The sequence below is a fragment of the Micromonospora sp. NPDC049047 genome (genome assembly GCF_040649135.1).
Taxonomy (GTDB): Bacteria; Actinomycetota; Actinomycetes; order Mycobacteriales; family Micromonosporaceae; genus Micromonospora.
On the sequence record NZ_JBEZEY010000016.1, the window covers coordinates 55,242 to 139,850 of the forward strand.

The window sequence follows — 84,609 nt, forward strand, 5'->3', positions numbered from 1 at the left end:
CCCCAGCCACTCATACTACGAGACGTAGTAAATACTACTGCCCGTCGTAGAGAAACCGGCAGGGTCGGGCGGCCCGAAACGACCCGGGACCAATGACCCTGATCACCCGACCCGCCCTCGCGAGTGCACCGGCGCATGCGACGATGGCGCGCTGATGGACACCGCACCCTCCCCCTGGCAGCCGCCGCTGATCTGGCGGGGCGCCCTACTGTTGGCCCGCGCGCTGGTCGGCCTGCTCGCCCGTCTCGACGTCACCGGCGAGATTCCGGCACACCTACGCCGTGGCCCACTGGTGCTGACCGCCAACCACATCAGCCCGTTCGACCCGCTGGTGATGGCCGCCGCCTGCCAGACCCGCGGCATCGCCCCCCGGATCATGGCCACGGCCGGGCTGTTCCGCGTGCCGGTGCTCGGCGCCGCCATGCGTCACGCCGGCCACATCCGGGTCGACCGGGGCACCAGCGCCGTGCACCGGGCCCTCGACGACGCCGCCAGCGCCGTCGCCAGCGGATCGGTGATCCTCATCTACCCCGAGGGGCGCATCGGCCTGGACCCCGGCATGTGGCCCGAACGCGGCAAGACCGGCGCCGCGCGACTCGCCCTGGCCTGCGGTGCTCCGGTCGTGCCGGTCGCCCAGTGGGGCGCCCACGAGGTGCTGCCCTACCGGGCGCCGCGCGGAATGCTGCGCGGCGTCGCCCGCGCGCTGTGGCGCCGCCCGGTGATCCGGGTGCACTTCGGCCCACCCGTCGACCTCGGCGAGTCGAGCGCCGCCACCCCCGGTGCCGCCCGCCGCGCCACCGACCGGATCATCGACGCGCTCACCGACACCCTCGCCCCGCTGCGCCCCGACGAACCGGACCTGCCCCGCCACGTCGACCCCGGCCGGCCCAGCGACCTCAGCCGCGCCCACCGCCGTCGCTGAGCCCACCGCGCCGCCGGTGCGGCGATCAACGCGGTCTGCCGGACGGCGGAGGGGCATTTGACGAGATCGCCGCTCCCCCAGCCGGCCGACCTGGGGGAAATCCCCCAGCCGAAGACGGCTGTCAGCCGGCTCCTGCCGGGACCACCGCGCGCCTAGCGTGATCTTCCGTAGCCACCGACGACGGAAGGAGACCGGGTGATCGAGGCCCGCAACCTCACCAGGCGATACGGACCGATGGTCGCGGTCGACGCCCTCAGCTTCGACGTACGGCCGGGCAGCGTCACCGGCTTCCTGGGCCCGAACGGCTCGGGCAAGTCGACCACGATGCGGCTGATCCTCGGGCTGGACCGGTGCGACGCCGGCCAGGTACGAATCAGCGGTCGCCGCTACCGCGAGTTGCGCTGGCCGCTGCGGGAGGTCGGCGCGCTCCTCGGCGTCGTACATGCCGATCCTGATCGTGGAGAACTCGCTGAGCACGACCAGGCCGGTGACCTGCGGCACGGACGCCGCGGCCTGCCCGGACTTCCTGTCCGCGTGGGCCGGGCTCGGTGTGCTGTGCCTGTACGCCGCTGTCGCACTCGCCGTCGGCGGTTGGCTGCTGGCCAAGCGGGACGCGTGAGCGGGAGCCGGGGTCGGCGGGGAGGAGGATGACGGGCATGGGCCTTCCGGCGCGCACGCCGGCCGCGGACCCGTCGTCGGGCGACAGGCGGCGGGGCAGGCGCTCGTGGCGCAGCGCGCCCCCGTTGACCAGGCGGGCCGCCCGCGAGGTGGTGTTCTGCCTCGCCGGGCTGCCGTTCATCGTGTTCAACCCGGTGGCGTTCTTCGTCGTCGCGGTGGACCTGAGCTGGTGGATCAGCCGGGGCGCTCGGGGCAATCCCACCGCGACCGACGTGGCCGTGGCGGTGATCAGCGTGGGCGTGCTGCTCGTGCTGCTGGTGTCGACGACGGCGGCCCGCCGGCTCGGCACACTGCACCGCAGGCTCGCGGCCCGACTGCTCGGAGTCCGGGTCGCGCCGCCGCCGGTGCCCGCGGGCCCGACCTGGTCCGGCTTGCGCGACGGCGCCGGTTGGCGGGTCGTCGGGTACCTGCTGGCCAAGCTGCCGGTCAGCCTGATCGCGCTGTACGCCCTGTTCTTCTGGGTCGGCGGGCTACTCAACCTGAGCTACCCGCTGCTGTGGGGGGCGTTTCGCAACCACCCGCCGGGGGTGCGGCTGGACCCGGTGCCGGTGTTCACGCCGTTCGGCTTGTTCGGCGACGGCACCTTCCGCGTCGCCACCCTCGGCGGCACCTTCGCCGCCGCCGCGGCCGGGGCGGCGATGCTGCTGGCCGCGCCGTGGGTGACCAGAGCCGTCGCGTCCACCGACGGCTGGCTGATCCGCGGTCTGCTCGGGCCGGGCCGGCTGGCCCGGCGGGTCCACGACCTGGAGCTGAGCCGGGCGTCCGCCGTGGACGACGCCGCCGCCCTGCTGCGACGGCTCGAACGTGACCTGCACGACGGTGCGCAGATCCGGCTGGCCACGCTGGCCATGAACCTGGGCATGGCCCGGCGCAAGCTCGGTGACGGCGACGAGGTCGCCGACGCCGCCGCCGTCCGCGAGTTGGTCGACGCCGCGCTGCGCGGCGCCAAGGACGCCCTCGCCGACCTGCGCAGTCTGACCCGCGGCATCCACCCGCCGGTGCTCGACAACGGGCTGGCCGACGCCCTCGCCTCGCTGGCCGCCGACAGCGCGATTCCGGTCCGGTTGGACACCGGCATCCCGGTCCGGCCCACCCCCGCGATCGAGACCATCGCGTACTTCTGCGCCGCCGAACTGCTTGCCAACGCCGCCAAGCACAGCTTCGCGACCACCATCACCGTCCGGGTCGCCGGAAAGCGGGCAAAGCTGTGGCTCAGCGTCGCCGACGACGGCACCGGTGGTGCCGACCCGAGCCGCGGCACCGGCCTGTCCGGGCTGGCGCAACGGGTCGCCGTGGTCGACGGCACGCTGCGCATCGCGAGCCCGCCCGGTGGCCCGACGACGGTCACTGTCGAGCTTCCGCTGCGCGCATGAGCGTGCGCGTGGTGATCGCCGAGGACGCGGCCCTGTTCCGGGCCGGGCTGACCCGCCTGATCGAGGAGGACGGCCACCAGGTGTGCGCCGCCGTGGGCGACGGTGACCTGCTGTTGGCCGCGGTGCGCGAGCATCAGCCCGACGTCGTGGTGGCCGACATCCGGATGCCGCCGACGCACACCGACGAAGGGCTGCGCGCCGCCCTCGAGATCCGCCGCCGGCACCCCGGCACGGGAGTGCTGGTGCTGTCGCAGTACATCGAGACCAGGTACACGGCCCGGCTGCTGCAAGGCAACGCGGCGGGCGTCGGGTACCTGCTGAAGGAACGGGTGGCCGACGTCGCGGAGTTCGCCGACGCGCTGAAGCGGGTCGCCACCGGCGGTACGGCGCTCGACCCGGAGGTCGTCGGTCAACTACTGCGGGTCAGCCGCCGCGCCGACGGCGTGGCGGCGCTTACCCCACGCGAACGTCACGTCCTCGCGCTGATGGCCGAGGGCCGATCGAACGCCGGTGTCGCCGACGCGCTCGTGGTGACCGGCGGAACGGTGGAGAAGCACGTCGCGAGCATCTTCGACAAGCTGGGGTTGCCGCCGGACGAAGCGGACAACCGCCGGGTCCTGGCGGTCCTGCGCTACCTGAGTTCGTAGGGCTGGGGGCTACCCCCCACGCCGGTTCTGGGGTTTTCCGGTTGGTGCCGACATCGAGGCTCTTCGTACCGTTTGGACACAGTTGTTGTCCCGAAGGGAGCTTTGAGGTGAGCGTGGTTTTCGCAGTACGAAAGGCGGTGCGGTGGCGGAGCGTCGTCGCGACCGCGACCGTGGCGGTAGTGCTGGCCACCACCGTCGGCCCGGCCGCCGGATCGGTCGCGCCGTCCACCGCGGATCACCGGTCCACGGCCACTGTGCTCCAGCACGGGCTCGACGACCTGCACGGCCTGGGCGTGTCCGGGACGCAGGGCCTGGTCCGCGACGGGGGGCAGGTGACAGTGGCGCGCAGCGGCGTGGCCGACCTGGACACCGGCGCGCCGGTGCCGCCCGACGGTTTCTTCCGCATCGGCAGCACCACGAAGACGTTCGTGTCGGTGGTGCTGCTCCAACTCGTCGGCGAGGGCCGGATCCGGCTGGACGACCCGCTCGAACGCTGGCTGCCCGGCGTCGTCACCGGCAACGGCAACGACGGCCGGCAGGTAAGCGTTCGCCACCTGCTGCAACACACAAGTGGCCTCTACGACGCCACCGGCGACCTCGCCGCCCTGCGATCGGCCGACGAGTTCCTGGCGCACCGCTTCGACCACTACACCGAGGCGCAGCAGGTGGCGACAGCGATGGGGCACCCGCCGCTGTTCGCCCCCGGCACCGGCTGGAGCTACTCGAACACCAACTACCTGCTGGCCGGGATGCTCATCGAACGCGTCACCGGGCACCTGTGGCACACCGAGGTGCGCTCGCGGGTCCTGCTGCCGCTGCGCCTGACCCACACCTACTACCCGGGTGACCAGGCGACCCTGCCCCAGCCGCACGCCAACGGGTACCGGCAGTTCGTAGCGGGCGGGCCCATGGTCGACACCACAGTGTTCAATCCGACGGTGACGGCCTCGGCCGGCGGCCTGGTCAGCACCCCCAGCGACCTGGCCCGCTTCTGGCAGGCGGTCGGCCGCGGCGAGCTGCTGCGCCCCGCGCAACTGGGCGAACTGCGCGACACCGTGCTGGCCGACGGGTTCCAGGGGATCCGGGCGGGCATCCGTTACGGGCTCGGCATCATGTGGATACCCAACCGGTGCGGCGGCTCCTGGGCGCACGTCGGCTCCATGCCCGGGATGAGCACCCTCGCCGCGGTCAGCCCGGACGGGCGCCGATCGACTGTCCTGTACCTGGCCACCGAGCTGGCCGACCCGGGGCCGGCGGTGGCGGTCATCCAGCGGCAGATGACGCTGCTCGACGACCTGATCTGCGGCTGACCGTCCGCACGGGCGACAGCCGCATCTCGCCCGACTAAACTGCCGGCTCCAGTGAGTGGGTCGATGCCAGCGGGGGCGACGATGAACACCGACGACCGGATCGCACAAGCCAGAGCTGCCTGTCACCGGGCGGTGTTCGACGGCGATACCAGCGCGCTCGCTGACGCCGAACATGGCCTGGACGCTGTCGACGCCGACACGGCGATGGCGCGGGGGCTGATATTGCACGCACGGTTTCAGAGCGGGTCCAACGAGCCAGGCTCGTCGCCCGCGGAAGATCCCGCTCAACTGCCGTTGTTCGAGCGGGCGCTTGAGCTGTACCAGGCGCTGGGCGACACGCGTGGCGAGGCCGAGGCACTGTTCTGGATCGGTTGTCTGCACCAGTTCATTCGACGGGACAACGAGACGGCGGTTCCGTACCTGGAGCGCTCCTGCCGGCTCGCGGCCCAGGTCGGCGACAAACCGACCTGGGCCGAGGCCCTGCGGCACCTGGGTATCGTGGCGCACGCGGCTGGTCGGCTGGACGAGGCGCGCGACCTGCTGCAGGAGTCGTGCCAGCTGCGTCGGGAGATCGGGGCACCGGCCGGCGTGGCCTCCAACATGATCGGGCTGGCGTACATCGCGGCAGCCCAGGACCGCCGCGCGGACGCGCTCGCCACACTCGACGAGGCGTACGCCATCGCGAGCGCTCATGGTGCGAACGCCATAGTGGGCCACATCGAGCAGGCGAGAGCACGGATCTGACCGCACGCGCGGGGCACCCGCCCCGGCGGACGGCCGAGCCGGGGAGCCCAGCAGACGGCGCTGAGCAGCGGCGCGTCCACCGGCGCACGACGAATGTCGCCGGCAGGCCACCCGCGGTCCACCAGCAGCGGGCATACTGCGTCGCGTGTTGACCCGATTCGGCTACCTGGACGCGCCCGCGCCGCTGGCCTTCGCCCACCGCGGCGGTGCCGCCGAGGGAGATGAGAACACCACCGAGGCGTTCGCCCGCGCCGTCGGGCTCGGCTACCGGTACGTGGAGACCGACGTGCACGCCACCGCCGACGGCGTGCCGGTGATCTTCCACGACCCGACCCTGGCCCGGGTCACCGGCGAGGCGGGGCGCATCGCCGAGCTGAGCTGGGCCGACCTCGCCTCGGTACGCGTCGGCGGCGCGGCCGTCGTACCCCGGCTCGACGAGGTGCTGGACGCCTGGCCGCAGATTCGCTTCAACATCGACGTGAAGGCCGACGGCGGCGTCGAGCCGACGGTCGCCACAGTGACCCGGACCGGCGCCGCCGACCGGGTGCTGCTCGCCTCGTTCAGCGACGCCCGGCTGACCCGGCTGCGGGCGCTCACCGGCGGGCGGGTCGCCACCAGCCTCGGCATGCGCGGGGTCGCCCGGCTGCGGTTCGCCTCGCTGCACGGGCGGGCCCTGCGGCTGCCGCCGTCGGTGGTCGCCGCGCAGGTGCCACCGCGCTACGGGCGGGTGCCGGTGGTGGACCGCCGGTTCATCGACTACTGCCATCGGCTCGGCGTGCAGGTGCACGTCTGGACGATCGACGAACCCGCCCAGATGCACTACTTACTGGATCTCGGTGTGGATGGCATCATGACCGATCACGTCGGCGTGCTGCGCGACGTCTACCGCAGCCGCGGCCACTGGGCCGCCTGAGCGTCGAAGGACCCCGGATGGCCGAGACCGTGACCCCCACGGTGGACGACACCCCGCCCCCGGCGAGCACCCGCCGCGAGCGCCGAGGCTGGTACCTCTACGACTGGGCCAACTCCGCGTTCCAGACCACGGTGATCACCGTGTTCCTCGGTCCGTTCCTGACCACCGTCGCCGAGCTGGCCGCCGGCTGCGAGTTGGGCGCGGACACCTGCGACGGGTACGTGTACCCGCTGGGCATCAAGGTCGCCGCCGGGTCCTACTACCCGTACCTGATCTCACTGTCGGTGTTCCTCACCGTGTTCGTGCTGCCGGTCATCGGGGCGATCGCCGACCGGTCGGCGCACAAGAAGCGACTGCTCGGCGGGGCGGCGTTCACCGGCGCGGGCGCGACCATCGCGATGGCCTTCGTCACCGGCGACCGCTACCTGCTCGGCGGGGCGTTGTTCCTGGTCGCCAACATCTCGTTCGGCGCGGCGATCGTGGTCTACAACTCGTTCCTGCCGCAGCTCGGCGGCCCCGACGAACGCGACGGCATCTCCAGCCGCGGCTGGGCGTTGGGCTACCTCGGCGGCGGCCTGCTGCTGGCTATCAACCTGGTCGCGATCACCCTGCTCGACGAGGGCGACAACCCGCAACGCACCCTGGACCTGGCCCGCTGGTCGATCGTGTCCGCCGGGGTGTGGTGGGCGCTGTTCACGCTGGTGCCGCTGCGCTGGCTGCGCGAGCGCCCCAGCGCCGTTGCCCTGGCCGGTGGCGGCAACGTCGTCACCGACGGCTTCCGGCAACTCGGGCGCACCATCCGGGAGGTCAAGGCGTACCCGTTGACGTTGTTCTTCCTGCTCGCCTTCCTGGTCTACAACGACGGCATCCAGACCGCCATCACCCTGGCCAGCCAGTACGGCACCGAGGAGCTGCGGCTGGAGCAGAGCACCCTGATCATCACGATCCTGCTCGTGCAGTTCCTCGCCTTCGGCGGTGCGCTGAGCCTCGGCGCGCTGGCCAAGCGCATCGGCGCGCACAAGACCGTACTGCTCAGCCTGGTGCTCTGGACCGGTGTGATCATCGCCGCGTTCCGGTTGCCCGCCGAGGCGCCGGTGCCATTCATAATCCTCGGCGCGTGCATCGGCCTGGTCCTCGGCGGCAGCCAGGCGTTGAGCCGGTCGCTGTTCAGCCAGCTCATCCCGGCCGGCAAGGAAGGCGAGTACTACGGCTTCTACGAGATCAGCGACAAGGGCACCAGCTGGCTCGGCCCGCTCGCCTTCGGTCTGGTGTTCCAACTCACCGCCTCCTACCGGCTGGGCCTGGTCTCGATGCTGATCTTCTTCGTGGTCGGTTTCCTGCTCCTGGCGGCCGTGCCGATCCGCCGCGCCATCGTCGCCGCCGGTAACACCCCACCCCGGGTGCTCTGAGCACGCGTCCCGCGCGCGACAGATCAGCCTCGGCCGATCGGCTAGGCTGCCCGACCGTGACAGACGACGCCACCACCGCTCCGACCTGCCTGGCTCACCCGTTCCCCGGCCAACCGCACGCACCGGCCGGGTGCGCCGCCGCACGTGGGCTCGACGGGCGTCCGGTGCACGCCGCGGCGTTGAAGTTCTTCTGGGGGCCGATGGACTGCGGCAAGTCGACGATGGCGTTGCAGATGAACTACAACCACGCCCGGCAGGGCCGCCGCGGGCTGGTCACCACCCGCATCGACAGATCGTTGGGCCCGCAGGTCACCACCCGCATCGGCCTGGCCCACGAGGCCATCGAGGTCACCGACGACCTGGACCTGCGGGCCCTGGTGCGCGGCCGGTGGGCCGACGGGGTACGGGTGGACTACCTGATCTGCGACGAGGCGTGCTTCTACACCGTCGAGCACGTCGAGCAGATGGCCGAGCTGGTCGACAGCTACGACGTCGACGTGTTCGCGTTCGGCCTGGCCACCGACTTCCGGTCCTGCCTGTTCCCCGCCGCGCAACGCCTCTTCGAGTTGGCCGACGAGGTGGCCCGCATCCAGGTCGAGGTCCTCTGCTGGTGTGGGCGCGAGGGGCTGCTCAACGCCCGCGTCGTCGACGGGCGGGTGGTCCGCGAGGGCGCGCAGGTCGTCATCGGCGACACCGTCGACACCGCCGAGGTGCGCTACCAGGTGCTCTGCCGCCGGCACTACCGCAGCGGGGACCTCGGCCCCCGCGACTGAGCGGCCCGCCGCGCCGATCCGACGTGGTGGCCGGCCGCCCCCGCGCTGGAGACGGCCGGCCGTGGTACGGGTGGATCACCCCACACAGACCTGCTGCGCCCTGATGTTCCACGCCGTGGCGAACGCGACGATCTCCCGTCCGGTCGCCTCGGCGGTGTCCAGTGCCGGCTTGGGCACCAACGTCGCCACCGAGCCGGCCCCGGTGAGCCCGGTCAACACCGCGCCGACCCCTGCGGTCTGCGATCCGGCCGGGCAGGCCGGCGTCGTCACGGACTTCGGCGAGTTCGCGTTGAACACGCTCGTCGCCTCCGTCAACGCCATCGCCGGCAACGGGGTGGCGCAGAACGCCTGGGTCTGCAACGTGAAGTTGCCCGGAGCCCCGAACACGTACGCGGTGCTCGCCACCGAGCCGAGCGCCGAGGTGAACGCCAGCTCGTCGATCGCCACCGCGGCGTTGGCGTTGTCGATCCGGTACCCACCGCCGAAGGTCTTCTTGCCCGGCGGGCACACGGCGGTCACCGCCACCTTGTCCAGGGCGTTGTTCGCCGACGTGGTGGTGACCAGTTGCAGGCCGGACACCGCCCCGGCCGGGGCGCAGACCGCGAACGCGTCCACCGACCACGGCACGTTCGTGGCGTTGGCCTCCACCCCGAACACCGTCACCGTGCGCAGGGTCGCGTCGGCGTAGACCCGGGTCATCAGGACATCACCCTGACCGTCGTTGATCCGCCCGCCGGCGCCGACCACCTGGTCGACACCGTTGCACGAGATGGTCATCGTCTTGGCGTTCGTCGCGTCCAGAACGCTCGTCGCGGCGACCCGGTACAGGCCCACCGACGCCTGGGCCGGGGTCGCCGGTACGAGCAGCGTCGTGGCCGCCGCCATGCCGGTCAGCACTGCCAGACCAGCCAGTTTCCGCTTCATCGGATCTTCCCTCCGCACTGCCTCGTCGACTGTCGACGACGGCGTTGCGACCAGACTCCGCACCTCCGTCAGGAGGGCGTCAGCAGCGTGGGCGCGGACGGCGTACTGACGCCACGATGACGGGCGGCTGCGACAGTGCCGACGACGTCACCGCGGCGTCACCGGGCTCCGGAAGGGGCCCACGAACGGGAGGTCCCATCATGCGTATCCGAGCGGCGGCGCTGGCCGCCCTCCTGGTCAGCGGCACTCTGATCGGCGCTGGCGGTGGTACGGCGTACGCCAACCCGGACGTGAACCCGTGCGCCAGCACCAACGGCGACCCGATCATGGGCACCGAGGGCGACGACGTCATCTACGGCGGCGCCGGACCCGACGAGATCCACGGGCTCGGCGGCGACGACACCATCTACGGCGGCGGCGGTGTCGACACGATCTACGGCGGCGGCGGCAACGACATCCTGTTCGGTGAGGGCTGTGGTGACACCCTCGTCGGCGGGCCGAACGACGACGTGCTGGCCGGTCTCGACGGCAACGACCGTCTCAACGGGGCGCACGGCGATGACCTGCTGATCGGCAGGGCCGGCGTCATCATCTGGGGCGGTGCCACCAGCGGCGACATCTTCGACGGCGGGGGCGGGGAAGACACCTGCGCCGCGGACGACAACCCCGACGCCAGCGCGATCTTCTACTCGTACGTGGCCACCGACGCGGGCAACGAGAACCTCTACCCCTGCTGACCGGCCCTGGAGCGCAGCACGTCCGGGTGCGGGGGCGGTGCGTCGATGGCACGCATCGCCCCGACCCACCTGTCGAACGCCCGCCGGGCCTCCCCGTGCCGGCCGGCGCCGACAAGGGTCCCGACCAGCGCCCGGTGCGCCCACTCGTCGTAGGGGTCGGCGTCGAGCAACCGGACCAGGGTGGTCGCGGCCCGGTCGGAGTCACCGTCGCGCCGGTACTGCCGGGCCAGTTTCCGCAGCGCCCGCAACCACACCGAGCGGGCCTGTTCCCGCAACCCGTCGGCCCAGTCCTCGTAGGGCTCGTCGGTGAAGGCGTCCCCCCGGTAGGCGGCGTCCACGTCGGCGAGCACCGCGCGGGCCTGCGCCGGGTCACCCTCGCGGGCGAGCTGCTCGGCCCGGGGCACGTCGGCGAGGAGGTTCTCCGCGTCGACGACGACCCGCGTCAGGTCGAGGCGCACGCCGGTCAGGTCGGCGCGCACGTACCGGTCGACGGGCCACCGGCGGGGCGGATCGAGCACGGCACGCACGGCGGACAGCAGCACCGACAGGCGGTGCGCGGTGCGCCGCGGCTCGTCGTCGGGCCACAGCAGTTCGCACAGCTCGGCCCGTCCCACGGCACGGCCACGCCGGGCGACGAGGATCTTCAGCAGCGTGCGGGCCTGCCGCGACCGCCACGCCGACAGCGGGACCTCCCGCCCACCGACGATGACCTCGAACCGGCCGAGCACCCGCACCTCGACGATCCCACCGTCGACGGACAGCTCGGACAACTGTCGGCCGTCGACCGTCTCGACCCCGAGCGCCAGCAACCGGTTGGCGGCGGCCTGCGCCGCCGAGCGCTGCGCGCCGTCGGCGCCCGGAACCCGGCCCAGCAGGACGACTGTCTGCTCGGCGGCCGGTCCCGCGCCCGCCGCCCGCCAGATCGCGCCGGCCTCCAGCAGCGCCTCGCGACTCGCGGCCGGGTCGGCGGCGACCGCGGCGGTGAGTTCCAACGCCTCGGCCAACGCGTCGGCCTGCCGCCCGGTCCGGGCCGCCCGCACCGCTTCGGCCGCCCGTCGCCGGGCGACCTCCAGGTCACCTCCGGCGTACGCCACCCAGCCGGTCGCGGCCAGCGCGGAGGAACGCAGGAACGCCGGTGCCAGGCGATGTGCCTCGTCGGCGGCGGCTCGGGCGGCGCCGAGATCGGCGGCGGCGCCCACGCAACGCAGCCGGGCCAGGCCGGCCAGCGCCGGGATGCGTACCTGTAGGTCCCCCACGTCACGGGCCAGTTCGGCGGCCTCGGTGAAGGCCGCCAACGCCTCCTCGCGCCGCCCGAGACGGCGACTGACCTCGGCCAACCCGTACACCCCGGCGGCCGCCCGGTTCAGCCCCAAGCGTTGCGAGACCAGTTTGGACCGGGTGAAGTGCACTGTCGCCTCGTCGTAGCGGCCCAGCCGGACCAGCGCCTCACCGGCGTTGTGCAGGGCGGTCACCAGCACTCCCGGCGGGCCGGCGAGTTCCGCCGCGCGGACCGCCCGCACCGCGGTGGCCAGCGCCGACGGGTACCGGGCCTCCCGCAGTAGGCAGTGTGCCTGGTTGACCAGGACCCGCGCCTGCTGGACCAGGTCACCCGCGCGTTCCGCCGCTGCCAGCGCCTCGGCGAGGTGCTCGTCACGGCGGGTGCCGGACGAGGTCAGCGCGGCCGCGATGTGCGCCGCCGCCAACGGGGCGTCCTCGTTGAGCTGCTGCGCGGCGAGGAGCGCCCGGGCCCCGGTGGCGACCGCGTCGTCGACCCGGCCGAGCTGGGCGAGGGTGCTGGCGCGGCAGGCCAGCAGCAGGACGTCGTCGGGGCCGGGTGGGGTGAGCGTCGGTGCCGCGTCCACCCGGTCGAGCACCGCGAGGGCGCCGGCATAGTCGGCCCGCAGGTACGGCACCATCGCCGCCCGCCAGAGCAACCGGGCCGGCCAGCGACGGTCGCGGTCCGCCTGGGCCAGCAGCGGGGCGAAGACCCTCGATGCCCAGGTCACCGAGCCGGACATCCGCAACGCGTCGCCGAAGATCAGTTGGAGGTCGGGGTCCTGCGCGGCCTGCGGCAGCCCGCTGATCAGTTCGGTGACGTCCGGCGCCCCACCACCGGCGAGCATGTCCGCCCCGTGGCTGACGATCAGCTCCGCGCACCGGGTGGTGTCGTCCGCCGCACGCAGGGCTCGGGCGGCCGCCAGCGGGTACGCGTTGGTGAGATACCAGTCGGCGGCGGCGGACAGCCGCCGGCGGCCCGAGGCGTCCGGCCGACCGGCCTGCTGGGCCAGCACCGCCGCGAGCACGGGCACCAACTGCACTGTCGATGAGGTGGGGCCGGACCGTCGGCGGGGGTGGGCGAGCAGCAACCCGGTACGGGTCGCCCAGCGCAGCGCCTGCGCGGTGGCGTCGGCGGGCAGGTCGGGGTCGATGGCCACGCACAGGGGCGCGGTGATCGGGTCGAGGTGGTGGACGCGGCCGAGCAATTCCGCCACCGGCGGGGGCAGGTCGGCGAGGATCTCGTCGCGGGCGAAGTGCCCGCCGGCGGTGCCGGGCTCGGTCAGGGCCGCGAGCAGCTCCCGCCGGCCGACGCCCTGCCGGCCGAGGGCGTCGCCGGCGAGGTGCACCCACGCCGGCCAGCCGGCGGTCAGCTCGTACACCAGGTAGGCCAGGTCGCTGTCGGGCACCGCGTGTTCGTCGCGCAGGATCCGGGCAACCGCGTCCCGGCCGAGGGAGAGGGTTTCCGGCCCCCGGTGCACCACCGGCCCGGCACAGGCGCCGCGCACCGCGTCGGCGAGTGGTTGTCGAGCGGCCAGCGTCACCGCCGGCTGACCCGGCCACGCGCTCAACAGCCGTATCAGGGCCAGTTGGTCGTCCTCGGTGAGCGCGGACACCTCGTCCACGGCGACCCGGGCCAGCGGGTACGCGGCCGACGGGTTGGTGGGGTGCGACAGCGCGTCGATCAGGTCCGTCGCCAGGTGACAGGCGCTCGGACCGTCCCCGCCGATGGTTTCCAGGGCGGTGGTCTTGCCGTAACCGGCGGCGGCGACCAGCATCAGCCACCGCTGTGGGCGGGTCCGCCGCTCGGCTGTCATCGCGTCGCCTCCGCTCGTCCGAGCACCGCGGAAGGTCACCCGGAGGGCCGATGACCCACGCTAACCATGAGGCGGCCCGCTCACGCTGGCGTTGTCCGGGAACCGACGCAGTGTCGTGGGACGGGTCAGGACGACCCGCGCGTGGCGCGCCGAGCCCGCAACCGGTCGGTCACGATCACGGCGACGGTCACCGCCAACGCCACCGTGGCGCACGCCGCGACGGGCACCTCCAGCGCCACACAGACCGGCATCAGCGCCAGCAGCACCACCACCGCCACGATCCGGCTGGTCGGTAGGATCCGCCACAACAGCGCCTTGTACGCGGCGTGGCCGGCCAGGAACAGCGCCGGACCACCGAGGGTGAACAGCGCGGCGACAGTGGTGGTCGGCGCGCCGGGCTCGCGCAGCAACCGCTCGTCGGCCGCCGAGGTGACGATCACGCCAGCGACGATCACCGGGTGCAGGTAGTTGAACGCCACCCGACTCAACGCGCCGGTGCGCTCGCCGGCGCGGGCGATGACCTCCGTCGCGGCCGGCGCCGAGCGGGCGAAGTACACCCACCACAGCGCCACCGAGCCGGCGAACGCCAGCAGGAATGCCCCGGAGGTCACCAGGTCCACGTGCGAGGTGAGGGTGCTCCCGGTGACCAGGATCGACTCGCCCAACGCGATAAGGACGAACGCCGCGCACCGTTCGGCCAGGTGCCCACCCTCGACCATCCACCGTTCGGGGCGGCTGCGACCCCGCCCGGGCAGCGGGTAACCGATCGACAGGCCGACCACCTCGATCACGATCATCGCCGCCCACAACGCCTCCCGGGCAGCCCCGTCGGCCAGGCCGCCGAGCACCACCAGCACCGACGTCCCGGCGATCCAGGGCAGCGACTTCTGAAACCCGTCGACCAGCCACGGGTTGCCCCGCACCGCCCACAACCCGAAGATGGTGCGGCCCACCTGCACGATCACGTAGACCACAGCGAACAGCAGACCGGTCCGGCTGAACGCCTGCGGGATCGCCGCCGACAACCACAGGCTGCCCAGCGTCACCCCGATCAACATCACCCGTACCGGCCCCTGGTCGGGTTGCAGCCAGTTGGTCACCCAGGTGGTGTAGACCCAGACGAACCAGACGAGCGCCAGCAACAACGCGGTTCGCCCGGCGCCCTGCCAGTGCGGGTGGGCGATCAGGTAGTGCGACAACTGGGTGATGGTGAAGATGAAGACCAGGTCGAAGAAGAGTTCCGTCGACGTGGTCGGCTGCACCCCCTGACGGGGTCGCAGCAGCTGCGGACGCGCCGGGGTGACGACCGGTGGTTCAGAAGGGGTCACCGCACACCCGCCAGTCCCCGCCCTCACGGACCACCGGCAGCCGCCGTTCCTCGGTGTGCCCGCCGTCGCGGGTCACCTTCACCGTCACCGTGCCCTGCGGTCGTCCGCTGCGGGTGGCGACCGACACGTCGGTGATCTCGTAGTCGGTGACCATCGGCGGCGTGCGTACCCAACTGGTGAAGCCGATCGCGCTCCACCGGCTGCGCGCGTCCGCACAGAGCCGCTCGTACGCCTGGTCGCTGTCGCCCAGGGCCACCTCACTGAGGAAGTCGTCGGCGGTTTCCCGGATCGGGCCGGCGGCCTGCCGCACGGTCTGCAGGTTCCAGGCGGCCAACCCGGCCACGCCGACGCAGCACAGCGCCACACCGAACCCGGCGAACGCCAGCCCGGTGCGCATCGGGCGGCTGCGCCGGGCCGGTCGGCTCCACGGCTGGCCGGCACCCACGACTATCGACCGTAGAGAACGCGATCGCACTGAAGTGCGACAAGTCGGAAATCGGCGCGGCCGGGTCGGTGGGACTGCCCTGTTCGGACCGGCCACGCATCGTCTACCGTCGGCGCACACCCCCGAGCAGTGCCAGGAGTCGATCGATGAGCCGCTTCGTGCAGCCGGTGCCACCTCCCGTCGATCCGTACGCCGGCGACGGCCTGCTGCGCTCCTGGCTGGAGCGCCACCTGGGCCCGGGTGGGCACGCCGCCGCGAAGGGACGCCTGGCGGACCTGGCCGCCGACGTCACCGGGCCGCTGCGCGCGGCGCACGCCGACGCGGAGGCGCACCCGCCGACCCTGGTCCGCTACGACCCGTGGGGCGCGCGGATCGACCGGATCGACACCTCCGCCGGCTGGCAGGCGCAGCGCGCCGCCGCCGCCCGACACGCCGTGGTCGCGCTGCCCTACCTGACGGAGGCGCGCGGCACCTGGGGCGCCGCCGCGCGGGTCGTGCAACACGCCCTGCTGCACCTGTACGGTCCGGAGTCGGCGACCTTCTCCTGCCCGGTGGCGATGGCCGACGGGGCAGCGGCGCTGCTGAGCATGCCCGACGTGGACGTCGAGGTGCGCGCCGCGTGGCTGCCCCGGCTGATCTCCACGGACCCGGCCACCGCGATCACCAGCGGGCAGTGGATGACCGAGTCGCAGGGCGGCTCCGACCTGGGCCGCTCGAGCACGATCGGCCGGCCGGCGGCGGACGGGTCGTGGCGGCTGACCGGGGAGAAGTGGTTCTGCTCGGCCGCCGACGCGGCGATGGCGGTGGCGCTGGCCCGACCGGAGGGCGCCGGGCGCGGCAGTCGGGTGCTCGCACCGTTCCTGGTCCCCCGCTACGCGCTCGACTCGCCGTTGAGCATCGGCGGGGCGCCGGGCTCGCCCGCACCGGGTGTCACGGTGCACCGTCTCAAGGACAAGCTCGGCACCCGCGCGCTGCCCACCGCCGAGATCGGTCTGCACGACGCGTACGCGCTCCCGCTGGGTGACCCGGCGGTGCCCGGCCTGGTCCGGGCGATGACCCTGGTCGTGGTGACCCGGGTGCACAACGCCGCGGCGGCGGCCGGTGGGATGCGACGTGGGCTGGACTACGCCCGCGCGTACGCCGAGGTGCGGCACGTCGCCGGCGGGCCGCTGGTGTCCTCGCCGCTGCACCGGGCGACGCTGGGCACCCTCGCGGTCGACGCGGCGGGCGCGTTCGCCCTCGCCGGTCACGCGTTCGCCCTGCTGGGGCGGGTCGAGGTCGGTGCCGATCCGGCCGCCGCGGCGGAGCTGCGCATCGTGGCGCCGCTGGCGAAGCTGGCCACCGGCCGGCTCGCCGTCAGCTCCGCGAGCGAGTACGTGGAGAGTTTCGGTGGGGCCGGTTACGTGGAGGACACCGCCGTGCCCCGACTGCTGCGCGACGCGCAGGTGCTGCCGATCTGGGAGGGCACCACAAACGTGCTGGCCCTGGACGTGCTGCGCGCGTTGACCAGGGAGGACGCCGGGACGCCGGTGCTGGGCCGGCTCGCCGCCGCGGTGGACCTGGCCCGATCGCTCTCGCCGACGCTCGCCGACACCCTGGCCGCCGCCGCCACCCGGTTGAGCGACACCATCACCGCGGTGATCGCCGATCCGGACGCCGCTGCGGTGCAGGCCGGTGCCCGTGCCGTGGCGCTACGCCTGGCGTACGCGCTGACCACCGCGTTGCTCATCGAACACGCCGCGTGGGGTGACGAGCAGGCGGAACTGGCGGCCCGGTTGTGGGCGCGGCGCTGGCTGCGGCACGAGGAGATCGCCGAGGACGCCCACCTCCACCTGGAGTTGCTCTGCTGAGCGAGCGGGACGACGACGGCGGTCAACGGGTCGCCGCGTCACCCGGTGTCACCGCAGCGGCCCACGGGTGACGGCGGCGCGCATGGCCACCGGATCGCCGACCGGAACGAACTCCAACCACCAGGTCGCCCCGGCCGCCGCGAGCTGATCGAGGTACGCGCGTTCGGCGCGTTCGTCGGGTCGGCGTCGCCGGCCGCCGATCGCCACGTCGAACGGTTGGCCGTCGGCGCGGGTCGCCGGCAGGGCGCGCACCAACTCGTCGACCTCGTCGGGGGTGAAGTCGGACCACCCGTCGGTGTCGGTGAGTTTGTACGGCACGATGCCGTCGGCGCGGGCCGCGCGGCGACGCACCGCGCCGGCCTGGATGCTGCCGCCGACCCAGACCGGCACCCGGGGCGACTGCACCGGCGCAGGCCGTAGCGCCACCCCGTCGGCGCGGTAGTGGTGACCGTGGTGGTCGACCCGTTCGCCGCTGAGCAGCCCGGTCAGCAGGTCGAGACCCTCGTCGAGCATCGCGGCGCGCACCGACACCTCGGTCTGCTCGCCGAACGCGGCCAGCCCACGGTCAGCGGGGTCACCGACGCCGACCGCCACCGTGGCGCGGCCCGCGCTGAGGTGGTCGAGGGTGAGCACCTCCCGCGCCAGTTTCGCCGGCCGGCGTCGGGGCAGTGCGGTGACGGTGGTGCCCAGCCGCACCCGGTCGGTGCGGCAGGCGATAGCGGTGAGCACCAGCCAGGGGTCGTAGGTGAACGGCTCCTCGCCGGAGTAGTGGATCAGATAGTCCTCCAGGAACACGCCGTCCCACCCGGCGCGCTCGGCCAGCTCACCCAACTCCACCAGGACGGACGCCTCGATGGCGGCGCCACCGCAGGAGATCTCCAGGCCATGTTTCATCGGTCGACAGTAGGGCGGGGGTGCGACACGTAGGTGCGCAGACATGTCGGACCCCGGCGGCATACTGCCGGCATGACAGCACCTGCCGACCTCGCCATGGTCAATCTGGACAGTTCCGATCCCGCCGGCCACGCCGCCTTCTACCACCAGGTGCTCGGCTGGGAGATCACCCACAGCCAACCCGAGTACGCGATGATCAATTCCGGTGGCGTTTCCATCGGTTTCGGTCTGGTCGAGGGCTACCAGCCGCCGGCCTGGCCCGATCCCGACGGCGACAAGCGCTACCACCTGGATCTGTATGTCGACGACCTCGCGACGGCGGAGGCCACGTTCGTCGCGGCGGGCGCGACCAAGCCGGATTTCCAGCCCGGCGGCGACAGGTGGGTGGTGCTTCTCGACCCGATCGGGCAACCGTTCTGCATCTGCCCCCGCCCCCAGAGCTGAGCAGGGGCTGGATCAGTTGCGGCGGCGGCCTCGGGCCGCCCACACCGCGTACGCCGGGTCGCGGTCGAGGTTGTGCCGGTCGCGGTCGTAGCGGCGGGTGGTGCGCGGATCGGCGTGGCCCATCGCGTCCTGCACGTCCTCCAGTGGCACGCCCTCGGAGCGGGCGGTGGTGGCGAAGGCGTGCCGCAGTGAGTGCGGTGACAGCTTCGCCCAGGCCGGGATGCCGGCGGCCCGGGCGAGCCGCCGGACCATCCGGAACACCGAGTGCCGGTCCAGTCGGGCGCCGCTGGCGGTGACCAGCAGCGGCCCGGTCAACTGCGCCACGGGCACGCCCGTGGCGGCGGCCCGCTGGGCCAGGTAGGCGTCCACTGCGTGCCCGCTGCCGGGGGTGAGGGCCCGGCGACGTTGCTTGCCGCCCTTGCCGACGAAGCGCACGCTGCGATGGCCACGTTCGGTGCCGAGGTCGGTCAGGTCCAGCGAGATCAGCTCGCCGACCCGCAGGCCCAGGTCGGCGAGGAGCGCGATCGCCGCCCGGTTGCGCAGGGCGGTCGGGCCGGTGTCCGCGTCGGCCGCGCCGAGCAGGGCGTCAACCTCCTCCGGGCTGAGCCCGAGGGTGGCGGAGTGGTCCCGGTCGACGCGGGGCCGGTCCGCGCCGGAGACCGGGTTGGCCGGCACCGCGCCCAGCTTCACCAAAAAGTCGTACCAACTGGACAGTGCGGAGAGCCGTCGCGCCACGGTGGCCGGGGTCAGCGGTCGGCCGCTGCGGGTGGCGACTGTGGACTCCAGCGCCCGGGCGTAGTCGTTGACGTGCAGGAACGTGGCCCGCAGCGGGTCGAGGTCGCGGCCGGCGCACCACCTGAGCCAGCCGGTGACGTCGCGCCGGTACGCGTCGCGGGTGTGCTCGGACAGCCGCCGGTTTCGCAGCCACGCCTCGGTGACCTCGACCGGTCCACTCGGCAGCGCGGGGGGCGCGGACGGGCGGGCCAGCACCGGAGCGTCGGAGAACACCATGTGAAAAAGGCTCTCAGCCCCGGGTGGGATCGGCGCGCAGGCGCGCCGATCCCACCCGACACCGTGATCATGCGTTGATCTGCCGCCGTCCTTCGCCGTTGGCGGTGATGGTCACACGGCGGGGCTTGGCGCGCTCGGCGACCGGGATGCGCAACGTCAGCACCCCGTGCTCGTACCCGGCTTCCAACTTGTCGGTGTCCAGGGTGTCACCCAGGAACAGCCGCCGGGTAAAGGTGCCCATCGGGCGTTCGGCGGCGACCAGCTCGACGCCGTCGCCGGTGGGTCGGCGACGCTCGGCACGGACGGTGAGCACGTTGCGCTCGACTGTGCAGTCGATGGTGTCCGGGTCGACGCCGGGCAGGTCGAACGCCGCGTAGAAGTGGTCGCCGTCGCGGTAGGCGTCCAGGTGCATCGTCGCCGGACGGGCTGCCGTACCGAAGAACTGCTCGGTGAGCCGGTCGATCTCACGGAACGGGTCGGTACGCATCAACATGGTCATGCCTCCTCGGTTCTCCTGGCCGAAGGTGATGAGTTGAGCCGGGGTGACTCAACTTCCTCTTCTTATTTAGCGCCTTCGGCGGCGTTCGTCAACTGCTTCTCGAACCAGTGCTCGGCGTAGCGGTCCGACGAGTACGGCGGGATCTCGACGTAGCCGTGCCGGGCGTACAGCGCGCGGGCCTCGACCAGGTCGTCGCGGGTGTCGAGCCGGATCCGGTCCTCCCCGGCGGTACGTGCCACCCGCTCGACGGCGGCCAGCAACGCGGCACCCCCTCCGACGGTCTTCGGCGTGGTCGTCGCCCCTCCTCCCGCGGGCCGTTCATTTCGCCGCGGTGGCCCATTCGGCCGCCACCGAGGGGCTGTAGTACCTGGTGAAACCGCAGCCCCACGCGATCGGGTCCGCGAGCGGCCCGCCACCCCAGCGGGGCATGCCGGACACGAGCAACCGGGTGCCGATCTGGTAGGCAGGGACATGCTCGGACGTGGCATCGCCCGTCCCGGGCCCCGCGGCGGGTGGCGACATGTCCACCATGGCGGTGCCCGCGGAGCCACCCCTGAACCAGGTGTGCACCTGGAAGGTCACCGATCGCAGGTCCTGGCGGGGATGCGTGCTGCGCTCGGTGCGTGCCGGTCCGATGCCGGTCACTGTGCCGTCGAAGGCGAAGGCCTGCTCGGCGAGGGTCTCCGGTGAATACGGCTTGACGCACTGCGCCGCGCCGAAGGTGAGCGGATCGCCCGGCGTGACCCCGGCCGGCAGATCGGCCGCCGGCGCCGAAGCGGCAGGTGCCAACGAGGCGGCGGCCGACGGCTGTGCCTGCGGCGTCGCGGCCGGCCGGTAGACGCCGTACCCGCCCGCTGCGGTGATCACCGCGGTCGTGGCCGCCGCCACCATCACGTTCCGGCGCCTGCGGTGGACCCTGCGCACCGCCGCGGCGGCCACGACCAGCTCGTCGGGGGCGTCGGCGGCGTCGGCGGCGAACAGCTCGCGCAGCTCGCGCTCGGTCGACTGGTTCATCGGGTCCCCCTCTGTACGCCGACGGCTGCGGGCCCGCGCAGGCTCGCCAGGGCACGCGAGGCGGTGGCCCGCACCGAGCTCACGCTGACCCCCATGGCCGCGGCGATCGCCGTGTCGTCCAGGTCGGCGTAGTACCGCAGGACGAGCACTGTGCGGGCGCGCGGGGCGAGCCTGCTCAACAGCACCCGCATCTGGTCCCGGGCGGCGACAGCGTCGGCCGGGTCGGCCACCGTGGCGCCGGCCTCCTGGCGCAGGTCGGCGGGCCGTTCCGTCGTCCAGCGCCGCCGACGCCAGCTCAGGTGCGCGTTCACCAGCATGCGGCGTACGTAAGCCTCGGGGTCTGCCGCCGCGCGCACCCGCTTCCAGTGCCGGTACGCATCGGCCAGCACGGTCTGGGCAAGATCCTCCGCCACCTGCCGGTCGCCGCTGAGGACGAACGCCAGGCGCACCAGCGAACGGCCGTACCCCGTCACGAAATCCTCGAACGACACGCCCGCTCCCGTCAGTGCTCCTCACTAGAGAGACGCATCGGCCGCCGCCCCGCGCTGCACACCCGCCCGTGTCGGCTCAAAGCCGGACTCCGCTGTCGGCAGTCGAAGCCAGTCGGCCTACGCGACGACGGCGGTGTCCGCGACGACTACCGGCGGGGTCGGGGCAGCAGGGCGATAAGCGCGGCCGCCACGGCCACGTGCGTGGCGCCGAGGACCAGCTTGGCGCCGCCGGTGGCCTCGACACCGAGCAGAGGGACGAAGGACAGCAGCGTCACCACGACGGCCAGCGAGACCCAGACCGGTCGGGCGACGCGTGCGGCGAACCGCTCCAGCAGGGCCAGGGTCGCCCAGCCGAGCAGTGCCGCCCCCAGGGAGACCATGACGATCGCGCCGGCCCCGATGACCGTGGCGGGCTGACCCGAGCTCTCCACAGTGAAGTCGACGCCGGCCAGCGCGCCGATCGCCCAGATGGCCAGGCTGGCCACGACGGCGACGCCGACGCCGAGGGCGCGGCGGCGCAGGTTCGAGGTGGTGGGGCTCGCGACGGTGGCAGCACTCATGACGGCTCCTCGTTCAGGGGAAACGAACGAGTACGACCGTAGCAGATAGTCTTGTTCGGAACTATCTTTCTCGGGATTAACAGCCGGAGCGGCTGCCCGGCGCGTACGGGGAGGTGTGGGCAAGGGGACCGCCGACGAGCGTCAGGAGTGCCCGCAGGAACGCCTCCCGGTCCGGCTCGGGCAGGGTCGCGAGCAGGTCGTCCTGGATCCGGCGGACCACCTGCTGTGCCTGCTGGATGACCTGCTCCCCCGCCGGTGTCACAACGATCAGCCGGGCCCGCCGATCCGTCGGCGCCGGGCGGCGCTCGGCCAGGCCGGCCCGCTCCAACTGGTCGAGCGTGACGACCATCGTGGTCTTGTCCACGCCGCACCGCTCGCCGATCTCCCGCTGGGTCAGCTCGCCGGTGCGCGCCTGCGCCAGCACGTAGTGCGCCCGCGGCGAGATGCCCAACTCGGCAAGCCCCGCGGCGTGCTCGGTCTGCAGCGCGTGACTCGCCCAGGAGAGCAGAAACAACAGGTCCGGTGGGCCGTCGGCGGGCGTGCAGGAGGTCATGCGCCGAGGCTAGCAAGATCCTCCGGGGATCAGAGCCGCTGGTAGATCCCGTGCTCGCGGGTGAGCAACAGCTCGTCGATCAGGTACCGGCGCAGCGTCGCGTGATCCGACCCGCCAGCGGCGCACCACGGCTTGAGCGCGTCGTCGACGGCGCGCTCCGGATAGCGGGTGCCTGGTTCGAACGAGCGCTCGGCGATGTGCGCGAGCAGGACGCGCCGCCGCTTCGGCTGCGCGGGCAGGCCCACCAGGACGTCACCGCGCAGGAAGGTCCGCAGCACCGGGTCGGCCGCCGGGTCGGCGTCGTCGACCGGGCGACTGTCGCGGGCGGTCGCCCGCAACGACGCCTCGTCGACAGTGAACGCGCCGTCCGCGCCGGTGACCAGGCCCGCGTCGGCGAGCCGGCGGACCCCGGTGAGCACCACCCGGGCCGGCAGGCCGGTGCGCTCGGCGACCTGCGCCGCGCCGGTCGCGCCGAGCACAATCGCCGCGAAGATCCGTCGTCGTCCGTCGTCGGCCAGGGCTCCGGCCAGTGCATGCGCAGTCATGCCGGTCACCCTCACATCAGCGGTACGCGGACCGCCAGGCGTTTTCCCTTCCGGTGCGGGTGCGCGGAGCGCTCGGAACGAGATGAGCCGCAGCGTTCCGGCGTCGAGGGACCACTTTCCGTGCACCCGGGCCGTCCGCCAGGAAGGTGGGCCGTACCCGTGCTTGGCCGGGCATCACCCGCTTTCGGTCCTCGCCGCTGATGACCGGTCCGGTCGGCGTGGCCGAGCAGCGTGTGTGTCGCGGCCGTCGCCACCGACTGCCGAGCCGGACCTCGGCGGGAGCCGCGTTGCGTTCTGGAGCATCAGCCGATCGGATGACGAATGGCGATGATCGGCTATTTCCATGTGCGACAGACACCCTGCGACGCCTAGGAAGGGGGCATGACCAACGAGCGGACCGTTCCCCTGCTGCCGTGCGCGTCCATTGACGACATCGAAACCTTCTACGGAGTTCTCGGGTTCCGCACCACGTACAAGCAGCGCAAGCCCAACGCGTGTGTGGGGGTGCAACGCGAAGACCTGCATCTGCAGTTCTTCGAGATCGCCGGCTTTGACCCGGAGCAGTCCTACGGCTCCTGCCTCGTGATCACCGCCGACATCGAGGGACTGCATCGGGCATTCGCAGCCGGCATGCGCGCCGCGTACGGCAAGGTGCTGGTGTCCGGAACGCCGCGGATGACCCGGCCCAGGGCGCGGAAGAACGCGGACGGGTTGGGCGGGTTCAGCGTCATCGACCCGGGCGGCAACTGGGTCCGCGTCTTCCGGGACGCCGCCACCGCGCCCATGCCGGCCGCCGCGCCGGCCGGGCGGCTGGCCAAGGCCCTGGCGAATGCTGTCGTGCAGGCCGACTCCAGGGGAAGCGTCGGACAGGCCGTTCGGATCCTCGACAGCGCGTTGGCCCGCCCGCAGGCCGACGACGACCCGGTCGAGCAGGTAGAGGTCCTGGTCTACCGCGCCGAGCTCGCGATGGTGCTGCACGATCCGAAGACTGCCTCCGAGATGCTGGCCCGCGCCCACTCCGTCACGCTCACGCAAGACGAATCCGAAAGGGCCGCGCCCGCGTTCGACAACGCCGCCGAACTCGCAGCAGCACTGCGGTGACCCGCCGTACGAACGCCTCTCCTCTCGCGGCCGCGAACCCGTGCACGAGGCGTTGCTGTGGCTGGCCCACGGCCGGTGGCCACGCCGAGACGGCCGGTCGATGGTGACGTCCCCGGCAGGTTGTCAGGCTTCCAACCGCATGATCGCTGCCGCCGCTGTTTCCTGTACATCCGGGTAGTTACCGGTGGTGGCGCGTTCCCGGAGCCAGGTCAGGGTGTCCGGGTCGTCGGCCCAGCCAGCCGCGATCGCCTGCACCGCTGCCCGCCGCACGTTCGAGTTGTCATCGGTGGCGCGTTCCCGGAGCCAGGGCAGGGTGTCCGGGTCGTCGGCCCAGCCAGCCGCGATCGCCTGCACCGCCTCCCGCCGTACGTCCCAGTCATCGTCGGTGGTGGCGCATTCACTGAGCCAGGTCAGGACGTCTGGGTTGGCGGCCCAGCCGCCCGCGATCGCCCGCACCGCCGCCTGCCGCACGTTCGAGTTGTCATCAGTGGTGCGCTCGCGGAGCCAGGGCAGGGTGTCCGGGTCGTCGGCCCAGCCGGCCGCGATCGCCCGCACCGCAACCCGCCGCACCTCCCAGTTGCCGTCGGTGGTGGCGCGTTCGTGAAGCCAGGGCAGGACGGCCGGGTCGCCGGCCCAGCCGGTCCCAATCGCCTGCACCGCCATCGGGTGTGCGTAAAGGTTGTGCTTGGTCATGCTGTGTTCCCGGAGCCAGGCCAAGGTGTCCGGGTCGCCGGCCCAGCCGGCCGCGATCGCCTGCACCGCCGCGTCCCGCACGATGGAGTCTCCGTCGGTGGTGGCGCTTTCGCGGAGCAGGGGCAGGGTGTGCGGGTCGTCGGCCCAGCCGGCCGCGATCGCCTGCACCGCCGCCTGCCGCACGATGGAGTCTCCGTCGGTGGTGGCGCTTTCGCGGAGCAGGGGCAGGGTGTGCGGGTCGCCGGCCCAGCCGGCCGCGATCGCCTGCACCGCCGCCTGCCGCACGGCGGGGTCTCCGTCGGTGGCGGCGCGTTCCCGCAGCCAGGACAGGGTGTCCGGGTCGCCGGCCCAGCCGGCCGCGATCGCCTGCACCGCCACCCGCCGCACCCCCCAGTCATCGTCGGTGGTGGCGCGTTCTCGCAGCAGGGGCAGGGTGTGCGGGTCGTCGGCCCAGCCGGCCGCGATCGCCTGCACCGCCGCCCGCCGCACGATGAAGTCTCCGCCGGTGGCGGCGCGTTCCCGCAGCCAGGACAGGGTGTCCGGGTCGCCGGCCCAGCCGGCCGCGATCGCCTCCACCGCCACCCGCCGCACCTCCCAGTTGCCGTCGGCGGTGACGCGTTCCCGCAGCCATGGCAGGGTGTCTGGGTCGTCGGCCCAGCCGGCCGCGATCGCCCGCACGGCAGCCTGCTTCACCCCCCAGCCGCCGTCGACGACGGCACGGTGAAGGGCGGCAACATCGTGGCGGATGAGGGAGACCCTGAGGGTCGAGGCGATGTTCAGGTTGAGGCGCCATCCGGCCCGCTCGTACCAGCGCTGGTAGCGGGCAGCGGCAGGCCACGCCGGGCCGAAAGTGCTGGTCAGCTGTGGGGCCAGTCGTTCGATCGCGTCGGGCAGTGTCCGATCGTGGTGCTTCTCGCCGGCGGCTTCCTCCAGCAGGTTGATTACGGCTTTGGTCAGGGCGGATGCGTGCGGCGCCAGGGCGGCGGTCTTACGGATTTCGGTGGCGGCCTGCAACGCGAGCAGCAAATGCCGGGGCACGCTGGGTCGTAGCCGCCAGTGAGGGTCCGCGGTCAACAGCCGGGCGATGCCCTGCGCGGCGATGCGGTCGGGGATCATGCCGGTGAGCAGCAGTAGCACCTCGGTCCAGGCCGGGTCGGACCAGTGTTGGTCGTAGACGATCAGCACCTGATCGGGGGTGAGGTCGTAGTTGGCAAGGCGGTGGGTCAAGTCAGCGGCGGCCAGGTATTCCAGGAACGCCCGATGGACGAACCCGTACACCTCGGCACCGAAGCGGGCCAAGATGAAGTTGCGTTCCCGAAATTGGGCGAGCATCGCCCTCGCCGCGGGGACCGACCGCTCGGCGGGCAACCCGAAGCGCTCGTGCAGGTAGTCGCGGAACCAGTCGATCAGGCGGGGCCCGGGTACGTGGTTACCGGCCAACCCGGACGGGGCGTCCTGCATGCGCCGGGCCACCAGCTGTAGCAGCTCAAGCTTGTCCCGCGTATCGAGTAGGTCGACGCTGATCCGTTCGTCGCGCAGGTGCCTGTTGACGTCCCAGTGCTCGACCAGCACCGCGACCGCGTGCTCGTACACGCCGCGCCGGTCCCGCGGCAGTTCCTGGCGCCGGCCGATGATTGCCAGGATGGTCAGCAGCATCGGGTTGCCGGCCAACTCACCGATCGCAGTCGAGGCGGTGATCGCGGCCAGCAGCCGGTCCCGCAAGCGGGCCGCCGGGGCTGGCTCGTCTGGGTAGGTCCTGGTGTACCAGCCGGTGGCGAAGGCACGGATTTGGTCACCGTCGAGGTCTTGCAGCATCCAGTGACCGAACCCTGCCGCGTCCAGCGTCGCCCGCCGGTAGCCGATCACCCGGGAGGTGACCACGACCCGGACCTGGGGATAGCGGGCGGCGAACCCTTCGATCTGAGCTGTCACCTGCGCCCTCAGCCGGGGATCGAAAAGCTCGTCCAACCCGTCGAAGATGATCAAAGCCGGGCCGCCGGTCTCCAGGTACGGCTCCAGTACCGAACGAGGCAGCCCCATGTCCTCGGTGCTGGACAGGTGATCGATCAGATCGAGAAACGACGCACCAGGCACGCCACGCCATTGCGGCTCGGCGTAGGTGCGTAATTCCACCAACAGCGGTAGACATCCCCGTAGTGTCACCGGCACCGATCTTCCCTGGCCCGCCCCACCGGACGAGGCGGCCAGATTGCCGGCACCGGTAGCCGACTCGTCGGCACCTGCCAGCGCCAGCAGCAGGTATCGAGCCAGGGTTGACTTGCCGGCTCCGGGGTCCCCGAGAAGGACCAACTTGCGGCCGGCGGGATCAGCGAGCACGTCCAGCACTGGTCGGCGGGGGCGGTCCTGGTAGGCGCGCACGGCGGCCGTCAGCATCTCCCGGTCGATCTGCTCGGGTAGTTGAGCGTCATCGCTCTGCCCGGACTCGGCAAGCCGCTGCCACACCTCCCGCGGCACCTCCACCGGTGGTGGGTCCGCACGCGCGTGTTGCGGCACGAATACCTGGTCCAGCAGCATTGCCGGATGCTCACCCTGATCGGTCAACGGCGTCAGGATTTCCAGATCCACTCGCCGGTACCGGTCCTGCAACCGCGCCAGGTATCGGTCACGTGCCGCCACGAACTGTGCTGACGGTCCCTTGCCTGTCTCGCTGTCGAACAGCACGCGCAACGGCCCGGATCTACTGCGATCGAACCTGCCTGCCCGGATCATCGCCTGATGCATGTCACGGCCGCCGTGGACGTGGTGATACGCCTCGCACGCCTGCACCACAGCGGAGATCGTCGTCCACCGTGGTTGCTGCGGCCGATGAGGCGGGCCGGTCAGCAACGCGTACACGGTTGAGCGGGCCGCCATCTTCTCGTCATGCTCGTTGACGGGCACGTAATCCATGAGCTTGTCGCCCGTAGCGCCGACGTCACCGACCAGGCGGTTGATCGCGTCACGCGTGAGAGGAATCGGATCACCCGCCGTCATAGCCACCACCGCCCGCTCGCCGGCCACCGCAAGTGTCCGAAGCGTATCCACAGCCGCCACAGGGCGTCCGGTATCCAGTTGCGGCCGCCGGACGGAACCGGACGCCCGCTGGCCGACGCTCATCGTATGAGCCTCTTCCACAGCACTCCACCGGCATCGACGACCACCCCGGAGGGCCGCCACGAGGACCGCAGCGTGGCACCCGAACGCCGTGGCCGCGGCACCCTTCGGGTCATCACCTACGGCATCCTCACCGGCGCGGCCACCGCCGCCGGTAAGGCCATCGTGGACGCGGTGATCTGGCTGATCCAGCACTGATGAGCCAGGCCGTTCACGCCGACGCGAAAGGGCCCCCGACCAGCGCCGGGAGCCCGCGTGCGAGGTGGTCGGTCAGCCGGCGTCGCGGGTCATCGCGACGAAGCCACGCCACGACTCCGGGCTGAAGGTCAACGTGCCGCCGTCGCGATCCTTCGTGTCACGCACGAGGACCACCCCGGGGAGATTGTCGGCGACCTCGACACAGTTGCCGCCGTTGCCGCCGCTCTTCGTGCTCTTACGCCACCGCGCACCGCTCATGTCCATGATGCTGCCGCTTCTCTCAGAAGGTCCAAGGAACGCCCCCGGGGCAGTGCCTCTCCGCGAATACGCTCCCACCGTCGTTCCAGGTTAACAAGCTCCGATGCCTGATCGAGGATCTGAGCCTGGGCCGGGCCGTCGACGTGCGCGACCCGCGACCCGTCCGGCATGTCGGCGATGGTGAACGGCCCGTCCAGGCCGGGATAGCTGGGCGCGTCCGCCGGAACGATGTGGAGTTGGACGCTGTCCGTCTCGGCGTGCCCGAGCAGGCGGACGAGTTGCGCCGCCATCAGGGCGCGGTCGTCGCCGACGCGTCGCCGGAGCACCGCCTCGTCCAGCACAGCGATCAGCAGTGGTCCACTGTCCCGGGTGAGGATCGCCTGCCGGCCGATTCGAGCCTCGGCGAACTCGTCTACCGCGTCCGGCCTCAGCACCCCACCCGCCAGGGTCGCCCGCGCGTACGCCTCGGTCTGCAACAACCCGGGCACCCAGGCCAGTTCGAACGATCGCAGCGTCACCGCCTCGCGTTCGATATCCACCCACGGCCGAAACCACACCGGTTCGCGTCGACGGACGACGTCCGGCCAAAGCGCATCGGTGTCCTTTGCCAGCAAATCCGCGACTGTCGAGCGGTGGCGACTCTGCGGAATGTGGCCCGGGTTTGCCCATCTCGCGACGGTCTTCGGGTGCACACCAATGCGACCTGCGAGGCTCTCGGCGGTGTGACCCGCCTCGGCGAGCGCCGCAACAAAGGCGTGGTTCATGCCGCCCCTCCCCTGGAACAAACCAACCGTCCGAAGAAGATTACACAACGCTGTGTGATTGTCCAGCGACCCACGGCAAGGTGCTCTGTAGACAGCGCGGCCGGCAGGGACCCGAACCCGGCGGACGCGTTCGCAGCGGGGCCGCCCCGGACGGGGCGGCCCCTTCCAACGCCCAGCCCGGAGCGATGTCGATGCCAGCCGAGACAGCCGACCCAGCGAGACCGAAGCCACCGGAGCCGCGATGACCGGCACACTGCGGGCGGGGGACGTGGTCCTCCTGACCACCGCCGCCAGCGTCCAGTTCCGCAAACCGATAGTCGTCCGGGTCATCCACGAGCTACCTGACCGGCACACCTACGACGGATGGCTCTGGCTCGACGCCTACGAGCTGAACCCGAAGGGCGAGGCGATCGCCCGGCGCGAGCTGTTCGTCATGCGCGCGGGCGTGCAGATGCAGTCCCCGGCTCCCCGCCGGGCCACCGAGACCCACCGGCCCGTACCGATCCGGCGCACCGGCCCCGTGGGGGTCGTCTGATGCCCGAACGCCGGAAGCACTCCCCGCTGCGGCCCTCGTGGCGCTGCCCGGTCTGCGGCATCCTGTGGCCGTGCTCGGCCGCGAAGCTGCGCCTCCTCGGCGAGTACCGCGAGGACCGGCCGGGCCTGTTGGCACACCTGGCAGAGCTTCAGGAAGCAGCCGAAGCCGACCTCACCAGGCTCAACCGGGGCGTCGCGTCGCCCGATCTCACCCCGCGCTTCGTCGGCTGGGCCGAAGCCCGCTGAGCCACGCCGCCACGTCGGCGGTCTGGGACGACCCAGCCGCCCGGGCCTGACCGCAGCGGCCAGCCCCACGCGCGGTTCGCGGCAGATCTGGATACTCACTGGGCTTGAGCCGGGCCGGGTATTGCGCGGTCAGGTTCCTGGCCCGCGACTGTCTCATCCCCGGGCCTCGACGCGGAGCAGCCGGACGGCGTCGACGCGGGGCGCCGCACAAGTGCACTCGTACATATGTACGATGTGCGACTTTTGAGATCACCGCCTAGCCTGCGTGGGGTGACCGCCGCCGCGCCATTGGTCGTGGATTCGCGGCGGCGGTCTATTGCCCACTCCAGGTATTCGAGAAGGAGCAACGTGACAATTCTAGTAACCGGAGCGACCGGAAACGTGGGTCGCCAGGTGGTGGCCCAACTGGTCCTGGCCGGGCGACCGGTGCGGGCGATGACCCGCCAGCTGAGGACAGGCCAACTGCCGGACAGCGTCGAGGTGGTCCAGGGAGACTTCGAACGTCCCGAGACCTGGCGAGCGGCGCTGGACGGAGTGCAGTCGGTGTACCTGTTCCCCTTCGTGTGCGCCGCTACCGACCATGGGTTCGTCGATGAGGCGGTCAAGGCCGGCGTCACCCGGTTCGTCGTGCACTCCGCGGCGGCGGCGGGGTTCGCACCTGGAACCGGAGGCGATGGCGCGCTCGGGCGGCACCTGACCGAAGAGCGCGAAGCGCACCGCGGGCTGGAACTGCTGGTGGAGGCCTCCGGCGTTGAGTGGACCCATGTGCGGCCGGGCCTGTTGGCCGCCAACGCGCTGGGGTGGGCCGATCAGATCCGGACCGAACGGGTGGTGCGCCGGCCGTACGCTGCCGCTGGCTACCCGGTGGTCCATGAGGCCGACATCGCCGACGTGGCGGTCGCGGCACTGCTGACCGACGACCATGTCGGTGCCGCGCACACCGTCACCGGCCCGGCCAAGGTTTCGCAGACGGAGCAGGCCACCGCGATCGGTGCCGCCATCGGCACGCAGGTGCGGTTCGAGGAACTCGATCCCGCCGAGGCGCGCACGCAGTGGCTGCGCGACGGCTTGGACGAGGAGACCGCCGATTGGATGATCGCACTGCTTGCCGACGCGGTCGACGGGACGGGTGCGCTGCCACCGACGGACACCTATCTGCGAGTGACGGGACGGCCACCACGCCCGTTCGCCCAGTGGGCCAACGACCACGTCGCTGACTTCCGGCCGCAGGTGGCACGATGACGATCCTGGTAACGGGTGCCACCGGCATGGTGGGCCGACACGTCGTCGTCGAACTGGTGAAGACCGGCCAGCGGGTCCGTGCGCTGACGCGGACGCCGTCGGCGGCGGGCCTTCCGGACGGGGCAGAGGTCGCCGGTGGGGACCTGACTGACCCCCCGTCTCTGGAGCCGGCGCTGGACGGCGTCGAGAGCATGTACCTGTTCCCCGTCGGACGCGCGGCGCGTGCCGTTGTTGCTGCTGCGAAGCGGGCCGGCGTGCGGCGCATCGTCGTGCTGTCCGGGGCGCTGGCCGACACCGGCGCCAGCGAAGATGGGTACCTGGCGGTCGAGCGTGCGGTCGAGGCCTCCGGTCTGGAATGGACACACGTGCGGCCCGGGGAGTTCGCCGCGAACTGGCTGGACTGGGCCCCAGCTATCAAGGCGGACCGGGTGGTCCGCCGCCCATACGGGGCTGCGGTCACCCAACCCACCCATGAGGCGGACATCGCCGCGGTCGCCGCGACGGTGCTCGTCGAGGACGGCCACGCCGGCCGGACCTACACCTTCGCTGGCCCCGAGGCGCTCACCACCGTCGCGCAGGTCAACGCGATCGGCACGGCAATCGGTGACACAGTGCGGTTCGACGAACTCGATCCGGCCGAGGCCCGGGCCGAATGGATCAGCAACGGCTATCCCGAGACGTTCGTTGACTGGATCTTCAAGATGTGGGCGGAGTCCGCTCATGATCCCGCCCCGACGAACCAGCAGTGGGCAGACGTCGTCCCGCACCTGACCGGCCGACCGGCGCGGACATTCACGCAATGGGCCACCGACCACGCAGCCGACTTCCGATAGACCGTTCATCGTGGATGCGCCGACGGGCAGAAGGTCTCGGCGGACGTAGCGGCGCTGACGTGCCGCATCGCGGTAGCAGCGCGCCCCGTAGCCGTGCAGTGTCTCCGCGGCCAACGCCGTGAGGATCAGGAACGTGGGTTCGCGTAGCGGTGTCTCCACACCATCGATATATCGGGTGCGAAGGTATAACGGTGGCCTACTCTCCGGTTGGGCCTCCGGCGAGTTCGGCGACCACGTCGAGGTGACCGAGGTGGCGGGCGTACTCCTGCACCAGGTGGAACAGCACCCGCTCCAGCGACGCCGGGTCCGCGCCGTCCCAGCGCGGACCCGGGGCGCCGACCTCGGCCAGGTCGTGCGCCGTCACCACGGCGGTGGTGTGCGCACCCTGTGCCAGCAGTGCCGCCACCAGATCCGCACGCGTCTCGTCGGGGCCGACGTACCAGCGGTCGTCGCGGCGGTCGCCCCACGGCTGCGCGACGTCGCGGCCCTGGAAACCCCACTCGATCCACCGCCGTTCGACGTGGCGCAGGTGGGTGAGCAGCTCCAACGGCGTCCACCCGGACGGCAGTCGGCTGCGGCGCAGCTCCGACTCGGCAAGCGCCGACACCTTGGCCACCACGGACTCGCGGAAGTAGTCCAGGTACCGCAGGAACACCTCGGCGCGGCTGCCGGCCGGCGCGGTGGGCTCGGGAAAGGCAATCATGAGCCGGTCGGCAGGTCGCGGGCGCGCTGCCGCACACCCGCCGCGCCGTACGGGTAGTCACCCACCAGCGGGGCGCTCGCCTCGTCGAGCGACCGCATCTGCTCGGCGTCGAGAACCAGGTCCGCGGCGGTCAGGTTGTCGTCGAGCTGCTCGGTGGTACGCGCCCCGAGGATCACCGAGGTGACCGCCGGTCGGGCCGCCAGCCAGGCCAACGCCACCGCCGACATGGACACACCCCGGTCCCCGGCGACCTGGCGCACCGCGTCGAGCACCCGCCAGGTGCGCTCGTCGGCGTTGCGACCGGCGTACGCCTCGACGCCGCGCTGCGGGTTCTCGCCGAGCCGGGTCGCCCCGGTGGGCGCGCTGTCGCGCTGGTACTTGCCGGTGAGCCAGCCACCGCCGAGCGGCGACCACGGCAGGATGCCGATGCCCTCGTTCTCGCAGACCGGCACCAGCTCGAACTCGATCTCCCGGGCCAGCAGGTTGTACTGCGGTTGCAGGGTCACGATCGGGGTGAGGTTGAGGTGCTGGGTGAGCAGGGCCGCCTTCTGCAACTGCCAACCGGTGAAGTTGCTGACCCCCGCGTAGCGGATCTTGCCCGCGCGTACCGCGTCGTCGAAGAACCGCAGCGTCTCCGGCAGCGGGGTGAGCGGGTCCCAGGCGTGCGCCTGGTACAGGTCGACGGCCTCGACGCCGAGCCGGCGCAGGCTGGCGTCCAGGGCGCGGGTGAGGTGTACCCGGGACAGGCCGGCGTCGTTCGCACCCGGACCCATCGGGAACCGCCCCTTGGTGGCGATCACCAGTCGGTCCCGCACGTCGGGCCGGGACCGCAGCCAGCGCCCGACGATGTCCTCTGAGACACCGGCGGAGTAGACGTCGGCGGTGTCGATGAAGGTGCCGCCGGCCTCGACGAACCGGTCCAGTTGGGCGAAGCTGCCGGCCTCGTCGGTCTCCGCGCCGAAGGTCATCGTGCCGAGGCAGAGGGTCGACACCACAGTGCCGGTGGCGCCCAGAGTGCGATAGCGCATATCGTCCTTTCGGTCCGCGTCAACAAAGCTGATCTTCGCACCCGGTTGGGCCACCCGCACCCGGAGGCCGCCGGGCCCCCGCGCCGCAACCAGGCCGGTCATCATGAGCGGATGAGCGAGCCCGCGATCGACATCGACCGACCGCAGCAGCCAACCCAGCCGGCGCCGCCGGAACCGGGTTCGCCCACCCGCGGCCCGTGGCTGGTGGCCCTGACGACAAGCGTGATCCTGCTGCTGCTCGCCGGCCGCTACGGCTATCACCGCGACGAGTTGTACTTCCTGCTCGCCGGCCGGCACCTCGACTGGGGATACGTCGACCAGGGCCCGCTGGTCCCGGCGCTGGCCCGGCTGCTGGACACCATCGCGCCGGGCAACCTGGTGATTCTGCGGACCCCGTCGGCGTTGCTGGCCGGCGGCGCGGTGCTGCTCGTCGCCGCCATCGCCCGCGAGCTGGGCGCCGGTCGTGGCACGCAGACCTGCGCGGCGGTGCTGGCCGCGTCGTCCGGCATTGTGCTCTCCGGCGGGCACCTGCTCAGCACCACCACCGTCGACCTGCTGGTCTGGCTGGTCGCGGCGTGGTGTGCGGTACGGCTGCTGCGCACCGGCGACAGCCGCTGGGCGCTGGGCGTCGGGCTGGCGCTCGGCGTGGGCATGCTCAGCAAGCTGCTGCCCGCGCTGCTGGCGGTGGGCCTGCTCGCCGGGGTGCTCATCGCCGGGCCCCGTCGACTGTTGCGCGACCGCCTGGTGCTCGCCGCCGTCGGGATCGCCGTGCTGCTGGCCGCCCCGAACCTGATCTGGCAGGCGACGCACGGTTTTCCGCAGCTCGGCGTGGCCGCCTCCATCGCGGACGAGGACAGCTCCTACAGTGGCCGCCTCGACGCGTTCACCCTCCAGTTCGTCATCATCAGCCCGTACGCCGTACCCATCTGGATCGCGGGCCTCGTCGCGCTGCTGCGCCGACCGGCCTGGCAGGCCTACCGGGCGGTCGGCTGGGCCTGGTTGGTGGTGGTCGGCCTCGTGCTGATCGCCGGTGGCAAGGGTTACTACGATGCGCCGCTGTTGCTGGTGTTGACCGCCGCCGGTGCGGTGGTGACCGTCGGGTGGGCGTCGCGCGGGTCGGTCCGGTTGCGCCGCGGGCTGCTCGCGCTGGGCCTGCTGCCGTTCCTGTTGCCCAACATCGTGGTGCTGCTGCCGGTGCTGCCCGCCGAGCGGTTGCCCGGTTTCGTGGTCGACCTCAACTACGACGCGGGCGAGACGATCGGCTGGCCGGCGTTCGCCGACTCGGTCGCCACCGTCCATCGTGGGCTGCCGCCGGATGAGCGTTCCCGGGCGGTGATCCTGACCGACAACTACGGCGAGGCCGGCGCGCTGGCCCGCTACGGTCCGGCCCGCGCACTGCCCCGGGCCTATTCGGGGCACAACGGCGCTGTCGACTTCGGCCAGCCGCCGGCCGGGGCGGACGTGGTCGTCGCGGTCGGCTGGGAGGGCCGCCACCAGCTCAACACCTGGTTCAACGAGTGCACGCTCGCGGGGCGGGTGGACCAGCGGGTCGCTGTGCACAACGACGAGAACGGCGGCCCGATCCACGTGTGCCGGGGGCTGCGGCGTCCGTGGGCGCAGATCTGGGACGCCGAGGTACGCCACACCGGGTGAGCAGGCTCAGCCGGCTCCGCTGGTGAGCCAGGCCTGGATGCCGACCAGGGCCTCGGGGCCGGAGTTGGCGTCGACGTCGCGGGCGAGGTCGGCGATGGTGACCGCGGCGAGCGCCTGCCGCCAGGCGTCCTCGGCCGCCCACATGGCTCGGGCGACAGGGCACGGTGTGGTGCAGGCGTCGGCTGGCGTCGCGAACGGGCCGCGCTGGCGGATCTCGGTGCAGACGAAGGTCGGCCCGGGACCGTCGACGGCCCGGACCACGTCGAGCAGGGTGATGCTCGCCGGGGCGCGGGTGAGGACGTAGCCGCCCGACTTGCCCTGCACGGAGTGGATCAGGCCGGCGCGGGCCAGGGCCTGGAGCTGCTTGGCGAGGTAGCTGCCGGAGACGTCGTGCAGCTCCGCCAGCTTGGCCGCCGGCACTGGCGTGTGGCTGGCCGTGAGGACCACGCAGCAGTGCAGCGCCCACTCCACCCCGCCGGACATCTTCATGACGTCACCCTAGTCACCCCGCTACTCGGACTCATTGTGTCCGAGTATAGTTCTCGGACAAGGGAAGTCCGAGTATCGACCGAGCGTCGGCAGTCGGACCACATCGTCACGGGAAGGTGCATGAGCATGAAGATCGCCGTACTGGGTGGGACCGGCCTCATCGGGTCGCAGGTCGTCACGATCCTCCAGGCCGCCGGGCACGAGGCGGTGCCGCTCTCGCCGTCCACCGGTGTGGACCTGCTCACCGGGCAGGGCCTCGCCGACGGGCTCACCGGTGCCGAGGTCGTCGTCAACCTGACCAACTCGCCGACCTTCGACGACGCCTCCCCCGCCTTCTTCCAGACGACCATGAACAACCTGCTCGCCGCCGCCAGCCAGGCGGGCGTCGGCCACGCCGTGGTGCTCTCCATCGTCGGCGTCGACCAGGTGCCCGACCTGGCCTACTACCGCGCCAAGGTCCTGCAGGAGGACATCCTCAAGGCCGGCCCGATTCCGTACTCGATCGTCCGCGCCACCCAGTTCTTCGAGTTCGTCGAGGCGATCCTGTCCTGGACGGCCGACGACACCACCGTCCGGCTGCCCCGCACGCCCGTGCAGCCGATGGCCGCGGCCGACGTGGCGCAGGCCGTCGCCGAGGTCAGCATGGGCGCGCCCCTGCGCGGCGTCCGCAACGTCGCCGGCCCCGACGTCTTCACCCTCGACGAGTTGGGGCGGATCACCCTCGCCGCCCGGGATGACAAGCGCACCGTCACCACCGACGACAGTGCCGGCATGTTCGCCGCCGCACCCGGCGCGGCCCTCATCGCCACCGACGACGCCCTCATCGCGCCCACCTCCTACCGGGAGTGGCTCGACCGCCAGGGCTGAGTCGGCAGCCGGGCCCGTACGCCGCAGTGGCAGCCGATCGCCACGACGACGTGCGGGCGCGGTGCGGGGGTCAGGCCGGGGCTCGGGTGAGTTTGGCGGCCACGGCGTCGAGGACCCAGTCCAGGCCGGTCGCGAAGGATGCCTCGGCGTCCACCTCGGTGCCGTCGTGCACCGCCCTGGTCAGCGCCGGGAAGCGGCCCGTCGCCAACATCCTTGTCACGTGCGGACCGGAGGCGCGCTGCCAGTCGCGCTTGGACAGACCGGTGGCGCGCTCGGCCCGCAGGTTCGCGATCTCGCGCCTGATCGCGCCGGTGACGTAGGCGCTCACCGTCTCCACGGCACGCATGACGGTGTCGATGTCGGCGAGGCCGTCGAGGGCGGCGAGGTTGGCCTCGGCCACGGCGAGGCCGTTCGGGCCCAGCGTCGGGCGACCACCGAGCAGGTCGGCCAGCCATTCGTGACGCAGCGCGGCCTGCCTGGTGCGGTGGGCGAGGACGCTCAGCGCCGCCCGCCAGTCACCGGGTTGGTCCTCGGGCAGGATCTCGGCGTGGACCTCGTCCACCAGCAGGTCGAGCAACTCGTCCTTGGTGGCGATGTATCCGTACAGCCGCATCGGGCCGGCGTTCAGCCGGGCGGCGACCTTGCGCACTGACACCGCCTCCAGTCCGCCCTCGTCGGCCAGCGCGATGGCGGCGGCGATGATCCGCTCCCGGTCGAGCGGCACGGGAGGGTTCGGCGGCTTCGGCCGGTCCCACACGGTCATGAGCACTCCCTGCTGTTGCGATAAATTGTACGGGCGCGATACGGTGTATCGCCATGAGACGACGTATTGCGGTGGTCGGGGCTGGCCCCGGTGGCCTCACCTTCGCCCGGGTCCTGCACCGCCACGGCTACCCCGTCGCCGTGCTCGAACGCGATCCCGCGCCCGATGCCCGCCCCCCGGGCGGCACGCTCGACCTGCACGAGGGGCTGGGCCAACTGGCGCTGGACAAGGCGGGCCTGCGGGCGGAGTTCCAGGCGCTGTCCCGTCCCGAGGGGCAGGCCATGCGCATCCTGGACACCGCCGGGACCGTGCTGCGGGACTGGCGACCCGCCCCGGACGAGCAGGCCAATCCGGAGATCGACCGCGGGCAGCTCCGGGACCTGCTGCTCGGCCCTCTCGACGTGCGGTGGGGGCAGGAGGTGACGCAGGTGGTGCCGGGGGCCGGAGACGGCGCACGTGTGCACTTCGCGGACGGGCGGCAGGAGACGTTCGACCTCGTGGTCGGCGCGGACGGGGCGTGGTCCCGGGTCCGCCCTGCGGTCTCGGCGGCGACGCCGCGCTACACCGGCGTCACAGCGGTCGAGACCTCCCTCGACGACGTCGACACCCGCCACCCCGACCTCGCCCAGCTGATCGGTGACGGTTCGGTGGCCGTGTACGGCGTGAACCGATCCCTCGTCGCCCAGCGCAACAGCGGCGGTCACGTCAAGGTGTACGCCACGTTCCGCGCGCCGCTGGACTGGCACGCGGAACTGGACCTGACCGATGTCGAGGCCACGCGATCGGGCCTGCTGGCCATGTTCGACGGCTGGGCCGCTCCCATGCTCGACCTGCTCGGCCACGGCACCGCCTTCCTCCACCGCCCCTGCTACGTCCTGCCCGTATCCCACACCTGGGCGCACGCCCGCGGGGTGACGCTCCTGGGCGACGCCGCCCACCTGATGCCACCGTTGGGGGCCGGCGCGAACCTCGCGATGCTCGACGCTGCCGAACTCGCCGAGTCCGTCGCCGCCGACCCCGAAGATCTGGATGAGGCGGTCCGCGCCTTCGAGGCGCAGATGTGGGTACGGGCCGAACGGTGGGCGAAAATCACCACAGCCGGTCTGGAACGCCTGGTGAGCCCGGACCCCACCGAGGCCCTCGCCCTCTTCGACGACGTCCAGCGATCCTGACCGCCAGCGGCGCAGCAAAGACCTGCCGCCCGATGGCTACGGACGTCGCCTCGTGCAACCCGTACCTGTGATCCCCGCCGACGGTCACCACTGAGACCGGGGCGGTCAGGGTGATCGTCGTACCCCGGGTCGGCCCGCCCGTAGTTTCCAGACCAAAAACAACGGTAAGAACTGAGGGTTGATCAAGGTCCGTCCCGAGCCCTAGCGTCCCGTCCCGTTTGGTGACGATCGATGCTCAGGCGGTGGTTCGTGGCGACTCAGGATGTGTTCTCGGCGGAGGAACTGGCGCGGCTTCGGGGCTTCCCGGAGATCAACCGGGCGGAGCTGATCCGGTACTTCACGTTGACCGGTGCGGCCGAGGCGTTCGTGCGCCAGTTCCGGACCGGCCGTAACGTGCTGGGCGTGGCGGTCCAGCTGTGCACGCTGCCGTGGCTCGGGTTCGTGCCCGATGAGGTGGCGCTGGCGCCTGACGCCGCGGTAGGCCGGCTGTCGCAGCGGCTCGGGATCGCGATGGGCGAGCTGCGCGGGTACGGCGAGCGGGAGCAGACCCGCACGGATCATCTGCGGGAGGTAGCCGGCTACGCCGGCTGGCGGGTGATGGACACCGCCGAGTGGAAGGACCTCGACGAGTTCCTGTTCGCCCGGGCGATGGAGCACGACTCGCCGAAGCTGCTGTTCTGGTTGGCCTGCGAGTACCTACTCTCGTCGCGGGTGCTCCGGCCCGGGGTGATCCTGCTGCTGCGCCGGGTGGCCGCGGCCCGGGCCCGTGCCCGGACCGAGACGTGGATTCGGGTGAAGCACCTGCTGTCCGACCGGCGGTGCGCCGAGCTGGATCTGCTGCTGGTCCCGGACGCCTATCTCGGCCGCACGCCGCTGGCGTGGCTGGGAGTGGGCCGACGTCGTCGAGCCCGGCCGCAGTGAAGACGGAGCTGGAGAAGCTGGCCTACCTGCGCCGCCTCGACGCGCACACCCTCGATCTGTCGATGCTCCCGACGGAGCGGCGCAGGTTCCTGGCCGGGGTCGGCCGGCGGCTGACCGGGCAGGCGTTGCAGCGGCGCGAGCCGGAGCGCCGGTACCCGATCCTGCTCACGCTGCTGTCGCAGTCGGCCGTTGACGTACTCGACGAGACGCTGCTGCTGTTCGACCAGGCGATCAGCGGCCGGGAGGCCGCGGCGAAGCAGAAGGTCGCCGACGCCCTGGCCGAGCGGGCCAGGGCGGCGAGAACCGGCAGGCGCTGCTGGACGAGATCCTGACCATCGTGCTCGACACCGCGATCGGTGACGAGCAGATCGGCGCCATGCTGCGCACCAGCATCGGCCTGGACCGGATGCGCGCGGCGTGGGCCGAGCGCCGCGAGCGGCTGCCGCGCGACCACGGGCAGCTGAGCATGCTCGAGGCGTCGATGTCGTACCTGCGCCAGTTCGCCCCAGCCGTCCTCGGCGCGGTCCAGTTCGACGGCGGGCCGGGCACCGAGCAGCTGCTGCAGGCGGTAAGCATGCTGACCGAGTTGTACGCCACCGGCGCCCGCAAGGTCCCGGCCGGCACCCCGGTGGGTTTCGTGCCGACGAAGTGGGCCGGCTACCTGGTCGCCGCGGAGCAGGCCGGCGATGTCACCGCGTACCGCCGGTATTGGGAGCTGGCCGTGCTGGTCGGCCTGCGCGACGGGCTGCGCTCCGGCGATGTGTTCGTGCCCGGCTCGCGCCGGTACGCCGATCCGGCGTCGTTCCTGCTCACCCCGCAGGCGTGGGCGCCGCAGAAGGTGGAGTTCTGTCACCTGGTCGGCAAACCGGTCGAGGCCGCCGACGCGCTCGCGGCGGCCGGCGACGAGCTGCACACCGCTCTGGCCGATCTGGAGACTCAGCTGGCCAAGGGCAACCCGGGCGAGGTCCGGCTGACCGACGACGGTGAGCTGATCATCCCGCCGCTGACCGCCGAGGCCGTGCCCGCCGAGGCCGACGCGCTGCGCGCGGAGCTGGCCGGGATGCTGCCGCGGGTGCCGATCGCCTCGGTGCTGGTCGAGGTCGACGCCCGGACCGGATTCACCGACCACCTCATGCACGCCGGCGGGAAGGTCGCCCGGCCGGCTGAGCTCAAACGCAACCTGATGTACGTGATCATCGCGGAGGCCACGAACATGGGCCTGTCCGCGATGGCCGAGTCCTGCGGCGTGCCGTACGACGTGCTCGCCTGGACCGCCGAGTGGTACTTCCGCCCGGAAACCCTGGAGGCGGCCAACGCCGCGGTGGTCAACTACCACCACCGGCTCCCGCTGACCCGAGCGTTTGGTTCGGGCACCCTGTCTTCCTCGGACGGGCAGCGGTTCCCGGTCAAGGGCAAGTCCATCACCGCCCGGCACCTGTCGCGGTACTTCGCCCGCGGGCAGGGCGTGTCCACCTACACCCACGTCTCCGATCAGCACTCGACGTTCGACACGAAGGTGATCGTCGCGACCGCGCCGGAGTCGCATTACGTGCTCGACGGGCTGCTGGGCAACGAGACCGACCTGCCGACCTTCGAGCACGCCACCGACACCCACGGTGCGACCCTGGCGAACTTCGCCCTGTTCGACCTGGTCGGTAAGCAGCTCTCGCCGCGGATCCGCGACCTGGGGAAGATCACTCTGTACCGGACCGGGCCCCGCGCCGACTTCCTCGACCGGTACCCGCGTGCCGGGGCGCTGCTGACCCGGCGGCTGAACCTGGACCTGGTCACGGATATGTGGGATGACCTGCTGCGCGTCTCCGCGAGCGTGCAGGGCGGGCATGCCACCGCGGCGCTGGTGGTCGGGAAGCTGTGCTCGAGCAAGCGGCAGCAGAATGCGCTGACCAGCGCGATCAAAGAGTACGGGGCGTTGCGCCGTACGGTCTACGCCGCCCGGTATCTGGCGGACGAGACGTATCGGCGGCGCATCGCCCGGCAGCTGAACAAGGGCGAGAACCTGCACGCCCTGCGCCGCTCGCTGGCCTACGCCGGCGAGGGAGCGCTGCGGCGCCGGCACCACGAGCAGCAGACCGAGCAGATGTGGTGCCTGACCCTGGCCACCAACGCGATCGTCTGCTGGTCCACCGAATACCACGGCCTCGGCGTGGCCGCCCTGCGCCGGACCGGCCGCGACGTCGACGACGAGGTCCTCGCGCACATCTGGCCGACCCACCACGAGAACGTGCACTTCTACGGCACCCACTCCGTCGACATCGACGGCGAACTCGCCCAGCTCGACACCGACGGCTACCGGCCGCTACGGCTGGTCAATGCCGCCCCAGCGAGCAGCTGACCGTGCATCCGGTTCAACCGGGGCTCGCTCTGACTGCGGCCCGTGAGCAACGACGGGGTGGACGTCGTAATCGACGCCCACCCCGTTCGCTCGTGCTGCGGTCGGTTCAGGCGGTCTTGACCGCCGCGGCGACGGCGTCGGCGAGCGGCGTGCTCGGGCGTTCGATGAGTCGCTGCAGGTCGGTGCTGGGGGTGAACTGTTCCCCGCGGCTGATGCCGAGGTCGGAGTCGACCAGCAGGGCGGCGAACGGCGCGGGCACCCCGGCGCCGACCAGCACCTCGGTGTACGCCTCGGCGGGCAGGTTCTGGTAGGTCACCGGCTTGCCGCTCTGGGTGGCGACCTCGGCGGCGAGCTCGGTCATGGTGTAGGGCGTGCCGCCGAGTTCGTACACGGCGCCGTCATGACCGTCGGTGGTCAGTACGACGGCCGCGGCGGCGGCGAGGTCGGCGCGGGTGGCGCCGGAGATCTTGCCGTCGCCCGCGGAGCCGGCGAGCGTTCCGTACTGCAGCGCGGTGGCGAGGTTGTCGGTGGTGTTCTCGATGTACCAGCCGTTGCGCAGGAAGACGTACGGCACGCCAGACTCGCGGATCATCGCCTCGGTGGTCTTGTGGTCCTCGGCGAGGATCGTGCTGTTGGTCTCGGCGCGCAGGGTGCTGGTGTACGCGATCAGCTGGACGCCGGCAGCCTTCGCGGCCTGTACGGCGTTGGTGTGCTGCTGCAGGCGCTGGCCGACCTCGTTGCCGGAGATCAGCAGCAGTTTGTCGGTGCCGGCGAACGCCGTGGCGAGGGTCTCGGGCCGAGAGTAATCGGCCTCGCGCACCTGAACGCCACGCTCGGCGAGGTCCGTGGCCTTGTCCGGGTTCCGCACGGCGGCCACGATCTCGCCGGCGGGCACACCGCGCTGCAGCAGGTCCTCAATGACGAGGCGGCCCAGGTGACCGGTGGCGGCGGTGACAGTGATCATTTCGGTTCTCCCGATGTCGGTTGGCGAACTGCCTGCCACCAGAATGCACTAACTTTGAGAAAGTGCCAACCTTGAGTGAGCACCATTATTGCTGGGGGTACGTTCCAGCAGCTACCGTCATAGGCATGTCCAGCACTGCATCGCGAGACACCGCAGCCGATCCGATCGACGACCTGATCGTCGATGTGTTCAACCGCGCGTGTCCGTCGCGCCAGACGATGGAGACCGTTGTCGGCAAGTGGGGGACGCTGGCCCTGGTCGCCCTCACCGAGGGCTCCTACCGATTCAACGCCCTACGCCGCCGGGTCGACGGGGTAAGCGAGAAAATGCTCGCGCAGACCCTGCACGCCCTGGAACGCGACGGCCTGGTCACCCGCGACGTGCAAGCCACCATCCCGCCCCGGGTGGAATACACACTCACCGCCCCGGGCGCCCGCATCGCCGCCACGCTGCGCGCCCTGCTTGACGCGATCGAAGCCGAGATCCCCGCGGTCATGACCGCACGCGAGGACTACGACCGGCGGCACTGACCCTCGCCCTCGGTGCGCGACCAGCCTCGGGTCGCGGTGTCCGGGAATCGATCGTTTCCCGGACAAGATCAAGAACTGCCGTCTGGGCCGGTCAACCACGTCCGAAAAACCCGTCCGGAAAGTCGGTGTGTCCACAAGGCGATCACGGGTTTCTCGGACACCCTGGATGACGTGACCGCCATCCCCGCCTCCACCGACGACCTGTTGCTGCCGACCCCGCTTGCCGGCGTGCTCGTCGGCTACGGCCGCGTCTCCACCCGCGAGCAGAACCTCGCCCGCCAGCAAGCCGCGCTCACCGCGGCCGGCTGCGCGAAGTGCTTCTTCGACAAGGCCAGCGGCAAGAACGCCGACCGGCCCGAGCTGAACAAGGTGTTCGAGTACATCCGACCCGGCGACGCGCTCACCGTCGTCTCCCTCGACCGGCTCGGCCGCTCCCTGGAAGACCTGATCACCATCGTCGGCCGGCTCAAGCGCCTCGGCGTCGGCTTCCAGTCTCTGCACGAGAAGCTCGACACCACCACCCCGGGCGGCATGTTCGTCTTCCACGTCTTCGCCGCCCTGGCCGAGTTCATCCGCACCATCATCGTGGCCAACACCAACGAGGGCCTGGCCGCCGCTCGCGCCCGCGGGCAGCAACTCGGCCGGCCGCCGGCGATGACCCCGGAAAAGATCGCGTACGCGCTGCAGCTGCTCGGCGAGCCCGACCGGACGATGACCTCGATCGCCAAACTGCTCGGCGTCTCCCGCAGCACCCTCTACACCGCGCTGCCCGAGCTGCAGGCCGCCAAGCGCGACCGCAGCGGGTTGGACGACGTCCTCGCCCAACTACCGCCGGACTCGCGGCCTGGGCCGCCGACGGTCGACCAGTACGACACCCTGCTCGGCCGGGCCGGGCAGTGAACCTTCTGATCTCGAATCCCACGGAACGGGATCACGGAAAACGGCGAAGCGGCCCCCTGGACAGTTGCCCACGTGAGACAGCTCTCCAGGTAGACGCCTAGATCAACTGCTTAGCGTTGTTTTTGGTCTGGAAGCTACGGACGGGCCGGGGTCGGGTCATTGACAGGCGATCATTCCGGACTACATTTAACGCATCGCTTAAATGATGGGAGGCCTCGGTGTCTGGCAGCGATCAACTCAGTGCGGTGTTCGCGGCCCTCGCCGACCCGACCCGACGGGCGATCCTCGCCGAGCTGGCCGACCGCGACGCCACGGTCACCGAGCTCACCGCTCCCCTGCCCATCTCGATGCCGGCGGTGTCGCGGCACCTCAAGGCGCTTGAGCGCGCCGGGCTGATCTCCCGCACCCGATCGGGAAAGTTGCGGATGAGTCGCATCGAGGCCGCTCCGCTGCGCGACGCGGCCGAGTGGCTCGAGCGCTACCGGCGGTTCTGGGACACGTCGCTCACCCGCCTCGACGCCCACCTCGCGGCGGTACAGGCCGCCGCTCGCCCAACGGACCGAACGGTCCACGGCCCGGTGATTCCCGACAGCGAATCGCCGGACACGGCTCACGACAAGGAGAACTGATGGACAGCGGCGATCCGCAAATCGTCATCTCACGCGTGCTGGACGCGCCACGGGAACTGGTCTACCGAGCTTTCACCGACCCCGACCACCTGGCGGCGTGGTGGGGGCCGATCGGCAACTCACTGCCCCGCGAGGAGATGGACTTCGACATCCGGCCCGGCGGCCACCAGCGGTGGACCGAGGTCTTCCCGGCCCGGCCCGGCCTTCGAGTCGACGTCCACATCGACCTCACCGACGTCGCCGACGGCGAACTGCTCGACGGCGTCGTGCATGTCACCGGGCAGCTGCCGGACGGCCATCAGCCGCACGAGACACGAATGCGGGTCGAGTTCCACGACGAGGCCGATGGACGGACGCGACTCGAGATCCGTCAGTGGCTCCCCGAGCATCTGGCCGCCCCCGCCAGCCAGGGTTGGAACGAGGCCTTCTCCAAACTGGACGCCACACTGCGGAACGCCCACCCCGTCGCAGTTGCCGTCGAGGTGTGACGCAATGGCCAAGCTGATCTACGTGACCAACGTGTCCCTCGATGGTTACATCGAGGACGAACACGGCAGATTCGACTGGACCCCACCCGACGACGAGTACCTCGCGTTCATGACCGACCTTCTCCGGCCCATGGGTACCTACCTCTACGGAAGGCGCCTGTACGAGTCGATGTCCCTCTGGGAAACCGACCCTGCCCTGGCCGCACAGTCGAAGCTCACGGCCGACTTCGCCGACGTCTGGCAGGCAGCGGACAAGGTCGTCTACTCCACCACCCTGCACGCGACCTCGACCGCCAAGACCCGGCTCGAAACGAGCTTCGACCCCGCCTCGGTACGCGCCATGAAAGCCTCGGCCACCAGTGACCTCACTATCGGCGGCGCACACCTCGCGGAGCAGGCCTTCCAGTCCGGACTGATCGACGAGTGCCACCTGCTGATCCACCCCGTCCTCGTCGGCGGAGGTAAGCCCGGGCTGCCCAGCGGCACCCGAGCTGGGCTGGAGCTACTGAGCAACCGCCGACTCAGCAACGGCGTGATGTCCCTGCACTACCGCGTCCGCACCTGAGACGGTCGTCGGCGTCACTGACCCGCACGGATGTCGGTGACGCCGACGGGCTCTCCGGACGAGGCGGTGGTCAACAGCAGACCCACCGACCGACGTGGGTACGGTGACTCCGTGCTCTCGGACGTGCGGGGACTGTCCCGCCACCACAGCGAGGAGTCGCTGCGCGCCTACCTGCTGCAGCGCTCACACCGGACCGAGAACGGCTGCCTGATCGTCGAAGGTTACGGGCGGCGACGCGGGGTGCACCAGAAGGTCGCCGGTCGCGCGTGGGCGCACATCGCCGCGTACGTGGTGCTCGTCGGCGGATACGACCCCGCCCTGGACGTCGACCAGACCTGCGGTGCCGCCGACTGCATCGAGCCCACGCATCTGCGCCAGATCAGCCGGGCCGAGGCCTGCCGCAGCCGCACCCAGCCGGCCCAGTGCCGCAACCGCCACGACCGTGAGCTCGATCCGGCGACCGGTCGCTACCGTCGGGTCTGTCGGATGTGCAACCGGGACGCGCAACGCCGGTGGCGTGAACGCGAGGCCGCCGAGGTGGCCCAGGCCCGCGCCGCGTACGGCCGCTCCTAGGTCGCCGCCCTCTGCGATCCCGGGGGCGGCTGGGCGGCGAGTTCGGTGAGAATCGGGTGCAGCCGATCGGCCAGCTCGGGGTCCGTACGAGTCAGCTCGTCGGCCAGGGCTGCCGCGGCGGCCACCAGCGCGCGGCGCACCTCGGCCTCGTCCGTGGCACGGACCAGTGTTGTTTCCAGCGCTGCGGTGATGTCGGCGGGTAACAGGTGGGCGCCCTTGGCGTAGCTGCTGGGGTGACCCAGGCGCCGGCAGGCGAGCGCGATCGTCTGGGTGCGCATGGCGCTGATCCAGTGCTCCGCCTGCCAGTACCTGCCCCGTTCGATGCTGATCCGCGCGTGCAACGCGTGGTGCCAGGCCAGGCCGACGATGTCGTCGTGGCCGCCGGGCGTGCCGGCCGGGGATGGTGCCGACTGCCCGAACACGAGTCGCCAACTCGGGCCCTGCGGCCCGAACGCGGCGTGCGGGCTGAACGCGAGGTCGACTTCCAGGCAGTGTGGGAGCAGGAAGACTCGGTAGATCGCCGCACCGGCCGTCAGGTCCCAGTGGTGGACCGCTGCGAACTCCTGATACATCACCTGCGTCCACCGACGCATGACGGTGTCGAGTGGTTCGCTGACCGCGAAGGCCAGATCGATGTCGGACCAGCGGTCCTCCTGGCCGGTGGCGTGTGAGCCGGTGATCGCGGCGGCGACGATGGCGGGATCCTGGTTCGCCAGACGCAGCAGTCGCTCTCGGGTCAGGTCGCGTTCCGCCACGGAGAACATGACGACAGATGATGCCGCAGCACCGTCGATCCCGCCCAGCCGCATCGACTCCTGCGGCGGTCCCCGTCCCCAGCAGCACCTCGTCCGGACCGTGCGCCGACGTGATCGCCACACTTACACCAACCTGATTCCTTACTCACCATAACTGTCATTATGGTGCGCGCACGATATGCACCTTTTGTGATGGTGAATTAATGGATTATCATTACCGGTAAAATATTAATGGGCGCAGAGCCCTGCCCATGGTTGCTTGTCGCTTCTCAGGTGACTGGCGCGTGCTTCGGCGTCGAGGGCCAGCCGGTGGCGAGATGTGTTGTGTGCGCCTTCAGCTCCGGGCGGCCAGGTCCCACACGACTGGCCCTACCCAGCGGAAGTGGCCGTGGGGGTCAAGGCGCCCCGCCGCTGGACTGCAGGTCTCGGGTACCGGCCTGCTCCGGGCCTTACTCTGTGAATCGTCCCGATGCGAGGGAGGCGCGAGGAGGACGCCGAGCAGCCGATGAGCTGGCGGCGAGGGACTCCTACGATTCAGCGCGCGCGGCGGTAGTGCACGGCGACCACCCCGTTGCCGAGATCAGCTCGAGCTGACGCGTGGCGGGCAGCCCATCCTGGTACAGCGTCGGGCCGTGGCCGGCGATCCGGGGATGGACGAGCATCCGGTACTCGTCGATCAGGTCCAGCCTGTCGAGCTCGGTGGCGAGTTTGCCGCTTCCGACGCGGACCCCGACCGGGGTCGCGTCCTTGAGCTTCTGCACGCCCTCGCGCAGATCGCCGGCAATGTGGTGGCTGTTGGTCCACGAGAAGTCGGTACGCGTCGAGGACACCACGTACTTGGGTTTGGCATCCAGCTTGACCGCCCACTCGCGGATGAGCGGCGGCACCTCCTGGTCGCCGCGGGCGACGGCCGGCCAGGAGCCCTCCATCATCTCGTAGGTGACCCGACCCCACAGCATCGCCCCGGACTCGTCCAGGAGACGGATGAAGAAGGCGTGCGTCTCATCGTCGGCGATCCCCCTCCTGGTGGTCCACACAACCCCAGGGTGAGGTTGATGCTGAAGGTGAGGAGGCCCATGTCCGGCGAGTCCAACGCCTCTCCTGGTCACGTCAGCGACCTCGCGGTGCGCGTCGCCGTCTCATGTGATGCATCGACCGCGACTTCCAAGAGCGGACGCCCTCTTTCGCCACCTGCCCGGCGAAGAGCGTCCGTGACCACTACTCGTTCGTGCTTCTCGATCTCACCGGCGGGCGCCGTCCGCTGCGCAACCCTGACGCGACGCGTCAGCGGAAGGCGTCGATGTTGCGAGCGACCCACGCGGTGAAAGGCCGTGGCGATCGGCCCAGAACCTGCGTCACGTCGGGGCTGATCCGCTGCTCCCGCTCGGTCGGCGCGCCGAGGATCGCCAGCGTCCCGTCGACCACCGGTGGTGGCATGAACCGCAGCATCTGTTCCCGGGCCTCGTCGGGCGCCTGCTCAACGAAGACGATCGGTTCGCCGAGTGCAGCGGCGAGATCCGCAGCGCGGTGGCGTGGCGTGCTCAGCACCGGACCGGTCAGCTCGTATGTACGGCCGTCGTGCGAGCCGTCACGCAGAACGGCGGCGGCCATCTCGGCGATGTCGTCCGGGTCGACCACGGGCAGGCCGACGTCGCCGAACGGCGCGGCCACTGTCCGGCCGGTCCGCACCGGTTCCGCCCAGGCTAAGGCGTTGGAGGCGAAGCCGCCGGGGCGCAGGATCGTCCAGCCGAGACCCGACCGGCGTACGAGGTCCTCGATGGCAGACAGCGGCGCGTGCGAGGCCGCCCCCGGCCGGGTGCCGACCGCTTGCGAGGATTGCAGCACGATGCGCTTCAGCCCCGCGGCTGTGACGACCCGCAGGATCTCGGGCATGTCGAGGTGCGCCCCGGCGCCCTCCACGAGCAGGAATATCGCTTCGGCGCCGGCTAGTGCCGGGAGCAGACTCTCCGGGCGTTCGAGATCCGCGTGGTGGTGGCGAACCCCCTCTGGCACCGCGACCGGGCGTCGTCCCCGGGACACCGCCGTCACTGCGGCACCCGAGGTCGTGAGGGTCGACAAAAGCGTACGGCCGACGTTCCCGGTGGCGCCTGTCACGACAAACATGGCTGTGTCTCCAGTTCAACCGCGTCGTTCGCGCGGCTGGAGGAGACGCTAGTAGCGTCCGTATAGTAGGTACCTAGAGGATAGTAACGCTGTTGTGACGGAGGGCACATGGAACGGTCGGCGGACCCTGAGCTGGCGTGCCCTGTCGCGCCGGTTGTCGACATCGTGTTCAGTCGATGGACCACGCCCATCCTGTGGGCCCTTCACAAGTACGGCCGGCAGCGATTCGTGGAGCTGGAGCGCCGGCTGACCACCATCACACCGAAGGTGCTCACGCAGCGGCTGCGCCAACTTGAACGCGATGGGCTCATTGCCCGCACCTATTACGCCGAGATGCCGCCTCGGGTCGAATACGAGATCACCGAGCTGGGTGCCAGCCTCGGTCCCCTCTTCGCCCACCTGAGCACCTGGGCCGACGCCCGCCTCCCCGAGGTGGAACGGGCACGGCGTGTCTACGACGCCGGCCGCTGAACCTCCAACCAGCCAGATCATTCTGATCGCGGGACAGGGCTCCACCGGCATCGGTCTCGACCGAGCGACGACCCGGCGCGCACGACCAAGTGCGCCGCGCACGCCGGGCGAGGTGATCGGACCGATGGCCTCAGTCGGTGGGCGTGCCGAACCAGCGCGACAGGTGGTCGTCCAGGTCCCGCTGGTCGTCACCAATCCAGGCGACGTGACCGTCGGGACGCATCAGCACCGCCGGTACGTCAAGGTCAGCGCTCGGGTCCGCGATCTCGTCAACCCGGTCTGACCAGCCGCCGACGGTCAGGCGTTCGGTGCGGTCCAGCAGCAGGCCCCGGCCGCGGTGCAGCAGATCGTAGAGGTTGCCCTGTTTCACGGTGATGTCGCGCAGGCGGCGGCCGAGCAGGTCGGGGCCGGGGCCGAAGTCGTAGCGGATGCCGACCGCGGTGATCTTCTCGATCAGGTGGCGGTTCACCTCGTCGAAGTCCATCAGTTCGGTGAGCAGTCGGCGCACCGCCTGGGGGCCCGGCGCGGCGGACAGCAGTTCCGTCTGGGCGCGGGTGTTGTCCAGCACGTCCTCGGCGACCGGACGACGCTCACCCTGATAGGTGTCCAGCAGCGTCTCGGGCGCCCAGCCGCGCACCTGCGCGGCCAGTTTCCAACCGAGGTTGACCGCGTCCTGAATGCCGAGGTTGAGTCCCTGTCCTCCGATGGGTGGGTGGATGTGTGCGGCGTCGCCGGCCAGGAGCACCCGACCGACCCGGTAACGCTCGGCCAGCCGGGTCGCATCCCCGAAGCGGGACAACCAGCGTGGGGAGTGCACACCGAAATCGGTTCCCGCGATGGCGCGCAACTGTTGTTGGAAATCCGCAAGGGTGGGCGGCACCTGGCGGTCGCTGACTCCGGCGGCGGGGACCACGACGCTGTAGACGCCGTTGCCGAAGGGCCGGAGCCAGAAGGGACGGTGGGTCTGGCTGATCTCGGCGACCTTGGCGGCGATCTCCACCTGCGGGGCGCCCACCTCCATCTCGCCCATCAGCGTCTCGGTGCGGGCAGGCTCGCCGGGGAAGCCGACGCCGAGCAGCTTCCGCACGGTGCTGCGCCCGCCGTCGCAGCCGACGAGGTAGCGCGACCGCAGCCGTTCCCCGTCGGCCAGCTCGACGGTGACGCCCTCGTCGTCCTGCTCGATGCCGGCGACCGCGGCGCCGCGCCGGACCTGCGCGCCCAGGTCGATCGCATGCTCTTCGAGCACTTCGACGATGACTGGCTGCGGAATCCCCAACAGATAGGCGTACGCGGAATCCAGTCCCTTGGGCACCGGTTTGGCGATGGCGGCGAAGAAGCCGGCGGCCGGCCGCTGCCTGCCGTGCGGGAGGATGCGCTCCAGGAGTCCGCGCATCGCCATCAGCTCAAGACTGCGAATGTGCAGACCGACGATGCGTACGAACGACGCCGGTGTGGTTTCCCGCTCGAGTACGAGTACCCGCACATCGTGCAGCCGCAGTTCGGCGGCGAGCATGGCACCGGTCGGCCCGCACCCAGCGATGATCACGTCGAAGATGAGGGGGCCCCGCCCGGCGCTGTCGTTCGACGGCTGCTCGGGGGTGGATTGCAGAGAACGCACAGGTGTTGCCCTTCGAGAGTGCCTCTTTGGCGAGGCGCTCCCGGCGACACCTACGTCAGTCGCACGGCCATGACGGGAGGGGGAGCACCCACATCGGTCCAGCGTTCATGGGTCTCACCTCCTCGGGCGGTGTCACGGTCAACTGCAAGCTACAAGCCGGGCGTCAGCTCGTCCAGCGCTTTTGCCGGCGGTGCGGTGAGCGATCGGTGCACCCATTCGGTCATGAGCGCGCGTTCGGCGTCGGTGAGCCCCGGCAGGTCGGGCACCACGGTGGCGAAGGTGACCGCCACGGCGCTCACTGTCGTGTCGGGTGTCGCCGGGGTGCGCACGAGGATGCTGCTGAGCACGGCGTCGAACATGGCCTCCCCCAGACCCGGGTCGCGTTGCTGCGGGGGCGTGCCCAGGAGGGCGAGCACGGTGCCGTTGCCGGCCGCGTGGATCATCATGAGTGCGCGCTGCTCGTCGACAGCCAACAGGCCGGCCGCGGCCAGTCGCCGTACGCGGGTGCGCAGCACCTCGAGGCCGGCAACCGTCGCCGGCGACGGCCCGCCCCGGCCGGCGATGAGCGCGTACAGCTCGGGGTTGGCCAGTCCGAACTCGAGGTGTGCCCGCCACCCGGACCGCAGGTCGGCCACCGGATCGCCCTCGGCGGCGTACGCCACGGCGGACTTGGCGGCGACGTAGGTGGCCATGACGTGCTCGGCGACGGCATCGATCAGGCCGTTCTTGTCACCGAAGAGGCGGTAGATGGTGGGTGCCTGCACGCCGGCGGCCTGGGCGACGGCTCGCGTCGTCACCGCGTTCGCGCCCTCCTCGCGCAGCAGCCGGCTCGCTGCCGCGACGATGCCGTGCCGTACCTCGTCCCGGGATGCCATGTCCTGCGCCGCAACCATGAACCGATGCTAACAGCACCTTGTTATCGCTGCGATAACGTTGCTAACGTAGGTGTGTTAACAACGCTAACAGGGAGTGGTAGTCATGTTCGTCATCACCGGTGCCACAGGTCAACTCGGCTCCCAGATCGTCGACCGGTTGCTCGAGCGGGTTCCCGCCGAGACCGTGGGTGTCAGCGTGCGCGACGTGACAAAGGCGGCCGGTCTGGCCGCCCGCGGTGTCCGGGTCCGCGCCGGAGACTTCACCGACCCGCGCACGCTGCAACACGCCTTCGAGGGTGCCGAAAAGGTCCTCGTCGTGTCCGCCGCCATCCGCGGCAGCGACGCGGCCGCCGCGAACCGCGCCGCCATCGACGCCGCCCACACCGTCGGGGCAAAACGTGTGCTCTACACCAGCCACCAGGCGGCGTCGAAGGACTCCCTCTTCCCCGCCCAGCTCACCCACGCCGAGACCGAGGAGCATCTGGTCGGCCTGGGTGTCCCCTTCACCGCGCTGCGCAACGGCTTCTACGCGAGCACGCTCAGCGTCTACATCGGTGCGGCCCTGGAGACGGGTGTGCTCGCGGCGCCAGCGGACGGTCCGGTCTCCTGGACCGCACACGCCGACCTCGCCGAGGCCGCGGCCATCGCCCTCGCCGACGACGGCGCGCTCGACGGGATCACCGCTCCGCTGACCGGGCCCGAACTGCTCGACCTCGAGGCGGTGGCCGGCATCCTCAGTGCCGTCACGGGTCGCACCATCAGGCGCGTCGTCGTGGATGACCAGCAGTGGCGGGCCACCACCATCGCTGGCGGCGTCCCCGCAGCAGCAGCCGACTTCACCCTCGGCATCTACCGCGCGGCTCGCCGTGGCGAGTTCGCCGTCACCGACCCGACCCTGGAGACCCTCATCGGTCACCGGCCGACGTCCGTCCGTTCGGTGCTCACTGCCATCGTCGCCCGCGCCTGAGGGACGCGAGCCGACCCGCCCGTCCCAGCGGATCAGGGCGGGTCGGCCGCGTCCTCCGTGCGGTCGGGTGGGCCGCCGGGCAGCGATTGCACCCACCTGACCGCGCGGCGGAGTGTGCACGCCGACGTGCCGTGGCTCAATCCGCGCTGGCGGGCCGGACGGTCGACGGTGGCATGTCGGCCGTGGCCAACGTTTGGAAGCACGGACGGAGCAGCTCGATGATCTGGTCGGGCGAGGCGTCCGCGAGTCGGCCGAGGCGAAGCAGGTACCGCTCGATGATCACACCGTGCACGATCGCGCTGAGCAGGCTGGCGCGCAGTTCGGCGTCCTCGGTGGGAATCGCGGTGGTGATCTGACTGAGCTGGGGTTCGGCGGCAGCTCGGTACCGCTCGGCAGCGTCGGTGTTGGTGAGCATCGAACGCAGCACCGCGAGTGAGGCGACCGGCTCGCCGTCCAGACGGCTGGCGAGCGAGGCGAGCAGGACGTCGACGATCTCTTCGCCGCCGCCGGACAACTCGGCGGCGGGCAGCTCGGCGGCCCGGGAGAACAGGTTGTCCTTGGTGCCGAAGTAGTGCATCACCAGGCCGGCGTCGACCCCGACCGTCCTGGCCACGGCGCGGATCGTGGTGCGCTCATAGCCGAGTTCGGCGAACAGCTGCCGGGCCGCCGCCAGGATGCTCTCTTCGGTCTGGCGGCGCTGCTCGGCTCGGGTCAACCGTGGGCTCGGTTCGGTCACCCGGTCATTCTACGGTTGTTGAACAGTGGAGCTGTTGCCGGCGAATCGGCCGCCATCCCTGGGCCTCGGGTTGCTAGAGATGTCTTTCTAAAGCATTCTCTAGGGTGTGACCGAAGAAGTGCCGCAACGTTCCATCAAGCTCACCGACCCACGCACCCTGCGGGCGTACGCGCACCCGCTGCGGATGCAACTGATCGGGCTGCTGCGCCGCGAGGGCCCGATGACCGCCACCCAGGCCGCCGCCCGGCTCGACGACAATGTGCCGAACTGTTCGTTCCACCTGCGCCAGCTCGCCAAGTACGGATTGGCCGAACGCGTTGCGGGGGCGGACGGTCGGGAACGGCCCTGGCGGGCCACCGCGCACGACACGTCCTGGGCCGACGACTCCGACGACCCGGCCATGAAGTCCGCGACGGACCAGCTCAACAGCGTGATGCTCGGCGTCTACACGCAATACGCGCAGGACTACCTCGCAGTCCGCGGCGACGAGCCCGTCGAATGGCGAACCGCCGCCGGCTTCGGCGACGCGCTGCTGCACGTCACCGCCAGTGAGCTGCGTGAGCTCACGGAGGAGGTCGACGCCCTGCTGGCCCGGTACGACGAACGGGTTGCCGACCCGGCGAGACGCCCGCCCGGGTCTCGCCCGGTGCAGTTCATCCAGATGGTGGTGCCGCGTGGACCCGTGCCCCCCGATGACCAGCCAGCGGAGACCGACAGTGACTGAACCCCTCGTTCTGGCCGACCCGGCACCGCCGCGCCGGCCGCGCATCCCACGGCTGCTGCAGCAGACCGCCTTCCGCCGCTACTGGTCCGCGCAGACCGTCTCGCTCTTCGGCGATCAGATCACCATGCTCGCCGTGCCGCTGCTTGCCGTGCTGGCGATCGGCGCCGGACCCGTCGAGATGGGCTACCTGACCGCCGCCTCGCTGCTGCCGAACCTGTTCTTCTCCCTGCCGGCCGGCGCCCTGGTGGACCGGTACCCGCGCCGACGACACGTAATGATCATCGCCGACCTTGGCCGGGCGGGCCTTCTGCTGGCCGTGCCGCTGCTGTGGTGGGCGGACGCACTGAACCTGCCGCTGCTCTGTGTCGTGGCCTTCCTGATCGGGATCCTCTCGATGTTCTTCGAGGTGGCGCACAGCAGCCTCTTCGCCGCCCTGGTCCGGCGGCCGGACTATGTGGACGCCAGTAGTCTGATCAACGGCAGCAGAGCCATGTCGTACGTGGCCGGCCCGAGCATCGGTGGCGTGCTCGTGCAGGTGCTCACCGCTCCGATCGCGCTTGTCGCCGACGTGCTCACCTACCTGGCGTCCGCTGTCTTCCTGGCCCGCACAAGGGTCACCGAGCATCCGGTACAGAGCGGCCCGGGCCTGGGCATGGCCGCCGGTGTGCGGTATGTGGCCCGGTCCGCGGTGCTACGGGCGATCCTGCTTGGCACCACCACGCTCAACCTGTTCAACTACATGTTCGCCGCGCTCTTCGTGCTGTACGTGACCACCGAGCTGGACGTCTCCCCCGGCATGCTGGGCCTCGTCGTCGGGACCGGCGCGTTCGGCGGACTGCTCGGCGCTGCGGTAAGCGGTCCGCTCAGTCGCCGGATCGGCATCGGCCCCGCGGTAATCCTCGGTCTCGTCGTCTTTCCGGCCCCACTGATCCTCGTGCCGCTGGCCGGGGGACCGCGGCCGCTGGTGCTCGCGCTGCTGATCACCGCCGAGTTCGTCTCCGCGCTGGGCGTCATGGTCCTCGACATCGCGGCCGGATCGGTGCAGACCGCTGCCACACCGGGGACGATGCTCGCCGTGGTGTCCGGTGTCAGACGCACTGTCAACTACGGCATCCGGCCGGTCGGCGCCCTGATCGGCGGAGCGCTCGGCGCCGCGATGGGGGTGCGCTCCGCCCTCTGGATCGCCAGCATCGGTGCCCTGCTCGGGGTGCTCTGGGTCGTCTTCTCCCCGCTGCGCAGCATGCGCAAGCTGCCCGAGGAGTGATGCGCCACCGTTGCCGAACGAATCCCGGGGGCGACGCTGGCCGAGGGCTGGCGGCGTTGCCCGGGTTCGGGTCATTCAACGGATGTTGACCGGTCCACCTCGTTCGTTCTACGCTCGTTCAATCAACGCATGTTCAACGAATGCTGACCAGGAGGTCACGATGACAACCTCGTCCCGCGCAGTCGTCGAAGAGATCCTGCGGGCCGGCCGCGAGGCCGACATCGAGGCGTTCGTGGCGTTGATGGCGCCGGACGGGTACCTCGAGTGGCCGTACCACCCGCCGGGCGTGCCCGGCCGACTGCGGGGCCGTCCAGAGATTCGCCGTCATCTCACGCAGACAGCCGGCACCTTCATCAGGTTCGACGAATACCGCAACGTGGTGCTGCACGAGACCACCGACCCCGAGGTCGTCATCGTGGAGTACGAGGCGTACGGCAGCGTCGTCGCCACTGCCGGGCCGTTCGAGCAGCAGGTGATCGCGGTCATTCGCGTCCGCGACGGCCAGGTCCTGTCCTATCGCGACTACGTCAACCCGCTGCCCCTCGTCGAGGCGCTGGCCAGCATCACCACCGCCACAGCGCCGGGCTGACCCGGACAGATCCGCGCCGCACCGGGACCATCGCCCGGGTGCCCGCCGAGCCGGTGATTTGACCCTCGAGCGGGTCGAGGCCCGAGCATCTGCGCCATGGACGACCAACAGACAGCCGACCCGACAATGGCGCGCATCATCGAGGCGGTGCAGCTCGGCCAGTCCGGTCGGCCAGCCCGGGCCCGCGAGCTGCTCAGCGCGCTGTGGGACGAGATCGGCCCCGGCGGCGACCCGCTGCACCGCTGCACCCTCGCCCACTACCTCGCCGATCTGCAGGACACCACCGAGGCGGAGCTGGGCTGGGACGAGCGCGCCCTGGCCGCCGTGTCCGACCTGACCGACGAACGCGCCAGGCGATACCTGCCCTCGCTCCAGGTCCAGGCGTTCCTGCCGTCGCTGTTTCTCAACCTGGCCGACTGTCACCGTCGCCTGGGCCAGCCCGCCCAGGCTCGCGAGTACCTGGCCCGAGCCGGCGAGCAGGTGGCGCACCTGCCGGACGACCCGTACGGCGCGACGATCCGCGCGGCCGTTCGCGACTTCACCGCGGACGACCCGACCGACCTGCGGCGGTAATCGTTTCGCGGCGGACCGGCCAGTTCAGCATCGCCCGGGTCCATGCCGAGCACCCGCAGGCCGGCGCCGCTGATCGGCGACGTCGCGGCGAGCACCCGCAGGGTGGTGAACTAGCCGGCGCCGTTGGGGCCGAGCAGCCCGATTTTCCGCGTGGCGCCGGATCTCGATTGCGTCACCCGACCGGCACTGCGACAGTCGTCGGATGTCAACGGTGACCGGCGTCGAACTGCTCCAGGCAGCCGACGAGATGACCCGGGTGCTGCACCCGCACCGCGAGCGCGACTGGTCCGTGCCCGCCGGCCCACTGACCTGGAGCTGCTGGACCACCGCCGCGCACATCGCGCACGACCTGCTCGCCTACGCCGGCCAGGTCACCGGCCGCCCGGATGACGGCTACCTCCCGTACGACCTGCGGGTCTCCCCCGCCGCGAGCCCGGCGCAGACCCTCACCGTGGTGCGGGCCTGCGCCGGGCTGCTCGCCGCCGCCGTCGACGCCGCCGCACCGGACACCCGGGCCTGGCACTTCGGCCCCTGCGACCCGGTGGGCTTCGCCGCGATGGGAGTGGCCGAGACCCTGCTGCACACCCACGACATCACCGTCGGTCTCGGCGTGGCCTGGCAGCCGCCGCAGCGGTTGAGCGCGGCGGTGCTGCGGCGACTCTTCCCGGATGCCCCGGACGGTGCCGCACCCCAGGTCCTGCTGTGGCTGACCGGGCGCGGTGACCTGCCCGGCCGGGCCCGACGCACCTCGTGGCGGTGGCAGGCGGCGGTGGCGGAGGGCTAGCCGACGCTCAGCGAGTGCCGGTGACCGTCAAGCGGAAAGGGCGGCCGGGCCGGCAGCACCTCCTGGAACACGAAGCCACTCTTCTGCGCCACCCGGCAGGACGCCACATTGTCCACCTGGTGCAGCAGGTCGAGGCGCTCCAGCTCGGGGAACTCCTCGAACGCCCACCGGCTGAGCGCGGTGACCGCCCGCGGCGCGACACCACGCCCGCGTGCCCACGACGCCGTCCAGTACCCCACCTCGGGCATGGGCCAGTGCACGCTCACCCTCTTGAGCACCACGTTCGCCACCAGCCGTGGCTCGTCGGCGTCGTCCTGGAGGACCGCGAAGCTGTAGCGCCGACCGGCGTCCCAGTCCTGCCGGGTCCGCGCCAACCACTGTCGACCCTCGGCCGGGCTGGTCACCGGCAGCCGGGTCCACCGGCGCAACACCGGATCCCGGTACGCGTCAAGCAGGGCGTCCAGGTCGTCGTCCCGCCACTGGCGCAGGGCCAGGCCCGGCACCGACGGCGGACCGGACGCGCGCAGGTCGATACCCATCGGCACAGTCTGCCGGTGCCGGGCACCGCCGACCAGACCGGGTCAGCGCGACCGGCGGCGCCACGACAACCACCAGGCGCGGCGCGGCCGGCGCGGCGCGGCGACGCTCACCCGGTCGGTCGCCGGCGTCGCGAGGCTGGGCGCGGCGTGCTCGGCGCGCCAGCGGCGCACCACCTCGTCGGCGTTCACCGGACGCACCGCCACCCCGGGGCCGTCGGGGTTGCGCAGCCACGCCACGATCTGCGCGTTGAGCTGCCCCACGAAGTCGCGTACGGCCTGTTCGGTGGGCAGGTCGCGGACCTCGTCGGGGACCTGCTCGATGCGTCGGCGCAGTTGCAACGGGGTGGGCAGGAGCAGGTCGCTCGGCAACGCCTCACGCTCCAGGAAACTCTTGATCCACCACGACTCGTCGTACGGTGTGCCCTGGCCGGGGATCGGTTTGCCCATGCCGGGCAGGTCGTCGAACTCGCCGCGTTGCACGGCTCCCCGGATCTGCGCCTCCACCGCCGCTTCCCACGCCTCGGTCACCCTGCGGCACCTCCCCCGGCCACCGTAACGCGCCGCCTCCGCCGGCAGCACTTCGTACCAGGTCAGCACGCCCCCGGCGGTGACCATTCCCCGCGGCTGCCGGCGGAGGGGGTTTCCGCCCGGGTGACCGGATCCAGGGCCACCGTCTGCCAGGTGGCCCTGGGACGACGCGGTCACCCCGGCCTAGGGTCGCAGCGGGGCTGCCGAACGGGGGGAAAGCATCATGGTCAGCACGGGGGCGCTGGTGGGCATCGCGCTTGTGGCGTTGGGGATGGTGCTCACGCCCGGCCCGAACATGGTCTACCTGGTGTCCCGCTCGGTGTCGCAGGGCCGCCGGGCCGGGCTCATCTCGTTGCTGGGGGTCGCCGCCGGGTTCGCGGTGTACCTGGCGGCGGCGGTCCTCGGCCTGGCCACCGTCTTCGTGCTGGTGCCGACCCTGTACGCCGTGGTGAAGCTGGCCGGCGCCGGCTACCTGCTCTGGCTGGCCTGGCGGACGTTGCGTCCGGGCGGAGGGTCACCATTCGCCCCCACGCCGCTGCCACCGGACCCGTCCCGGCGGCTGTTCACCATGGGTCTGGTCACCAACCTGCTGAACCCGAAGATCGCGATCCTCTACGTGTCGCTGCTACCGCAGTTCATCGACCCGGCACGGGGGCACCTGGCGGTGCAGAGCCTGCTGCTGGGCCTGACCCAGGTCGCCGTCGCGTTGAGCGTGAACGGGCTGATCGTGCTCAGCGCCGGCACGTTGGCCGGGTTCTTCGCCCGTCGACCGGTGTGGCTGCGGGTGCAGCGGTGGGTGACCGGCACCGCCCTGGCCGCGTTGGCCCTGCGGATCGCCGCCGACCGGTCCCGCGCGGCCGTCGCCACGCCCTGACCGGCCGGGCGGTGCCCGCGCCGCTTCGACCGCGGCACCTCACCGTCCCCGGTGGCGGCGGACCATTCCGGCGGCCAGCGGCGCGGCGTCCAGGTCACCGGCGGCGATCCGGGCGGTGAGGGTACGCCGCACCAGCCGGTCGGCCAGCGCCGGCGCGTGCCGACCGACAGCCAACTCCAGCCGACCGCGCGTCGTGGTCGCCACGTCACGCGGTGCCCGCCGGGCGGCGGCGGTCCGCAGGATCGCCGCGACCACCCCCTCGACGGGCTCGGGGCGGGACACCCCGCGCAGGGACAGGCCGGCCTCGGCGGTGCTGTGGTGGATGGGTGAGACGACCATGCTGGGGTAGACCACGCTCACCCCGACGTGCGTGCCCACCTCGTGGCGCAGCGCGTCGGCGTACGCCACCAGCGCCCGTTTGCTGACTCCGTACGCGGCGGCGAGCGGCAGCGGCAGCACCGCCATCCGACTGGCCACGAAGATGACCCGCCCGCGTGCGGTGAGCAGCTGTGGCATTGCCGCGGCGGTGGTCCGCCAGGCGGCGAGCAGGTTGACCTCCAACTGTCGGCGGACCACCTCGTCGGGGGGCAGTTCGGCGGGGGCGGGACCACCGACACCGGCGTTGTTGATCAGCAGGTCCAGCCCGCCGAGCCGGTCGAGCGCGGCGCGTACCGCCGGTGCCACGGCGTCCGGGTCGGTCAGGTCGCAGCCGAGCACCGGCAGGTCGCCGTCGGGGCGCGCGTGCAGGTCGAGCCCCACCACCTGGGCGCCGGCGGCGGTGAACGCCGCGCCGAGATGCCGGCCGAACGTTCCGCTTGCGCCGGTCAGCAGCACCCGACGGCCGGCCAGCCGACCCGTCACCGCCGCACCCCGCCCGAGGAGGCCGCACCGGAGCGGGCCCGGCGGGTTCCGGCGACCAACTCGCGGGCCAGCTCGGCCAGGTACCCGTCGAAGTCCACCCGCATCGCGGGGCGGCGCTGACCCCACCGGGCGGTCGCGGCCCGCAACTCGGCCCGACACGCGGCCCGCTGCCGGTCGGGGTTCGGCAGCGCGTACCGGCCGGCGAGGTGCGCGGCGATCAGCTTGGCCTGCGCCTCCATCAGGGGGAACGCGGAGCCGGTGGACTGCATCAGCCCCACGAAGGTCAGGCCCGGGGCGTCGGTGTGGAACACGTGCCGGTACAGCGGCAGGGTGTCCGCGCCGCCGCCGAGCAGCGCCGGGTCGAGGAACGGGATCTCCACCCGGTAGCCGGTGCACCAGATGATCAGGTCGACGCTGTCGCTGCGCCCGTCGGTGAACTCGACCCGGTCCCCGTCCAGTGCGGCGACGCCGGGCCGGGCCTCGACGTCGCCGTGGGTCAGCCGGGACAGCAGCCCGTCGGAGAGCGTCGGATGATCCTGCAGGAAGCCGTGCCGCGGTGCGGGCAGCCCGTAGCGGGCGGGGCTGCCGACTGTGGCGTTCAGCGTCGCCTGGCTGACGCGTTGGCGCAGTCGCCACGGCAGTCGGCGGGCCAGGGCCCCGTTCAGGGTGTCCGAGGGGCGGCCCAGCAGGTACTTCGGTACGACCCAGACGCCCCGGCGCAGCGAGAGCAGGGTGCGGGTGGCGGCGTACGAGGCGTCCACCGCGATGTCCATCGCGGAGTTGCCGCCGCCCACGACCAGGACCCGTCGGCCGGCCAACTGCTCCGGGCCCCGGTAGTCGTGGCTGTGCAGCTGCTCGGCCGTGCAGGTGCCCGGGTATGACGGTTCGGGCAGCCGGGGCACCCGGTTGTGCCCGTTGGCGACGACCACGGCGTCGACGGTGACGGTGACCGGCCCGTCCGGTCCGGTCGCGACCACCGTCCAGGTGCTGCCCGGGGCCTGGGTGACCCGCTCGACGGTGTGCCGCAGCCGGATGTCCCCGCCCAGCCCGAAGCGGTGGGCGTAGTCGGCGAGGTAGCCGGCGACCCGGCGGTGGTCGGGGTAGTCGGGCCAGTCGGTGGGCATCGGGTGGTCGGCGAACTGGGTGCGTCCCCGGCTGGTGTTCAGGTGCAGCGTGCGGTACGCGGGCGAGTCGGGTGCCCCGTACACCCAGAGGCCACCGACCTGCTCGGCGGCCTCGAAGGCGACCGTCGGCACATCGGCGTCGCGCAGTGCCTTGACGGCGGCGAGCCCGGCCGCGCCGGCGCCGATCACCGCCACCCGAGGTGGTCCGCCCATTGCCGCCCCCCATTTAATCCAACGTCGGATGGATAATCGTCGGGCGGCGGCGACGCGTCAAGGGGTCGACGACCCGTACAGGCCGTCGAGCAGGCGGTGCACGAACGCCCGGAACTCGCGCCGTTCCCGAGCGCCCGGCGCACCGGCGGCCAGGGCCACCACGTGCGCGTGGGTCGCCCACACCAGGCTGCGGACGGTGATGTGCGGCGTCGGCTCGGCCAGCGCCCCGGCCGCCGCGGCGGCGCTGAGCAACTCCGTGATCAGCCGGTACAACGGCTCGGCGTAGCGCGTGTCGAGCTCGGCGTGCCGCTGCGGTTCGAGCCAGCGGCGCAGCCACAGCGCGGTGGTCTCCGGGCGGTCCTCCAGGAAGTCGACGAAGACGTCGACAAGCTCGTGCAGGGCCCGCCGGGCCGCCTGCGGCCCGGCGTCGAGCGCCGCGCGGGCCTGCGCGGCGGCCTGGGTGAGCACCTCCTGCTCGGCGGCGAAGACCCGGGCGAAGCAGGCGTCGTAGAGCGCCGCCTTCGTACCCGTGTGGTGCGCGACAGTGGCGACGTCGACCCCGGCGGCGGCGGCGACCTCCCGCAACCCGACGGCGTCGAAGCCCCGCTCGGCGAACAGCGTGGTCGCCGCGGTGAGCACCACATCACGGGTCGGGCGGGTCTCGTCACGGCGGGGCCGACCGGGCCGGCGGCGAGGCATGGTCATGGCCGCCATTCTGCCCCTAGAATCCGACAACCGTTGGATTACCGAGGGGATGCGGCGATGACCGGGCTCGACCGGCGGCCCCTGGCCGCCACCGACGCGACACTTGCCCGGGGCCCGCTGGCGGGCTTCGCGGCCGGCTCGCTCGGCATGGGTGTCTGGGTGACAGTGCCCGGCCTGCTGCTGCTGTACTTCCTCACCGACGTGCTGGCCGTCGGGCCGTGGCTGGCCGGCCTCGCCCTGCTGCTGCCGAAGATCGCCGACGTGCTGCTGCACCCCTGGGTGGGGCACCGCGCCGACGTCGAGCAGACCCGCCGCGGTGACCGGCGCCGCCTGCTGCTGCTCGGCTGTGCCCTGCCCGTCGCGTTCGCCGCGCTCTTCGCGGTGCCCGGCGGGTTGACCGGCGGGCCGGCGGCCGGCTGGGTGGCGGTGTGCTTCGTCGCCGGCAATCTGCTCTTCGCCGCCTACCAGGTGCCCTACCTGGCCACCCCGGCCGACCTGCGGATCGGTTACGACGAACGCACCCGGCTGATGGCGTTCCGGATGGTCGTGCTGACCCTGGGCATCCTGCTCTCCGGGTTGCTGGCCCCGCTGCTCACCGGCGGCGACGCCGCGACCCGGGGCGGCTACCAGCGGATGGGGATGATCCTCGCCGTCGGCATGCTGGCCGCCATGCTTGTCGGTGTCGCCGGCATCGCCCGGCTGCGCGGGCGGGCGGCGGACCCCACCCCGGCGGGGCACGGCGGGTGGCCGGCCCTGCGCACCGCGCTGCGCGACCGACAGTTCCGCTGGCTGGTGGCCGCATACCTGGCCATGTCCACCGCCACCCACCTGGTGCTCGCCGGGGTGCCCTACTACGCCGAGTACGAGCTGCGCTCCCCCGGCCTGACCACGGTGCTGGTGGCCGCGTTCGTCGCACCGGCGCTGCTGGTCACCCCGGCCTGGTTGGTGCTGGCCCGCCGTGTCGGCAAGCAACGGGCGCTGCTGGGCGCGCAGGGCGCGTTCGCGATCGGGTCGCTGGTGCTCGCTGTCGGTCGACCGGCCGGCCTGCCGGTGTTGATCGGCGCGGTGGCGGTGCTCGGGGTGGCGTTCGCCGGCATGCAACTGCTGCCCTTCTCGATGCTGCCCGACGTGATCCGCGCCGCCGCCACCGACCGCACCACCGAGACCACTGGTGCCGGCACCTACACCGGGGTGTGGACGGCAACCGAGGCCACCGGCGCGGCACTGGGCCCGTACGCGTACGCGCTGTGCCTGGCCATCGGCGGTTTCGTGGCCTCGACGGCCGGTGAGTCACCGACGCAGCCCGACGCGGCGCTGGCGGCGGTCCGCTACGGCTTCGGGCTGCTGCCGGCGGTGGCGATGCTCGCGGCGCTGTTGCTGCAACGCCGCTACACCCTGGACGCGCGCGCCCGCGCCGCGAGCTGACCCGCCGCGGTGCGGCGGGCGGCCACACCCGGCACTAGACTGCCACCTCGATGGACGCCCAGCCCACCACCGCCGAAACCCGCCCCTGTGCCCACTGTGGACAGCCGGTGCCGCAGCGTGTCGGCGCGGGCCGACCGTTTCGGTACTGCCGGGACAACGACGGCGCCTGCCAGCGGGCGTCCCGCAACAGCCGGATGCGCCACCGCAACGCCCCCGGCCTACCGGGGCAGGTGGCCCGCACCTGGGAGGCGGTGGACCGGCTCGACCAGATCGTCGAGACGCTCACCGAATCCCTGCACGCCGAGTTGTCCCCGGTGGGTGTGCAGCGCCAGATCGCCCAGGTCCGCGCGGAGGCCGCCACCGAGGTCGCGGCGGCGCAGACCGAACGCGACGAGGCCCGCGACGACGCCGAGACCGCCGCCGCCGACGCGGCGCGGGCCCGGGAGCAGGCCCGCACGGCGTCCGCCGCCGCCGACGAGGCCCGCCAGCGCGCCGAGCAGGCGCACCAGCGGGCCACCGCTGCCGACGAGCGGGCGCGGCACGCCGAAGCTGCCCGCGACCAGGCACGCCACGACGTCAGTGCCGCCGAGGCGCTGCGCGTCCAGGCCGAACGTGACCGGGACCAGGCCCGCGCCGAGGTGCGCGACCTGCGCGCGCAACGCGACGCCGAGCGGCAGCGGGTGGCCGACCTGACCGGCGAACGTGACGCGTCCCGCGCCGACGCCGAGCGGGCCACCCGGGTGGCCGCCGACGCTACCGAACGGGCCGGGCGGTGGCAGGCCGAGGTGCAGGACGTCCGCCGCCAGATCGAGCAGGCCCGTGCCGACGCCGCCCGCGCCCGCGCCGAGGCCGCGGACGCCACTCGCGCCCGGGAGCAGGCCGACCGGGCCCGCGACCGCGCCCAGGTCGCCGCCCGTCAGGTCGACGAGGCCCGGCAGGAGGTCGCGCAGGTCGCGGCGCGGCTGCGGGCGGAGCTGGCCGCCACCGCCGCCGCGCGGGACGCGCTCACCGCCGAGCTGAGCGCGGCCCGGCAGGCGGCGGCCACCGCCGAGAGCCAGGTCACCGCCCTGACGGTACGACTCGACGCCGCCGAAGGTGACCGGGACCTGGCCCAGCGGCGGGTGGCGCAACTCGGTGACCAGGTCAGCGACCTGGCGTTGGCGCTGGCCCGCCTCGGCCCGCCGCCGACGACCGGGTGACCTGAGTGGCGCAACTTTCACTGCCCGGGGGCGGTTAACCTTCCCGGTGGCAGCGGGTGGCGTCTCCGTTGCGACCCGCCCGGGGATCACCTGGCCGGGTGCGTGTCCCGGCCGGCTACCCTTGGTCGCGGCCCCACCCGTGGACGCCTCACGCCCTCGGGCGGGAATGGCTCGGCGGGAACGCGCCGTTACACCCAGAAGACCAGCACCACGAACGAGGGGAAGTCGATCATGGGCGAGCGTATGCTGCGCGGAAGCCGCCTTGGCGCGGTGAGCTACGAATCCGACCGCAACACGGAGCTCGCGCCGCGTCAGACCCGCGAGTACCTCTGCGCCAAGGGCCATCAGTTCGAGGTGCCGTTCGCCGTCGACGCCGAGGTCCCGATGACCTGGGAATGCAAGTTCGACGGCAGCGTCGCCCGACTCGTCGACGGCAACGAGCCGGAGCAGAAGAAGGCCAAGCCGCCGCGTACCCACTGGGACATGCTGCTGGAGCGGCGCTCGATCGCCGAGCTCGAGGACATCCTCGAGGAGCGCCTGCAGGAGGTTCGGACCCGCCGCGGCCGCGCCTGAGCCGCACGACACCAGCGCCCCCGGGGTCATCCCCGGGGGCGCCGTCTTGTCTGCGTGCGGTCTTGTTTGCGTGCGGTCTACTGGCGGCCGGGCTCGATGATCTCGCCCTCGATGGCCCGACCACCGTCGACCACCACCGGCGGCTGCGGCTGCGGGGTCGGTTGCGGCGCACCCTGGCGCACCCGCACCGTTCGGGGGCCGAACAGGTCACCGGCGACCATCGACGACACCCGCCGCTCGGTGGCCCGGCGCACTCCGGCGCGGGCCAGTCGCCGCACCGGCGGCACCAGCAGCAGCAACCCGATCAACCCGCTGACCAGACCGGGCGCCGCCAGCAACAGGGCACCACCCAAACCCACAAGGCCGTCGGTCACCTGCCCACCGGGCGGTTGCCCGGCAGACGCGGCGGCGCGGAACCCACGCCAGGCGCGCATCCCCTCCCGGCGCAGCAGCACCAACCCCAGCAGGGACGCCGCGAAGACCAGCAGCACGGCCAGCCCGAACCCCAGCGCCCGCCCGACCCCGACGAACACCGCCAGCTCCACCACCACCGCCAGCAACAGGGCCAACGGCACGAACTTCAGTCCTCGGCGCATCTCACCTCATCGCCATTCCCGCGACACCATTGACGTGTCCCGCTCAGCAAGCATGACACGAGCGCGCTCACGGCCACCGGGCCTGACCGGTGGCCGTGCCGTTCAGGCCACGGCGTACCGCCTGCCGCCGGTCCTGCACCCCCCAGGCGGTGATCCGCCACAGCGCCTCGGCCACGATCCGCGGGCTCATCTTGCTGTCCCCGCGTTCCCGTTCGGCGAAGGTGATCGGCACCTCCACGATCCGCACCCCCGCCCGGTGCGCCAGCCGGGACAACTCCACCTGGAACGAATACCCCTGCGACGTCACCGACGCCAGGTCGATGGCGTCCAACGCGCTGATCCGGTACACCCGGTAACCGCCCGTGGCGTCCGAAACGGGCATGCCCAGGGCGAGGCGCGCGTACAGGTTGCCGCCACGCGACAGCAGCAGCCGCCGCAGCGGCCAGTTGAGCACCTGCGCGCCGCTGGTCCACCGCGACCCGATCACCACGTCGGCGTCGCGGGCGGCCTCCAGCAGCGCCGGCAGGTCCTCCGGGGCGTGCGAGCCGTCGGCGTCCATCTCCACGACCGCCTGGTAGCCGCGCTCACGGGCCCAACCGAACCCGGCCAGATACGCCGCACCGAGACCCTCCTTGCCCTGGCGGTGCAGCACCTGCACGTGCGCGTCACCGTCGGCGAGGGCGTCGGCGATCGCGCCGGTGCCGTCGGGGCTGTTGTCGTCGGCGATGAGGATCCGTACCGCCGGGGCGGCGCGCCGGACCCGGCCGACGATCGTGGCGATGTTGTCGGCCTCGTTGTAGGTGGGGATCACCACAAGCACCCGGCCCACACCCGGCACCTCGTCCGGGCGTCGGATCGTATCGGTCGCCTGGATCATGGTTCCTCCGCTCCCGCCGGCGTACCGGCTGTTGCTACCCGGGCATGACCCGCTGCCGCCGACGCAGCACCGCCGCGCCGACCAGGGCCGCCACGGCCAGCGCGGCGAGCGTCACCTCCGGCCACCAGCCGAGGCGGGTGGCGAGGGTACGCCCGTCGTCGAGCCGCAACTGCCGCACCACGACCTCCCGGGTGTTGAACCCGGTGGCATCGCTTACCCGCCCGTCGGGGGCGACGAACCCGGACACGCCGACCGTGGACGCCATCAACGCCGGCCGACCGTGCTCGACGGCCCGCAGCCGCACCATGGCCAACTGCTGGAGGGCCTCGGCCTCGTTGAAGGTGGCGTTGTTGGTCTGCACCACAAGCAGTTGCGCGCCGCCGGTGACGGTGTCGCGGACCACCTCGTCGTAGGCGACCTCGAAACAGATCACGTCACCGAGCACGGCCGGGCCGGCGCGTACCACGCCCGGGGTGCTACCGGCCACGAAGTCGCTGCGGATCAGGTCGACCTGCTTGCTGACCCTGCGCGCGATGTCCCGCAACGGCACGTACTCGGCGAACGGCACGGGATGCCGTTTGGCGTAGAGCTGGTCCATGTCCGCGCCGGTGCCGGGCCGCCACAGCATGCCCGCGTTGCGGACCTGCCCGGGGCCGGGCCCGAGCAGCACCGCGCCGACCAGGATGGGCGCGCGGACCGTGTCGGCGGCCTGGGAGATCCGGGCCCCGGCGGTGGGGTTGCGCAGCGGGTCGATGTCGCTGGAGTTCTCCGGCCACACCACCAGGTCGGGTTGCCGCTCGGCGCCGGAGGCGACCCGCGCGGCCAACTTCAGGGTGGCGTCGACGTGGTTGTCCAACACCGCCTGCCGTTGGGCGTTGAAGTCCAGCCCGAGGCGCGGCACGTTGCCCTGCACGATCGCCACGGTGACTGTGGCGCCGGACCCGGCGGCGGCGACCGGCACGAACAGCCCCACGGCGCTCAGCGCGACGGCCAGGACGGCCGGTACGGCCACTGGCGCCCACCGCCGCCCGGCAGTGACCCCCAGCGGCCGGTCAACGCCCTGCGGGCCGTCAGCGTGTGAGGTGGCATCCGGCGGGGTGTCGGCGTGCCAGGTGGCGTCCTGGGGGGTGGAACGGGCGGCCCAGCCGCGCCAGGCGGCGGCGACCAGCAACCCGCCGGCCAGGGCCACCGCGAAGGTGACAAGCGGCGCGCCGCCGAGCGCGGCCAGGCGCAGCAGCGGAGAGTCGTCCTGGCTGAACGCCAACCGCCCCCACGGGAAACCGCCGAACGGGGTGCGGTCGCGCAGCGCCTCCTGCCCCACCCACAGCAGCCCGGTCAGCGTCGGCCACTCCCAGCGGCCACGGTCGGCCAGCGGGGACACCCAGGCGGTGGCGGCACCGAGCAGCGCCAGGTAGCCGGCCTGCAGCAGCGACAGCAGCACCCACGGCAGGTAACCGGTGTGCAGGTTCGTCCAGGCCAGCATCGGCGCGAACAGCGCCACCCCGGTGAGGAAACCCAGGCCCGCGCCGGCACGAACCCGTCGCCGGTGGGCGGCGGCGGCCAACAGCGCCACACCTACCGGCGCGAGCGGCCACACCCCGTAGGGCGGGAACGCCAGCAGCAGGGCCAGCCCGGCGATCACGGCCATGGGCGCGGCCACGCGCAGCGGCAGCGGCCGACCCGCCGCGACCGGCGCGCGCAGCACCGTGGGGACGTGACTCTCGTCCCGGTCCAGGGTCGTCACCGCAGCTTCACCTCGATCACGCGCCGAAGGCTACCCGGCCGCCACCCGCGCCCCGGCCCAGCTCCGCGATCTTGCCGTTTCTGCTGCGACACAAGGGGCGTTCCCGCCCAACTCGACCACAAAACTGCAAGATCGGCGAGTCGGTGGGGTGGGGGTCGACGTGAAAGTGAAATCGGGGCGCGGCTCGCGCCGCGCCCCGATGCTCCCAGGCCCTTCCCGGCCGGTGTGGCGAGGATGGGGCACGACGACCTTCGGACCGACCGGACGTGGACTGGCTGCCCCCGCCGGGCCGTTGTCTACTGGCCGTGCACCTCACCCTGCCCGTACACCGGTAACCGCGGCCGGTTCGCGCCGCCCCGCCGACCCCCGCCCGCTGGACCTGGCCGCCGCGACGATGACGCTGAAAAATGTCGCTCGGCCAGCGGACGAGAGGACGAAGCGAACAACAGCCGCTTCCCGTGGTAGGACTCAAAGACGGTACGTGCCGACCCCCGTCGGTTGTCAACCCACCCGGGCCTGTCGTGTGTTGCGCCACGGCGTGTCGGGTCGGCGAGTCTCAATGCGTGCGCAGATGGTGGCGCAGCAACGCCCCCGCCGCCGCCCGGTGCTCCTCGGCGAGCAACCCCCCGGCGGCGAGCACGTAGTCGGCGTCGACGACCGCGGCGGCGGCGCGGGGCAACGCCCACCCGCCGGCGTGGTCGGCCAGAACCGCCGCCAACACCTGCCCGGACGTGTCCGCCGGCGCGTGCCGCAGCACCCCACCGGAACCCACGAGCAGCCGCACGTCACGCAGGTCCCGCCCGGCCCGTTCCCCGGTGGCAGCGCCGCGGGCGTGCCGGCGCAACGCCACAGTCGCCGCGAGGGTGGCGATGCGGGCGTCCACGGCCCGCTCGGCGTCGTCGACCGCCAGGAACGCCGGGTCGGCGGCCCGCCGCGCCGCGGCGGCACCCAGCCCGGCGGCCTCGTCCGCGGTGAGCAGCCGCTCCTCGACAGCGGCCCGCAGCACCCCCGGGGCGCTCCACCGCATGCCCAGGTCACCCTCGACAGTGCGCGCCCGCCACAGGTTCCCGGCCACCTCCCGCGCCGGGCCGGTGGCCCGCTCATCGGGGGTGAGCACCGAGTACACGTCGGTGGTGGCACCCCCCACGTCGACAACGGCCAGGTCACCACCGAGGGTGTCGGCGAGCACCTCCACCCCGGTGAGCACCACGTCGGGGGTGGCCGCCCGGACCAGCCGCGCGAACCGGGTGCCCTTCGACAGCCGCTTACCACCGATGACGTGACGCAGGAACACCGCGCGGATCGCCGCCCGCGCCGCCGCCGGGGCCAGCACCCCGATGCGCGGCAGGACGTTCTGCGCGTCCGTCACCGGCACCCCGGCGGCCGCCAACAACCCGGTCAGCTCCGCGCGCACGTCACCGTTGCCGGCGTACACCACCGGCACCCGCCACCGGGCCCGGGCCAGCCGCGTCGCGTTGTGGGTGATCGTGTCGGCGTCACCGCCGTCGGTGCCACCGACGAGCAGGACCACGTCGGGTCGGGCCGCCCGCAACGCCGTCAGGTCCGCAGCGCCCAGCCGGCCGGCCGCCACGTGCACCACGTGCGCGCCGGCGGACAACCCGACCCGCCGCCCGGCCTGCGCGGTGACCAACGGCTCGTAGCCGATCACCGCCAGCCGCAGCCCACCGCCGGCCGACGAACACACGTACCACGGCAGGTCACGCACCCCCAGCCCGGCCGTGGCCGCCGCGACCGCGGCGTCCAGGCCGTGCAACACGTCGGTGCCGACAGTCGTCGGCGCGGCGGCCGCGCCGACAAGCACCCCGCCGGTCAGGTCCACCACCGCCGCCTTGGTGTACGTGGACCCGACGTCCGCGCACACCGCCAGCGTCACAGGCCCTCCTGTTCGCGACTGCGGGGCTCGCAACCCCGGCTCACTCCTCGCGACTCACGGTGCCTCAGGTGTTCGCGACTGCGGGGCTCGCGACCCCGGCTCACTCCTCGCGACTCACGGTGCCTCAGGTGTTCGCGACTGCGGGGCTCGCGACCCCGGCTCACTCCTCGCGACTCACGCTGGCGGCGGGGACGACGACGGTGCCGGTCGCGGTGACCGCCACGATCGGCGGGTCCAGGACCTCCGCGGCGGACTCGGAGCGGTCCGGGCGGCCCCGGCACACCACCACGCAGGACAGCTCCAGGGTGCGGCTGCGGGCGCCGACCCGCGACACCTGCGCGGTCACCTCGATCACGTCACCGGCGTGGATGGGGGCGCTGAACCGCACGTCGGAGTATCCGGCGAACAGGCCCTCGTCACCGTCGGTACGGATGCACACCTCGGTCGCCACGTCCCCGAACAGCCCCAGGGCGTACGCCCCGTCCACGAGGTTGCCCGCGTAGTGGGCGTGCGAGTACGGCACATACCGCCGGTGCGTCACCGTCAACCCGAGCCGTTCGTCGCTCATGCCATCGCCTTCCGCTGTGTGATCAGGGCGTGCACGAGGTAGCTGGCCACCTCGCCGGGCGTGGTGCCCCGACCGAAGATCCGGTCCACGCCCAACTCGTCGGTCATCGTCTCGTCGAAGCGGGGGCCGCCGACGATGAGCAGCGGCCGCTTACCGGCCGGCATGGCCTCCCGGAACGCGGCGGACATCTCCCGGGTGTTGTGCAGGTGCGCGTCGCGTTGCGTGACGACCTGCGACACGAGCACCGCGTCGGCCTTCTCCGCCCGGGCCGTCTCCACCAACTCAGGCACGCTCACCTGCGCCCCCATGTTGGTGACCTTCAACTCCCGGTAGTACTCCAGGCCCTTCTCCCCCGCGATGCCCTTGACGTTGAGGATCGCGTCGATGCCCACCGTGTGCGCGTCGGTGCCGATACACGCACCGACCACCGACACCTTGCGCCGCAACCGCTGCTTGATCACCGCGTTGACGTCCTTCGCCGACAGCAACGCGAAGTCGCGCTCCACCACCTGCACCGCGTTCAGGTCGACCAGGTGGTTGACCCGCCCGTACACCACGAAGAACGTGAACCCGTCACCCATCGGCTTGGCGTGCACCACCATCGCCGGGTCCATGCCCATCTTGTTGGCCAACTGCACCGCCGCGCCCTCGGCCCGCTTGTCGTGCGACACCGGCAGCGTGAACGACACCTGCACCATCCCGTCACCGGTGGTGTCCCCGTACGGCCGCACGATCTGCTTGCTGCTCTGCGCGCTCACGCCGCGGCCTCCAGGATGTCGGTGGCCGGGTTGCAGTAGTCCGCCTCGTGCGCGGCAACCCCGGCCAGTCCCTTACCCCGGTCGGCGGGCCGCTTCATGATCCCGAACGTGCCCTCCGCGATGGCCGTGAGCAGCGTCTGTTCCCCGATGCGCTCCAGCAGGTCCAGTGCCTCACCGAGGACCTGGTTGGCGCGGCGGCGGATGAACCCGTCCGGCGCCGGCACGAAGTCCTCGTGCAGCCCACCGGCGGCGCCCAGCACGTACCGCACGTTCTGCAACGCGATGTCCCGGTCGGACAACCACGGCGTCACCACCGCCTCGGTCATCATCCCCACCAGCAGGATGCCCTGACCGGTCAGCGCACCCGCCAGGTTGAAGAACCCGTCGAGCAGGTTGCCCCGGAACACGTCACCGGTCATGTGCTTGGTCGGCGGCATCCACTTCAGCGGCGCGTCGGGGAACAACTCCCGGGCCAACAGCGCGTGCGCCAACTCCAACCGGAACGACTCCGGCACCGCCGGGTTGATCTCGAACGCGTGCCCCAGGCCCAACTGCCAGTCCGCCAACCCCGCCTCGTGCGCGAAGAACTCGTTGAGCAACTGCGACACCGTCACCGTGTGCGCCTCGTCGACAGCGTCCGCGGTGGTCAGGTAGTTGTCCTCACCGGTGTTGATGATGATCCCGGCGCGGGCGTGCACCTGCCGGGAGAACCGCTGGTCGACGAACGTGCGCACCGGGTTGATGTCGCGGAACAGGATCCCGTACATCGAGTCGTTGAGCATCATGTCGAGCCGCTCCAGGCCGGCCAGGGTCGCCATCTCCGGCATGCACAACCCGGACGCGTAGTTGGTCAACCGCACGTAGCGGCCCACCTCCTTCGACGACTCGTCGAGCGCCGCGCGCATCAACCGGAAGTTCTCCTGCGTGGCGTACGTGCCGGCGAAACCCTCCCGGGTCGCGCCCTCGGGCACGTAGTCAAGCAACGACTGCCCGGTGGACCGGATCACCGCGATCACGTCCGCGCCCGCCCGCGCCGCCGCCTGCGCCTGCGGAATGTCCTCGTAGATGTCCCCCGTCGCCACGATCAGATAGATCCACGGCCGCTGCTTCGGGTCCCCGTGCCGCTTGATCAGCCGGTCCCGCTCAGCGCGCCGACGGTCGATGCGCCGAATCCCCGCGCCGACCGCCTTGCGCGCCGCCGACCGGGCCGCCGTCGCGGCCCGACCGGTGGGCTGGGTGAACCGCACCGACCCGGCCGCCGCCTTCTGCGCCAGCAACGTCACGTCGCTGACGCCCTCCCGGGCCAGGGCGTCGAAAACCGGCACCGCCACCCCGTGCCCCAGACCGACGTCAGCGGCCACGGCGTCGACAAGGCGGTTCACCCACGGAATACCGTCCGGGTCCGCACCGGTCACCCCGGCCAGCCGCAACACCGCCCGCTCCACCGACACCGTCGTGTGACTGCGCGCCAGGTCCACCACGGGCTGCCCGGCCCGGCGCGCCAACTCCCGTGCCCGCGCCACCAGCACCGGATCAAGATCAAGCTTGCCGGTCACGTCGCCGCCCCCGCCACACCACTCGTGCGCACATTCCGGCCACCGCTTCGCGTCGGCGTGAACGCCCCGCCACGGTGCCTGCCGGTTCGCTCGCTCTGCTCGCTCACGACGACCCTTCCTCGTAGATGACCTCACCGCGCAGCACCAGGCGCCGGCACGCCGGCAACGGCGTCGGGTCGTCCGGACCCCGCAGCTCCGGATCCTCGGCCAGCAGCACCGGCAGACCCCGATCCACCCCCGCCGGCGTCGACCACACCGCGAACGTCGCCGGCGCACCCAACGCCAGGACCCCCTCGACATCCAGGTGCACCGCCCGCCACCCACCACGGGTGTGCGCGGCGAACGCCGCCCGCACACTCATCCGCTGCGCCGGATTGTGATGCGCCACCGCCGCCCGCACCGACCCCCACGGGTCCAGCGGCGTCACCGGCGAATCCGACCCGAACGCCAACGCCACACCCACCGAGTGCATCGCACCCATCGGGTTCGACTCCAACGACCGGTCCAACCCCAACCGCGACTCGTACATCCGGCCCGCGCCACCCCACAACCTGTCGAACGCCGGCTGCATGCTCGCCACCACCCCGTACTCCACGAACCGCGCGATCAACCGCCTGTTCATGATCTCGGCGTGCTCGATGCGGTGCCGGGCCGCCCGCAACCGCTCCACACCCACTGTTGCGGCCGCCGCCGCGAACCCGTCCAGGACGGTGCCGATCGCCGCGTCACCGATCGCGTGGAACCCGCCCTGCATCCCGTGCGCCGCGCAGTCCAACAGGTGATCACGCACCTGCTCGGCCGTCAGATACCCGTGCCCACACCCGTCACCGTCGCCGTACGCCTGCGACAGGTGCGCCGTCCGCGACCCCAACGCCCCGTCGGCGAACAGGTCACCACCGGCACCCACCGCACCCAACTCCCGGGCCCGCGCCGCACCACCCAACTCACCCCAGTACCCGTACACCTCCGGCACACCCGCACCCGAGATGCCCAACAGGCCGGTGAAGTCCTCCTCGTCGGAGATCTCCGGCCCACCACACTCGTGCACCGCCGCGATCCCCAACGACGCCGCGTGCGACAGAGCCACCCGCTGCGCGGCGACCCGCTGCGCCCGACTCACCGACCCCTGCGCCGCCGCCCGCACCACGTGATGCGCGTCGCGTCGCAACCACCCCGACGCGTCGTACCCGGCCGCGTCGGCCGCCTGCGGGCACGCCGCCAACAACGCCGACGACACCAACGCCGAATGGATCGACGCCTGCGACAGGTACACCCGCCGCCCACCGGCAGCCCGATCCAACGCCGCCGCGTCCGGCAACGACGAATCCGACCAACCCGACTCGTCCCAACCGTGCCCCAGCACCACAGCGTCCGCCGGCAGACCCGCCGCGAACCCGGCCACCGCGTCCAACAACTGCGCCGCCGAGCGCACAGCGGACAACTCCAGCCCGGACAACGCCAACCCCGTGTCGGTGGCGTGCACGTGCGCGTCCACGAACGCCGGCGTCACCAACGCCCCGTCCAGATCCACCACCCGGTCCGCCGACGGCGCGTCACCGTCGGTCCCCAACCAGGTGATCCGCCCACCGGACACCAGCAGCGCGGTAGCGCTCGGATCGGCGGGGCAATGCAGCACACCGCCGCGGTACAACGTCGAGGGGTTCGTCATGGCCTCAGTCTGCCGCGATCCGCGCCGCGAACAGCTGACGCACCCCCGGCTCGGCCCGCAGCAGGCCCAGCGCCAACTCCGCGTGCCCCGGCACATACCCGTTGCCCACCAGCATCGTCACGTCCGCGGCCAACCCCTCCGCGCCCAACGCCGCCGCGGCGAAGCTCGTCGCCATCGAGAAAAAGATCACCGTCCCGCCGTCCGCGGTGGCCAACACCGACCCGTGCTCACACCCCGGCACGTCCACGCAGACCACCGTGACGTCCGCCGGGGCACCCAGCGCCGTGGTCACGGCCGTGGACAACCCGACCGGGTCCCGCGCGTCGGCCAACGCCACCACCGACGCCAGGCCGGCCGCCGTCAGCGCGTCCCGCTCCGCCACCACCGGCACCACCCCGACGGTACGCGCGGCACCGGCCCGCCGCGCCGCGGCGAGCGACAACGACCCGCTCTTGCCCGCCCCGCCGATCACCGCGACCCGCACCGGCGTCGGGTCACCGGCCCGACCGCGTTCCTCGACATAACGCGACACCACCCGGGCGGTCAGCGCGGGCGCCCCACACACGTCCAGCACCGCCAGAGACAACTGGGGGTCCTCGTCGTCGGGCAGCACGGCGGCGATGGAACGCGCGAACAGGATCGCCCACCCGTCACACGGCACCTGCTCGCTGCGCCCGTCCCACCGCGCCAACCCGTCGGTGATCACCAGCGGCGTCAACGTCAACGACACAAGCGTGGCGACCCGCTCACCGGCCTTGAGCCCCAGCGGGGACCGCCGACCGGCCTCCTCGACAGTGCCGATCAACATCCCACCGGAGCCGGTCACCGGGTTCTGCATCTTGCCCCGCGTGGAAATGATCTCCAGCACCTCGGCGCGCACGGCATCTCCGTCGCCGCCGTGCTTCTCCGACAACTGCCGGAAACTCGCCGCGTCCAGGTTGAGCCGCTGCACCCGGATCCGCACCTCGTTCGGCGCGATCGCCGCCGACGTGTCCAGCCGCCAGGCCGCCTGCGGCAGCACCCCCGCCGGTTGCACGACGCGGTGCAGTCCCACCGGTGACGTCACGCCGACCTCCCCCTGTCCAGCCGCCCGAAGCCCCGGTCAAGGCTCGCGTAACGGGAAAACTTACGGCAGACTAGTTTCTGTACCGAATATTTTCCAGTAGCCTTCGGGCCTCGAAGATCAGCCGCAGCACGAGGAGGGGCCGTGACCCAGACCATCCCGCACCCCCGTCACGCCCCGGTCGCCACACCGACCGCCGGGCAGCCCTACGAATACCACCGCCGCCCCCTGGTCGAACCCGACTGGACCCGCTTCCCCGGCTGGCGCCACATCACCCGCGACCAGTGGGAATCCGCCCAGTGGCAACGCGTCAACTGCGTCAAGAACACCAAGCAGCTCCGCGCCGTCTTCGGCGACCTGATCGACGAGAGCTTCTACACCGACCTCGAGGCCGACCAGAAGGCCATGGCCACCATGTCCATGCTGGTGCCACCCCAAATGATCAACACGATGGTGCCGTTCGCGACCCCCACCACCGAGGCGCTGCTCGCCGACCCCATCCGCCGCTACATGATCCCGGTCGCCTCCGACCGACGCACCGACTGGCCCTCACACCCCTACGCCAGCCGCGACAGCCTCCACGAACACGACATGTGGGTCGCCGAAGGGCTCACCCACCGCTACCCCACCAAGGTCCTCGCCGAACTGCTCTCCACCTGCCCGCAATACTGCGGCCACTGCACCCGCATGGACCTCGTCGGCAACTCCACCCCCGCCGTCGACAAACTCAAACTCACCCTCAAGCCCGTCGACCGCTACGACGCCCACATCGCCTACCTCAAGGCCCACCCCGGCGTCCGCGACGTCGTCGTCTCCGGCGGCGACGTGGCCAACGTCCCCTGGCGCAACCTCGAGTCGTACCTCATGCGCCTGCTGGAACTGGAAACGGTCCGCGACATCCGCCTCGCCACCAAAGCCCTCATGGGCCTGCCCCAGCACTGGCTGCAACCCGACGTCGTCGAGGGCCTGGAGCGCGTCGCCCGCACCGCCGGCCGCCGCGGCGTCAACCTCGCCATCCACACCCACGTCAACCACGCCCAGTCGCTCACCCCACTGGTCGCCAAGGCCGCCCAGACCGCCCTCGACGTCGGCGTCCGCGACGTCCGCAACCAGGGCGTCCTCATGCGCGGCGTCAACGCCACCACCCCCGAACTGCTCGACCTCTGCTTCGCCCTGCAAGGCGAGGCCGGCATCCTGCCGTACTACTTCTACATGTGCGACATGATCCCCAACGCCGAACACTGGCGCGTCCCGGTCTGGCACGCCCAGCAACTCCAGCACGACATCATGGGCTACCTCCCCGGCTACGCCACCCCCCGCATCGTCTGCGACGTCCCCTTCGTCGGCAAGCGCTGGGTGCACATGCTCACCGACTACGACCGCGACCGCGGCATCTCCTACTGGACCAAGAACTACCGCACCTCCATCGAGTCCGCCGACCTGGAGGCGCTCAACAAGCGCTACGCCTACTACGACCCGATCGACACCCTGCCCGCCGACGGCCAACAGTGGTGGGCCGACCACCGCGACGACTGACCCACCGACGACGACACCCCCGGCGAAGGTCGCCCGGGGGTGTCGTCGTCTTCCGTCACCGGCAGCTCAAACCCTCGACGTACCCCGCCCGCAACGTCCCGGCCGCCACCTCGTCGGCGTACTCCCAGAACACCTCCGGCCAGTCACCCGCCTTGTCCATCTCCCGCAACACCCGCCACCCGTGACTGCCCCGCAGCGCCTCGACGGCCCGGCGCACCCCGGCCTCATCCCCGACCGCCCGCGCCCGCTGCCACTCCGCGATCCACCCACACCCCACCCGGGACGTCACCCCCACACCGAACTGGTACGAGTCGCTCACCCCGATCTCCTCCAACGCGGCGACATCGAACCCCGGCGGCAGCGGCACATCGGCGAGCACCTTCCCCGCCCGCTCCCGCACCGGCATCACCATCTCCGCCGGAAGCACCGCCAACCACGTCCGCGCATCCACCCGAACGACGTCCGCGAGCACCCGGTCCAGGTCCTTACGCGACCAGCCCTCGGAGGTCTTCATCTCCACGACCAGGTTGTCGCGGGGACGCACCAGCACAGTGAAATCACCGCTGAGGCTCTGGAACGCATCAGCCGGCCAACCGTCCACCCGCACCGACTTCCCCGGCCCCTCATCGCGCTGATTGGCATACCGGTCCGCGTACACGTACGCCGGATACCAGTTCATCTCCAGTTCCCGCCCACCCCGGCGGAACCTGACCACGCCATAGTCCTTGGAGAACTCGGACAGGGCCGTCACCGTCCAACCGGCCTGGTCGATCAGCAACCGCGGGCTCCTCTCCGCCGCCTCCATCACCAACGGCGAAAAGACGGCCCCGGCTCCCGCAGCCGCGCTGGCGAGCGGCGAGACCCCGTCGTCCTCAGCCTGCCCCCGCAACAGCATGGACGCCGGCACGATGCTCAGGAGCACGGCCGCCGCCGTCAGGACACCCGCGAAGCGACGCACCCACACCCGCCGCCGCGGCATCCCGACGGTACGCCGGACCAACGACTCGGACATGATGTCCTCCAGTAGGGCCTGCTTCACCCCGCCGAAGTCCCCCATCACCCCGAGCCCACCCGGATCGGCATCCCGAACCAGCTGGTCGACCCGCTCCCCTGTGGTCATCAGTCCTCCTTGCGGGTGGAAGTGGTCAGCACGTCGAGTACATGTCCGGGCGGCCCCGGGTCGTCACCGACCAACCCCCGCAACCGCGCCCGCGCCCGCGACAACCGGGTCCGCACCGCCGCCGGAGACACCCCCAGCACCGCCGCCACCTCATGCGGCTGCAACCCCTCCCAGACGGTCAGCATCAGCACCTCCCGGTCCACCTCCGGCAGACCCGCCAACGCCGCCCGGACGGCAAGCCGCTCCGGCACCGCACTGCCCGGATCGGGCACCGACGCGGCGATCTGCTGACGCAACCGCTCACCCAGGCGCTGCCGCCGGACACCACCACGGTGATGATTCGCCAGCACCCGCCGGGCCACCCCGTACAACCACAGCCGAGCCTCACCGACGACCGGCATGTCCTGCCGACGACGCCACGCCACCAGGAAGGTCTCCGCGACCACGTCGGCCGCGTCCTCCGGATGCGCGACGCGCCGCAACGCGTACGCCAGCAACGACTCGAAATCCTCGGTGTAGGCCCGCCGGAAGCGGTCCTCGTCCTGCCCTGTCCCGGAGCTCACATCCACTCCATGTCCGGCGGGACCCCAACCGTGACACCCCACGCACGGCACTCCCCCAGGAGAATCACCAACCCGCGAATACCGTGCACCGCCGACAGCTAGCGTCCACGACCATGGGACACCCGAGGCCAGAGCCAGAGAAGGGCACCGCCGACGGGGTCACGCTCGACGAGGTCTTCTTCGACGTCGTGTTCGTGCTCACCGTCACTCAACTCGCCGGCACCCTCGAACCCACCTCGTGGGCTGGATTCGGAAGCAGCGCCCTGATCTTCGGACTGCTCTGGTACCTCTACACCGGCTACGCCTGGCTCAACAACCATCTCCCACCCCGACAGAGCACCACCAGGCTGCTGCTCTTCGCCGGCATGGCCGGCTTCCTGCTCACCGCCGTAGCCCTACCCGACGCCCTCACCGACAGCGGCGTTCTCTTCGCCGTCGGCTATCTCGTCGTCGTCGCCGTACACCTCATCCTGTTCCTCCACTCCGACGCCCGCAGCGGCGCACTCCGACTCGCTCCCTACAACATCGGCGCCGCGCTCCTCGTCCTGGCCGCCGCCGCATTCACCGGCCCCGCCGTGCCCACCCTCTGGGCCACCGCCGTCTTCACCCAGGCCGTCCTTCCCTACCTGCTCCCCCGCCTCTCCTGGACCGGCGCTCCCGCAGCCTTCCACCTGCGCCCGGCGCACTTCGTCGAGCGACACGGCCTGCTCGTCATCGTCGCCCTCGGCGAATCCGTCGTCGCCATCGGCATGGGCGTACCCAGCGAACAGCTCACCGCCGGGAAAGCCGCCGTGATCGTGCTCGCCCTCGCCCTACCCGTCGCCCTCTGGTGGACCTACTTCACCGACATGCGACCCGCCGAAGCGGCCCTCGCCGCCGCCGCACCAGCCATCCGCACCCGAACGGCGGCCAGCGCCTACGTCCTTCCCCACTTCCTGTTGCTGCTCGGGGTCATCGCCACCGTCAGCGGCCTGCACGCCACCGTCGCCCATCCCGACGAGCCGGCCACCCCTGGTGCCGCCCTCGCCCTCAGTGGTGGCGTCGCGCTCTTCCTCATCGGCATCACCGCCACCCGCCGCGCCCTGCGCCTGCCCATCCCCCTCAGCCGACTCACCGCCGCGCTCGCGGCGCTCGCAGCCGTCGCCATCGGCCTCGCCGTAGCCGCACCCGCCCAACTCGGCGCCGTCACCGGCGTCGTGGTGCTGATGCTGGTGACCGACACCCCGCGCGCCTCACGCCGCGTCGGCCACGAGCGCAGCGCACCGGTCCAACCGCGATGAGCGTGACGCCGCTCGGTCTTCCGCCCGAGAACGCGTACCGGTCACCCTCCGCCCAGCACCTCGGACAACGGCGCCGGCGTCAACCCCCGCGCGCGTAGCCCGGCCAGGATGTGCGGCAACGCCTCATCGGTCATCGCGGCGTTCGCCTCGGTCACATGCATGATCACCACCGACCCGGGTCGTGCGTGGTCCACCACCGCCCGCACCAGCGGCTTCCACGCTGTCGCGAACGGATCGCCGCTGACCACGTCCCCGTCCACGACCGTCACGCCGAGCGGAGCCAGCGCGTCCAACGCCGCCGCGTCGTGACAGAGCCCCGGGAAACGGAAGTACCGGGTCTGCCGACCCCCGTACGGTGCGATCACCTCGAACGTCTTCGCCACGTCGCCGCGCAACTCGGTCACCGGCTTCGAGGGCAGGTCGTAGCAGTCAGCGGTGAACGCCGCGTGCCCGTACGTGTGGTTGGCCAACTCGAAGCGCGGGTTGCCGGCGATCCGCCGGGTCACGTCCGGATACCGCTGCACCCACTTGCCGGTCAAGAAGAACGTCGCCGGCACCCGCTCCCGCTCCAGCAGGTCGAGAATGCGCAGGTTCGCGTACGACTTCACCCGCCCGGCCCGCAGATTGGCCAACATCCCGTCGGTCATGTCCGCGTCGAACGTCAACGCGACCTTGTCACCGGTCCGCGGCCCGTGGTCGACCACCCGGGCCCGAGACCCCACCCGCGTCGCCCCGGGAGGTGTCTGACCCGTCGGCTTCGGCACCGTAGGACCCGTCGGCGCCGGGCCGGCCGGCTGTGGAGCTGTCGGCCGCACACCGCCGCGCGACGCGGTGGCGCTGGCTGACGGCACGGCCGGAGCGGTGGACGAGCCGACGAAGACCGGTTTGTCCGACGGCGGCACCCGAGATGCCGCGCACGCGCCGCTGCCGACAAGGGCAAGAGCAACAAGTACGCCACCCAGCGGGCGCACCCACGATCGGATCACGACGCGATCATCGCAGACGTGAAGGACGCTCACTGCCCCCCGGGAGCCGGGCCACCGCCCTTGATCGACTCGGGTTCCCGAATACCGTGCCGTCCGAGTTACCCGGACACCCCGACATCAACGAAACCGAGTCGATCAGCCGCCGGGGTCAGGCGCCCGGGTCAGCCGGGCGGGTGGGTCAGGCGTTGCCGGCGCGGGGCGCGTACATGATGACCACGACGCCGAGCAGGCAGAGCACCGCACCTGTCACGTCCCACCGGTCCGGACGGAAACCGTCGACCACCATCGCCCAACCCAACGAACCCGCCACGAACACCCCGCCGTACGCGGCCAGGATCCGGCCGAAGTGCGCGTCCGGCTGGAACGTGGCAACGAATCCGTAACACCCCAACGCCAGCACGCCGGCAGCGATCCACAGCAGCCCGCGCTGTTCCCGCCAGCCCTGCCAAACCAGCCAGGCACCGCCGATCTCAGCCGCCGCAGCCAGCGCAAACAACACCAGGGAACGAAGCACGATCACCCGGCGACCTTAGCCGCAGCACATCACTGGTCCCCGGGCGCACCGCCGCCCGGGGACCAGTGGACCCACTCAGGTCACTTGGTGAACGAATCCTTCATGTTCCGACCGGCGTCCTTCACGTTCTGACCGGCCTGCTTGGCGCGCGCGTCGCTCTCCTGGCTGGCGCCCTCGCCACGCATCCGCTCGTTGTCGGTCATGTCGCCGACACGCTCACGCGCGGCACCGGCCAGCTGCTCGACCTTGTTCTTGGCCTTCTCGGTGAAGCTCATCGCGCCTCCTCGGTCTGGCGGTTGTCCTGGCTCGCTTGCCCGGTCTCCCGGTGCCGAAACCGGTGGTGTCGGCTGGCACACCCGCTAAGGCATCCTAGGAAGATAGGTTGAGGGAGCGTCGCCTGGTGCGGACGATCCCGATGGTTAACTGGCCCTATGGGAGAGCTCCTGCTGATCCGGCACGGCGAGACCACCTGGAGCGCCAGCCTCCGGCACACCTCGTACACCGACCTCGAGCTGACCCCCGACGGCGAGCGACAGGCCCGCACCCTCGCCGCGTTCCTCGCCGGCCGGCGATTCGCGACGGTGCTGGCCAGCCCCCGCTCCCGGGCGCTGCGCACCGCGCAGCTCGCCGGCCTCACCGTCGACGCCGTCGACGAGGACCTCAGCGAGTGGAACTACGGCGAGTACGAGGGCCGGACCACGGTCGACATCCACGCCGACCACCCGCACTGGAACATCTGGACCGACGGCTGCCCCGGCGGGGAGTCACCCGCACAGGTCGGCGAACGGCTCGACCGGGTGCTGGCACGGGTCACCCCACTGCTCGACCGGGCCACCGTCGCGCTGGTGGGCCACGCGCACAGCCTGCGCGTGCTCGGTGCGCGCTGGATCGGCCTACCGCCGTCCGCCGGCGGACGACTGCGGCTGGACACCGCCACCGTCAGCGCGCTCGGTCACGAGCACGGCCGGCAGGTCATCCTGCGGTGGAACCAGCCGGCTCCTCCGGCGCCCGGGACCGCGACCGACTCGGTGCCGCGGCACTGATCTTCGGAGGCCGGTTCTCGTACGGGGTGGACAGCACGACCGTCGTCCGGGTTGTCACGTTCGCCGAGGTACGGATCTCCTGCAACACCCGCTCCAGGTCGGTGGGGCTGGCCACCCGCACCAACAACATGTAGAAGTCCTCCCCCGCCACCGAGTAGCAGGAGTCGATCTCCGGCAGGTGCGCCAGCCGCTCCGGCGCGTCGTCCGGCTGCGACGGATCGAACGGGCGGATCGCCACGAACGCGGTGAGTGGCAGGTCCAGCGCCTCGAACGACACCCGGGCGGCGTACCCCTTGATCACACCGCGTTGCTCCAGCCGGCGCACCCGCTGGTGCACCGCGGACACCGACAACCCCACCTTCTCGGCCAGGTCGGTGTACGACAGTCGGCCGTCGGCGGTCAGCGCGGCGACGATAGCGCGGTCGATCTCCTCCACGGCGTGCAACCTACCGGGAAAACCGCCAGACGGCGACGAGGTACCCGAAGGGGCGGTCGCGGGGGGGGCCCCCCCCCCCCCCCCGCCCCCCCCCCCCCCCGGGGCCGGCCCCGGCCCCGGGCCGGGGGGGGAGCAGAGGGATGGTGTG

At 71.7% G+C, this 84,609-nt stretch carries 87 protein-coding genes and 4 pseudogenes; 43 read left to right on the forward strand and 48 right to left on the reverse strand.

Features of this window, described 5'->3' with window-relative positions; translation table 11 throughout:
- Positions 1 to 154: 154 nt before the first annotated feature.
- From AB0B86_RS23205 to AB0B86_RS23250, 10 genes and pseudogenes are all read left to right on the forward strand, one after another.
- Complete coding sequence (locus AB0B86_RS23205; protein WP_357405492.1) at positions 155 to 922, forward strand: lysophospholipid acyltransferase family protein; 768 nt, start codon at positions 155 to 157, stop codon at positions 920 to 922.
- A 195-nt stretch (positions 923 to 1,117) separates the two neighbouring features.
- Positions 1,118 to 1,354, forward strand: a pseudogene (locus tag AB0B86_RS23210) (ATP-binding cassette domain-containing protein); the annotation flags it as partial.
- A 10-nt stretch (positions 1,355 to 1,364) separates the two neighbouring features.
- On the forward strand, positions 1,365 to 1,541 hold the full coding sequence (locus AB0B86_RS23215; RefSeq protein WP_357405688.1) for a hypothetical protein: 177 nt from the start codon (positions 1,365 to 1,367) through the stop codon (positions 1,539 to 1,541).
- 37 nt (positions 1,542 to 1,578) lie between these two features.
- A complete protein-coding gene (locus AB0B86_RS23220) occupies positions 1,579 to 2,973 on the forward strand; it encodes a sensor domain-containing protein (protein WP_357405494.1) in 1,395 nt (464 codons plus the stop codon).
- 2 nt (positions 2,974 to 2,975) lie between these two features.
- A complete protein-coding gene (locus AB0B86_RS23225; RefSeq protein WP_357405674.1) occupies positions 2,976 to 3,620 on the forward strand; it encodes a response regulator transcription factor in 645 nt (214 codons plus the stop codon).
- 107 nt (positions 3,621 to 3,727) lie between these two features.
- Positions 3,728 to 4,930, forward strand: coding sequence for a serine hydrolase domain-containing protein (locus tag AB0B86_RS23230; RefSeq protein WP_357405496.1), 1,203 nt, complete (start codon positions 3,728 to 3,730; stop codon positions 4,928 to 4,930).
- A gap of 81 nt (positions 4,931 to 5,011) precedes the next feature.
- Positions 5,012 to 5,674 carry a tetratricopeptide repeat protein gene (locus tag AB0B86_RS23235; RefSeq protein ID WP_357405498.1) on the forward strand — a complete coding sequence of 221 codons (663 nt, stop codon included), beginning with the start codon at positions 5,012 to 5,014 and terminating at the stop codon, positions 5,672 to 5,674.
- A gap of 145 nt (positions 5,675 to 5,819) precedes the next feature.
- Positions 5,820 to 6,587, forward strand: coding sequence for a glycerophosphodiester phosphodiesterase (locus AB0B86_RS23240; protein WP_357405500.1), 768 nt, complete (start codon positions 5,820 to 5,822; stop codon positions 6,585 to 6,587).
- Between the two features lie 17 nt (positions 6,588 to 6,604).
- Positions 6,605 to 7,996, forward strand: coding sequence for an MFS transporter (locus AB0B86_RS23245; protein WP_357419804.1), 1,392 nt, complete (start codon positions 6,605 to 6,607; stop codon positions 7,994 to 7,996).
- A gap of 164 nt (positions 7,997 to 8,160) precedes the next feature.
- On the forward strand, positions 8,161 to 8,769 hold the full coding sequence (locus AB0B86_RS23250) for a thymidine kinase (RefSeq protein WP_238647311.1): 609 nt from the start codon (positions 8,161 to 8,163) through the stop codon (positions 8,767 to 8,769).
- A 75-nt stretch (positions 8,770 to 8,844) separates the two neighbouring features.
- Here the strand turns inward: AB0B86_RS23250 and AB0B86_RS23255 are convergent, their stop codons facing one another.
- Entirely contained in the window at positions 8,845 to 9,693 is an 849-nt protein-coding gene (locus AB0B86_RS23255) for a hypothetical protein (protein ID WP_357405504.1), read from the reverse strand.
- Between the two features lie 200 nt (positions 9,694 to 9,893).
- On the opposite strand from AB0B86_RS23255, the gene AB0B86_RS23260 reads away from it, so the two are divergent.
- Positions 9,894 to 10,430, forward strand: a complete 537-nt coding sequence (locus AB0B86_RS23260; RefSeq protein ID WP_357405506.1) for a hypothetical protein — start codon at positions 9,894 to 9,896, stop codon at positions 10,428 to 10,430.
- On the opposite strand, the gene AB0B86_RS23265 is transcribed toward AB0B86_RS23260, so the two are convergent.
- The 3 genes from AB0B86_RS23265 to AB0B86_RS23275 form a co-directional block, all read right to left on the reverse strand.
- Positions 10,418 to 13,522 carry a BTAD domain-containing putative transcriptional regulator gene (locus AB0B86_RS23265; RefSeq protein ID WP_357405508.1) on the reverse strand — a complete coding sequence of 1,035 codons (3,105 nt, stop codon included), beginning with the start codon at positions 13,520 to 13,522 and terminating at the stop codon, positions 10,418 to 10,420. The genes AB0B86_RS23260 and AB0B86_RS23265 overlap by 13 nt on opposite strands.
- Positions 13,523 to 13,647: 125 nt before the next feature.
- Entirely contained in the window at positions 13,648 to 14,850 is a 1,203-nt protein-coding gene (locus AB0B86_RS23270; protein ID WP_357419805.1) for a low temperature requirement protein A, read from the reverse strand.
- Positions 14,837 to 15,295 carry a hypothetical protein gene (locus AB0B86_RS23275; RefSeq protein WP_357405512.1) on the reverse strand — a complete coding sequence of 153 codons (459 nt, stop codon included), beginning with the start codon at positions 15,293 to 15,295 and terminating at the stop codon, positions 14,837 to 14,839. The genes AB0B86_RS23270 and AB0B86_RS23275 overlap by 14 nt, the downstream gene beginning before the upstream one ends.
- A gap of 146 nt (positions 15,296 to 15,441) precedes the next feature.
- Here AB0B86_RS23275 and AB0B86_RS23280 point away from each other — a divergent pair, with 146 nt between their 5' ends.
- Positions 15,442 to 17,145, forward strand: a complete 1,704-nt coding sequence (locus AB0B86_RS23280; protein ID WP_357405514.1) for an acyl-CoA dehydrogenase family protein — start codon at positions 15,442 to 15,444, stop codon at positions 17,143 to 17,145.
- 48 nt (positions 17,146 to 17,193) lie between these two features.
- On the opposite strand, the gene AB0B86_RS23285 is transcribed toward AB0B86_RS23280, so the two are convergent.
- Complete coding sequence (locus AB0B86_RS23285; RefSeq protein ID WP_357419806.1) at positions 17,194 to 18,039, reverse strand: LLM class flavin-dependent oxidoreductase; 846 nt, start codon at positions 18,037 to 18,039, stop codon at positions 17,194 to 17,196.
- A gap of 72 nt (positions 18,040 to 18,111) precedes the next feature.
- Here AB0B86_RS23285 and AB0B86_RS23290 point away from each other — a divergent pair, with 72 nt between their 5' ends.
- Positions 18,112 to 18,483, forward strand: coding sequence for a VOC family protein (locus tag AB0B86_RS23290; RefSeq protein ID WP_357405518.1), 372 nt, complete (start codon positions 18,112 to 18,114; stop codon positions 18,481 to 18,483).
- A 12-nt stretch (positions 18,484 to 18,495) separates the two neighbouring features.
- Here the strand turns inward: AB0B86_RS23290 and AB0B86_RS23295 are convergent, their stop codons facing one another.
- The 8 genes from AB0B86_RS23295 to AB0B86_RS23330 form a co-directional block, all read right to left on the reverse strand.
- Positions 18,496 to 19,494 carry a tyrosine-type recombinase/integrase gene (locus tag AB0B86_RS23295; protein ID WP_357405520.1) on the reverse strand — a complete coding sequence of 333 codons (999 nt, stop codon included), beginning with the start codon at positions 19,492 to 19,494 and terminating at the stop codon, positions 18,496 to 18,498.
- Positions 19,495 to 19,561: 67 nt separating this feature from the next.
- Positions 19,562 to 19,987, reverse strand: coding sequence for an Hsp20/alpha crystallin family protein (locus AB0B86_RS23300; RefSeq protein WP_357405676.1), 426 nt, complete (start codon positions 19,985 to 19,987; stop codon positions 19,562 to 19,564).
- Positions 19,988 to 20,055: 68 nt separating this feature from the next.
- The gene (locus AB0B86_RS23305; RefSeq protein ID WP_357405522.1) at positions 20,056 to 20,409 is read right to left on the reverse strand and encodes a GNAT family N-acetyltransferase; all 354 of its coding nucleotides are present in this window, start codon (positions 20,407 to 20,409) and stop codon (positions 20,056 to 20,058) included.
- Entirely contained in the window at positions 20,312 to 21,007 is a 696-nt protein-coding gene (locus AB0B86_RS23310) for a hypothetical protein (RefSeq protein ID WP_357405524.1), read from the reverse strand. The genes AB0B86_RS23305 and AB0B86_RS23310 overlap by 98 nt, the downstream gene beginning before the upstream one ends.
- A complete protein-coding gene (locus AB0B86_RS23315) occupies positions 21,004 to 21,498 on the reverse strand; it encodes a sigma-70 family RNA polymerase sigma factor (protein ID WP_357405526.1) in 495 nt (164 codons plus the stop codon). Before AB0B86_RS23315 ends, AB0B86_RS23310 begins: the two co-directional genes overlap by 4 nt.
- A 146-nt stretch (positions 21,499 to 21,644) precedes the next feature.
- Positions 21,645 to 22,058, reverse strand: a complete 414-nt coding sequence (locus AB0B86_RS23320; protein WP_357405528.1) for a DUF6069 family protein — start codon at positions 22,056 to 22,058, stop codon at positions 21,645 to 21,647.
- Positions 22,059 to 22,134: 76 nt separating this feature from the next.
- A complete protein-coding gene (locus AB0B86_RS23325; protein ID WP_357405530.1) occupies positions 22,135 to 22,611 on the reverse strand; it encodes a MarR family winged helix-turn-helix transcriptional regulator in 477 nt (158 codons plus the stop codon).
- Between the two features lie 29 nt (positions 22,612 to 22,640).
- Entirely contained in the window at positions 22,641 to 23,156 is a 516-nt protein-coding gene (locus AB0B86_RS23330) for a DUF2087 domain-containing protein (RefSeq protein WP_357405532.1), read from the reverse strand.
- Positions 23,157 to 23,537: 381 nt separating this feature from the next.
- On the opposite strand from AB0B86_RS23330, the gene AB0B86_RS23335 reads away from it, so the two are divergent.
- The gene (locus AB0B86_RS23335; RefSeq protein WP_357405534.1) at positions 23,538 to 24,257 is read left to right on the forward strand and encodes a VOC family protein; all 720 of its coding nucleotides are present in this window, start codon (positions 23,538 to 23,540) and stop codon (positions 24,255 to 24,257) included.
- A gap of 123 nt (positions 24,258 to 24,380) precedes the next feature.
- On the opposite strand, the gene AB0B86_RS23340 is transcribed toward AB0B86_RS23335, so the two are convergent.
- Positions 24,381 to 27,860: a HEAT repeat domain-containing protein gene (locus tag AB0B86_RS23340; RefSeq protein WP_357419807.1), complete on the reverse strand. Its 3,480-nt coding sequence runs from the start codon at positions 27,858 to 27,860 to the stop codon at positions 24,381 to 24,383.
- 210 nt (positions 27,861 to 28,070) lie between these two features.
- On the opposite strand from AB0B86_RS23340, the gene AB0B86_RS23345 reads away from it, so the two are divergent.
- On the forward strand, positions 28,071 to 28,262 hold the full coding sequence (locus AB0B86_RS23345; RefSeq protein ID WP_357405538.1) for a hypothetical protein: 192 nt from the start codon (positions 28,071 to 28,073) through the stop codon (positions 28,260 to 28,262).
- A 72-nt stretch (positions 28,263 to 28,334) separates the two neighbouring features.
- Here AB0B86_RS23345 and AB0B86_RS23350 read toward each other — a convergent pair whose 3' ends face one another.
- Both AB0B86_RS23350 and AB0B86_RS23355 read right to left on the reverse strand, forming a co-directional pair.
- Positions 28,335 to 28,526 (reverse strand): DUF397 domain-containing protein, encoded by a 192-nt coding sequence (locus tag AB0B86_RS23350; protein ID WP_357405540.1) that lies wholly within the window; start codon positions 28,524 to 28,526, stop codon positions 28,335 to 28,337.
- Positions 28,517 to 29,284, reverse strand: a complete 768-nt coding sequence (locus AB0B86_RS23355; protein WP_357405542.1) for a DUF5753 domain-containing protein — start codon at positions 29,282 to 29,284, stop codon at positions 28,517 to 28,519. Before AB0B86_RS23355 ends, AB0B86_RS23350 begins: the two co-directional genes overlap by 10 nt.
- 241 nt (positions 29,285 to 29,525) lie before the next feature.
- Here AB0B86_RS23355 and AB0B86_RS23360 point away from each other — a divergent pair, with 241 nt between their 5' ends.
- The 4 genes from AB0B86_RS23360 (at position 29,526) to AB0B86_RS23375 (ending at position 32,139) form a co-directional block, all read left to right on the forward strand.
- A complete protein-coding gene (locus tag AB0B86_RS23360) occupies positions 29,526 to 29,819 on the forward strand; it encodes a hypothetical protein (RefSeq protein WP_357405544.1) in 294 nt (97 codons plus the stop codon).
- Positions 29,819 to 30,064, forward strand: coding sequence for a flavin reductase (locus AB0B86_RS23365; RefSeq protein WP_357405546.1), 246 nt, complete (start codon positions 29,819 to 29,821; stop codon positions 30,062 to 30,064). The genes AB0B86_RS23360 and AB0B86_RS23365 overlap by 1 nt, the downstream gene beginning before the upstream one ends.
- Before the next feature lie 348 nt (positions 30,065 to 30,412).
- Entirely contained in the window at positions 30,413 to 31,306 is an 894-nt protein-coding gene (locus AB0B86_RS23370; protein WP_357419836.1) for an NAD(P)H-binding protein, read from the forward strand.
- On the forward strand, positions 31,303 to 32,139 hold the full coding sequence (locus tag AB0B86_RS23375; protein ID WP_357405547.1) for an NAD(P)H-binding protein: 837 nt from the start codon (positions 31,303 to 31,305) through the stop codon (positions 32,137 to 32,139). Before AB0B86_RS23370 ends, AB0B86_RS23375 begins: the two co-directional genes overlap by 4 nt.
- Before the next feature lie 84 nt (positions 32,140 to 32,223).
- Here AB0B86_RS23375 and AB0B86_RS23380 read toward each other — a convergent pair.
- The 3 genes and pseudogenes from AB0B86_RS23380 to AB0B86_RS23390 all read right to left on the reverse strand — a co-directional run.
- Positions 32,224 to 32,298, reverse strand: a pseudogene (locus AB0B86_RS23380) (PadR family transcriptional regulator); the annotation flags it as partial.
- Between the two features lie 37 nt (positions 32,299 to 32,335).
- The gene (locus tag AB0B86_RS23385) at positions 32,336 to 32,842 is read right to left on the reverse strand and encodes a DUF664 domain-containing protein (protein WP_357405549.1); all 507 of its coding nucleotides are present in this window, start codon (positions 32,840 to 32,842) and stop codon (positions 32,336 to 32,338) included.
- A complete protein-coding gene (locus AB0B86_RS23390) occupies positions 32,839 to 33,870 on the reverse strand; it encodes an aldo/keto reductase (protein WP_357405551.1) in 1,032 nt (343 codons plus the stop codon). The genes AB0B86_RS23385 and AB0B86_RS23390 overlap by 4 nt, the downstream gene beginning before the upstream one ends.
- 111 nt (positions 33,871 to 33,981) lie before the next feature.
- On the opposite strand from AB0B86_RS23390, the gene AB0B86_RS23395 reads away from it, so the two are divergent.
- Positions 33,982 to 35,523: a glycosyltransferase family 39 protein gene (locus AB0B86_RS23395; protein WP_357405553.1), complete on the forward strand. Its 1,542-nt coding sequence runs from the start codon at positions 33,982 to 33,984 to the stop codon at positions 35,521 to 35,523.
- A 6-nt stretch (positions 35,524 to 35,529) separates the two neighbouring features.
- On the opposite strand, the gene AB0B86_RS23400 is transcribed toward AB0B86_RS23395, so the two are convergent.
- Positions 35,530 to 36,012 (reverse strand): Rrf2 family transcriptional regulator, encoded by a 483-nt coding sequence (locus tag AB0B86_RS23400; protein ID WP_357405555.1) that lies wholly within the window; start codon positions 36,010 to 36,012, stop codon positions 35,530 to 35,532.
- Positions 36,013 to 36,138: 126 nt separating this feature from the next.
- On the opposite strand from AB0B86_RS23400, the gene AB0B86_RS23405 reads away from it, so the two are divergent.
- Complete coding sequence (locus tag AB0B86_RS23405; RefSeq protein ID WP_357405557.1) at positions 36,139 to 36,879, forward strand: NAD(P)H-binding protein; 741 nt, start codon at positions 36,139 to 36,141, stop codon at positions 36,877 to 36,879.
- A 70-nt stretch (positions 36,880 to 36,949) separates the two neighbouring features.
- Here AB0B86_RS23405 and AB0B86_RS23410 read toward each other — a convergent pair whose 3' ends face one another.
- Complete coding sequence (locus AB0B86_RS23410) at positions 36,950 to 37,642, reverse strand: TetR/AcrR family transcriptional regulator C-terminal domain-containing protein (protein WP_357419808.1); 693 nt, start codon at positions 37,640 to 37,642, stop codon at positions 36,950 to 36,952.
- Positions 37,643 to 37,695: 53 nt separating this feature from the next.
- Between AB0B86_RS23410 and AB0B86_RS23415 the strand changes: the two genes are divergently transcribed.
- Positions 37,696 to 38,814, forward strand: a complete 1,119-nt coding sequence (locus tag AB0B86_RS23415) for an NAD(P)/FAD-dependent oxidoreductase (RefSeq protein ID WP_357419809.1) — start codon at positions 37,696 to 37,698, stop codon at positions 38,812 to 38,814.
- 249 nt (positions 38,815 to 39,063) lie between these two features.
- Positions 39,064 to 42,088, forward strand: a pseudogene (locus tag AB0B86_RS23420) (Tn3 family transposase).
- A 106-nt stretch (positions 42,089 to 42,194) separates the two neighbouring features.
- Here the strand turns inward: AB0B86_RS23420 and AB0B86_RS23425 are convergent.
- Complete coding sequence (locus AB0B86_RS23425; protein WP_357419810.1) at positions 42,195 to 43,052, reverse strand: SDR family oxidoreductase; 858 nt, start codon at positions 43,050 to 43,052, stop codon at positions 42,195 to 42,197.
- Between the two features lie 125 nt (positions 43,053 to 43,177).
- Between AB0B86_RS23425 and AB0B86_RS23430 the strand changes: the two genes are divergently transcribed.
- The 6 genes from AB0B86_RS23430 to AB0B86_RS23455 all read left to right on the forward strand — a co-directional run bounded on the left by AB0B86_RS23430 (position 43,178) and on the right by AB0B86_RS23455 (position 46,737).
- Positions 43,178 to 43,582: a helix-turn-helix domain-containing protein gene (locus AB0B86_RS23430; protein ID WP_013476801.1), complete on the forward strand. Its 405-nt coding sequence runs from the start codon at positions 43,178 to 43,180 to the stop codon at positions 43,580 to 43,582.
- A 162-nt stretch (positions 43,583 to 43,744) separates the two neighbouring features.
- Positions 43,745 to 44,482, forward strand: coding sequence for a recombinase family protein (locus AB0B86_RS23435; RefSeq protein ID WP_357419837.1), 738 nt, complete (start codon positions 43,745 to 43,747; stop codon positions 44,480 to 44,482).
- Positions 44,483 to 44,700: 218 nt separating this feature from the next.
- On the forward strand, positions 44,701 to 45,111 hold the full coding sequence (locus tag AB0B86_RS23440; RefSeq protein WP_357419811.1) for a metalloregulator ArsR/SmtB family transcription factor: 411 nt from the start codon (positions 44,701 to 44,703) through the stop codon (positions 45,109 to 45,111).
- Positions 45,111 to 45,599: an SRPBCC domain-containing protein gene (locus AB0B86_RS23445; RefSeq protein WP_357419812.1), complete on the forward strand. Its 489-nt coding sequence runs from the start codon at positions 45,111 to 45,113 to the stop codon at positions 45,597 to 45,599. The genes AB0B86_RS23440 and AB0B86_RS23445 overlap by 1 nt, the downstream gene beginning before the upstream one ends.
- 4 nt (positions 45,600 to 45,603) lie before the next feature.
- Entirely contained in the window at positions 45,604 to 46,164 is a 561-nt protein-coding gene (locus tag AB0B86_RS23450; protein WP_357419813.1) for a dihydrofolate reductase family protein, read from the forward strand.
- Between the two features lie 111 nt (positions 46,165 to 46,275).
- Complete coding sequence (locus AB0B86_RS23455; RefSeq protein WP_357419814.1) at positions 46,276 to 46,737, forward strand: HNH endonuclease; 462 nt, start codon at positions 46,276 to 46,278, stop codon at positions 46,735 to 46,737.
- Here the strand turns inward: AB0B86_RS23455 and AB0B86_RS23460 are convergent.
- The 3 genes and pseudogenes from AB0B86_RS23460 to AB0B86_RS23470 all read right to left on the reverse strand — a co-directional run bounded on the left by AB0B86_RS23460 (position 46,734) and on the right by AB0B86_RS23470 (position 49,616).
- A complete protein-coding gene (locus AB0B86_RS23460) occupies positions 46,734 to 47,501 on the reverse strand; it encodes a nucleotidyltransferase domain-containing protein (protein WP_357419815.1) in 768 nt (255 codons plus the stop codon). The genes AB0B86_RS23455 and AB0B86_RS23460 overlap by 4 nt on opposite strands.
- A 525-nt stretch (positions 47,502 to 48,026) precedes the next feature.
- Positions 48,027 to 48,570: pseudogene (locus tag AB0B86_RS23465) on the reverse strand (dihydrofolate reductase family protein).
- A gap of 206 nt (positions 48,571 to 48,776) precedes the next feature.
- A complete protein-coding gene (locus tag AB0B86_RS23470) occupies positions 48,777 to 49,616 on the reverse strand; it encodes an NAD(P)H-binding protein (protein WP_357405574.1) in 840 nt (279 codons plus the stop codon).
- 108 nt (positions 49,617 to 49,724) lie between these two features.
- Here AB0B86_RS23470 and AB0B86_RS23475 point away from each other — a divergent pair, with 108 nt between their 5' ends.
- Positions 49,725 to 50,087: a helix-turn-helix domain-containing protein gene (locus tag AB0B86_RS23475; RefSeq protein ID WP_357405576.1), complete on the forward strand. Its 363-nt coding sequence runs from the start codon at positions 49,725 to 49,727 to the stop codon at positions 50,085 to 50,087.
- A gap of 130 nt (positions 50,088 to 50,217) precedes the next feature.
- On the opposite strand, the gene rox is transcribed toward AB0B86_RS23475, so the two are convergent.
- Both rox and AB0B86_RS23485 read right to left on the reverse strand, forming a co-directional pair.
- Positions 50,218 to 51,642: a rifampin monooxygenase gene (gene rox / locus AB0B86_RS23480; protein WP_357419838.1), complete on the reverse strand. Its 1,425-nt coding sequence runs from the start codon at positions 51,640 to 51,642 to the stop codon at positions 50,218 to 50,220.
- 212 nt (positions 51,643 to 51,854) lie between these two features.
- Positions 51,855 to 52,598, reverse strand: a complete 744-nt coding sequence (locus AB0B86_RS23485; RefSeq protein ID WP_357405579.1) for a TetR/AcrR family transcriptional regulator — start codon at positions 52,596 to 52,598, stop codon at positions 51,855 to 51,857.
- Between the two features lie 85 nt (positions 52,599 to 52,683).
- Between AB0B86_RS23485 and AB0B86_RS23490 the strand changes: the two genes are divergently transcribed.
- A complete protein-coding gene (locus tag AB0B86_RS23490) occupies positions 52,684 to 53,547 on the forward strand; it encodes an NmrA family NAD(P)-binding protein (protein ID WP_357405581.1) in 864 nt (287 codons plus the stop codon).
- 136 nt (positions 53,548 to 53,683) lie between these two features.
- On the opposite strand, the gene AB0B86_RS23495 is transcribed toward AB0B86_RS23490, so the two are convergent.
- On the reverse strand, positions 53,684 to 54,283 hold the full coding sequence (locus AB0B86_RS23495) for a TetR family transcriptional regulator (RefSeq protein WP_357419816.1): 600 nt from the start codon (positions 54,281 to 54,283) through the stop codon (positions 53,684 to 53,686).
- A gap of 106 nt (positions 54,284 to 54,389) precedes the next feature.
- On the opposite strand from AB0B86_RS23495, the gene AB0B86_RS23500 reads away from it, so the two are divergent.
- From AB0B86_RS23500 to AB0B86_RS23520, 5 genes are all read left to right on the forward strand, one after another.
- A complete protein-coding gene (locus AB0B86_RS23500) occupies positions 54,390 to 55,007 on the forward strand; it encodes a helix-turn-helix domain-containing protein (RefSeq protein ID WP_357419817.1) in 618 nt (205 codons plus the stop codon).
- The gene (locus tag AB0B86_RS23505; RefSeq protein WP_357405587.1) at positions 55,000 to 56,271 is read left to right on the forward strand and encodes an MFS transporter; all 1,272 of its coding nucleotides are present in this window, start codon (positions 55,000 to 55,002) and stop codon (positions 56,269 to 56,271) included. Before AB0B86_RS23500 ends, AB0B86_RS23505 begins: the two co-directional genes overlap by 8 nt.
- An 82-nt stretch (positions 56,272 to 56,353) precedes the next feature.
- Positions 56,354 to 56,860 (forward strand): nuclear transport factor 2 family protein, encoded by a 507-nt coding sequence (locus tag AB0B86_RS23510; RefSeq protein ID WP_357419818.1) that lies wholly within the window; start codon positions 56,354 to 56,356, stop codon positions 56,858 to 56,860.
- Between the two features lie 96 nt (positions 56,861 to 56,956).
- Positions 56,957 to 57,433 carry a hypothetical protein gene (locus AB0B86_RS23515; protein WP_357405591.1) on the forward strand — a complete coding sequence of 159 codons (477 nt, stop codon included), beginning with the start codon at positions 56,957 to 56,959 and terminating at the stop codon, positions 57,431 to 57,433.
- A 202-nt stretch (positions 57,434 to 57,635) separates the two neighbouring features.
- Positions 57,636 to 58,217 (forward strand): maleylpyruvate isomerase N-terminal domain-containing protein, encoded by a 582-nt coding sequence (locus AB0B86_RS23520; RefSeq protein ID WP_357405593.1) that lies wholly within the window; start codon positions 57,636 to 57,638, stop codon positions 58,215 to 58,217.
- On the opposite strand, the gene AB0B86_RS23525 is transcribed toward AB0B86_RS23520, so the two are convergent.
- Both AB0B86_RS23525 and AB0B86_RS23530 read right to left on the reverse strand, forming a co-directional pair.
- Positions 58,214 to 58,756 carry a GNAT family N-acetyltransferase gene (locus AB0B86_RS23525; RefSeq protein WP_357419819.1) on the reverse strand — a complete coding sequence of 181 codons (543 nt, stop codon included), beginning with the start codon at positions 58,754 to 58,756 and terminating at the stop codon, positions 58,214 to 58,216. The genes AB0B86_RS23520 and AB0B86_RS23525 overlap by 4 nt on opposite strands.
- A 42-nt stretch (positions 58,757 to 58,798) precedes the next feature.
- Positions 58,799 to 59,284 (reverse strand): DUF1992 domain-containing protein, encoded by a 486-nt coding sequence (locus tag AB0B86_RS23530; protein ID WP_357419820.1) that lies wholly within the window; start codon positions 59,282 to 59,284, stop codon positions 58,799 to 58,801.
- Positions 59,285 to 59,507: 223 nt separating this feature from the next.
- On the opposite strand from AB0B86_RS23530, the gene AB0B86_RS23535 reads away from it, so the two are divergent.
- Complete coding sequence (locus AB0B86_RS23535; protein ID WP_357405599.1) at positions 59,508 to 60,158, forward strand: LysE family translocator; 651 nt, start codon at positions 59,508 to 59,510, stop codon at positions 60,156 to 60,158.
- A gap of 39 nt (positions 60,159 to 60,197) precedes the next feature.
- On the opposite strand, the gene AB0B86_RS23540 is transcribed toward AB0B86_RS23535, so the two are convergent.
- Genes AB0B86_RS23540 through AB0B86_RS23550 form a run of 3 tightly spaced genes read right to left on the reverse strand, consistent with a single transcriptional unit; the run spans position 60,198 to position 63,061 of the window.
- Positions 60,198 to 61,019, reverse strand: coding sequence for an SDR family NAD(P)-dependent oxidoreductase (locus AB0B86_RS23540; protein WP_357419821.1), 822 nt, complete (start codon positions 61,017 to 61,019; stop codon positions 60,198 to 60,200).
- Entirely contained in the window at positions 61,016 to 62,356 is a 1,341-nt protein-coding gene (locus AB0B86_RS23545; RefSeq protein ID WP_357419822.1) for an NAD(P)-binding domain-containing protein, read from the reverse strand. Before AB0B86_RS23545 ends, AB0B86_RS23540 begins: the two co-directional genes overlap by 4 nt.
- A 57-nt stretch (positions 62,357 to 62,413) precedes the next feature.
- The gene (locus tag AB0B86_RS23550) at positions 62,414 to 63,061 is read right to left on the reverse strand and encodes a TetR/AcrR family transcriptional regulator (RefSeq protein ID WP_357419823.1); all 648 of its coding nucleotides are present in this window, start codon (positions 63,059 to 63,061) and stop codon (positions 62,414 to 62,416) included.
- A gap of 57 nt (positions 63,062 to 63,118) precedes the next feature.
- On the opposite strand from AB0B86_RS23550, the gene AB0B86_RS23555 reads away from it, so the two are divergent.
- The 3 genes from AB0B86_RS23555 to AB0B86_RS23565 all read left to right on the forward strand — a co-directional run bounded on the left by AB0B86_RS23555 (position 63,119) and on the right by AB0B86_RS23565 (position 66,258).
- A complete protein-coding gene (locus AB0B86_RS23555; protein ID WP_357419824.1) occupies positions 63,119 to 64,486 on the forward strand; it encodes an MFS transporter in 1,368 nt (455 codons plus the stop codon).
- Positions 64,487 to 64,536: 50 nt separating this feature from the next.
- The gene (locus AB0B86_RS23560) at positions 64,537 to 65,685 is read left to right on the forward strand and encodes a hypothetical protein (protein WP_357419825.1); all 1,149 of its coding nucleotides are present in this window, start codon (positions 64,537 to 64,539) and stop codon (positions 65,683 to 65,685) included.
- Positions 65,686 to 65,916: 231 nt separating this feature from the next.
- Positions 65,917 to 66,258, forward strand: coding sequence for an RNA polymerase-binding protein RbpA (locus AB0B86_RS23565; RefSeq protein ID WP_030489777.1), 342 nt, complete (start codon positions 65,917 to 65,919; stop codon positions 66,256 to 66,258).
- 77 nt (positions 66,259 to 66,335) lie between these two features.
- On the opposite strand, the gene AB0B86_RS23570 is transcribed toward AB0B86_RS23565, so the two are convergent.
- The 9 genes from AB0B86_RS23570 to AB0B86_RS23610 form a co-directional block, all read right to left on the reverse strand.
- Complete coding sequence (locus AB0B86_RS23570; protein ID WP_357405611.1) at positions 66,336 to 66,854, reverse strand: FxsA family protein; 519 nt, start codon at positions 66,852 to 66,854, stop codon at positions 66,336 to 66,338.
- Positions 66,855 to 66,921: 67 nt separating this feature from the next.
- Complete coding sequence (locus AB0B86_RS23575) at positions 66,922 to 67,731, reverse strand: polyprenol monophosphomannose synthase (RefSeq protein WP_357405613.1); 810 nt, start codon at positions 67,729 to 67,731, stop codon at positions 66,922 to 66,924.
- A gap of 34 nt (positions 67,732 to 67,765) precedes the next feature.
- Complete coding sequence (gene lnt, locus AB0B86_RS23580) at positions 67,766 to 69,436, reverse strand: apolipoprotein N-acyltransferase (protein ID WP_357405682.1); 1,671 nt, start codon at positions 69,434 to 69,436, stop codon at positions 67,766 to 67,768.
- 595 nt (positions 69,437 to 70,031) lie between these two features.
- Positions 70,032 to 71,369 (reverse strand): glutamate mutase L, encoded by a 1,338-nt coding sequence (locus AB0B86_RS23585; RefSeq protein ID WP_357419826.1) that lies wholly within the window; start codon positions 71,367 to 71,369, stop codon positions 70,032 to 70,034.
- Between the two features lie 160 nt (positions 71,370 to 71,529).
- Entirely contained in the window at positions 71,530 to 71,937 is a 408-nt protein-coding gene (locus AB0B86_RS23590; RefSeq protein WP_357405618.1) for a hotdog domain-containing protein, read from the reverse strand.
- Positions 71,934 to 72,695: an OAM dimerization domain-containing protein gene (locus AB0B86_RS23595; RefSeq protein ID WP_357405620.1), complete on the reverse strand. Its 762-nt coding sequence runs from the start codon at positions 72,693 to 72,695 to the stop codon at positions 71,934 to 71,936. Before AB0B86_RS23595 ends, AB0B86_RS23590 begins: the two co-directional genes overlap by 4 nt.
- Positions 72,692 to 74,251, reverse strand: coding sequence for a lysine 5,6-aminomutase subunit alpha (locus AB0B86_RS23600; protein WP_357419827.1), 1,560 nt, complete (start codon positions 74,249 to 74,251; stop codon positions 72,692 to 72,694). The genes AB0B86_RS23595 and AB0B86_RS23600 overlap by 4 nt, the downstream gene beginning before the upstream one ends.
- Positions 74,252 to 74,354: 103 nt before the next feature.
- Entirely contained in the window at positions 74,355 to 75,920 is a 1,566-nt protein-coding gene (locus AB0B86_RS23605; RefSeq protein ID WP_357405624.1) for an amidohydrolase, read from the reverse strand.
- A 4-nt stretch (positions 75,921 to 75,924) separates the two neighbouring features.
- A complete protein-coding gene (locus AB0B86_RS23610) occupies positions 75,925 to 76,974 on the reverse strand; it encodes a zinc-binding alcohol dehydrogenase (RefSeq protein ID WP_357419839.1) in 1,050 nt (349 codons plus the stop codon).
- A 153-nt stretch (positions 76,975 to 77,127) separates the two neighbouring features.
- On the opposite strand from AB0B86_RS23610, the gene AB0B86_RS23615 reads away from it, so the two are divergent.
- The gene (locus AB0B86_RS23615) at positions 77,128 to 78,519 is read left to right on the forward strand and encodes a lysine 2,3-aminomutase (protein WP_357405626.1); all 1,392 of its coding nucleotides are present in this window, start codon (positions 77,128 to 77,130) and stop codon (positions 78,517 to 78,519) included.
- A gap of 55 nt (positions 78,520 to 78,574) precedes the next feature.
- On the opposite strand, the gene AB0B86_RS23620 is transcribed toward AB0B86_RS23615, so the two are convergent.
- Positions 78,575 to 79,639 (reverse strand): hypothetical protein, encoded by a 1,065-nt coding sequence (locus AB0B86_RS23620; protein WP_357419828.1) that lies wholly within the window; start codon positions 79,637 to 79,639, stop codon positions 78,575 to 78,577.
- Positions 79,639 to 80,202, reverse strand: a complete 564-nt coding sequence (locus tag AB0B86_RS23625; RefSeq protein ID WP_357405630.1) for an RNA polymerase sigma factor — start codon at positions 80,200 to 80,202, stop codon at positions 79,639 to 79,641. Before AB0B86_RS23625 ends, AB0B86_RS23620 begins: the two co-directional genes overlap by 1 nt.
- 113 nt (positions 80,203 to 80,315) lie before the next feature.
- On the opposite strand from AB0B86_RS23625, the gene AB0B86_RS23630 reads away from it, so the two are divergent.
- Complete coding sequence (locus tag AB0B86_RS23630) at positions 80,316 to 81,482, forward strand: low temperature requirement protein A (RefSeq protein ID WP_357419829.1); 1,167 nt, start codon at positions 80,316 to 80,318, stop codon at positions 81,480 to 81,482.
- Positions 81,483 to 81,523: 41 nt separating this feature from the next.
- Here AB0B86_RS23630 and AB0B86_RS23635 read toward each other — a convergent pair whose 3' ends face one another.
- The 3 genes from AB0B86_RS23635 to AB0B86_RS23645 form a co-directional block, all read right to left on the reverse strand.
- Positions 81,524 to 82,204, reverse strand: coding sequence for a polysaccharide deacetylase family protein (locus tag AB0B86_RS23635; RefSeq protein ID WP_357405634.1), 681 nt, complete (start codon positions 82,202 to 82,204; stop codon positions 81,524 to 81,526).
- 442 nt (positions 82,205 to 82,646) lie between these two features.
- Positions 82,647 to 82,988, reverse strand: a complete 342-nt coding sequence (locus tag AB0B86_RS23640) for a YnfA family protein (RefSeq protein WP_357405636.1) — start codon at positions 82,986 to 82,988, stop codon at positions 82,647 to 82,649.
- Between the two features lie 74 nt (positions 82,989 to 83,062).
- Positions 83,063 to 83,257: a CsbD family protein gene (locus tag AB0B86_RS23645; protein ID WP_357405638.1), complete on the reverse strand. Its 195-nt coding sequence runs from the start codon at positions 83,255 to 83,257 to the stop codon at positions 83,063 to 83,065.
- Positions 83,258 to 83,413: 156 nt separating this feature from the next.
- Here AB0B86_RS23645 and AB0B86_RS23650 point away from each other — a divergent pair, with 156 nt between their 5' ends.
- Positions 83,414 to 84,025, forward strand: a complete 612-nt coding sequence (locus AB0B86_RS23650; protein ID WP_357419830.1) for a histidine phosphatase family protein — start codon at positions 83,414 to 83,416, stop codon at positions 84,023 to 84,025.
- Here AB0B86_RS23650 and AB0B86_RS23655 read toward each other — a convergent pair.
- Positions 83,955 to 84,461, reverse strand: a complete 507-nt coding sequence (locus tag AB0B86_RS23655) for an Lrp/AsnC family transcriptional regulator (RefSeq protein WP_357101411.1) — start codon at positions 84,459 to 84,461, stop codon at positions 83,955 to 83,957. The two genes, AB0B86_RS23650 and AB0B86_RS23655, sit on opposite strands and share 71 nt — an antisense overlap.
- Positions 84,462 to 84,609 lie beyond the last annotated feature (148 nt).

Coding starts and splice junctions, on each gene's coding strand:
- AB0B86_RS23205 (WP_357405492.1), top strand. CDS start 155: ATGGACACCGCACCCTCCCCCTGGCAGCCGCCGCTGATCTGGCGGGGC.
- AB0B86_RS23215 (WP_357405688.1), top strand. CDS start 1,365: ATGCCGATCCTGATCGTGGAGAACTCGCTGAGCACGACCAGGCCGGTG.
- AB0B86_RS23220 (WP_357405494.1), top strand. CDS start 1,579: ATGGGCCTTCCGGCGCGCACGCCGGCCGCGGACCCGTCGTCGGGCGAC.
- AB0B86_RS23235 (WP_357405498.1), top strand. CDS start 5,012: ATGAACACCGACGACCGGATCGCACAAGCCAGAGCTGCCTGTCACCGG.
- AB0B86_RS23245 (WP_357419804.1), top strand. CDS start 6,605: ATGGCCGAGACCGTGACCCCCACGGTGGACGACACCCCGCCCCCGGCG.
- AB0B86_RS23255 (WP_357405504.1), bottom strand. CDS start 9,693: ATGAAGCGGAAACTGGCTGGTCTGGCAGTGCTGACCGGCATGGCGGCG.
- AB0B86_RS23260 (WP_357405506.1), top strand. CDS start 9,894: ATGCGTATCCGAGCGGCGGCGCTGGCCGCCCTCCTGGTCAGCGGCACT.
- AB0B86_RS23265 (WP_357405508.1), bottom strand. CDS start 13,522: ATGACAGCCGAGCGGCGGACCCGCCCACAGCGGTGGCTGATGCTGGTC.
- AB0B86_RS23280 (WP_357405514.1), top strand. CDS start 15,442: ATGAGCCGCTTCGTGCAGCCGGTGCCACCTCCCGTCGATCCGTACGCC.
- AB0B86_RS23285 (WP_357419806.1), bottom strand. CDS start 18,039: ATGAAACATGGCCTGGAGATCTCCTGCGGTGGCGCCGCCATCGAGGCG.
- AB0B86_RS23290 (WP_357405518.1), top strand. CDS start 18,112: ATGACAGCACCTGCCGACCTCGCCATGGTCAATCTGGACAGTTCCGAT.
- AB0B86_RS23295 (WP_357405520.1), bottom strand. CDS start 19,494: ATGGTGTTCTCCGACGCTCCGGTGCTGGCCCGCCCGTCCGCGCCCCCC.
- AB0B86_RS23300 (WP_357405676.1), bottom strand. CDS start 19,987: ATGTTGATGCGTACCGACCCGTTCCGTGAGATCGACCGGCTCACCGAG.
- AB0B86_RS23310 (WP_357405524.1), bottom strand. CDS start 21,007: ATGAACCAGTCGACCGAGCGCGAGCTGCGCGAGCTGTTCGCCGCCGAC.
- AB0B86_RS23320 (WP_357405528.1), bottom strand. CDS start 22,058: ATGAGTGCTGCCACCGTCGCGAGCCCCACCACCTCGAACCTGCGCCGC.
- AB0B86_RS23325 (WP_357405530.1), bottom strand. CDS start 22,611: ATGACCTCCTGCACGCCCGCCGACGGCCCACCGGACCTGTTGTTTCTG.
- AB0B86_RS23330 (WP_357405532.1), bottom strand. CDS start 23,156: ATGACTGCGCATGCACTGGCCGGAGCCCTGGCCGACGACGGACGACGA.
- AB0B86_RS23335 (WP_357405534.1), top strand. CDS start 23,538: ATGACCAACGAGCGGACCGTTCCCCTGCTGCCGTGCGCGTCCATTGAC.
- AB0B86_RS23340 (WP_357419807.1), bottom strand. CDS start 27,860: ATGGATTACGTGCCCGTCAACGAGCATGACGAGAAGATGGCGGCCCGC.
- AB0B86_RS23345 (WP_357405538.1), top strand. CDS start 28,071: ATGAGCCTCTTCCACAGCACTCCACCGGCATCGACGACCACCCCGGAG.
- AB0B86_RS23350 (WP_357405540.1), bottom strand. CDS start 28,526: ATGGACATGAGCGGTGCGCGGTGGCGTAAGAGCACGAAGAGCGGCGGC.
- AB0B86_RS23355 (WP_357405542.1), bottom strand. CDS start 29,284: ATGAACCACGCCTTTGTTGCGGCGCTCGCCGAGGCGGGTCACACCGCC.
- AB0B86_RS23360 (WP_357405544.1), top strand. CDS start 29,526: ATGACCGGCACACTGCGGGCGGGGGACGTGGTCCTCCTGACCACCGCC.
- AB0B86_RS23365 (WP_357405546.1), top strand. CDS start 29,819: ATGCCCGAACGCCGGAAGCACTCCCCGCTGCGGCCCTCGTGGCGCTGC.
- AB0B86_RS23375 (WP_357405547.1), top strand. CDS start 31,303: ATGACGATCCTGGTAACGGGTGCCACCGGCATGGTGGGCCGACACGTC.
- AB0B86_RS23385 (WP_357405549.1), bottom strand. CDS start 32,842: ATGATTGCCTTTCCCGAGCCCACCGCGCCGGCCGGCAGCCGCGCCGAG.
- AB0B86_RS23390 (WP_357405551.1), bottom strand. CDS start 33,870: ATGCGCTATCGCACTCTGGGCGCCACCGGCACTGTGGTGTCGACCCTC.
- AB0B86_RS23395 (WP_357405553.1), top strand. CDS start 33,982: ATGAGCGAGCCCGCGATCGACATCGACCGACCGCAGCAGCCAACCCAG.
- AB0B86_RS23400 (WP_357405555.1), bottom strand. CDS start 36,012: ATGAAGATGTCCGGCGGGGTGGAGTGGGCGCTGCACTGCTGCGTGGTC.
- AB0B86_RS23405 (WP_357405557.1), top strand. CDS start 36,139: ATGAAGATCGCCGTACTGGGTGGGACCGGCCTCATCGGGTCGCAGGTC.
- AB0B86_RS23410 (WP_357419808.1), bottom strand. CDS start 37,642: ATGACCGTGTGGGACCGGCCGAAGCCGCCGAACCCTCCCGTGCCGCTC.
- AB0B86_RS23415 (WP_357419809.1), top strand. CDS start 37,696: ATGAGACGACGTATTGCGGTGGTCGGGGCTGGCCCCGGTGGCCTCACC.
- AB0B86_RS23425 (WP_357419810.1), bottom strand. CDS start 43,052: ATGATCACTGTCACCGCCGCCACCGGTCACCTGGGCCGCCTCGTCATT.
- AB0B86_RS23430 (WP_013476801.1), top strand. CDS start 43,178: ATGTCCAGCACTGCATCGCGAGACACCGCAGCCGATCCGATCGACGAC.
- AB0B86_RS23445 (WP_357419812.1), top strand. CDS start 45,111: ATGGACAGCGGCGATCCGCAAATCGTCATCTCACGCGTGCTGGACGCG.
- AB0B86_RS23450 (WP_357419813.1), top strand. CDS start 45,604: ATGGCCAAGCTGATCTACGTGACCAACGTGTCCCTCGATGGTTACATC.
- AB0B86_RS23460 (WP_357419815.1), bottom strand. CDS start 47,501: ATGTTCTCCGTGGCGGAACGCGACCTGACCCGAGAGCGACTGCTGCGT.
- AB0B86_RS23470 (WP_357405574.1), bottom strand. CDS start 49,616: ATGTTTGTCGTGACAGGCGCCACCGGGAACGTCGGCCGTACGCTTTTG.
- AB0B86_RS23475 (WP_357405576.1), top strand. CDS start 49,725: ATGGAACGGTCGGCGGACCCTGAGCTGGCGTGCCCTGTCGCGCCGGTT.
- AB0B86_RS23485 (WP_357405579.1), bottom strand. CDS start 52,598: ATGGTTGCGGCGCAGGACATGGCATCCCGGGACGAGGTACGGCACGGC.
- AB0B86_RS23490 (WP_357405581.1), top strand. CDS start 52,684: ATGTTCGTCATCACCGGTGCCACAGGTCAACTCGGCTCCCAGATCGTC.
- AB0B86_RS23510 (WP_357419818.1), top strand. CDS start 56,354: ATGTTGACCGGTCCACCTCGTTCGTTCTACGCTCGTTCAATCAACGCA.
- AB0B86_RS23515 (WP_357405591.1), top strand. CDS start 56,957: ATGGACGACCAACAGACAGCCGACCCGACAATGGCGCGCATCATCGAG.
- AB0B86_RS23520 (WP_357405593.1), top strand. CDS start 57,636: ATGTCAACGGTGACCGGCGTCGAACTGCTCCAGGCAGCCGACGAGATG.
- AB0B86_RS23525 (WP_357419819.1), bottom strand. CDS start 58,756: ATGGGTATCGACCTGCGCGCGTCCGGTCCGCCGTCGGTGCCGGGCCTG.
- AB0B86_RS23535 (WP_357405599.1), top strand. CDS start 59,508: ATGGTCAGCACGGGGGCGCTGGTGGGCATCGCGCTTGTGGCGTTGGGG.
- AB0B86_RS23545 (WP_357419822.1), bottom strand. CDS start 62,356: ATGGGCGGACCACCTCGGGTGGCGGTGATCGGCGCCGGCGCGGCCGGG.
- AB0B86_RS23550 (WP_357419823.1), bottom strand. CDS start 63,061: ATGACCATGCCTCGCCGCCGGCCCGGTCGGCCCCGCCGTGACGAGACC.
- AB0B86_RS23555 (WP_357419824.1), top strand. CDS start 63,119: ATGACCGGGCTCGACCGGCGGCCCCTGGCCGCCACCGACGCGACACTT.
- AB0B86_RS23560 (WP_357419825.1), top strand. CDS start 64,537: ATGGACGCCCAGCCCACCACCGCCGAAACCCGCCCCTGTGCCCACTGT.
- AB0B86_RS23565 (WP_030489777.1), top strand. CDS start 65,917: ATGGGCGAGCGTATGCTGCGCGGAAGCCGCCTTGGCGCGGTGAGCTAC.
- AB0B86_RS23570 (WP_357405611.1), bottom strand. CDS start 66,854: ATGCGCCGAGGACTGAAGTTCGTGCCGTTGGCCCTGTTGCTGGCGGTG.
- AB0B86_RS23575 (WP_357405613.1), bottom strand. CDS start 67,731: ATGATCCAGGCGACCGATACGATCCGACGCCCGGACGAGGTGCCGGGT.
- AB0B86_RS23590 (WP_357405618.1), bottom strand. CDS start 71,937: ATGAGCGACGAACGGCTCGGGTTGACGGTGACGCACCGGCGGTATGTG.
- AB0B86_RS23605 (WP_357405624.1), bottom strand. CDS start 75,920: ATGACGAACCCCTCGACGTTGTACCGCGGCGGTGTGCTGCATTGCCCC.
- AB0B86_RS23620 (WP_357419828.1), bottom strand. CDS start 79,639: ATGACCACAGGGGAGCGGGTCGACCAGCTGGTTCGGGATGCCGATCCG.
- AB0B86_RS23630 (WP_357419829.1), top strand. CDS start 80,316: ATGGGACACCCGAGGCCAGAGCCAGAGAAGGGCACCGCCGACGGGGTC.
- AB0B86_RS23645 (WP_357405638.1), bottom strand. CDS start 83,257: ATGAGCTTCACCGAGAAGGCCAAGAACAAGGTCGAGCAGCTGGCCGGT.
- AB0B86_RS23650 (WP_357419830.1), top strand. CDS start 83,414: ATGGGAGAGCTCCTGCTGATCCGGCACGGCGAGACCACCTGGAGCGCC.